The 112859-nt window shown below is 70.4% G+C and carries 107 protein-coding genes and 4 tRNA genes (2 of these 111 cut by a window edge); 35 read left to right on the top strand and 76 right to left on the bottom strand.

The genetic code is table 11. The features are described from left to right. A protein-coding gene (gene yczR, locus EER34_RS10850) for a MocR-like transcription factor YczR (protein ID WP_127474726.1) crosses the window boundary here: on the bottom strand, positions 1-1231 show its 5' portion. The gene continues 194 nt to the left of window position 1, outside the view; the window shows 1231 of its 1425 coding nt (coding positions 1-1231); it begins with the start codon at positions 1229-1231; its stop codon lies off the left edge, out of view. Positions 1232-1292: 61 nt separating this feature from the next. Between yczR and yczE the strand changes: the two genes are divergently transcribed. Next, a complete protein-coding gene (gene yczE / locus EER34_RS10845) occupies positions 1293-1955 on the top strand; it encodes a membrane protein YczE (RefSeq protein ID WP_127474724.1) in 663 nt (220 codons plus the stop codon). A gap of 52 nt (positions 1956-2007) precedes the next feature. On the opposite strand, the gene EER34_RS10840 is transcribed toward yczE, so the two are convergent. After that, positions 2008-2220, bottom strand: a complete 213-nt coding sequence (locus EER34_RS10840; protein WP_127474722.1) for a methyltransferase — start codon at positions 2218-2220, stop codon at positions 2008-2010. Positions 2221-2327: 107 nt separating this feature from the next. Here EER34_RS10840 and EER34_RS10835 point away from each other — a divergent pair. The 6 genes from EER34_RS10835 (at position 2328) to EER34_RS10810 (ending at position 4364) form a co-directional block, all read left to right on the top strand. Then, positions 2328-2400 (top strand) — tRNA-Arg (locus tag EER34_RS10835). A gap of 64 nt (positions 2401-2464) precedes the next feature. Next, the gene (gene orn / locus EER34_RS10830) at positions 2465-3091 is read left to right on the top strand and encodes an oligoribonuclease (protein WP_127474720.1); all 627 of its coding nucleotides are present in this window, start codon (positions 2465-2467) and stop codon (positions 3089-3091) included. A gap of 37 nt (positions 3092-3128) precedes the next feature. Beyond that, a tRNA-His gene (locus tag EER34_RS10825) sits at positions 3129-3204 on the top strand. A 22-nt stretch (positions 3205-3226) separates the two neighbouring features. Then, positions 3227-3577, top strand: coding sequence for a metallopeptidase family protein (locus tag EER34_RS10820; protein WP_127474718.1), 351 nt, complete (start codon positions 3227-3229; stop codon positions 3575-3577). After that, entirely contained in the window at positions 3568-3876 is a 309-nt protein-coding gene (clpS, locus tag EER34_RS10815; RefSeq protein WP_420845973.1) for an ATP-dependent Clp protease adapter ClpS, read from the top strand. Before EER34_RS10820 ends, clpS begins: the two co-directional genes overlap by 10 nt. Next, positions 3873-4364 carry a DUF2017 family protein gene (locus tag EER34_RS10810; protein WP_240642281.1) on the top strand — a complete coding sequence of 164 codons (492 nt, stop codon included), beginning with the start codon at positions 3873-3875 and terminating at the stop codon, positions 4362-4364. The genes clpS and EER34_RS10810 overlap by 4 nt, the downstream gene beginning before the upstream one ends. On the opposite strand, the gene EER34_RS10805 is transcribed toward EER34_RS10810, so the two are convergent. The 3 genes from EER34_RS10805 to dinB are packed head-to-tail and all read right to left on the bottom strand — an operon-like array spanning position 4365 to position 6551. Further along, the gene (locus EER34_RS10805; protein WP_205791570.1) at positions 4365-4958 is read right to left on the bottom strand and encodes a nucleoside/nucleotide kinase family protein; all 594 of its coding nucleotides are present in this window, start codon (positions 4956-4958) and stop codon (positions 4365-4367) included. Further along, positions 4933-5253 (bottom strand): hypothetical protein, encoded by a 321-nt coding sequence (locus EER34_RS10800; protein ID WP_127474717.1) that lies wholly within the window; start codon positions 5251-5253, stop codon positions 4933-4935. The genes EER34_RS10805 and EER34_RS10800 overlap by 26 nt, the downstream gene beginning before the upstream one ends. 32 nt (positions 5254-5285) lie before the next feature. Then, positions 5286-6551 carry a DNA polymerase IV gene (gene dinB / locus EER34_RS10795; RefSeq protein WP_127474715.1) on the bottom strand — a complete coding sequence of 422 codons (1266 nt, stop codon included), beginning with the start codon at positions 6549-6551 and terminating at the stop codon, positions 5286-5288. 142 nt (positions 6552-6693) lie between these two features. Between dinB and EER34_RS10790 the strand changes: the two genes are divergently transcribed. Next, positions 6694-7083, top strand: coding sequence for a RidA family protein (locus EER34_RS10790; protein WP_127474713.1), 390 nt, complete (start codon positions 6694-6696; stop codon positions 7081-7083). An 18-nt stretch (positions 7084-7101) separates the two neighbouring features. Here EER34_RS10790 and gatB read toward each other — a convergent pair whose 3' ends face one another. The 3 genes from gatB to gatC are packed head-to-tail and all read right to left on the bottom strand — an operon-like array spanning position 7102 to position 10438. Beyond that, the gene (gene gatB / locus EER34_RS10785) at positions 7102-8619 is read right to left on the bottom strand and encodes an Asp-tRNA(Asn)/Glu-tRNA(Gln) amidotransferase subunit GatB (RefSeq protein ID WP_127474711.1); all 1518 of its coding nucleotides are present in this window, start codon (positions 8617-8619) and stop codon (positions 7102-7104) included. Beyond that, positions 8619-10130 (bottom strand): Asp-tRNA(Asn)/Glu-tRNA(Gln) amidotransferase subunit GatA, encoded by a 1512-nt coding sequence (gatA, locus tag EER34_RS10780; RefSeq protein WP_127474709.1) that lies wholly within the window; start codon positions 10128-10130, stop codon positions 8619-8621. Before gatA ends, gatB begins: the two co-directional genes overlap by 1 nt. Positions 10131-10138: 8 nt before the next feature. Further along, the gene (gene gatC / locus EER34_RS10775; protein WP_127474707.1) at positions 10139-10438 is read right to left on the bottom strand and encodes an Asp-tRNA(Asn)/Glu-tRNA(Gln) amidotransferase subunit GatC; all 300 of its coding nucleotides are present in this window, start codon (positions 10436-10438) and stop codon (positions 10139-10141) included. Between the two features lie 68 nt (positions 10439-10506). Between gatC and EER34_RS10770 the strand changes: the two genes are divergently transcribed. After that, positions 10507-12210, top strand: coding sequence for a long-chain-fatty-acid--CoA ligase (locus tag EER34_RS10770; RefSeq protein ID WP_127474705.1), 1704 nt, complete (start codon positions 10507-10509; stop codon positions 12208-12210). Here the strand turns inward: EER34_RS10770 and EER34_RS10765 are convergent. The 5 genes from EER34_RS10765 to EER34_RS10745 form a co-directional block, all read right to left on the bottom strand. Continuing rightward, positions 12194-12979: an SDR family NAD(P)-dependent oxidoreductase gene (locus EER34_RS10765; protein ID WP_127474703.1), complete on the bottom strand. Its 786-nt coding sequence runs from the start codon at positions 12977-12979 to the stop codon at positions 12194-12196. The two genes, EER34_RS10770 and EER34_RS10765, sit on opposite strands and share 17 nt — an antisense overlap. After that, positions 12976-13287 (bottom strand): YciI family protein, encoded by a 312-nt coding sequence (locus tag EER34_RS10760; protein ID WP_127474701.1) that lies wholly within the window; start codon positions 13285-13287, stop codon positions 12976-12978. The genes EER34_RS10765 and EER34_RS10760 overlap by 4 nt, the downstream gene beginning before the upstream one ends. Before the next feature lie 7 nt (positions 13288-13294). Then, complete coding sequence (ligA, locus tag EER34_RS10755; RefSeq protein WP_127475625.1) at positions 13295-15559, bottom strand: NAD-dependent DNA ligase LigA; 2265 nt, start codon at positions 15557-15559, stop codon at positions 13295-13297. Positions 15560-15639: 80 nt separating this feature from the next. Continuing rightward, entirely contained in the window at positions 15640-16737 is a 1098-nt protein-coding gene (gene mnmA, locus EER34_RS10750; protein ID WP_127474699.1) for a tRNA 2-thiouridine(34) synthase MnmA, read from the bottom strand. A gap of 9 nt (positions 16738-16746) precedes the next feature. Further along, the gene (locus EER34_RS10745; RefSeq protein ID WP_127474697.1) at positions 16747-17934 is read right to left on the bottom strand and encodes a cysteine desulfurase family protein; all 1188 of its coding nucleotides are present in this window, start codon (positions 17932-17934) and stop codon (positions 16747-16749) included. A 110-nt stretch (positions 17935-18044) separates the two neighbouring features. Here EER34_RS10745 and glgX (EER34_RS10740) point away from each other — a divergent pair, with 110 nt between their 5' ends. The 3 genes from glgX (EER34_RS10740) (at position 18045) to glgB (ending at position 24447) form a co-directional block, all read left to right on the top strand. Further along, entirely contained in the window at positions 18045-20129 is a 2085-nt protein-coding gene (gene glgX / locus EER34_RS10740; RefSeq protein ID WP_127474695.1) for a glycogen debranching protein GlgX, read from the top strand. A 197-nt stretch (positions 20130-20326) separates the two neighbouring features. Then, positions 20327-22273, top strand: coding sequence for a maltotransferase domain-containing protein (locus EER34_RS10735; RefSeq protein WP_420845977.1), 1947 nt, complete (start codon positions 20327-20329; stop codon positions 22271-22273). Then, on the top strand, positions 22270-24447 hold the full coding sequence (gene glgB, locus EER34_RS10730) for a 1,4-alpha-glucan branching protein GlgB (RefSeq protein ID WP_127474692.1): 2178 nt from the start codon (positions 22270-22272) through the stop codon (positions 24445-24447). Before EER34_RS10735 ends, glgB begins: the two co-directional genes overlap by 4 nt. 59 nt (positions 24448-24506) lie before the next feature. Here the strand turns inward: glgB and EER34_RS10725 are convergent, their stop codons facing one another. Together EER34_RS10725 and EER34_RS10720 are read right to left on the bottom strand one after the other, a co-directional pair. Continuing rightward, the gene (locus EER34_RS10725; RefSeq protein WP_127474690.1) at positions 24507-25451 is read right to left on the bottom strand and encodes a tetratricopeptide repeat protein; all 945 of its coding nucleotides are present in this window, start codon (positions 25449-25451) and stop codon (positions 24507-24509) included. Next, the gene (locus tag EER34_RS10720; RefSeq protein WP_205791568.1) at positions 25448-27259 is read right to left on the bottom strand and encodes a DUF8094 domain-containing protein; all 1812 of its coding nucleotides are present in this window, start codon (positions 27257-27259) and stop codon (positions 25448-25450) included. Before EER34_RS10720 ends, EER34_RS10725 begins: the two co-directional genes overlap by 4 nt. Before the next feature lie 177 nt (positions 27260-27436). Between EER34_RS10720 and EER34_RS10715 the strand changes: the two genes are divergently transcribed. After that, positions 27437-28504 carry an AI-2E family transporter gene (locus tag EER34_RS10715; protein WP_127474686.1) on the top strand — a complete coding sequence of 356 codons (1068 nt, stop codon included), beginning with the start codon at positions 27437-27439 and terminating at the stop codon, positions 28502-28504. A 28-nt stretch (positions 28505-28532) separates the two neighbouring features. Here EER34_RS10715 and EER34_RS10710 read toward each other — a convergent pair whose 3' ends face one another. The 9 genes from EER34_RS10710 to rpsB form a co-directional block, all read right to left on the bottom strand. Beyond that, positions 28533-29261, bottom strand: a complete 729-nt coding sequence (locus tag EER34_RS10710) for an alpha/beta hydrolase (protein ID WP_127474684.1) — start codon at positions 29259-29261, stop codon at positions 28533-28535. Positions 29262-29287: 26 nt separating this feature from the next. Further along, positions 29288-29572, bottom strand: coding sequence for a hypothetical protein (locus tag EER34_RS10705; protein WP_127474682.1), 285 nt, complete (start codon positions 29570-29572; stop codon positions 29288-29290). Between the two features lie 5 nt (positions 29573-29577). Beyond that, a complete protein-coding gene (locus tag EER34_RS10700; RefSeq protein WP_420845972.1) occupies positions 29578-30312 on the bottom strand; it encodes an aggregation-promoting factor C-terminal-like domain-containing protein in 735 nt (244 codons plus the stop codon). A gap of 58 nt (positions 30313-30370) precedes the next feature. Next, a complete protein-coding gene (locus tag EER34_RS10695) occupies positions 30371-30934 on the bottom strand; it encodes a DivIVA domain-containing protein (protein WP_127474680.1) in 564 nt (187 codons plus the stop codon). Further along, positions 30931-32061, bottom strand: a complete 1131-nt coding sequence (locus EER34_RS10690) for a phosphatidate cytidylyltransferase (protein WP_127474678.1) — start codon at positions 32059-32061, stop codon at positions 30931-30933. The genes EER34_RS10695 and EER34_RS10690 overlap by 4 nt, the downstream gene beginning before the upstream one ends. 7 nt (positions 32062-32068) lie before the next feature. After that, positions 32069-32623 (bottom strand): ribosome recycling factor, encoded by a 555-nt coding sequence (gene frr / locus EER34_RS10685; protein WP_127474676.1) that lies wholly within the window; start codon positions 32621-32623, stop codon positions 32069-32071. A gap of 51 nt (positions 32624-32674) precedes the next feature. Beyond that, complete coding sequence (gene pyrH, locus EER34_RS10680; protein ID WP_127474674.1) at positions 32675-33394, bottom strand: UMP kinase; 720 nt, start codon at positions 33392-33394, stop codon at positions 32675-32677. Between the two features lie 83 nt (positions 33395-33477). After that, positions 33478-34305, bottom strand: coding sequence for a translation elongation factor Ts (tsf, locus tag EER34_RS10675; RefSeq protein WP_127474672.1), 828 nt, complete (start codon positions 34303-34305; stop codon positions 33478-33480). Positions 34306-34416: 111 nt separating this feature from the next. Further along, a complete protein-coding gene (gene rpsB, locus EER34_RS10670) occupies positions 34417-35355 on the bottom strand; it encodes a 30S ribosomal protein S2 (protein ID WP_240642279.1) in 939 nt (312 codons plus the stop codon). A gap of 306 nt (positions 35356-35661) precedes the next feature. Here rpsB and EER34_RS10665 point away from each other — a divergent pair, with 306 nt between their 5' ends. After that, positions 35662-36228, top strand: a complete 567-nt coding sequence (locus EER34_RS10665) for a murein hydrolase activator EnvC family protein (protein ID WP_127474670.1) — start codon at positions 35662-35664, stop codon at positions 36226-36228. A gap of 9 nt (positions 36229-36237) precedes the next feature. Here EER34_RS10665 and EER34_RS10660 read toward each other — a convergent pair whose 3' ends face one another. The 9 genes from EER34_RS10660 to EER34_RS10620 all read right to left on the bottom strand — a co-directional run bounded on the left by EER34_RS10660 (position 36238) and on the right by EER34_RS10620 (position 43421). Next, the gene (locus EER34_RS10660; protein WP_127474668.1) at positions 36238-37152 is read right to left on the bottom strand and encodes a tyrosine recombinase XerC; all 915 of its coding nucleotides are present in this window, start codon (positions 37150-37152) and stop codon (positions 36238-36240) included. Positions 37153-37224: 72 nt separating this feature from the next. Beyond that, positions 37225-38415: a DNA-processing protein DprA gene (gene dprA, locus EER34_RS10655; RefSeq protein ID WP_127474666.1), complete on the bottom strand. Its 1191-nt coding sequence runs from the start codon at positions 38413-38415 to the stop codon at positions 37225-37227. Further along, positions 38412-39938 (bottom strand): YifB family Mg chelatase-like AAA ATPase, encoded by a 1527-nt coding sequence (locus EER34_RS10650; RefSeq protein ID WP_127474664.1) that lies wholly within the window; start codon positions 39936-39938, stop codon positions 38412-38414. Before EER34_RS10650 ends, dprA begins: the two co-directional genes overlap by 4 nt. Next, positions 39935-40303, bottom strand: coding sequence for a YraN family protein (locus EER34_RS10645; RefSeq protein ID WP_127474662.1), 369 nt, complete (start codon positions 40301-40303; stop codon positions 39935-39937). Before EER34_RS10645 ends, EER34_RS10650 begins: the two co-directional genes overlap by 4 nt. A gap of 115 nt (positions 40304-40418) precedes the next feature. After that, positions 40419-40742: a DUF2469 family protein gene (locus EER34_RS10640; RefSeq protein WP_127474660.1), complete on the bottom strand. Its 324-nt coding sequence runs from the start codon at positions 40740-40742 to the stop codon at positions 40419-40421. A 64-nt stretch (positions 40743-40806) separates the two neighbouring features. Continuing rightward, positions 40807-41466 (bottom strand): ribonuclease HII, encoded by a 660-nt coding sequence (locus EER34_RS10635; protein ID WP_127474658.1) that lies wholly within the window; start codon positions 41464-41466, stop codon positions 40807-40809. Next, positions 41463-42242 (bottom strand): signal peptidase I, encoded by a 780-nt coding sequence (gene lepB / locus EER34_RS10630; RefSeq protein WP_127474656.1) that lies wholly within the window; start codon positions 42240-42242, stop codon positions 41463-41465. The genes EER34_RS10635 and lepB overlap by 4 nt, the downstream gene beginning before the upstream one ends. A gap of 167 nt (positions 42243-42409) precedes the next feature. Next, positions 42410-42757 carry a 50S ribosomal protein L19 gene (gene rplS, locus EER34_RS10625; protein ID WP_127474654.1) on the bottom strand — a complete coding sequence of 116 codons (348 nt, stop codon included), beginning with the start codon at positions 42755-42757 and terminating at the stop codon, positions 42410-42412. Positions 42758-42926: 169 nt separating this feature from the next. Continuing rightward, the gene (locus EER34_RS10620) at positions 42927-43421 is read right to left on the bottom strand and encodes an MFS transporter permease (RefSeq protein WP_127474652.1); all 495 of its coding nucleotides are present in this window, start codon (positions 43419-43421) and stop codon (positions 42927-42929) included. Between the two features lie 116 nt (positions 43422-43537). Here EER34_RS10620 and map point away from each other — a divergent pair, with 116 nt between their 5' ends. After that, positions 43538-44320 (top strand): type I methionyl aminopeptidase, encoded by a 783-nt coding sequence (map, locus tag EER34_RS10615; RefSeq protein ID WP_127474650.1) that lies wholly within the window; start codon positions 43538-43540, stop codon positions 44318-44320. Between the two features lies 1 nt (position 44321). On the opposite strand, the gene glgX (EER34_RS10610) is transcribed toward map, so the two are convergent. Continuing rightward, the gene (gene glgX / locus EER34_RS10610) at positions 44322-46526 is read right to left on the bottom strand and encodes a glycogen debranching protein GlgX (protein ID WP_127475621.1); all 2205 of its coding nucleotides are present in this window, start codon (positions 46524-46526) and stop codon (positions 44322-44324) included. 283 nt (positions 46527-46809) lie between these two features. On the opposite strand from glgX (EER34_RS10610), the gene nirB reads away from it, so the two are divergent. From nirB to EER34_RS10590, 4 genes are read left to right on the top strand one after another with little or no spacing between them, the layout of a single operon-like run. Next, a complete protein-coding gene (gene nirB / locus EER34_RS10605; protein ID WP_127474648.1) occupies positions 46810-49389 on the top strand; it encodes a nitrite reductase large subunit NirB in 2580 nt (859 codons plus the stop codon). Next, positions 49386-49772: a nitrite reductase small subunit NirD gene (gene nirD, locus EER34_RS10600; protein WP_127474646.1), complete on the top strand. Its 387-nt coding sequence runs from the start codon at positions 49386-49388 to the stop codon at positions 49770-49772. The genes nirB and nirD overlap by 4 nt, the downstream gene beginning before the upstream one ends. Further along, entirely contained in the window at positions 49769-51001 is a 1233-nt protein-coding gene (cobA, locus tag EER34_RS10595; protein WP_127474644.1) for a uroporphyrinogen-III C-methyltransferase, read from the top strand. The genes nirD and cobA overlap by 4 nt, the downstream gene beginning before the upstream one ends. Then, positions 50998-52146 carry a uroporphyrinogen-III synthase gene (locus tag EER34_RS10590; protein ID WP_127474642.1) on the top strand — a complete coding sequence of 383 codons (1149 nt, stop codon included), beginning with the start codon at positions 50998-51000 and terminating at the stop codon, positions 52144-52146. The genes cobA and EER34_RS10590 overlap by 4 nt, the downstream gene beginning before the upstream one ends. A 10-nt stretch (positions 52147-52156) precedes the next feature. On the opposite strand, the gene trmD is transcribed toward EER34_RS10590, so the two are convergent. After that, positions 52157-52834, bottom strand: a complete 678-nt coding sequence (gene trmD / locus EER34_RS10585) for a tRNA (guanosine(37)-N1)-methyltransferase TrmD (RefSeq protein ID WP_127474640.1) — start codon at positions 52832-52834, stop codon at positions 52157-52159. A gap of 164 nt (positions 52835-52998) precedes the next feature. Between trmD and EER34_RS10580 the strand changes: the two genes are divergently transcribed. Beyond that, a complete protein-coding gene (locus EER34_RS10580) occupies positions 52999-54420 on the top strand; it encodes an MFS transporter (RefSeq protein ID WP_127474638.1) in 1422 nt (473 codons plus the stop codon). Positions 54421-54530: 110 nt separating this feature from the next. Here the strand turns inward: EER34_RS10580 and EER34_RS10575 are convergent, their stop codons facing one another. The 4 genes from EER34_RS10575 to rpsP form a co-directional block, all read right to left on the bottom strand. Continuing rightward, positions 54531-58649, bottom strand: a complete 4119-nt coding sequence (locus tag EER34_RS10575) for a bifunctional nitrate reductase/sulfite reductase flavoprotein subunit alpha (protein ID WP_127474636.1) — start codon at positions 58647-58649, stop codon at positions 54531-54533. Positions 58650-58772: 123 nt separating this feature from the next. Beyond that, a complete protein-coding gene (gene rimM, locus EER34_RS10570) occupies positions 58773-59342 on the bottom strand; it encodes a ribosome maturation factor RimM (RefSeq protein ID WP_240642346.1) in 570 nt (189 codons plus the stop codon). Between the two features lie 85 nt (positions 59343-59427). Then, a complete protein-coding gene (locus EER34_RS10565; RefSeq protein ID WP_055965452.1) occupies positions 59428-59658 on the bottom strand; it encodes an RNA-binding protein in 231 nt (76 codons plus the stop codon). A gap of 4 nt (positions 59659-59662) precedes the next feature. Then, entirely contained in the window at positions 59663-60094 is a 432-nt protein-coding gene (gene rpsP / locus EER34_RS10560) for a 30S ribosomal protein S16 (RefSeq protein ID WP_127474632.1), read from the bottom strand. Positions 60095-60436: 342 nt separating this feature from the next. Between rpsP and EER34_RS10555 the strand changes: the two genes are divergently transcribed. Further along, a complete protein-coding gene (locus EER34_RS10555; protein WP_127474630.1) occupies positions 60437-61600 on the top strand; it encodes a glutamate--cysteine ligase in 1164 nt (387 codons plus the stop codon). Between the two features lie 23 nt (positions 61601-61623). Here EER34_RS10555 and ffh read toward each other — a convergent pair whose 3' ends face one another. From ffh to EER34_RS10540, 3 genes are all read right to left on the bottom strand, one after another. Continuing rightward, the gene (gene ffh, locus EER34_RS10550; RefSeq protein ID WP_127474628.1) at positions 61624-63180 is read right to left on the bottom strand and encodes a signal recognition particle protein; all 1557 of its coding nucleotides are present in this window, start codon (positions 63178-63180) and stop codon (positions 61624-61626) included. Positions 63181-63231: 51 nt separating this feature from the next. Next, positions 63232-63414, bottom strand: coding sequence for an RNA polymerase sigma factor (locus EER34_RS10545; protein WP_127474626.1), 183 nt, complete (start codon positions 63412-63414; stop codon positions 63232-63234). Positions 63415-63516: 102 nt separating this feature from the next. Then, a complete protein-coding gene (locus tag EER34_RS10540) occupies positions 63517-64506 on the bottom strand; it encodes a TetR family transcriptional regulator (protein WP_127474624.1) in 990 nt (329 codons plus the stop codon). Between the two features lie 60 nt (positions 64507-64566). Between EER34_RS10540 and lipB the strand changes: the two genes are divergently transcribed. Together lipB and lipA are read left to right on the top strand one after the other, a co-directional pair. Beyond that, a complete protein-coding gene (lipB, locus tag EER34_RS10535; RefSeq protein WP_276317251.1) occupies positions 64567-65232 on the top strand; it encodes a lipoyl(octanoyl) transferase LipB in 666 nt (221 codons plus the stop codon). Further along, positions 65229-66263 (top strand): lipoyl synthase, encoded by a 1035-nt coding sequence (gene lipA, locus EER34_RS10530; RefSeq protein WP_127474620.1) that lies wholly within the window; start codon positions 65229-65231, stop codon positions 66261-66263. The genes lipB and lipA overlap by 4 nt, the downstream gene beginning before the upstream one ends. A gap of 2 nt (positions 66264-66265) precedes the next feature. On the opposite strand, the gene EER34_RS10525 is transcribed toward lipA, so the two are convergent. From EER34_RS10525 to EER34_RS10510, 4 genes are all read right to left on the bottom strand, one after another. Continuing rightward, positions 66266-66766 carry a DUF2004 domain-containing protein gene (locus EER34_RS10525; RefSeq protein WP_127474618.1) on the bottom strand — a complete coding sequence of 167 codons (501 nt, stop codon included), beginning with the start codon at positions 66764-66766 and terminating at the stop codon, positions 66266-66268. Between the two features lie 89 nt (positions 66767-66855). Continuing rightward, a complete protein-coding gene (gene ftsY / locus EER34_RS10520; protein WP_127474616.1) occupies positions 66856-67728 on the bottom strand; it encodes a signal recognition particle-docking protein FtsY in 873 nt (290 codons plus the stop codon). A 123-nt stretch (positions 67729-67851) separates the two neighbouring features. Further along, positions 67852-71388, bottom strand: coding sequence for a chromosome segregation protein SMC (smc, locus tag EER34_RS10515; protein WP_127474614.1), 3537 nt, complete (start codon positions 71386-71388; stop codon positions 67852-67854). Positions 71389-71496: 108 nt separating this feature from the next. Beyond that, on the bottom strand, positions 71497-72144 hold the full coding sequence (locus EER34_RS10510; RefSeq protein WP_127474612.1) for a hypothetical protein: 648 nt from the start codon (positions 72142-72144) through the stop codon (positions 71497-71499). 508 nt (positions 72145-72652) lie between these two features. On the opposite strand from EER34_RS10510, the gene EER34_RS10505 reads away from it, so the two are divergent. The 3 genes from EER34_RS10505 to EER34_RS10495 all read left to right on the top strand — a co-directional run bounded on the left by EER34_RS10505 (position 72653) and on the right by EER34_RS10495 (position 75164). Beyond that, positions 72653-72907 (top strand): hypothetical protein, encoded by a 255-nt coding sequence (locus EER34_RS10505; RefSeq protein WP_127474610.1) that lies wholly within the window; start codon positions 72653-72655, stop codon positions 72905-72907. A gap of 80 nt (positions 72908-72987) precedes the next feature. Then, complete coding sequence (locus tag EER34_RS10500; protein WP_205791564.1) at positions 72988-74067, top strand: GNAT family N-acetyltransferase; 1080 nt, start codon at positions 72988-72990, stop codon at positions 74065-74067. Continuing rightward, entirely contained in the window at positions 74064-75164 is a 1101-nt protein-coding gene (locus EER34_RS10495; RefSeq protein ID WP_127474608.1) for a GNAT family N-acetyltransferase, read from the top strand. Before EER34_RS10500 ends, EER34_RS10495 begins: the two co-directional genes overlap by 4 nt. Before the next feature lie 27 nt (positions 75165-75191). Here the strand turns inward: EER34_RS10495 and mutM are convergent, their stop codons facing one another. From mutM to EER34_RS10465, 6 genes are all read right to left on the bottom strand, one after another. Further along, positions 75192-76118, bottom strand: a complete 927-nt coding sequence (gene mutM, locus EER34_RS10490; RefSeq protein ID WP_127474606.1) for a bifunctional DNA-formamidopyrimidine glycosylase/DNA-(apurinic or apyrimidinic site) lyase — start codon at positions 76116-76118, stop codon at positions 75192-75194. Then, positions 76111-76812 (bottom strand): ribonuclease III, encoded by a 702-nt coding sequence (rnc, locus tag EER34_RS10485; RefSeq protein ID WP_127474604.1) that lies wholly within the window; start codon positions 76810-76812, stop codon positions 76111-76113. The genes mutM and rnc overlap by 8 nt, the downstream gene beginning before the upstream one ends. Positions 76813-76828: 16 nt before the next feature. After that, positions 76829-77038, bottom strand: a complete 210-nt coding sequence (gene rpmF / locus EER34_RS10480) for a 50S ribosomal protein L32 (RefSeq protein WP_055965500.1) — start codon at positions 77036-77038, stop codon at positions 76829-76831. A 2-nt stretch (positions 77039-77040) separates the two neighbouring features. Beyond that, positions 77041-77595, bottom strand: coding sequence for a YceD family protein (locus EER34_RS10475; RefSeq protein ID WP_127475618.1), 555 nt, complete (start codon positions 77593-77595; stop codon positions 77041-77043). A 61-nt stretch (positions 77596-77656) separates the two neighbouring features. Next, positions 77657-78154: a pantetheine-phosphate adenylyltransferase gene (gene coaD / locus EER34_RS10470; RefSeq protein WP_127474602.1), complete on the bottom strand. Its 498-nt coding sequence runs from the start codon at positions 78152-78154 to the stop codon at positions 77657-77659. Between the two features lie 13 nt (positions 78155-78167). Further along, positions 78168-80330 carry an ATP-dependent DNA helicase RecG gene (locus EER34_RS10465; protein WP_127474600.1) on the bottom strand — a complete coding sequence of 721 codons (2163 nt, stop codon included), beginning with the start codon at positions 80328-80330 and terminating at the stop codon, positions 78168-78170. Between the two features lie 74 nt (positions 80331-80404). Between EER34_RS10465 and EER34_RS10460 the strand changes: the two genes are divergently transcribed. After that, the gene (locus EER34_RS10460; protein WP_127474598.1) at positions 80405-80989 is read left to right on the top strand and encodes a 1-acyl-sn-glycerol-3-phosphate acyltransferase; all 585 of its coding nucleotides are present in this window, start codon (positions 80405-80407) and stop codon (positions 80987-80989) included. Positions 80990-81011: 22 nt separating this feature from the next. Continuing rightward, on the top strand, positions 81012-81587 hold the full coding sequence (gene rsmD, locus EER34_RS10455; protein WP_127474596.1) for a 16S rRNA (guanine(966)-N(2))-methyltransferase RsmD: 576 nt from the start codon (positions 81012-81014) through the stop codon (positions 81585-81587). Positions 81588-81616: 29 nt separating this feature from the next. On the opposite strand, the gene thiL is transcribed toward rsmD, so the two are convergent. Further along, entirely contained in the window at positions 81617-82606 is a 990-nt protein-coding gene (thiL, locus tag EER34_RS10450; protein ID WP_127474594.1) for a thiamine-phosphate kinase, read from the bottom strand. Between the two features lie 22 nt (positions 82607-82628). Between thiL and EER34_RS10445 the strand changes: the two genes are divergently transcribed. Beyond that, entirely contained in the window at positions 82629-83111 is a 483-nt protein-coding gene (locus tag EER34_RS10445; protein ID WP_240642278.1) for a DUF3515 family protein, read from the top strand. 21 nt (positions 83112-83132) lie between these two features. Here EER34_RS10445 and EER34_RS10440 read toward each other — a convergent pair whose 3' ends face one another. The 8 genes from EER34_RS10440 to EER34_RS10405 form a co-directional block, all read right to left on the bottom strand. Beyond that, entirely contained in the window at positions 83133-84224 is a 1092-nt protein-coding gene (locus tag EER34_RS10440) for a D-alanine--D-alanine ligase family protein (RefSeq protein WP_127474592.1), read from the bottom strand. Beyond that, positions 84124-85260, bottom strand: a complete 1137-nt coding sequence (locus tag EER34_RS10435) for an NAD(P)H-dependent glycerol-3-phosphate dehydrogenase (RefSeq protein ID WP_127474590.1) — start codon at positions 85258-85260, stop codon at positions 84124-84126. The genes EER34_RS10440 and EER34_RS10435 overlap by 101 nt, the downstream gene beginning before the upstream one ends. Next, complete coding sequence (locus tag EER34_RS10430; RefSeq protein ID WP_127475614.1) at positions 85250-85999, bottom strand: lysophospholipid acyltransferase family protein; 750 nt, start codon at positions 85997-85999, stop codon at positions 85250-85252. The genes EER34_RS10435 and EER34_RS10430 overlap by 11 nt, the downstream gene beginning before the upstream one ends. 22 nt (positions 86000-86021) lie before the next feature. Beyond that, positions 86022-87389 carry a UDP-N-acetylglucosamine 1-carboxyvinyltransferase gene (gene murA / locus EER34_RS10425; RefSeq protein ID WP_127474588.1) on the bottom strand — a complete coding sequence of 456 codons (1368 nt, stop codon included), beginning with the start codon at positions 87387-87389 and terminating at the stop codon, positions 86022-86024. A 74-nt stretch (positions 87390-87463) separates the two neighbouring features. Then, the gene (gene leuD / locus EER34_RS10420) at positions 87464-88060 is read right to left on the bottom strand and encodes a 3-isopropylmalate dehydratase small subunit (RefSeq protein WP_127474586.1); all 597 of its coding nucleotides are present in this window, start codon (positions 88058-88060) and stop codon (positions 87464-87466) included. Between the two features lies 1 nt (position 88061). Beyond that, entirely contained in the window at positions 88062-89540 is a 1479-nt protein-coding gene (gene leuC, locus EER34_RS10415; RefSeq protein WP_127474584.1) for a 3-isopropylmalate dehydratase large subunit, read from the bottom strand. A 179-nt stretch (positions 89541-89719) separates the two neighbouring features. Beyond that, positions 89720-90799: a fatty acid desaturase family protein gene (locus EER34_RS10410; RefSeq protein WP_127474583.1), complete on the bottom strand. Its 1080-nt coding sequence runs from the start codon at positions 90797-90799 to the stop codon at positions 89720-89722. A gap of 115 nt (positions 90800-90914) precedes the next feature. Next, the gene (locus EER34_RS10405; protein WP_127474581.1) at positions 90915-91985 is read right to left on the bottom strand and encodes a TerC family protein; all 1071 of its coding nucleotides are present in this window, start codon (positions 91983-91985) and stop codon (positions 90915-90917) included. A gap of 283 nt (positions 91986-92268) precedes the next feature. Here EER34_RS10405 and EER34_RS10400 point away from each other — a divergent pair, with 283 nt between their 5' ends. Together EER34_RS10400 and EER34_RS10395 are read left to right on the top strand one after the other, a co-directional pair. Beyond that, the gene (locus EER34_RS10400; protein ID WP_127475612.1) at positions 92269-92826 is read left to right on the top strand and encodes an RNA polymerase sigma factor; all 558 of its coding nucleotides are present in this window, start codon (positions 92269-92271) and stop codon (positions 92824-92826) included. Further along, entirely contained in the window at positions 92823-94004 is a 1182-nt protein-coding gene (locus EER34_RS10395; RefSeq protein WP_127474579.1) for a DUF4349 domain-containing protein, read from the top strand. Before EER34_RS10400 ends, EER34_RS10395 begins: the two co-directional genes overlap by 4 nt. A 60-nt stretch (positions 94005-94064) precedes the next feature. Here the strand turns inward: EER34_RS10395 and EER34_RS10390 are convergent. Next, positions 94065-94140: transfer RNA gene (locus EER34_RS10390), tRNA-Glu, on the bottom strand. Between the two features lie 107 nt (positions 94141-94247). Here EER34_RS10390 and EER34_RS10385 point away from each other — a divergent pair. After that, entirely contained in the window at positions 94248-94886 is a 639-nt protein-coding gene (locus tag EER34_RS10385) for an MBL fold metallo-hydrolase (RefSeq protein WP_127474576.1), read from the top strand. A gap of 101 nt (positions 94887-94987) precedes the next feature. Here the strand turns inward: EER34_RS10385 and EER34_RS10380 are convergent, their stop codons facing one another. The 4 genes from EER34_RS10380 to EER34_RS10365 all read right to left on the bottom strand — a co-directional run bounded on the left by EER34_RS10380 (position 94988) and on the right by EER34_RS10365 (position 99133). Then, complete coding sequence (locus EER34_RS10380; protein WP_127474574.1) at positions 94988-95257, bottom strand: HPr family phosphocarrier protein; 270 nt, start codon at positions 95255-95257, stop codon at positions 94988-94990. Positions 95258-95321: 64 nt separating this feature from the next. Continuing rightward, positions 95322-97373: a PTS fructose transporter subunit IIABC gene (locus EER34_RS10375; protein ID WP_127474572.1), complete on the bottom strand. Its 2052-nt coding sequence runs from the start codon at positions 97371-97373 to the stop codon at positions 95322-95324. 30 nt (positions 97374-97403) lie between these two features. Further along, positions 97404-98357, bottom strand: a complete 954-nt coding sequence (gene pfkB, locus EER34_RS10370; RefSeq protein WP_127474570.1) for a 1-phosphofructokinase — start codon at positions 98355-98357, stop codon at positions 97404-97406. Further along, complete coding sequence (locus tag EER34_RS10365; protein ID WP_127474568.1) at positions 98354-99133, bottom strand: DeoR/GlpR family DNA-binding transcription regulator; 780 nt, start codon at positions 99131-99133, stop codon at positions 98354-98356. The genes pfkB and EER34_RS10365 overlap by 4 nt, the downstream gene beginning before the upstream one ends. An 88-nt stretch (positions 99134-99221) precedes the next feature. Between EER34_RS10365 and EER34_RS10360 the strand changes: the two genes are divergently transcribed. Continuing rightward, positions 99222-100151, top strand: coding sequence for a phosphotransferase (locus EER34_RS10360; protein ID WP_127474566.1), 930 nt, complete (start codon positions 99222-99224; stop codon positions 100149-100151). Here the strand turns inward: EER34_RS10360 and EER34_RS10355 are convergent. The 4 genes from EER34_RS10355 to EER34_RS10340 form a co-directional block, all read right to left on the bottom strand. Further along, positions 100091-100936: a hypothetical protein gene (locus EER34_RS10355; RefSeq protein ID WP_127474564.1), complete on the bottom strand. Its 846-nt coding sequence runs from the start codon at positions 100934-100936 to the stop codon at positions 100091-100093. The two genes, EER34_RS10360 and EER34_RS10355, sit on opposite strands and share 61 nt — an antisense overlap. A gap of 247 nt (positions 100937-101183) precedes the next feature. Further along, a tRNA-Gln gene (locus tag EER34_RS10350) sits at positions 101184-101255 on the bottom strand. A gap of 75 nt (positions 101256-101330) precedes the next feature. Continuing rightward, positions 101331-102845: a glutamate--tRNA ligase gene (gene gltX / locus EER34_RS10345; RefSeq protein ID WP_127474563.1), complete on the bottom strand. Its 1515-nt coding sequence runs from the start codon at positions 102843-102845 to the stop codon at positions 101331-101333. Between the two features lie 11 nt (positions 102846-102856). Further along, positions 102857-103852, bottom strand: coding sequence for a LysR family transcriptional regulator (locus EER34_RS10340; protein WP_127474561.1), 996 nt, complete (start codon positions 103850-103852; stop codon positions 102857-102859). 136 nt (positions 103853-103988) lie between these two features. Here EER34_RS10340 and EER34_RS10335 point away from each other — a divergent pair, with 136 nt between their 5' ends. Continuing rightward, positions 103989-105005, top strand: coding sequence for an aminotransferase class V-fold PLP-dependent enzyme (locus tag EER34_RS10335; protein WP_240642345.1), 1017 nt, complete (start codon positions 103989-103991; stop codon positions 105003-105005). 75 nt (positions 105006-105080) lie between these two features. Here EER34_RS10335 and EER34_RS10330 read toward each other — a convergent pair whose 3' ends face one another. From EER34_RS10330 to EER34_RS10310, 5 genes are all read right to left on the bottom strand, one after another. Continuing rightward, on the bottom strand, positions 105081-106343 hold the full coding sequence (locus EER34_RS10330; RefSeq protein ID WP_127474557.1) for an MFS transporter: 1263 nt from the start codon (positions 106341-106343) through the stop codon (positions 105081-105083). A gap of 8 nt (positions 106344-106351) precedes the next feature. Next, a complete protein-coding gene (locus tag EER34_RS10325; protein WP_127474555.1) occupies positions 106352-107119 on the bottom strand; it encodes a fumarylacetoacetate hydrolase family protein in 768 nt (255 codons plus the stop codon). 242 nt (positions 107120-107361) lie between these two features. Beyond that, positions 107362-108468 carry a branched-chain amino acid aminotransferase gene (locus EER34_RS10320; RefSeq protein WP_127474553.1) on the bottom strand — a complete coding sequence of 369 codons (1107 nt, stop codon included), beginning with the start codon at positions 108466-108468 and terminating at the stop codon, positions 107362-107364. Between the two features lie 80 nt (positions 108469-108548). Further along, positions 108549-109616 carry a 3-isopropylmalate dehydrogenase gene (locus EER34_RS10315; RefSeq protein WP_127474551.1) on the bottom strand — a complete coding sequence of 356 codons (1068 nt, stop codon included), beginning with the start codon at positions 109614-109616 and terminating at the stop codon, positions 108549-108551. Positions 109617-109653: 37 nt separating this feature from the next. After that, positions 109654-111198 carry an MFS transporter gene (locus EER34_RS10310; RefSeq protein WP_127474549.1) on the bottom strand — a complete coding sequence of 515 codons (1545 nt, stop codon included), beginning with the start codon at positions 111196-111198 and terminating at the stop codon, positions 109654-109656. 75 nt (positions 111199-111273) lie between these two features. Here EER34_RS10310 and EER34_RS10305 point away from each other — a divergent pair, with 75 nt between their 5' ends. Next, positions 111274-111819 carry a TetR/AcrR family transcriptional regulator gene (locus tag EER34_RS10305; RefSeq protein ID WP_127474547.1) on the top strand — a complete coding sequence of 182 codons (546 nt, stop codon included), beginning with the start codon at positions 111274-111276 and terminating at the stop codon, positions 111817-111819. 30 nt (positions 111820-111849) lie between these two features. Here the strand turns inward: EER34_RS10305 and serA are convergent, their stop codons facing one another. Further along, positions 111850-112859: the 3' portion of a phosphoglycerate dehydrogenase gene (gene serA / locus EER34_RS10300; RefSeq protein WP_127474545.1), read on the bottom strand. The gene runs 595 nt beyond the window's last position; 1010 of the gene's 1605 nt are visible here — the last part of the coding sequence; its start codon lies beyond the right edge, outside the window; it ends in the stop codon at positions 111850-111852.

The following is a 112859-nucleotide window of genomic DNA, read 5'->3' as shown; positions in this document are numbered from 1 at the left end:
GGACGTCCATGACCAGGGCGGAGCTGAGCGGCGCGTCGATTTCGATCCACAGCGAGACGCCCCCGTGCGTGACAGGCACACGCCACTCGGGCAGGTGTGCCGCCAGCGCATCCACCAGCGCGTCCCGACCGGCGCGGAGCAGGGCGGAGCGCTGCTCCGCGATGCTCGCGAAGTCGGCGAAGAGTGCAGCCGCCACCGCCTGCTCGAACTCCGGGGTTCCGAGGTCGTGCGCTGGACGCGCCGCGACGAATCGCCGCACGAGATCGCCTTCCGCCCGGATCCAGCCGACCCTGAGACCGCCCCACACCGTCTTGCCGAGCGAGCCGATCCGCACCACGCTCGACGGGTCGCCTCCCCCGAAGCCCGCCGCGGCGGGGCCGCGATCGATGTCGAGGTCACCCGTCGTCTCGTCGAGGACCAGCACCGAGCCGGCGCGTTCACCGGCGACGAGGAAGGCGTCGCGCTCGACGTCCGACATCGACCGTCCGGTCGGATTCTGGAAGTCTGGCATGAGGTAGGCCATCACAGGCAGAGTCCGTGCGAACGCCTGCTCGGCGCGATCGAGGTCCCAGCCGTCGTCGGTCGTCACCGGCACGCCGACGAGACGCGCTCCGGCGCGCCGGAGCGCGTCCACCGCGTGCGGGTAGGTCGGCGTCTCGATGACGACCCGATCACCGCGCCCCAGCAGCACCGAGGCCACCAGGTGGATCGCGCTCTGCGCCCCCGTGGTCACGAGCACCTCGCTCGGTGACGTCGCGATGCCCCGCCGGTCGTAGTGCGACGCGATCGCCTCACGCAGCTCTCTGCTCCCCAGCACGTCATAGCCCACGCGCGAGACGAGCGCCGCGGCGCCGCCCGCGACCTCGCCGATGATTCCGGCGAGTCCGGGCCAGGCCGGTGGGCTCGCCTGTTGGAGGTCGATCATCCCGTCGGCCGCCGACGCACGCCCGGGGTCGCGCCTGCGGAGCGGAAGCGTGACGCTCCCCGACCCGCGGATACTCGCGATATGGCCGGTGTCGCGCAGACTCCGGTACGCCGCGGCGACGGTGCTCCGACTCAGCTGCAGCGCCGTCGCGAGCTCGCGCTCGGCCGGAAGGGCCGTGCGCGGAGCGACCCGGTTGTCGAGGCAGAGCAGGCGGATGCCGTCCGCGAGCGCTTCGTATGCGGGCTCCCGCGTTCGCCACCCCCCGAGCGCGACAGCGAGAGCGCGGGCCGAGATGCGAGAGTCCATGGGGCCAGAATACGCATATTGGACTGCTGCCCGCATACCAATCATGCGATTGGATGGCTTCATGACCCGTCGTGTGATCCAACTCTTCGTCGGCCTCATCCTCTACGGCGTCGGATGCGCCATGACGGTCGAGGCCGGCCTCGGCGTCGACCCCTGGACCGTCCTCGCCGAGGGTCTGTCGATCCGCACGGGCATCGGCATCGGCTGGATGGCGAACATCCTCGGATTCTTCGTCCTCCTGTTGTGGATCCCCCTGCGCCAGAAGCCGGGCATCGGCACGATCGCCAACATCCTGCTCGTCGGCACGAGCATGCAGGTCGTGCTGACGGTCTTCCCGCCCGTCACCGGATGGCCGGCGCAGTTCGCCGTCCTCCTCGGCGGCATCGTCGTCGTGGCGATCGCATCGGGTCTCTACATCGGGGCGCACTTCGGTCCGGGTCCCCGCGACGGGCTCATGACCGGCATGCACAAGCGGTTCGGCTGGCCGATATTCGCCTGCCGCGCGCTGGTCGAGCTCACGGTTCTGCTCATCGGGTGGCTGCTCGGAGGAACCGTCGGCATCGGCACGGTGCTCTTCGCGTTCCTCATCGGCCCGCTCGTGCACCTGGCCCTGCCGCTCCTCGACACACGACGAGAGCCCGCGCCGGCGGTCGACGCGGAGTCGGCCGGCACGGTGCAGCGGCCCTCCACAGAGGCGTCCAGCGAAGCGTCGACAGCACCCTGACCGGCGGCGGGACAGGCATCCCGCCCGCCGGCGTCAACGGTCCTCGGGGCCGTCAGTGCTCGCGGAACTCCGGCCAGTCGCTGCCGGGGGCCATCCGCGAGTGGAGCGCGCTCTTCGCGATCTCCATCGACGGGTAACTCCCCGCCGAGGCGTCGGCACCCGCCATCGTGACGGTGTAGCCGTCGTCGCCCTTCCGGATGCTGCCGACGACTCCGGAGGGTCCATACGCGACCCAGAGGGGGTGGTGCGTCTCGGTGGTGCTCATGCGAGAACTCCTTTCGATGCGTCCGCTGCCGACGCTACGCCGCGACCGGCGAGTGCGCCAGCATCCGCCGAGGTGTCATGCGAACCTATAACCTGGTGTTCACCCTTCCCTCCGTAGCTCAGGGGATAGAGCAAGCGGTTTCTACCCGCCAGGTCGGGGGTTCGAATCCTCCCGGGGGGGCACATACGGCTTCGGCGTCGTTGCCGGAGTGTCGGCGTCTGGGGCCGTCAATAGGATGGAGCGCATGGTGGGGGCACCCGAGAACGATCGTCTTGTCTGGATCGACTGCGAGATGACAGGACTCGACCTCGAGGTCGACGAGCTCGTCGAGATCGCCGTCGTGGTCACCGACTTCGAGTTGCGACCGCTGCACGCAGGCTTCCAGGTGGTCATCAAGCCCGACGCCTCGGCACTCGCCAACATGAGCGAGTTCGTCACGAAGATGCACGAGAAGTCGGGCCTCCTCGACGAGATCCCGCACGGCGTGAGCGTCGCGGATGCCGAGTTCCAGGCTCTCGAGTACATCCAGCAGTTCGTTCCGCTCGAAGGCAAGGCGCCGCTCGCCGGCAACACGATCGGCACCGACCGCATGTTCCTCGCCAAGTACATGCCCCGCATCGATCACTGGCTCCACTATCGCAACGTCGACGTGTCGAGCATCAAGGAGCTCGCCCGCCGCTGGTACCCGCGCGCGTACATCCACGCCCCGGCGAAAGACGGCGGGCACCGGGCGCTCGCCGACATCCTCGAATCGATCCGCGAGCTCGCGTACTACCGCCAGTCGGTGTTCGTGCCCGAGCCCGGTCCGACCAGTGACGGCGCGCGCGCAGCCGCGGCTGCAGCCGTGTCGCTCTTCGCCCCTGAGGTGTGAGAGAATCTTCTGGTTGCCCGTTCAGGCGGGAGACATGGTGGGTATAGCTCAGTTGGTAGAGCGCGGCCTTGTGGTGGCCGATGTCGCGGGTTCGAGCCCCGTTACTCACCCCAAGTTTCGGTCAGGCGAGGCATCATGATGGAGATGGACGCCGCGGCCTTCGAGCAGCTCGTGATCGACGAGCTGGACCTCCTCCCCGACGACATGGTCGAGGGGCTCGACAACGTCGTGTTCGTGGTCGAAGACCGCTCCGAGGACGGCAGCCTCGATCTGCTGGGTCTCTACGACGGCTGGGCGCTCACCGAACGCGATCGGTACGGCATCGGCGAGCTTCCCGACCGCATCATCGTGTACCGCGAGGCGCATCTGGCCGTCTGCGACGACGAGGACGCACTCCGCGACGAGCTGCACACGACGCTCGTGCACGAGATCGCCCATTTCTACGGAATCGACGACGACAGGCTCCACGAGCTGGGGTGGGCGTGATGGTCGCGCTCACGACGCCCGACGTCGATCAGGCTGTCGACCTGCGCGAGCGGATCGCTCCACAGCGTCCGTGGCAGACCGTGGTGTGGGACGATCCGGTCAACCTGATGAGCTACGTGACGCATGTCTTCCGCGAGTACTTCGGCTACGCGCGAGCGGATGCGGAGAGACTCATGCTCGCCGTCCACAACGACGGCCACGCCGTCGTTGCGGAAGGGGCGCGCGAGCAGATGGAACTCCACACGCGGGCGATGCACGATTACGGGCTCTGGGCCACCGTGCGGCAGGCGCCCCAGTGACCGCCCGCTCGATCGTGCTCGAGCTCACCCGACTCGAGGCCGCGCACCTCGCCGCGCTGGTGACCCAGTTCGCAGAGCTGGTCGACGGCGCCGCGTCCGACGGCGACGATCCGGCGATCGCACGTCTCGTCCCGGATGCCTACGATGACGTCGAATCCGCCGCCGAGTTCCGCCGGCTGACCGAAGCCGATCTGCTCGACCGTCGTCGTGACGACGCCGCCGTCGTGCTGGCGACTCTCTCCGACACCGCTGAACTCCCCGACGACCTCGACGACCCGGCCCTCCTCGAGGTCGTCACGATCGAGCTGACGCCTTCGGAGGCGGGTTCATGGCTTCGCACGCTGGCCGCGGTCCGACTCGTCCTGGCGACGCGACTGGGAGTCGTCCACGCAGACGGTCACGACGCGGGCGATCCGCGATTCGGCATCTACGACTGGCTCGGCTACCGGCTCGACGGGCTCGTCACGGCGATGGACGGCGACGCCTGATCACGGGATCGCGAAGACGTGCGTGGCAAGCCGGGTCGGTCCGTCGCGGGTGACGTGGCGATCCTCCTGCCGCGCCCACTGCTCCCAGTGGGGCCGGTAGGTGTCACCGTCACGATTCAGCGCGCGCGTCTTGCGCGACGGGGCCGGTGAATCCAGCCAGACCCGCACGTCCCCCAGACGCGCCGTCGCCGGCGTCAGGAGGCCGGATCCTTCGACGACCAGCGGCAGCGACGGATCGACCGCGTGAGCCTCGGCGGGGACTGCGGCATCCCAGTCCCACCTCTGCCATACGCCGATCAGGCCGCGCGCATGCGGCATCAGGATCTGCTCGCGGGCGAGCTCGACGCCCTCGTCGAGGCCGTCCCACCCGGGATAGATCGAGTCCAGAGCGACCAACTGCACGCGACCCGCGATCGGCCAACGCGCGACCAGGGCATGAGCGAGCGAGGTCTTGCCCGCGCCGCTGCGACCATCGATCAGCACGACCGGATTCGCCGCCCCCACACCCGTGATCGCACCGATGACGCTCGACGCCGCAGCATCGAGCGAATGGGCGACCGGGTCGGGGTTACTTCTTGAGGGCGCGGATGACACGGCTGAGCGCGCGACCGGCGAAGAAGACGAACGGGATCGCCACCGCGAGGAGCGATACGACGTTCGGCTCGAACCTCAGGTCGTCGCCCCGACGGACGTAGGCGCCGAGCGGGATCGCCCAGCCGCCGCCACCGCCTCCGCCGTTGCCGCTCTCGTCGGACCCCCCGCCGAAGCCCGACCACGTGAGGGCCACCGGGATGACACGGATGCCGTCGACATCCTGCTGCTCGCCGTAGGCGCTCTTGACTCCGAAGGACGCCGACTGCTTGCCGAGCTCGAGTGCGATGTTGGGCATGGGTCCACGCTACCCGTCGGGGGCGGCGGGTGTCAGCCCTGGTCGAGCTTCGGCGGCGGCGGACTCGACGGCAGAGTGCCGCCGCCGCGAGCCTTGCCCAGCAGCGTCGCCCGGGTGACGGCGCCGCGACCGAACTTGGCCGCAGCTCCATCGAGCGCGTCCTCGATGCGTCGCCACTCGGCGTCGTCGTCCCAGAGCGCGAGCGGCGCCGACCCGCTGGGGCGGAGCTTCTCGGCGCGTACGCCGATCAGCCTCACCGGCAGCGGGCGCTCGACCGACGAGAACAGGTCGTGCGCGGCATCCCCGATCCGCTGACCGACCGCGGTCGGCTCGGGAAGGGTCTGCGATCGCGAGATCGTCGAGAAGTCGGCGAAGCGGACCTTGATCGCGATCGTGGAAGCCTCCCAGCCGCCGGTCCGCAGTCTCGCGCCGACCCGGTCTGCGAGGCGACGAAGCTCGGACCGGAGGATGACCGGATCGGCGATGTCGTCGTGGAACGTCTCTTCGTGTCCGACGCTCTTCTCCACGCGGTGTGTGTCGACCGCCCGGGCGTCCATCCCGCGCGCGAGGTTCCAGATGCGGTCGCCCATCGCCGGGCCGAGCGCCCGGGCGAGCACGTCACGGGGCGTATCGAGCACGTCGGCGACAGTGTGGATGCCGCGTCCCTCGAGCGACTCTGCCGCCTTCGGTCCGACTCCCCACAACGCTCGCACCGACCGCGGCGCGAGGAACGCAGCCGTCTCGCCCTCGGGAACGATCAGCAGCCCGTCGGGCTTGCTGATCGTCGACGCCATCTTCGCGACGTGCTTCGTGGCGGCCACTCCGATGGAGCACGTCAACCCCGTCTCGTCGAGGACGCGGGCTCGCAGCGAGCGTGCGATGACACCGGGGCTCCCCCACAGGCGGCGCACGCCCCTCACGTCGAGGAATGCCTCGTCGATCGACAGCGGCTCGACGAGCGGGGTCACGTCGCGGAAGATGCGCATCACCTGGCCGGACAGTTCGAGGTAGCGGTCGAAATGCGGCTGCACGACGATCGCCGTCGGGCAGAGCCGCAGCGCCTGACCGACCGGCATCGCGGAGCGCACGCCGTACCGCCGCGCCTCGTACGAGGCGCTGGAGACCACCGACCGGCCGTCGGGCGCTCCGATGATGATCGGCTTGCCCCCCAGCGACGGATCGTCGAGCTGCTCGACAGAAGCGTAGAAGGCGTCCATGTCGACATGGAGGATCCCCGTGCCGGCATCGTCGGCGTCGTCGGCTGAGACGATGCGCCCCGTTCCGTCGCCGCGTCCCATCTCCCGATTCTCCCCCTTCCCTCCGACGTCCACCTCTGTCGGCGTGTCGGAGGCCGGTGCCAGCCTGGTCTGCGGGCGGAAGTCGTCCGTCACCCGCGGAGCGCGCACCGCCGATCCGCACTCAGATGAGAGGAGCATCGACATGCCCGTCACGCATGTGAATCCCGACTCGCTGCACAAGAACCCCGCCTTCAGCCAGGGGGTGATCGTGGAGGGCCCCGGGCGCTTCGTGTTCGTCGGCGGCCAGAACGGCGTCGACGGCGACGGCAGGGTCGTCTCCGACGATCTGCCCGGCCAGACGCGTCAGGCGCTGCGGAACGTCCTCGCCGTCCTCGAGGCGTCCGGGGCGACGCCCGCGGATGCGGTCACGATGAACGTCAACCTCGTCGCGCCCGCCGACATCGCCGCCGCCTTCCCGGTGGTCGGTGAGGTGTGGGGCCCGCATCCTGCCGCCGTCACGGTGCTCCAGGTCGCAGACCTCGGCCCCGAGGGCGCACTCGTCGAGATCAGCGCCGTCGCCTTCGTCGGTTGAGCCTGCGCCCCGACCGGCTCAGGACGCCGATGCGCGCTCCAGTACCAGCTCACGCACGCGCGCGGCGTCCGCCTGGCCCTTCATCGCCTTCATCACGGCGCCGATGACGGCCCCGGCCGCCTGCACCTTGCCGTCGCGGATCTTCTCGAGCACGTCGGGCTGCGACGCGAGCGCCTCGTCGATCGCCGCGATCAGGGCGCCGTCGTCAGAGACGACGGCCAGACCACGGGCGTCGACGACCTCCTGCGGCGTTCCCTCGCCGGCGATGACCCCTTCGAGCACCTGGCGCGCGAGCTTGTCGTTCAGCGCCCCCGAGTCGACGAGGACCTGCAGGGCCGCGACATCCGCGGGGGTGGCGAGATCGGATGCTTCGCGCCCCTCGGCGTTCGCGATGCGGGCGATCTCGCCCGTCCACCACTTGCGTGCGGCCGCCGGTGTCGCGCCCGCGGCGACGGTCGCCTCGACTTCGGCGAGCAGGCCGCTGTTGACGACTCCCTGGAACTCGATGTCGGCGAAGCCCCAGTCGGCCTTGAGCCGCCGGCGGCGAGCGGACGGAGGCTCCGGCAGAGCGGCACGGAGCTCCTCGATCAGCTCGATGCTCGGAGCGACCGGCAGCAGGTCGGGCTCGGGGAAGTAGCGGTAGTCATCGGCGTCGGACTTCGGACGACCGGGCGAGGTCGTGCCGGTGTCCTCGTGCCAGTGGCGCGTCTCCTGGATGATCGTGCCCCCGGCGGCGAGGATGGCCGCCTGGCGCTGGATCTCGTAGCGGACGGCGCGCTCGACGGAGCGCATCGAGTTGACGTTCTTCGTCTCGGTGCGCGTGCCGAGCTTCTCCTGACCGCGCGGGCGCAGCGAGACGTTCGCATCGCAGCGGAGGTTGCCGCGCTCCATGCGCGCCTCCGAGATGCCGAGCGAGAGCACGATGTCGCGGATCGTCTGCACGTACGCCTTGGCGATCTCGGGTGCGCGGTGCTCGGCTCCGAAGATCGGCTTGGTGACGATCTCGACGAGCGGCACTCCGGCGCGGTTGTAGTCGACGAGCGAGTACTCGGCGCCCTGGATGCGCCCGGTCGAGCCACCGACGTGCGTGAGCTTTCCGGCATCCTCTTCCATGTGTGCGCGCTCGATCGGGACAGTGACCACCGTGCCGTCGGACAGCTCGACGTCGACGGAGCCCTCGAAGGCGATGGGCTCGTCGTACTGGGAGATCTGGTAGTTCTTGCCGAGGTCGGGGTAGAAGTAGTTCTTCCGCGCGAACCGGCTCGAGGGCGCGATCGAGCACCCGAGCGCGAGCCCGAGGCTGATCGAGAACTTCACGGCCTCGGCGTTGACCGTCGGGAGCGACCCGGGCAGACCCATGTCGACGGGTGCGACGAGCGTGTTCGGCTCGGCGCCGTGGTTGTCGATGTGGGCGGGGTTGGCCGCACCTGAGAACATCTTCGTCCTGGTGTTGAGCTCGACGTGCACCTCGAAGCCGAGCACCGGCTCGTACAGCTCGAGGGCCTTGTCGAAGTCCAGCAGCTTGTCCTTGGCCATCAGCGTGCCCCTCCGAGGATCGGTGCGCGGTCCAGCAGCGGCGCGCCCCACGAGTCGACGAGCACCGCTTCGAGGGCGGCGCCGACGCGGTACAGGCGCGCGTCCTCGCGTGCGGGCGCCAGGAACTGGATGCCGACGGGCAGCCCGTCCTCGTCGGCGAGCCCCGACGGGATCGAGATGCCCGGAACGCCGGCGAGGTTCGCCGGGATGGTCGTCACATCGTTGAGGTACATCTGCATCGGGTCGTCGATCTTCTCGCCGAGCTTGAACGCGGTCGTCGGAGCCGACGGGGTCGCGATGACGTCCACCGCCGCGAAGGCGTTGTCGAAATCCTGCTGGATGAGGGTGCGTACCTTCTGCGCGGAGCCGTAGTAGGCGTCGTAGTAGCCGGCCGACAGGGCGTAGGTGCCGAGGATGATGCGGCGCTTGACCTCGTCGCCGAACCCGGCGTCACGGGTCTTCGCCATGACATCCTCGACCGTTCCGCCGGGGACATCGAGCCGCAGGCCGAACCGCACCGAGTCGAACTTGGCGAGATTGCTGGATGCCTCGGCGGGGAGGATCAGGTAGTAGGCGGCGACGCCGTACTCGAAGTGCGGTGCGCTGATCTCGACGATCTCGGCACCGTGCGCCTCCATCGCGCGGAGAGCGCCGCGGAACGAGGCAGAGACTCCGGGCTGGAAGCCGGCGTCGGGGAGCTCCTTGATGACACCGACCTTGAGTCCCTTGAGCACGTCGCCGCGGGCGCCGTCACGGGCGGCGTCGGCGAACGACGGCCAGGCGTCGGCGAGCGACGTCGCGTCGTGCGGGTCGTGGCCGCCGATCACGTCGTGCAGCAGTCCGGCGTCGAGGACGGTGCGGGTGACGGGGCCGACCTGGTCGAGGCTCGAGGCGAGAGCGATCGCGCCGTATCGGCTGACGCCGCCGTACGTGGGCTTGAGGCCGACGGTGCCGGTGACGTGCGCCGGCTGGCGGATCGAGCCGCCGGTGTCGGACCCGAGAGCCAGCGGAGCCTCGAACGCGGCGACGGCGGCGGCGGAGCCACCGCCCGATCCGCCGGGGATACGGTCGAGATCCCACGGATTCCGGGTCGGACCGTACGCGGAGTGCTCGGTGGACGAGCCCATCGCGAACTCGTCCATGTTCGTCTTGCCGAGCGGAACGAGGCCGGCCGCGCGTGAGCGCGCGACGACCGTCGCGTCGTAGGGCGACATGTAGCCCTCGAGGATCTTCGATCCGCTCGTCGACGGCATGTCGGTCGTGACGAGCACGTCCTTGATGGCGAGCGGCACACCGGCCACCGGGCCGAGCTGCTCGCCCGCGGCACGGCGGCGGTCGATGTCGGCGGCGACCTCGAGCGCGTGGTCGCTCACGTGGAGGAACGCGTGCACATCGCCGTCGACGGCGGCGATGCGGTCGAGGTGGGCCTGCGTGGCCTCCACGCTCGAGACCTCCCGCGAGGCGAGCTTGTCTGCGAGCGCGGCGGCGCTCAGCTTCGTCAGATCGGTCACGAGGGTCCTTACTGCTCTTCGCCGAGGATCGCGGTCACGCGGAATCGGCCGTCCGCGGCATCCGGAGCGTTCTGAAGCACCTGCTCCCGCGTGAGCTGACCGCCCACGACATCGGGGCGGAAAATGTTCTCCAGCGCGATCGGGTGGCTCGTCGCCACCACATCGGGGGTCGCGACCTCCGACACCTTCGCGATGTTGTCGACGATCACGTCGAGCTGACCGGTGAGGCGCTCGACCTCCTCGTCGCTCAGCTGGATCCGGGCGAGCACACCGAGATGGCGCACGAGATCAGAGGTGATTTCAGACACCTCGACAGTTTAGTCGGACGGTGGCACCCGCCCGTGCGGAGGCGGAGCGCGGGCGTAGGCTGACAACCGTGACGACGACGTATGACCCGCCTCGCCCGTGGATCGCCAGCTACGCGGAAGGGGTACCGCAGGACCTCGCGCCGGTGAGCGGATCCCTCATCGACATCGTCGAGGCGTCCGCGAAGGATTATCCGGATGCCGCGGCCCTCCAGTTCTTCGGGCGCGAGACGACCTACCGCTCACTGCAGGCGCAGATCGACCGTGCCGCCGAGGGACTGCGCGCCCAGGGTGTGCGACCGGGCGACCCCGTCGCCATCGTGCTCCCGAACTGCCCGCAGCACATCGTGGCGTTCTACGCGATCCTGCGCCTGGGTGCCGTCGTCATCGAGCACAACCCGCTCTACACGCCGCGTGAGCTCCGCAAGCAGTTCGAGGACCACGGGGCCACGCACGCGATCGTGTGGTCGAAGGTCGTGAAGACCGTGCAGGAGTTCCCGACGGACCTCGCCGTGACGTCGCTGATCTCCGTGGACATCACGAAGGCAATGCCATTCGGCACCCGTCTGGCGCTGCGCCTGCCCATCGCGAAGGCACGCGAGGCCCGGACAGCGCTGACCGAGCGCGTGAGCGGTGCGATCCCGTGGGAGGACATCGTCGGCTCCGATCCGCTGCCGTCGACGTATCCGAAGCCCGCGACCGACGACCTCGCGCTCATCCAGTACACGAGCGGCACGACCGGCACTCCCAAGGGCGCCTCGCTGACGCATCGCAACCTGCTGGCCAACGCCGCACAGGCGAAGGCGTGGGTTCCGTCGATCGTGCGCGGCGACGGCTGCGTCGTCTATGCGGTGCTGCCGATGTTCCACGCCTACGGGCTGACACTCTGCCTCACCTTCGCGATGTCGATGGGCGCCCGCCTGGTGCTGTTCCCCCGGTTCGACCCCAACATGGTGCTCGACGTCACGAAGAAGCATCCCGCGACCTTCCTCCCGCTCGTGCCGCCGATCGCGGACCGGCTGCTCAAGGCCGCGCGCGAGAAGGGCGTATCGCTCGCGGGGACTCAGGTCGCGATCTCAGGCGCTATGGCGCTCCCCCACGAGCTCGTCGTGCCGTTCGAGGCGGCCTCGGGCGGGTTCCTCGTCGAGGGGTACGGCCTGAGCGAGTGCTCCCCCGTGCTCATGGCGAACCCTGTGGCGGACAACCGAGTGCCGGGAACGGTCGGGCTGCCGCTGCCCGGCACAGAGTGCCGTGTCGTCGACCCCGACGACCCGACGCAGGACGTTCCCCAGGGCGAACGGGGCGAACTCGTCGTCCGCGGTCCCCAGGTGTTCGGCGGCTACTACGGCAAACCGGAGGAGACGGAGGCCGTCTTCACCGACGGCTGGTTCCGCACCGGCGACATCGTGACGATCGACGACGCGGGCTTCGTCCGCGTCGTGGACCGGATCAAGGAGCTCATCATCACCGGCGGCTTCAACGTCGCACCGACCGAGGTCGAGAACGCCCTGCGTCAGCACCCGCAGATCGAGGACGCCGCCGTCGTCGGTCTGCCCAGCGACCGCTCCGGAGAGGAGGTCGTCGCGGCCGTCGTCGTCGCGCCGGGCGCCGACATCGACGTCGAGGCGGTGCGCGAGTACGTGCGCGGCATCCTCACCCCCTACAAGGTGCCCCGTCGCATCTTCGTCGTCGACGAACTGCCGAAGTCGCTGATCGGCAAGGTTCTCCGCCGTCAGGTGCGGGACCGGCTGCTCACCCTCACGACGGGGTCGTAGGGGGGCGACGCTCCTCGGGATCGCCGCCGCGCGCGGCCCGGCCGCCGTCGACGGGGATCACGGCTCCGGTGACGAAGGATGCGGCGTCGGACAGCAGGAACGCGACGACCTCGGCCACTTCGGAAGCCTCCCCCACCCGCCCGGCGGGGTGGAGCGCGGCGATGGACTCCTCGAAGGCGCGGCGCTCGGCATCGGGAAGCGCCGCGAGCCGCTCGTCGTACCGGCGGGTGCGGATCGAGCCGAGGGCGACGGCGTTCGCCCGGATGCCGTCGGCGCCGTAGTCCACCGCGAGGGACCGCGTGAGCCCCTCGATGGCCGCCTTCGCGGTCGCGTACGCGAGACTGCCCCGCACGGCCCGCGCGGCCTGATGCGAGCTGACCGCCACGAGCGCGCCCGCCGTGCCCGCGCGGAGGAAGGCGCGCACCGCCGCGGCCGATCCGACCACCGCCGGTTCGAGGTTCGCCGCGATGGCCGCGCTCGTCCGCGCTCCGCCGACACCGTCGAGCCACAGGTCGTCGAACACCGCGGAGTTGTTCACCCACCCGGTCATCACCCCCAGGCGCTCGGCAGCGGCGATGGCTCGTTCGGCCACGTCTTCGACGCCCGCATCGCCGAGCACCTCCGCGAAGGCCGACGATGCCGGGCGTCCGCTCCGGCGGAGGTCCACCGCGACGACGGCTTCGTCGCGGGCGAGCAGCACGTCGACGATGGCTCCGCCGATGCCGCCGGCGGCACCGGTGACGACGGTGACCCGCCGTTCCCCGCTCATCGGCCCGTGAGCCCCTCACGCGCGACCGCGACGGCGTACGGGTGGAGGGATGCCGCGAACACGCCTGCGGCGACAGCCGGATCGCCGTCCATCACGGCGCGGGCCGCGGCCTCGTCGTCGGCCTCGAAGATCGTGAGGCCGAACGTGCCGACGGTCTCCTGCGTGCGCCCTGCCAGGATCAGGATGCCGCGCTCCTTGAGCTGGACCAGGTAATCGAAATGCGCACCGACGACGCGCTGCTCGTCGGGCGTGGCGTCCGCCACCATCTCGGGCCGCGTCGGGACGATCCGGTAGAGCCAGTGCGACATGGCCCGGTCACCCCGCGTCGGGGGCGAGTGCGTCGAGGGCGCCCGGCCCCTGCGTCACGAGAATGTGGAACTGCGCCGCGTCGAGGATGCGCACGCCGAGCTCCTCCGCCTTGGCGAGCTTGGAGCCGGCCCCCGGCCCCGCCGCCACGAAGTCGGTCTTCTTGGAGACGCTGGACGCCGCCTTGCCGCCGGCCCGGAGGATCGCCTCCTGAGCACCCTCGCGGGAGTAGCCTTCGAGGCTGCCCGTGGCGACGACCGTGAGTCCGTCCAGCACGCCGCCCTCGGTCGTGGCCGCACCCGGGCCCGGATGGCCGGGCGTCGCGAGCTGCGCTCCCGCGGCCGCCCAGCGGTCGACGATCTCGCGGTGCCAGTCGACCTCGAACCAGTCGGTCAGCGAGTCGGCGATGATCCCGCCTACTCCCTCGACGGCGGCGAGCTCGTCGCGCGTCGCCGCGCGGATGGCCTCCACCGACCCGAACCACTGCGCGAGGGCGCGCGCGGCGACCGGGCCGACATGGCGCACGTTGAGCGCCACGAGGAACCGCCACAGTTCCTTCGACTTGGCGCGTTCCAGGTTGGCCAGCAGCGCCGTCGCCGCGGTCGACAGGATCGCCGCCTCGTCGCCGTCGAACGGGCCGTCGGGGTGGAATGCCGGATCGGTCTTCTTGCGCTGGCGCCGGAAGGGTGACCGCGTGTCTGGCGTGCCGTCTTCGAGCAGCCGCGGCAGGCCGGTCTCGGCATCCCGCACCACCACATCGATCGCGAAGAGGTCTTCGGGCCCCAGGTCGAACAGTGCCGCCTCCGAGACCAGCGGCGGCACCTCGGGACGCACCGGCTGCGTGAGCGCCGCGGCGGACACCTCGCCGAGTCCCTCGATGTCGAGGGCTCCGCGCGAGCCGATGTGCTCCACACGGCCGCGGACCTGCGCCGGGCACGATCGCGCGTTCGGGCAGCGCAGGTCGATGTCGCCCTCCTTCGCCGGCGCGAGCCGCGAGCCGCACTCCGGGCAGTCGGCCGGCATGACGAAGGCGCGCTCCGAGCCGTCGCGCAGCTCGACGACGGGCCCGAGCACCTCGGGGATCACGTCGCCGGCCTTGCGGAGCACGACGGTGTCGCCGATCAGCACGCCCTTCGCCTTCACGACGTCCTGGTTGTGGAGCGTCGCCTGCCGGACGACGGATCCGGCGACCTTCGCGGGCTCCATCACCGCGAACGGCGTGGCTCGGCCGGTGCGCCCGACCGACACCACGATGTCGAGCAGCTTCGTGTTGACCTGCTCAGGCGGGTACTTGTAGGCGATCGCCCAGCGCGGAGCGCGGCTCGTCGCCCCCAGCTCGTCGTGCAGCGCGAGCTCGTCGACCTTCACGACGATCCCGTCGATCTCGTGCTCGACGTCATGACGATGCTCGCCGTGGTGCCGGATGAAGTCGTCGGCGCCCTGCGCCGAGTCCACCACGCGGAAGTAGGCGCTCGTCGGCAGCCCCCACGACTTCAGCAGCTCGTAGATCTCGCTCTGCGACGCGACGGGCGGGTCCTGCCACGCGCCGATCCCGTGGACCGTCATGCGCAGGCGCGAGAGGCGCTCGTGCATCGCCCGGAGCTGCTTCTCGTTCTTCCCCTCGCTCTTCTGGCGGAGGGAGCCGGATGCCGCGTTCCGAGGGTTCGCGAACAGCCGGTCGCCCTGCTCCTGCTGGAAGGCGTTGAGCGACTCGAAGTCCGCCACGTCGAAGAAGACCTCGCCGCGAACCTCGACGAGCTCGGGATGCCCCGTTCCCGCGAGGATGTGCGGGATGCCCGACAGCCTCCGCACGTTCTCGGTGACGTCTTCGCCGACTCTGCCGTCGCCGCGGGTCGCTGCAGTGGTGAGGCGCCCGCGCTCGTACCGTAGCGACAGGGCGAGCCCGTCGATCTTGAGCTCGCACAGATAGTGCACCGCGCGACCTGCATCGCGCTCGACCTTGGCCGCCCACGCGAGGAACTCGTCGTCGCTGAACACGTTGTCGAGGCTCAGCATGCGCTCGGCGTGCTCGACGGGGGCGAAGAGCGAGCTCTCCGCCGCGCCGACCGTGAGGGTCGGCGAGTCCTGCCCCTGGACCTCGGGATGCAGCCGCTCGATCGCCTCGAGCCGGTGCATCCACCCGTCGTACGTCGCGTCGTCGACGATCTCGGTGTCGGCGCCGTAGTACGCGTCGCGCGCCCCGAGGATTCGCTCGGTCAGCCGCGACGCCTCGTCTCGTGCGTCGTCGAGGCTCAGCGCCTCGAGCTCTGCGATGTTCTGCGCGTCGGGACGGGGGTCATCGATGTCGCCTGCCACCCGGCCAGTCTAGGGACGGCCGCCGACGCTCGCCGTGGTCAGGCGGTGACGGGCACGGCCGACACCGTGCGGTCGATCGTGAACTGCCCGATCACGCGGGTGCCGTCGTACAGGACGGCGGTCTGCCCCGGCGCGACTCCGTCGAACGGGGTCTCCGGGACGACGGTAATGCGCCCGTCGAGGAGCGTTGCACGCGCCGGCACCGGCTCTGCGTGGGCGCGGATCTGCACGTGGCACGCGAACTCGCCCTCGGCCTGCGGCCGCCCTGCCCACGAGTGCCGCTCCCCCGCGATCTCGGAGGTCGCAAGCGCCTCCTTGGGGCCGACGACGACCGTGTTCGAGACGGGACGCACCTCGAGCACGAACCGCGGCTTGCCGTCGGGTGCCGGAACCCCGAGCGAGAGGCCCCGCCGCTGCCCGACCGTGAACGCGTGCGCACCCTCGTGGGTGCCGACGACCGCGCCCGTCCGATCGACGACATCGCCCGTCGCGGTGCCCACCTTCTCGGCGAGCCACCCGCGTGTGTCGCCGTCGGGGATGAAGCAGATGTCGTGGCTGTCGGGCTTCTGAGCGACCGTCAGACCGCGCTCGGCCGCCTCGGCGCGGACCAGTGCCTTGGACGGTGTCGACCCGAGGGGGAAGTACGTGTGCGCGAGCTGCTCGCCCGTGAGGACGCCCAGCACGTACGACTGGTCCTTCGCGGCATCCGACGCCCGATGCAGCTCGAGTCCGTCCGGCCCGTCGAGGAGCGTGGCGTAATGGCCGGTGCACACGGCGTCGAAGCCGAGCTCGATCGCGCGCTCGAGCAGCGCGGCGAACTTGATCTTCTCGTTGCACCGCATGCAGGGGTTGGGGGTGCGCCCCGCCTGGTACTCGGCGATGAAGTCGTCGATCACGTCGTCGCGGAACCGCTCGGAGAAGTCCCACACGTAGAACGGGATGCCGAGGCGGTCCGCCGCGCGGCGGGCGTCCATGGCGTCCTCGATCGTGCAGCAGCCCCGGCTCCCGGTGCGCAGCGTCCCGCCGGCTCGCGAGAGCGCGAGGTGCACGCCGACGACCTCGTGCCCCGCCTCGACGGCACGCGCGGCCGCGACGGCGGAGTCGACGCCACCGCTCATGGCCGCAAGGATCCGCATGGGTCCAGTCTACGAGCGGGCGGCTGAGGGAGTCCCGGACGCCGCCCGGGCGCGCTCGACCGCGGCGGGCAGCACAGCGAGCACGGCGGCGACGTCGTCCGGTCCGCTGGTCCGTCCGAGTGTGAACCGCAGCACCTGGCGGGCCTCGGCATCCGTCCGTCCCAGCGCCTGCACGACGTGCGAGGGCTCAGGGATGCCTGCCTGGCAGGCCGAGCCCGTCGACACCGCCACGCCGGCCTGATCGAGCAGGAACAGCAGCGTCTCCCCTCCGGCTCCAGCGAAGAGCAGATGCGCATTTCCCGGGATGCGCGCGACCGGGTCGCCGAGCAGCTCGGCGCTCGGAACGGTCGACAGGATGCCGCGCACCAGCTCGTCACGGAGGGTCGAGAGCCGCTCGGCCTCGGTCTCGCGCTCGGCCTCGGCGAGCTCGGCCGCGACGGCGAACGCCACGGCGCCGGGTACGTCCTGCGTGCCGGCGCGGAGGCCGCGCTGCTGCCCGCCGCCGTGGAGGAGCGGAGCGAGCCGGGCATGGCGCGAGACGACCAGTGCGCCCACGCCGGCCGGACCGCCGATCTTGTGCGCCGACACGCTCAGCGCGCTCAGTCCGGTGTGGCCGGCGGCATCCCCTCGCCACGACCGGAACGACACCGGAAGATGGCCGAAAGCCGCCACCGCATCGAGATGGAGGGGGATGCCCGCGGCCGACGCGGCGGCGGACAGTGCTGCGGCGTCGTTCACCGTGCCGACCTCGTTGTTCGCCACCAGTGCGGTCGCGAGGGCCGCCCCCGGCAGGGCGCCGGCGAACCGGGCAGGGTCGATCGCGCCCCGGCCATCCAGGGCGACCGGCCGGACCGCCGCGCGCTCGGCGGTGCGGAGCCACTCGACCGCGTCGAGCGTCGCGTGGTGCTCGCCGTCGGGGAGGACCACGGCGTCCGCCCGGGCGGATCTCGACCACCACAGTCCCTTGACGGCGAGGTTCACGGCCTCGGTGCCGCCGGACGTGAGCACGACCTCGATCGGATCGCACCCGATCACCGCGGCGAGTCGTTCCCGGGCCTCCTCGAGGAGCCGGCGGGCGGACTGACCGTAGCCGTGGATCGAGGATGCGTTGCCCGCCTCTTCGGAGGCCGCGAGCCAGGCGTCGCGCGCCTCGGGCCTGAGCGGCGTCGTGGCGGCGTGATCGAGGTAGACCTGCACCGCGCCCTCCTCCCGCGTCCACGTTGCGGGGACGTCGCGACCGCGTCCCACCCGTGCGGAGACCGGATGCCGTAACTTCCCCGACTCACGCCCTTACTACTGTAGATCGCATGTCCAGAACCGAGTCCGCCGCGATCGCCCTCCCCGCGGGACTGCTCCGCAGCGACCTCGACGGCCTCGGCGTGACGCTGGGCCCCGACGGCGGGACGCTGCGCGTCTGGTCGTCCGCCGCCGATGAGATGGAGGTCGTCGTCTTCGACGACACCGACCTCGACTGGGCGACGGACACGATCCCGCTGGCACCGGTGGGCGGTGGGGTGTGGGAGGTCACGACGCCGCTCCTGCGCGTCGGCACCCGGTACGCGCTGCGCGTCGACGGTCCTCACTCCCCGGGCAACACGTTCAACCGCGGGAGCCTCCTCGTCGAGCCGTACTCGCGCGGTCTCGACCGCGGCGGGTACGACGACTGGCGCTCGGTGGTGGTGGACGGGTCCTTCGACTGGGGCGGTGTGACGAAGCCCGGCGTTCCGATGGATCGCACCGTCATCTACGAAGGCCATTTGAAGGGTCTGTCGAAGCGGCATCCGGGGGTCCCGCCCGCGCTCCACGGCACCTATGCCGGCCTCGCCCACCCCGCCATGGTGGACCACTTCCTCTCGCTCGGCGTGACGAGCATCGAACTGCTCCCGGTGCAGGCGTTCACCACCGAGCCCCGTCTCCTGCAGCACGGGCTGGCGAACTACTGGGGGTACAACACCCTGAACTTCTTCACCCCGCACGCCCCCTACGCGACCGAGCAGGCGCGACGCGAAGGCCCTGACGCGGTGCTGCGGGAGTTCAAGGGCATGGTGCGCCTCCTCCACGAGGCGGGACTCGAGGTCATCCTCGACGTCGTCTACAACCACACCTCCGAGGAGGGCATCGGCGGCCCCCGGACCAGCCTGCGCGGCATCGACAACCGGGCCTACTACCGGCAGCAGGACGACGGCGCCTACATCGACGTCACCGGCTGCGGCAATTCGGTGGACACCTCGGCGGATGCCGCAGCCCGCCTCGTGCTGGACTCGCTGCGGTACTGGGCGAACGACGTCCAGATCGACGGCTTCCGCTTCGACCTCGCGGCCACGCTCGGCCGTGACGGCGCCCACCACTTCACCCCCGAGCATCCGCTGCTGCGCACGATCATCGACGACCCGCAGCTCGCCGGCGTCAAGAAGATCTCCGAGCCGTGGGACGTCGGAATGGGCGGATGGCAGACGGGCAACTTCGGAGCGGGCTGGAGCGAGTGGAACGACCGCTACCGCGATCGCGTGCGCAACTTCTGGCTGAGCGACGTCGACTACGCCCGCCGCGCGTCGACCGCTCCGGTCGGCATCGGCGGCTTCGCCACGCGGCTCGCCGGCTCCGCGAACACGTTCGCGTCGGAGCGCGGGCCGCTCGCGAGCGTCAACTTCGTCACGGCGCACGACGGCTTCACCCTCCGCGACCTCGTCTCGTACGACGTCAAGCACAACCTCGGCAACGGCGAGCACAACCGCGACGGCGCCGACACCAACCGCTCGTTCAACCACGGTGCCGAAGGGCCGACCGACGACGAGGCGATCCTCGCGACGCGGCGCAAGGCCATGCGCAACCTCCTCGGCACCCTGCTCCTCTCGGCGGGCATTCCGATGCTCACCGCAGGCGACGAGTACGGGCGCAGCCAGCGCGGCAACAACAACGCCTACTGCCACGACTCGCCGCTCACGTGGCTGGCGTGGGAGCACGCCGCGTGGCAGAAGGATCTCTTCGCCCACGTCCAGCGCCTGCTCGCTCTGCGGCGCGACAACCCCGCGCTCCGGCCGATCCACTTCGCACGCCTCGACGAGCACACACCGTCCGCGTCGGTGATGGAGTGGTTCGACGAGAACGGCGAGACGATGTCGATCGAGCGCTGGACGAACCCGTCCCATCGCACGCTGCAGTATGTCGCCGCCTCGACGCCGGAGGTCGAGGAGTTCAACCGGATCCTCCTCGTGGTGCACGGCACCGAGCGCCCCACCGAGGTGACGCTCCCCCGGGTCGACGGGGTGACGCGCTACGTGTCGCTCTGGTCGAGCGCGAACGAGACACCCGACCACGACCGTCCCGACCGAGAGCCCGGCGAGATCATCTCCGTCGCCGGAACCTCGATGCACCTCTTCCGAGCCGAGTGAGCGATCCGGCCGGGCGTGGCCGCCTGTCGTCCCGACGGGCGTCGGGGTAGGTTCGAGACGTGGTCACGACGTCGCGCGCGGCGCGCCCCCGCCCCTGGCGGAGCGCCTCTTCCCTCCCTGTCCGTGATGCCCGCGATTGGCAGCCCGACCGCGTCACCGCGTCGCGTCGGCTCCCCCTCGCGAAGCCCTCACCTGCAGTGCCCTGGGGCGACTACCGCCCGAAGGCGTTCGCCGGAGAGGTCGTGCCCTTCCAGGTGACGGCGTTCCGCGAGGGACACGACCTGATCGGCGTGCAGCTGCGGCTCACCTCTCCGTCCGGCGACGTCTCGCTCCACAGGCTCGAGGCCCTCCACGACGGCTTCGACCGCTGGGAGACCCGCGTCGCGCTCCTCGAAGAGGGGATGTGGCGGTTCAGGTTCGAGTCGTTCGGCGACGAGTTCGCGACGTGGGAGCACGCCGCGGATCTCAAGATCGCCGCGGGGGTGGATGCCCCGGTCATGCGCGAGCTCGGAGCGCTGCTGTTCGTCAGGGCCGCCGCCGAGAAGTCGCGTCCCAAGGCTCAGCGCGACCGCCTCATCGCCGCAGCCGCCACGCTGCGCGACGTCGAGACCGACGACGACGGCGCACTCGCGGTCGTCCGCGACCCCGCCCTCGCCGCGTTCTTCCGCGAACGACCCGTCATGTCGCTGACGACCATCGGCGACGACCTCGAGCTGCTCGTCGAGCGCGAGCGGGCGGGGGTCGGCGCGTGGTACGAGTTCTTCCCCCGATCCGAGGGCGCACGGCGGCTCAAGGACGGAACGGTCAAGAGCGGCACGTTCCGAACGGCGATCCGCCGGCTCCCCGCCGTCGCCGCGATGGGCTTCGACGTCCTCTACCTCCCGCCGATCCATCCGATCGGTCGGATCAACCGCAAGGGGCGCAACAACACCCTCGACCCGGGCCCCGCCGATCCGGGCTCGCCCTGGGCCATCGGAGCCGCCGAGGGCGGCCACGACGCCGTCCATCCCGACCTCGGCACGCTCGCGGACTTCCGCGCGTTCGTGCGGGCGGCGCGCGGAGAGGGGATCGAGGTCGCCCTCGACTTCGCGCTGCAGGCGGCGCCCGACCATCCCTGGGTGGCCGAGCACCCGGAGTGGTTCACGACCCTCCCCGACGGCTCGATCGCCTACGCCGAGAACCCCCCGAAGAAGTACCAGGACATCTATCCGATCAACTTCGACAACGACCCTGCGGGGATCTACGCCGAGGCTCTCCGGGTCGTCCGCCACTGGATCGCTCAGGGCGTGCGCATCTTCCGCGTCGACAACCCGCACACCAAGCCGCTGCAGTTCTGGGAGTGGCTCATCGCGACGGTGAACTCCGAGGATCCCGACGTCGTGTTCCTCGCCGAGGCGTTCACACGCCCGGCCCCGTTGCAGAGTCTCGCGTCGGCGGGATTCCAGCAGAGCTACACCTACTTCGCGTGGCGCAACACCAAGGTCGAGCTCGAGGAGTTCCTCACCGACCTCGCCCACACGACCGACGACTTCGTGCGACCGAACCTGTTCGTCAACACGCCCGACATCCTGACCGAGTACCTGCAGTTCGGCGGTCGTCCGGCGTACCGGATCCGGGCGGCGATCGCCGCGACGGCGGCCCCGACCTACGGCGTGTACGCGGGGTACGAGCTCTACGAGAACGTCGCCCGGCCGGGGTCGGAAGAGAACATCGACAACGAGAAGTACGAGTACAAGGTCCGCGACTGGTCCGGCGCCGAGGCTCACGGAGACTCACTGGCGCCGTACCTCACGCGCCTCAACGAGATCCGTCGGACGCACCCCGCGCTGGGTCAGCTCCGCAATCTCAGCGTCCACTGGAGCGACGACGACGCGATCCTCGTCTACGCGAAGCACCTGCCGGCCGCGCTCTCCCCCACCGGTCGCAGCGACACCGTGATCGTGGTCGTCAACACAGACCCCCACTCGGTGCGCCAGACGATGGTGCACCTCGATACGCGCGTGTGGGGCGTCGCCCCCGGCGATCCGTACGACGTCGAGGACCTCGTCACGGGCGCGCGCTGGACCTGGTCGGATCACAACTTCGTCCTCCTCGACGCGTTCACCGAACCCGTCCACATCCTCCACGTCAAGGAGCCGCGATGACACCGACCGATCAGGTGCTCGACGCTGTCGGCGCAGGCTCGTACCACGACCCGCACAGCGTGCTGGGCATCCATCCGGGCGCTGACGGCGAAGGCGGCGCGCAGTGGACCGTCCGTGCGCGGAGACCGCTCGCGCGCAGCGTCACAGCCGTCTTCGTGGACGGCACGCGCGTGCCCCTCGAGCATGTCCGAGCCGGCGTCTGGGAAGGCACGCGCTCGGGCCCTCTGCGCCGCTACGAGCTCGTCACGACCTACGACGGCGCGCCCGACTTCGTCGCCGACGACCCCTACCGATTCCCGCCCACCGTCGGCGAGCTCGACCTCCACCTGGTCGGCGAGGGTCGGCACGAGGAGCTGTGGCGCGTGCTCGGTGCACACGTGCGCGAGGTCGACGGTGTGAGCGGCACGGCGTTCACCGTCTGGGCGCCGAACGCCCGCGCGGCGCGCGTGGTCGGCACCTTCAACGACTGGGACGGCCAGAGCCACGCGATGCGGTCGATGGGCGGCAGCGGCGTCTGGGAGCTGTTCGTGCCCGGTCTCGGGGCCGGTTCGACGTACAAGTTCGAGATGCTGAGCCGCGCCGGATCGTGGGTCCTCAAGGCCGATCCGATGGCGCGCTACGCCGAGGTGCCGCCGGCAACGGCATCCGTCGTCGTCCAGTCCTCCTACCGCTGGGAGGACGACGAGTGGATGGCGCGTCGCGCGCGCTCCACCCCGGTCTCGCAGCCGATGTCGGTCTACGAGCTGCACCTCGGATCGTGGCGACCCGGCCTGTCGTATCGCGACGCGGCAGGTGAGCTGATCGACTACGTCGCCGCCCAGGGCTTCACGCATGTCGAGTTCCTCCCGCTCGCCGAGCACCCGTTCGGCGGGTCGTGGGGCTACCAGGTCACCGGCTACTACGCCCCCACGAGCCGCTTCGGGCACCCCGACGACCTGCGGTACCTGATCGACAAGCTCCACCAGGCGGGCATCGGCGTGATCATGGACTGGGTTCCCGGGCATTTCCCGAAGGATGCCTTCGCCCTCGCCCGCTTCGACGGCGAAGCGCTGTACGAGCACCCCGACCCGCGGCGCGGCGAGCACCGCGACTGGGGCACGTACATCTTCGACTACGGCCGCAACGAAGTGCGCAACTTCCTCGTCGCGAACGCGCTGTACTGGTTCGAGGAGTTCCACGTCGACGGTCTGCGCGTCGACGCCGTCGCCTCGATGCTGTACCTCGACTACTCGCGCGAAGACGGCGAGTGGGCTCCCAACGTGCACGGCGGCAGGGAGAACCTCGAGGCGATCCGCTTCCTCCAGGAGGTCAACGCCACGGCGTACAAGCGCTACCCCGGGATCGCCATGATCGCCGAGGAGTCCACCAGCTTCCCCGGCGTGACCGCGCCCACCAGCCAGGCCGGCCTGGGCTTCGGGTTCAAGTGGAACATGGGCTGGATGAACGACTCGCTGCAGTACATCAAGCGCGATCCGATGTACCGCTCGCATCACGAGGGAGAGCTGTCGTTCTCCTTCGTCTACGCGTTCAGCGAGAACTACATGCTGCCCATCAGCCACGACGAGGTCGTGCACGGCAAGGGAAGCCTGTTCGGCCGGATGCCGGGCGACCACTGGCAGAAACTCGCGAACATGCGGGCCTTCCTCGCGTACATGTGGGGCCACCCGGGCAAGCAGCTGCTGTTCATGGGCCAGGAGTTCGGGCAGCTCTCCGAGTGGTCCGAAGGACGCTCGCTCGACTGGTGGCTGCTCGACCAGCCCTCGCACGCCCAGCTCCAGTCGTTCGTCGCCACGCTCAACCGCGTCTACCGCGAGCACTCCGCGCTGTGGTCCCGTGACAGCGACGGCGCGGCGTTCACGCGCCTGGGGGCTCCGCAGTGGAATCCCAACGTCATCGCCTTCGCCCGGCGCGACTGGCACGGCAACTCGATCGCCGTGATCTGCAACTTCTCGGGCGTGCCGGTGACGACGTACGAACTGGATCTCCCCGAGCGAGGCGTCTGGCACGAGGTGCTGAACACCGATGCCTCTGCGTACGGCGGCTCGGGCGTGGGCAACCTCGGCGTCGTCCATGCGGGTGACGGCGGGCGGGCGACGCTGGTGCTGCCGCCCCTCGGCGTGCTGTGGCTCCGCCATGACCCCGAGGCGCACATCCCGTCGCCGACGCGGGGCTGAGCCGGTCGTCAGACGCGAAAGGGGCGACTCCGCAATGCGGAGCCGCCCCTGTCACGTGGTCAGAAGAGCAGCGAGGCGAGCTGGCCTCGTGCGCGGATGACGCGCGGATCGCCGTCGCCCACCAGCGCGAAGAGCTCGAGCAGCCGCTCGCGCACCGGCGCACGCTCGTCGGACGGCAGCTGTGCGAAGAGCTCGAGCAGACGTCCGAAGGCGTCTTCGACGTGCCCGCCCGCGACGTCGAGGTCGGCGACCGCGAACTGCGCGTGGACGTCGGCCGGAGCTGCGGCCGCGGCCGCGCGGGCCGCGTGCAGGTCGACGCCCTGCACGCGGTCGAGGAGGCGGACCTGGCCGAGGCCGGCCCGGGCGTCCGCGTCCCGTGGATTCTCGGCGATGGCCTTCTCGTACGCGGCGACGGCACGCGGGTAGTCGCCCGCCTCGATGGCTTCGAACGCTTCGGCGTGCAGCGGAGGGAGCGGCGCCTCGACGGGCTCGGGGGCGTCGCCCGGAGCATCCCCGTCCACGCTCACCGTGCCGGTGACGCCGTTCTGCGCCGCGAGCTGCAGCAGCTGTGCGAAGACCTCGCGGACCTGCTGCTCGGGCACCGCGCCGGTGAACATCGGCACAGGCTGTCCGGCGACCAGTGCGACCACCATCGGGATCGACTGTGCGCGGAACGCCTGCGAGAGCTGGGGGTTCGCATCGACGTCGACCTTCGCGAGGACGAGCCGTCCGTCGAGCTCGGTGACGACGCGCTCGAGCACCGGGCTGAGCTGCTTGCACGGACCGCACCACTCCGCCCACAGATCGATCACGACCGGGACCGTGCGCGAGAGCTCGAGGATCTGTGCGAACGTGTCGTCCGTGACGTCCATCACGAGAGACGGGACTGCGGCGCGCGCCTCGGGACCGGAAGCGTCCGCCGCCTGCGTCGGAGCCGGCCTGTTTCGCAGTGCCGAGAGGTCGACGGCGCCGCGCAGGGCGGCACCGGAGGCGGCATCGGTCACTTGATCACCTTTGCATCGAGGATGTCGGACGAGTAGCCGAGCAGGCGGATCTTGTCGGTCGATCCCTGCCCCGGGACATAGAAGAATACCTGGTCGGTGAAGGTGGTCAGGAAGCCGGTCGCACTCTCCGCCGCACCTGCGAGAGCCTTGACGGTCGCGTTCTCCGGAAGCTTGATCACGGCTCCCTCGTTGGTCGGCTTCACGGTATCGGTCTCGTTGATGTTCACCGCGACGATCGCGCCGCTCTCGACCGTCGCCAGCGCGAACGGGCCGTACTTGCCGGGTCCCGACGAGAACGCCATGCTGCCGGTCCCGTCCGCGGTCTCGTTGAACTTGTCGAGCCGGCGCTGGCGGTCCGCGGCGATGCTCACGCGAAGCTGGTCGCCCTCGACCTCGAACATGTCGTAGAACTCGCTCTCCTCGCCCTTGTTGATGATGTCGGCGTACGCCGCGGCGACATCCTCCGGCGCCATCACGAGGAAGGGCGAGTCCGGCGCGGGCTGCACGGCGCCGATGTAGACGGGGGCGAGATCGGGCATCGTGGTGGACGCCTCGAGGCTCGCCGTGTACGACAGCTTGTAGGGCGCCCAGGCGTCCTGCTGCGTGAGCACCATGATGCTCGAGGTCTTGGTCTCCTCGTCGTCGACGACGGCTAGCACGGAACGCGGCCACGAGTCGTTCGCCTGCGGCAGCACGATCTCGAGCGGCTTCGTGAGGATCGCCGCGGGTGCGGCGTGGTCGGGGAGCGCAGCGCGCAGGTTGTAGTTCGTCGCACGCGCGGCGAGGGCGGCCCCGTCGAGGCGCGTCGCCGCGAGCTGCTCATCCATCGCGGCGTCCGCATCGGCGACCGTCGCGGCGATGCGGGACAGGATGCGCTCCGCCTGCGGCTTGGTCACGGCGGGCGCCTGCTGGCCCTCCTGCTCGATGACCGTCGCCGACGGGGTCGGGGTCGGTGTCGGCCCGAGCTCCGGCCAGGCGTCCGCTGAGCAGCCGGTGAACAGGAGCGCCGACACGGCGACCACGGGGAGCACGGCGAACGCGCGACGGCCGCCGGTCAGCGATCGTCGCGTCGCGGGCGTGGAGCTGATCACTCCCTTGTCGACGCCGTCGACCGAGAGATCGATCGGCTCGGTGACCGGCAGCGGCAGGCCCTTGCGGCGAGGACCGCGGGAGCGACGCGCGTGGCGGATGCCGAGGATGTAGAGGAGGACGCCGACCGCCATGAGGATGCCGCCGCCCACGATGAGGGGCCCGGCCCACGGCGTGGCGTTCGGAATCGGCCACGACACGGAGACGTTCGCCGGCGCCGGAAGCGTGCCGTCGGAGGCCACCAGGACGCTCATGTCTGCCGGAAGCTGGAGCGGCGCGATGAGGATGTCGCTCTGCTGGTACTCGTCGAGCCAGAGGTCGGAGCCGATCGGGCTGCGCGCGACCACTTCCTCCGCGGCCTCGCCGGCAGCGACGTCGGTCGACTCGACGGGGGTCTCGGGCTGCACCGGCTCCGTGGTGATCTCGCCGTCGCCGTCGAGGGTCGCCATGTTGTACGGCGTGTCGACGAGCCAGGCCTGCATGTCGGCCGTGCGCCCGTACGCGGCGAAGATCTCTCCCTCACCCTGCGCGCGAAGCGTCTGCGCGCCGGGGAGCTCATTGAGCACCTCGCCGTCGACGAGGAGATACGGAGCCTCTTCCTCCACCGCGATGGCCACGATGTCGGTGTCCGGTCCTTGAAAGATCGTTCGCTGGGCGATGCCCGCACCGATCATCACGGCGGCGAGCACGAATGCCGCCACGGCCCACACGAAACGCACGAAGAACAACCTTTCACAGGTCCCGCCGGACGGCTCGGACCCTCGACTCGACATTTCAGACTAGCGAAAGTGACCTGAAAGGCGACCGGGAGGGAGCGTTCGCCTGGCTGGGCGTCTTCAATGCGTATCCTGACGAGACAGGTATCGGCGATCGGGCCGACGGCGTCGGGAGGTCGCATGAGGGTGCACAATCCGTTCCGGGTCGCGTTCGTCGCGACACTCGGTGTGGGGCTCGGACTCGTGTTCATCGGGAGCATCCAGACGCTGTCGACGATCCTGCTGTACGTCGGAACGGCCCTGTTCCTCTCGCTCGGCCTCGACCCGGTGGTCGCGTGGCTGGAGCGGCGCAAGCTCCCGCGCTGGGCGGCCGTGCTCATCACGATCCTCGCCGTCCTCGCGGCGTTCGCGGGGATCATCCTGATGGTCATCCCGATAATCGTGCAGCAGATCGGCCAGCTGGTCGTGGCGATCGAAGAGATCGTGAGCAGCGGCGCCTGGGACGACCCGGTCGGCGTGATCCAGAACTGGCTGGGCGACGTCTTCCCCGCGCTCAACGTCGATGAGCTGTGGGGCTACATCGAGGACTGGTACGCCGGGCTCGACGTCGGCGCGATCGGCGGCGAGATCGGGAGCAGCATCATCGCGATCGGCGGCTCGATCCTCGCGGGCCTCGCCGGCGCCTTCATCGTGCTGATCCTGACGATCTACTTCACCGCATCGACGCCGAGCCTGAAGCGGTCCGTCTACCAGCTGGTGCCCGCCTCCAAGCGCGCGCGCTTCATCGACCTCGGCGAGCAGATCACCGACTCCGTGGGCCATTACGTCATCGGGCAGCTGAGCCTCGGTGTGATCAACGGCGTGCTCAGCGCGATCTTCCTGTCGATCATCAGCGCGCCGTTCCCCGCAGTGCTCGCCGTGATCGCGTTCTTCTTCTCGCTGATCCCCCTCGTCGGAACGCTGACCGGATCGACGATCATCGTCCTGATCTGCCTCGGTCTGGGCTCACCCACCACGGCCCTCATCGCCGCGATCTACTACCTGATCTACATGCAGATCGAGGCGTACGTGATCTCGCCGCGCATCATGGGTCGTGCGGTCGCGGTGCCCGGCGCGGTCGTCGTGATCGCGGCGCTCGCCGGCGGTGCGCTGCTCGGCCTGCTCGGCGCGCTCGTCGCCATCCCCGTGGCGGCCAGCCTCCTGATCATCTACCGGCAGGTCGTGATTCCCCGCCAGAACGAACGCTGAGCGGATGCCGCGTCCCCGCCGCGGCTCATCAGACGTCGGCGACGACCGGTCCGTCCCACTCCGTCGGGAGAGGCAGCGCGTCGGGGTTGACGGCCGCGACGATCTCGGTCAGAACGCGACGGGTCTGGTTCTCGCCCACCCAGAGGTGCTTGCCGCCCTCGACGGGGATGACCACGGCTTCGGGCACACTCGCGAATCGGGTGGCGGCGGCATCCGGCCGCAGGTAGTCGTCGAACTCGGGAACGAGCACGATGAGGCGCCGCTCGTCGCCCGCCCACGCCGCGATCTCCTCGTCCGTCGCCCGATGAAGCGGAGGCGACAGGAGCACCGCCCCTTCCACACCGTGGTCGCGCCCGTACTTCAGGGCCAGTTCGGTCCCGAACGACCAGCCGACGAGCCACGGGCGCGGCAGGCCGCGCTCGCGGACGAAGTCCATGGCTGCGGCGAGGTCGAACGCCTCGGCACGGCCCCCGTCGAATGCGCCGTCGCTGGTGCCGCGCGGCGAGCTCGTTCCGCGGGTGTTGAACCGGAGCACCGCGAGGTCCGCGAGGGCCGGCAGCCGCCCGGCCGCCTTACGGAGGATGTGGGAGTCCATGAAGCCACCGGCGGTGGGCAGCGGATGCAGTGTGACGAGCGTCGCGACGGGTTCGCGATGCTCCGGAAGGGCGAGCTCGCCGACCAGCGTCAGCCCGTCGATCGTCTCGAGCTCGATCTGCTCGCGGTGCGCGGGCAGAAGCAGCGGTCCGCGGATCTCCATGTCGACCGATCTTCCGGGCGGGGCCGTCAGGCCGTCTTCCAACAATGCTGATGCCAGTGCCGGCGTGCGGCGAGATCGGCGCGGTCTCCGAGCACGCCGTCGGCGCGCCATGCGACCAGGTGCGCCACGCCGACGTCGATCGAGCGGCCGCATCCGGGGCAGATGTAGCTCTTCTGCGCCTGGGCCGCGGAGACGGGCTGGACCGTCCACTCCGCACCGCGGCGCACCTCGCTGCGCTTCCAGCCGGCAAGGAGACGCTCGAACGAATCGTCGCCGCTCGAGTCGGGACGACGGCGGTTCGACCGCGGCATCGCGGTCAGTACCAGCCCACGCTCTGCGAGTGGCCCCACGCTCCGCATGGCGTGCCGTAGCGGCCGCCGATGTAGCCGAGGCCCCACGAGATCTGCGTCGCGGGGTTGGTCTCCCAGTCCGCACCCGCGCTTCCCATCTTGCTGCCGGGCAGCGCCTGGGGAATCCCGTACGCGCCGCTCCCCGCGTTGTACGCGTTGACGCGCCAGCCGGATTCCTTGTTCCACAGGGCGACGAGGCACGAGAACTCGTCGTCGCCCCAGCCGCGCGCCTTCACCATGTCGTACGCGATGGCCTGCGCGGTGCCGGGGTCGGGTGTCACGAACGGGGGTGCCCAGCCGCTCGACGAGGACGATCCCGATGCCTCCACGACGACCGGTTTCGGCTTTGGCTTCACGTACACCGAGTAGTCGCCGCGACCGAGATCGCGTGCGGCCGCCGCCTCGGCGGTCTCATCGGCGGCCAGGGTCTGCACGTCGCCCAGCGAGCTCGCGTAGAGAGTGATGGGCGCCGCCTCCTCGGCGTTCGCCTGCGACATCGCCATTCCCGTCGGGCCGACGTAGGCAGCCACGAATCCGACCGCGGCGAAGGCCGCGAATACGCCCAGGACGCCGCGACGACGCGACCAGCGCTGCTTCGGAACGGCCTGTCGCCGGGGCGCCACGACGGTGGTGGTCGCGGCGGTCGACACATCCTGACGGCGGGTGCGCCGGGTGGGGATCAGCTCGTTTCCGGAAGTCACAGTTCCCCGAGTCTACCGATCGTCGGACGCAGGTTCCATCCGGGCTCTCCCGCGAGGGTCAGCCCACCGCCAGCATGACCTCGACCACGGTGTCGAGCACCGCATCCACCTGTGCCTCGTTGTAGCCCCCGCGCTGCATGCGGAAGGCGACCGAGCGCACCTGCTCGACGGTGACGGAGTCCCCCGACTCGAGGAAGCGCGACACCTTGTCGGCGACGAGATCGACCTCGTCGCGCCGGTATCCGTAGCGCAGCGCAGACACCCGATCGAATCGCTGTCCGCGCGGCCGCGCCAACCGGTCGAGCACCGCCTGGGCGGCCTCCCGCGTCTGTCCGACCCAGGCGCGCGCCCCCGCCTGCGCGACGGCGGCGTCTCGCTCGCGCGCGGCGAAGGCATCTTCGATCCGTCCGAGCGCGGCATCCACCGAGGCGATCACGTAGCCGTGACGAACGAGCGGGAAGGCGACCTGCCGCACATCCATCGCGGTGAGGGGCTCGCCGCCGACCTCGAACGCATCGCGCGCGCGCGACAGAAAGTCGTCGACGGCCCGCTTCTGATAGCCCTTCTCGCGCCCGTGTGTCTCCGGGAAGGCCGCCTTGGGCGATGTCTGTGCAGTCGTCATTGTGCCACCAGGGGGGTGAAGAGGTAGTAGAGGGCGAGCGCCGCCGCGGTGGAAGGCAGGATCGAGTCGAGCCGGTCGAGCACTCCCCCGTGTCCCGGCAGCCACGAGCTCATGTCCTTGATGCCGAGGTCGCGCTTGATCATCGATTCTCCCAGATCGCCGGCGGTCGCCGTGCCCAGGATCACGATGCCGATGACCACACCCATCCACCAGTCCAGCCCGAGCATGAAGATGCCCAGGAGCACGCCGGCGAGCACCGCTGCGGCGAACGCCCCCGCGAAGCCCTCCCAGGTCTTCTTGGGACTGATGCGGGGAGCCATCGGATGCCGTCCGAACGACAGCCCTGCGGCGTACGCTCCGGTGTCGGCCGCGACGACGACGCCGATGAACGCGAGCACCCACCATTCGCCGCCGTCCTGCGCGAGCAGCACGACGCACAGGCTCCCGAAGAACGGCACATAGAGCTGGACGAAGCCGCCGATGAGCACGTCGCCGAGGACGGCTCCGTACGTGCGGCCGTCGTGCGAGGCCATCTGGACCAGCAGCCGCCAGACCACGACCACCGCCACTGCGACGAACACGACGACCCAATGCAGCCAGAGCTCGAAGAAGAAGCCCGAGAGGACGACGATCCCGCCGGCGACCAGCTGCGGGATCAGATCGACCTTGCGGCCGGCGGCGACGAGCGCCCTCGAGAACTCGAACACGCCGAGCAGCACCGCCGCCAGCGCGAACACCAGGAAGAGCTCCTTGACGAAGATCAGCGAGCTGAGAAGCAGCGCGCCTGCGGCCACGCCGATGAGGATCGCGAGGATGAGATCGCGACCCGTGCGCTGCTTGATCCGCTCGTTCGCCTCCTCGAACTCGGCCCGCGCGTGCGCGACCTGGTTCTCGAACTCCGAGCGCGCTGCTCGGATGTGGGACTGGATGACCGGTCCGGAGTCCTCCGACACCGGAAGGGACGGTCGGACGGGCACCTCCGGTGCGACGAGGAGCGCCTCGCCCGACTCTTCGGGCGCGTCGATCTCGGAGTCGTTCTCTCGGCGAGCCTGCGCCTCACGGCGCGTCAGCGGAACGTCGGGGAGGGACTCGTCTCCCCCCGGCGTTTCACCGGATGCGTCGGCCATCGAGACCTCAGACCTCGAGAAGCTCGGCCTCTTTGCGCTTGAGTGCCTCGTCGATCGCATCGACGTGCGCGCGCGTGAGGGCGTCGAGCTCCTTCTCGGCACGAGCAAGCTCGTCCTCGCCGATCTCGCTCTTCAGGGAGTCGAGGTCGTCCTTGGACTTGCGCCGGATGCCGCGCAGGTGCACCTTGTGGTCTTCGCCCTTGGAGCGGACGAGCTTGACGTACTCCTTGCGGCGCTCCTCGGTGAGCTCGGGCATGGTGACGCGCACGAGGTTGCCGTCGTTGGTCGGATTGACGCCCAGGTTCGGGATGTCGCGGATCGCCTGCTCGATGGCCTTCAGCGCCGACTTGTCGTAGGGCGTGATGATGAGCGACCGGGCCTCAGGGCTGTTGATCGACGCGAGCTGCGCGAGCGGCGTCGGAGTTCCGTAGTAGTCCACGAGGACCTTCTGGAACAGCTGAGGGTTGGCACGCCCGGTGCGAACCGTCGCGAAGTCCTCCTTCGCAGCCTCGACGGCGCGGTCCATGCGCGCTCCGGCATCGGCCAAGACGTCCGCGATCACTGTGTCTCCTTCATCGGGGTGGGGCCTGATCAGTCTACTCAGCGGTGGCATTCACGCCGTGACCAGCGTGCCGATCGATTCGCCGAGCAGCGCCCGGGTGACGTTGCCGGCCGGCTCCATGCCGAACACGCGCATGTCCATCTTGTTGTCCATGCAGAGGCTGAACGCGGTCGAGTCGACGACCTTGAGACCGCGCTGGAGCGCGTCGAGGTAGGTGATCCGATCGATCTTGGTGGCCGAGGCATCCTTCTTCGGATCAGCGGTGTAGACGCCGTCGACGCCGTTCTTCGCAACGAGCACCTCCTGCGCGTCGATCTCCAGCGCGCGCTGCGCGGCGACCGTGTCGGTGGAGAAGTACGGCAGTCCGGCGCCGGCGCCGAAGATCACGACGCGGCCCTTCTCCATGTGGCGCTCCGCACGGCGCGGAATGTACGGCTCGGCGACCTGCGTCATCGAGATGGCGGACTGCACGCGCGTCGCGGCGCCGGCCTGCTCGAGGAAGTCCTGCAGCGCAAGGGCGTTCATCACGGTGCCGAGCATGCCCATGTAGTCCGCACGGCCGCGGTCCATGCCGCGCTGGCTGAGCTCCGCACCGCGGAAGAAGTTGCCGCCGCCGACGACCACGGCGATCTCGACGCGATCGACGGCCTCGGCGATCTCGCGGGCCATCTGGCTGACGACGTCGGGGTTGACGCCGAGCTGGCCTCCGCCGAACGCCTCGCCCGACAGCTTCAGGAGGACGCGGCGGCGCCCGGTGGTCTCATTGATCACGACGATCCTCTCGTTGGGGACAAACTACCGAAGGGCATGAGAAAAGGCCCGCACCGGAATCCGATGCGGGCCTTCTCGAGGTGCTACGCGCCGACCTTGAAGCGGGCGAAGCCCGTCAGGGTCAGACCTGCGTCCTTGGCGACCTGCGCCACGGACAGCTTGTTGTCCTTGGCGTAGTCCTGGTCGAGCAGGGAGACCTGCTTGAAGAACGCGTTGACGCGGCCTTCGACGATCTTCGGCAGCGCGGCCTCGGGCTTGCCCTCGTTGCGGGAGATCTCGGTGACGATCTCGCGCTCCTTGTCGACATCGGCCTCGGGGACCTCGTCGCGCGACAGGTAGGACGGGTTCGCGAACGAGATGTGCTGAGCGAGGCTGCGAGCGGTCTCGGCGTCGTCGCCCGAGTAGGCGAGCACCACGCCGACCTGCGGGGGCAGGTCCTTGCTGGTCTTGTGCAGGTAGATCTCGAAGTGGTCGCCCGACAGGGTGCGCACGCGGCGCAGTTCGACCTTCTCGCCGATGATGGCGGCCTCGTCGTCGATCAGCTGGGCGACGGTCTGCGAGCCGGCGGTCGCCGCGAGGGCGGCCTCGACCGAGTCTGCGGCCACGGCTGCGGCGGCATCGGCGACCTTGTCGGCCAGAGCGATGAAGCGGTCGTTCTTCGCGACGAAGTCGGTCTCGCAGGCGAGCTCGATCAGCGTGACCTTGCCGTCCTGCTCGCGTGCGGCGACGAGGCCCTCGCTGGTGGAACGGTCGGCGCGCTTGGCGTTGCCCTTCGCGCCCTTGAGGCGGAGGATCTCGACGGCCTTCTCGACGTCGCCGTCGGCCTCTTCGAGCGCCTTCTTCGTGTCGACCATGCCCGTGCCGAGCTGGTCGCGCAGCGCCTTGATGTCGGCGATCGTGAAGTTTGCCATGGGTGGCGGCTCCTTGATTGTGGTGAGTTCAGGGGGATGCCTCGGCGGGATCGTCCTGGGCGCGGGGCTCAGTCCGATCCCGCCGAGGCGGAGTTCATGCGGCGTCGCCGATTACTTGTCGGCGGCCTCGGTGTCGGCCTCGACGACGTCGACCTCGACGACCTCGACCTCGACGCCATCGGCGGTCTCGGTCACGACCTCGGTCACATCGACCTCGACGACCTCGACACCCTCGGCGGCCTCAGCCTCGACGACGGCCTCGACGACCGCCTCGGCGACCTCTTCGGCTGCGCCCTGCTCGAGCAGCTCGCGCTCCCAGTCGGCGAGGGGCTCGGCATCGGCCGACTCGTCGGTGGGCTGGTGACGCTGGATGAGGCCCTCGGCCGCGGCGTCGGCGATGATGCGCGTGAGCAGGCTCACGGAGCGGATCGCGTCGTCGTTGCCGGGGATCGGGTACTGGAACTCGTCCGGGTCGGCGTTCGTGTCGAGGATGCCGATGACCGGGATGCCGAGCTTCGTGGCCTCATCGACCGCGAGGTGCTCGCGCTTGGCGTCGATGACCCAGATCGCCGACGGCGTCTTCTGCAGGTTGCGGATACCGCCGAGCGACTTGTGCAGCTTGTCGAGCTCGCGCTTCTTGATCAGCAGTTCCTTCTTGGTGAAGCCGCTGTTCGCCGGGGTCTCGTAATCGAGCTCCTCGAGCTCCTTCATGCGCGCGAGGCGCTTGGAGATCGTCTGGAAGTTGGTGAGGAGGCCACCGAGCCAGCGCTGGTTGACGTAGGGCTGGCCGACGCGGGTCGCCTGCTCGGCGACGATCTCCTGCGCCTGCTTCTTGGTGCCGACGAAGAGGATGGTGCCGCCGTGGGCGACCGTCTCCTTGACGAACTCGTACGCCTTGTCGATGTACGTCAGCGACTGCTGCAGGTCGATGATGTGGATGCCCGAGCGCTCGGTGAGGATGAAGCGCTTGACTTTCGGGTTCCACCGGCGGGTCTGGTGCCCGAAGTGCACGCCGCTGTCGAGCAGCTGGCGAATGGTGACGACGGCCATGGCCGTTCTCCTGTTCTGGCGCTCACGCGCCTCTTGCGGTTGTGTTCGCGCCGGCGAGGGCCGGCGAGCCTGGTGCCCGGCACACGCCCGCTCACAGATGCTCTGTGAGACCGTTGGGAGTGGATGCCGCATCGCGGGGTCCTTCGGACCGCTGCGGTGCTGTGGGCACGCGGAGTCACCCCGACGAGCGGGGTGCGGATCCAGTGTACCAGCAGCGCCTTCTCCCCCGCGCTGCGGTCGCAGACGCCATCCACCGCTGCGACTCGTCGGGAATCGGATCACGGGTTCGGGTGGGACTGTCGCTCCATGACCCGTCCGTCCCGCTCCGACCGTCCATCCCTCCGTCGCCGACGGCGTGCAATCGCCGGTGTCGTCGCCGGGCTCCTGATCGCCGGCATCGGCGACGCCACCGGTGCGGCGCACGGCGCCCCCGGCGCCCCTCCGCCATCCGAGTCCCGACCTGTCGGCCGGGGGTGGGCATGGCCGCTCACCGCTTTCCGGCTCGAGGCGCCGTTCGTCGCGCCGGCCCATCGGTACGGACCCGGCCACCGCGGTGTCGACCTGCGGCCCTCCGAGGGAGCGGCGGTGCGATCGCCCGCGGCCGGCTCCGTGGCCTTCGCCGGTCCGGTGGCGGGACGCGGCATCCTGACCATCGATCACGGCGGCGGGCTCGTCACGACGCTGGAGCCCGTCGAGACCGCTCTTGTGGCGGGCGCAGAGGTGTCGTCGGGCGATGTCGTCGGGACGACGTCGGCGGGCGGCCATGCCGCCCCTGGTGCCCTGCACTTCGGCGTGCGACTGCACGGGGAGTACATCAACCCGATGCTGCTGCTCGGAGGCGTGCCTCGCGCGGTACTGCTCCCCTGCTGCTGAGCGCCGGCGTCAGGCGCGAGGGTGCGCGAGCCGGTACGTCGCGGTCAGCCGCTCGCTCGAGACGTGGGTGTAGATCTGCGTGGTCCCGAGGCTCGCGTGTCCGAGCATCTCCTGCACGGCACGGAGATCCGCTCCGCCGTCGAGCAGATGCGTCGCTGCCGAATGGCGCAGCGCGTGGGGGCCGACGGCGGCACCGAGCTCGGGCCCGAGGACGCGTGCGACCACGTCGTAGACCGCGCGTGGGCCGAGTCGCGCGCCGCGCGCGCCGAGGAACACCGCCGACGTATCTCCGGTGTGCGACGGGTCCGGCCGCCGCGCAAGCAGCACCGGCCGTCCTCGCACGAGGTAGGCATCGAGTGCTCGCGCGGCGGCGCCGCCGAACGGCACCACGCGCTCCTTCGCCCCCTTGCCGAAGACACGGGCGGTGCGGCGGCTCTGGTCGATGTCGCCCACATCGAGCCCGCAGAGCTCGGAGACGCGCACTGCCGCGCCGTAGAGGAGCTCGAGCAGGGCGTGATCGCGGAGTGCAAGCGGATCGCCATCGACGGCGGCAGCGCCCAGGGCGTCCAGCATCCCGGCCAGGGCGTCTGTCGTCGCGACCTTGGGCAGAGTCCGTCCGCGTTTCGGTGCGACCAGGCGGAGGCTCGGGTCTGCGGCGATCACGCCCTCGTCGACCGCCCACGCGAAGAAGCCGCGCGCCGACGACGTGCGTCGCGCGATCGTCGAGCGGGCGTCCCCTCGCTGCGTCGCCCGCCACAGCCACTCGCGCAGGAGCTCGAGGTCGATCAGAGAGAGGTCGACGTCGCCGGCGGTCGCTGACAGGTCGGCGAGATCCGAACGGTACGCCCGCACCGTGGCGGACGACATCCGTCGCACTTCGGCCAGGTGCGCGAGGTACGCCTGCGCCGCCTGTCCGATCCTCATGCGCCCAGCTTGCCGCGTCGCGGTCCGCTCCGCAGGACGGCACACCGTCCGGCACGGGCGCGGCGTGACGCCTCAGCCGCTGAGCACCATGCGCCAGCCGGAAGGCCCTCGGGTGACCGCCCCTTCGAGGTGGAGCAGACCGAGGATGGCCTCGACGTCGTCCGCGGCCATCCCCGCGCGCCGTGCCACGTCGCCCGCGTCGCGCCAGGCGCGGGGGCTCAGCGCGTCGCGGACGCGCGTCGTGTCGTCGGTGCGCGCCCGTCCGTCGGCGGACGGCACCGCACCATCACCGGCACCGAGCCCGAGCATCTCCCGGATGTCGGCGGCGCTCGTGATGCAGAGCGCGTCGTACTCGCGCAGCAGCCGGTGTGTTCCGGCCGACGCCGCCGAGGTGATCGGACCCGGCACGGCGCCGAGCCCGCGCGATAGGGCGGCCGCGTGCCCGGCGGTGTTGAGGGAGCCGCTGCGCCACCCGGCTTCGACGACGACGGTGGCGTCGGCGAGGGCGGCGATCAGCCTGTTGCGCTGCAGGAACCTCCATTTCGTGGGCGTCGAGCCGCACGGAACCTCGCTCACCACCGCGCCGGAGCCGGCGATGCGCTCGATGAGGTCGGTGTGACCGGCCGGGTAGGCACGGTCGACGCCGCCCGCGAGCAGCGCGACCGTGAGACCGCCGACGGCGAGCACGGCGCGGTGCGCGGCGCCGTCGACACCGTATGCACCGCCCGACACCACCGGGATGCCGCTCGCCGCGAGGTCTGCGGCGAGCTCGAGGGCGACGTGGTCGCCATAGGAGGTCGCGGCGCGTGCGCCCACGATCGCCACCGACGGTGCCAGCCTCGTCAGGTGCGAGGGGTCGCCCCGCACCCAGAGGCAGATCGGCGCGTGCGCCCCGAGGTCGTCGAGCTGTGCGGGCCACTCGGCATCGCCTCTCGCCACAAGCACTGCTCGGGCCTTCGCCGCTCCGCGCAGCCCATCGGTCACGGCGTCGGCCGAGAGCCGAGGCATCCATCTCCTTCGTGCCGCGGAGAACTCTCCCCCGCCGACCACGCCTCCGGCGTCGCCCGCCAGGACCGCCCGCAGCGCGCCCGTCGCGCCCCGCTCGGCGACGAGGCGACCGGCGACGGAGTCGCCCGGTTCGACGAGGTGGCACCAGACGACGGTGGCGTACCGCTCCACGGCCACAGCGTCGGAGGCTTCTGGGGCGAGCAGGTCACCCAGGGCGCGGCGGGCAGTCGACGGCGAGAGGTCGAAGACGGTCACAGGGCGAGTCCTTTCTTCAGGTACAGCGCACGACCGATGTGGTCGATGTCGAGCTGCGGGCTCTCGTCGAGATCTGCGAGCGACCACGCGACCCGCAGCACGCGGTCGTACCCGCGCAGCGTCAGAGCGCCGCGATGGAGAGCGGCGTCGAGCGGACGGCGGACGACCGCCGTCGGGGCGCGCGGTCCTTCACGCAGCCACGCCCCCGGCACTTCGGCGTTGAGGCGCCAGTGGGTGCCTGCAAGGCGCCGCGCCGTGCGCTCCCGCGCTTCGACCACCCGCCGCCGCGCGACCTCCGAGGTGATGGCGGGCCGCCCTGTCTCACGCTGCGCGACCGACACCCGAGCGAGTGTCAGTTCGATGTCGATACGGTCGAGAAGCGGCCCGGACAGGCGGCCGAGGTACCGGCGGATCGCCGCCGGCGGGCACGTGCACGTGCCGCCGCGGATGCCGTAGTCGCCGCACGGGCAGGGATTGGTCGCGAGCACGAGCTGGAACCGCGCAGGGAACTCCGCGCTCGCACCCGACCGGTGGATGGTGATCGACCCGTTCTCGAGCGGCTGACGCAGCGCGTCGAGAGCGCTCGCCTGGAACTCTCCCGCCTCGTCGAGGAAGAGGATGCCCTCGCTCGCGCGGGCGATGGCTCCGGGGCGCACCGTGCGGGACCCGCCGCCCACGAGGGCCGCCACGCTCGCGCTGTGATGCGGCGCCTCGAACGGCGGAGTGCGCGACAGTTCGACCACGCGCGCGCCGGAGAGGCTGCGGATGGACGCGCTCGTGAGCGCGGCGCGGTCGTCGAGCTGAGGCAGGATTCCCGGCAGGCGCCGGGCGAGCATCGTCTTGCCCGCCCCCGGAGGTCCGCACATCAGAAGGTGGTGGCCGCCCGCCGCCGCCACGACGAGCGCCTCCACGGCCTCGCGCTGCCCGATGATCTCGGCGAGGTCGAGGCGATCCTGCACGGGGGGCTCGTCGTCGGGCTGCGCGACCGGATCGTCGTCGGGCACGGTCACGTCAGCTCCGTGCCATGCCGCCACCTGAGCGAGGTTCACCGCCGCGACCACCTCCACCCCGTCGACGAGCTCCGCCTCGGCTCGGTTCGCCCACGGCACGACCACCACGCGGTGGCCCGCTCGCGCTGCGGCGACGACGGCGGGGAGCACACCGGGTATCGGCCGCAGGCGACCGTCGAGCCCCAGCTCGCCCAGGTGCACGGTCGCGGCGACGGACGCGGCATCCATCGGCAGTTCTGTCGCGAGCGATGCGATCGCGATCGCGAGGTCGAAGCCCGAGCCCTGCTTCGGCAGGCTGGCCGGCGACAGATTGACCGTGAGCCGACGCCGCGGAAGCGCGATCCCGCTGTTCGCGCACGCGTTGTGCACGCGCTGCACGGCCTCGGCGAGGGCTTTGTCGGGGAGGCCGATGATCTTGAACTCCGGCGTCTGGTTCGACAGATCCGCCTCGACCTCGACGCGCTCCCCCTCCGCCCCGACGAGCGCGATCGCCCACGTGCGCGCGACGCTCACGGGACCTCGAGGTCGACGAGGTGCTCGAGACGCGCGGTCCGCGGATCGGCGCCCGTCAGGCCGATCGCGTCGATGCGCAGGCGTCGGCCCTGCACCGCGTCGCGATTCTCGGCCGTCCATGCCGCGGCGAGTCGCCAGAGGCGCGCGCGCTTGCGGGCGTCGATCGCCTCGAACGGGTGACCGAATCCCTCACCGCGCCGGGTCTTGACCTCCACCACGACGACGTGGCGGCCACGACAGACGATGAGATCGATCTCGCCGGTGCGGCAGCGCCAATTGCGCGCGAGCACGGCATACCCCTGATCCTCGAAGTACCGTGCCGCCCGGTCTTCACCCGCCCGTCCGAGCGCATCCTTCTGTGCCATGAAGGGATCGTGACGCGGCCGGCCGGCTGCGAGCGGGAGGGCCGAGGCATCCGTTCACAGCCGTTCGTGCCGCCTCGCTGGGGAGGAGGGGCGACCGCGGGGCACGCGAAGGCGCTCAGGTGTCGAGCGAGAGCTCCTCGGGGAGGTGGAAGTCGCGGCGCTGCAGCTCTTCGACGTTGACGTCCTTGAAGGTCAGCACGCGGACGGCCTTCACGAAGCGATCGGCGCGGTAGATGTCCCACACCCAGACGTCCGCCATCGAGATCTCGAAGTAGAAGTCGTGCTCGGTGTCCTTCCGCACGACGTTCACCTCGTTCGCGAGGTAGAACCGTCGTTCGGTCTCGATCACGTACTGGAACTGAGAGACGACGTCGCGGTACTCGCGGTACAGCGCGAGCTCCAGCTCACGGTCGTAGTCTTCGAAGACTTCGTCATCCATGGTGAGTCCATCCTATGGGCGTGACGGGATGCCGCGACCCACGTGCGTCGACGATCGCCCGTCATCAGAAGAGCGTCGGCGATTCGGCGATCGACCAGGATGCACGGTGGTGCGCGCTGATCCCGTGCTCGCGGATCGCATCACGATGGTCGGGACTCGCGTAGCCCTTGTTGCGCGCCCAGTTGTAGGCGGGGAGCTCGTCGTGCAGCTCGGTCATGAGCGCATCGCGCGCCACCTTGGCGATGACGGATGCCGCGGCCGCCGACGCGCAGTCGCGGTCGGCCTTGATCACCGGCGTGATCCGCAGCCCCGTGCCGCCCGCCGGAGTGATGTAGTCGTAGTTCCCGTCGAGGAGGACGATCGCATCCTCGGGCACCACGCCGTGCGCACGGAGGTCGGCGAGGGCGCGGATCGCGGCCAGCCCGAGCGCGCGCATGATGCCGATCTCGTCTATCTCGGCCGAGCTCGCCCAGCCGACCGCGCTCGCAGACACCCATGCGGCTGCCCGCGCCGCCACATCGGCGCGGCGGAGCTCGGGCACGAGCTTCGAGTCGCGCAGCCCCTGGGGGATGTGCTTGCGCGAGCGGGGCGCGTCGATCACGGCGGCGCCGACGGCCACGGGTCCGGCCAGTGCGCCGCGGCCCACCTCGTCGCACGCGATGACGAGCGCGTGCTCCCGCAGGAGCCGTCGCTCGAGCGTCAGGCGCGGCTCCGCCACCGTCATGGCGCGGGCTCCTCCGGGAGGTCGGGAACGCCCGCGAAGTCGTCGTGATGGAAGTCGAGGAGCCCGAATCGGTCGAGCGGCCAGGTGACGAGGAACGCGCGGCCGACGACGTTCTCGACCGGGACGAATCCCTCGCCGGGCTGGTCCTGGTTGTAGCGCGAGTCCTTCGACTGGTACCGGTTGTCGCCGAGCACCCAGAGGCTGTCCTCCGGCACGATCACGTCGAACGGATCGCCGGACGCCGCGGACTCCCCCGTCGGAACGACGATGTAGTCGGTCTCGTCGATCGGCACGCCGTTGACGGTGATCTGACCGAGCGCGTTGCAGCACACCACATGGTCGCCGGGGAGCCCGATGATGCGCTTGACGAGGTGGTCGTCGCTGTCGGGCGCCGACAGGCCGACGAGCGCCAGAGCCCAGTCGATCGCCTCGATCACCGGCGGCCGGGCCGGCTCGGTGCTCGGGGGCAGCCATCCGCCGGGATCCTGGAACACGACGATGTCACCGCGGTCGTAGCCGCCGAACCGGGGCGTGATCTCGTCCACGAGGATCCGGTCGTCGATGTGCAGCGTCTCCTTCATCGACCCCGAGGGGATGTAGAACGACCGCACCAGGAACGTCTTGACCAGGAACGACACGAGGACCGCGATCAGGATGATCACGACGACGTCGCGGAGGAACGTCAGCCACCCGCGCCTGCGGCGATGGATGGTCGCATCGCCGCCGGAACCGGAAGAGGGGGCCGGCTCGGCCGGGGCCGTCTTCTCGGAGGTCATGCGGATCCTTCACCGGCACACCGCGGATCGGAGAGCCTCTTCACAAGGTTCCCACATTCCGGAGCACGCGACGTGCCGCGGACGAGAGTTCGCGGGACGTTTCCAGGGACTCTCCGGGAACGACGAAGCCCCGGCCGAGATCGGACCGGGGCTTCGTGACGGAGAACTCAGTTCTCGCGCTTCTCCTTGATCTTGGCCTTCTTGCCACGGAGGTTGCGCAGGTAGTAGAGCTTCGCGCGACGGACGTCACCGCGGGTGACGACCTCGATGTGGTCGATCACCGGGCTGTGCACCGGGAAGGTGCGCTCGACGCCCACCTGGAAGCTGATCTTGCGGACCGTGAAGGTCTCGCGGACGCTGTCGCCCTGGCGGCCGATGACGACGCCCTGGAAGACCTGGATACGCGAGCGGTTGCCCTCGGTGATGTTCACGTGCACCTTCACGGTGTCGCCGGGACCGAAGGCGGGGATGTCGGAGCGCAGCGATGCTGCGTCGACGGAGTCGAGGATCTGCATGATCGTTTCTCTCTGCGGCCGCCACAGGTCGACCGCGGGAAGTGATGGAAAGGATGTCGTGTGCCCGAGGCCGACGGCGGGAAGCCGCATGGCTGATTCCCCTGAGGCAGAACCTGGTCAGGGCACAAAGATCCATTCTGCCATGGATGCCGCGCCCGGCCAAAACGGGTCAGGGCGCGGTGGGGCCCTGCTTCTCGCTCACGATGATGACCTCCTGCACGGAAGCCTCCGTGCGCTCCTGCATCGGCGGGAGGTACGCGACGCCGTCGACGGTGTGCATGACCATGCGGGAGGGCTTCGCCTCGCTCCACAGCTGCCACAGCTCGAGCCAGAACAGTCCGACGCCGACCAGGACGGTGACGACCATCACAGGCGCCCACCACGCCTGGTCGAAGAACCCGAGCGAGATGACCAGGAGGTGCCACACGGTGAAGCCGAGGACGTCCCACCACGACACTGCGCGATGGGCGCGCACGGTGCCTCGAGCGCGCACGAGCAGCGTCAGCAGCAGCTGCCAGAGGAAGACGCCCGGGATCGCGAGGAACAGCACCCAGAGGAACGCCCAGCCCCCGGCGTTGAACACGGCCCACCCCACGAGAAGCCACAGCGGCAGGACGAATGCGGCGGGAATCATCCAGCCGAAGAATCCACGACGAAGCCACATGCTGTGAATCGTACGCCCGTCCACGACCGAGCGGCACGCCTCGTGCGCGTCGCGGAGCATCCTCCCAGCCCCGCGCCCTCCCGTCAGACACAATGGAGGGGACGAAAGGGAGACGGATGATCGAGTTGCGCACACCCGCCGAGATCGAGGCGATGAAGCCCGCAGGGCGATTCGTCGCAGAGACATTGGCGACGCTGCGCGACGAGACCAAGGTCGGAACGAACCTCCTCTCGATCGATCGCCGCGCGCACGAGCTCATCCGACGAGCCGGGGCAGAGTCCTGCTACATCGACTACCACCCGTCGTTCGGCGCAAGCCCGTTCGGGAAGGTGATCTGCACGTCGGTCAACGACGCGGTGCTCCACGGACTCCCCTTCGACTATGCGCTGCGCGACGGCGACCTGGTGTCGCTCGACTTCGCGGTCTCGGTCGACGGCTGGGTCGCCGACTCCGCGGTCTCGTTCGTCGTGGGCACCGCCCGCGACGAGGACCTCGCACTGATCGACACGACGGAGCGGGCTCTGGAGGCCGCGATCCAGGCGGCGATCGTGCAGAACCGCATCGGCGACATCTCCGCCGCGATCGCGGCCGTCGCGCACGGCGACGGCTACTCGATCAACACCGACTTCGGCGGCCACGGGGTCGGCCGCATCATGCACGGCGACCCTCACGTGCCCAACGACGGGAAGGCCGGGCGAGGCTACCCGCTGCGCGCGGGCCTGGTCGTCGCGCTCGAGCCGTGGTTCCTCCTGACCACCGACGAGCTGGTCACCGACCCCGACGGCTGGACCCTCCGCTCCGCCGACGGCTCGCGTGGCGCACACGCCGAGCACACCGTCGCGATCACCGAGGACGGCCCGATCGTGCTGACCGACCGCTCCTGGCTCGGAGTCGCCTGACTCACGTCCGCAGCTCCGCCGAAGGAGCGTGCGACGGCGTCCGCGACCCGGCGAGGGCAGCGAGCGAGGCCGCGACCGAGTGGTCCACCTCGTCCTCGGCGTCTGCGTGCTCGCGCAGCACCACGAGCGTCTTCGCCTCGAGGCGGAGGGTGGCGCCGGGCCGGAGCAGATCGGCGTCGGCCCACTCCCCCGCGGTGTCGATCACGACGTCCCAATCCGGGCTGTACTCGACCACCGGGATGTGGAAGTCGATGATGTCGTCACCCGCGTTGAAGAGCACGATGAAGTGCCGATCCCGGATCTGCTCTCCGCGGCGATCGCGCTCGCGGATGCCTCCCCCGTTGAGGAACACCCCGACGGCTCGACCGAACCCCGAGTCCCAGTCCTCCGGCTGCATGAGGCTGCCGTCCGGACGCAGCCACGCGATGTCCTGCACCGGCGCGCCTGCGGGGCGCGCGACCGGGCGGCCCTCGAAGAACCGGCGACGACGGAATGTCGGGTGGTCCCGCCGCAGCCGCGCGAGCGCGGCAGTGAACTCCAGGAGCGGCCGGTCCACGGCATCCCAATCCACCCACGTCGTCTCGTTGTCCTGCGCATAGCCGTTGTTGTTGCCGCCCTGGGTGCGGCCGAGCTCGTCGCCGTGCAGGAGCATCGGCACGCCCTGCGACAGCAGCAGGGTCGCGATGAAGTTGCGCTGCTGCCGGGCCCGGAGGGTGAGCACCGCCGGGTCGTCGGTCGGCCCCTCGACGCCGAAGTTGTCGGACCGGTTGTCGTCTGCGCCGTCGCGGCCGTCCTCACCGTTGGCCTCGTTGTGCTTGTCGTTGTAGGACACGAGGTCGCGCAGCGTGAAGCCGTCGTGCGCGGTGACGAAGTTGACGGATGCCACCGGCCGGCGTCCCGAGTGCTCGTAGAGGTCTGCGGACCCGGTCAGTCGTGACGCGAACTCGCCGAGAGCCTGCGGCTCTCCGCGCCAGAAGTCGCGGACGGTGTCGCGGTACTTCCCGTTCCACTCCGTCCACTGCGGCGGGAAGTTGCCGACCTGATATCCGCCCGGACCGACGTCCCAGGGCTCGGCGATGAGCTTCACCTGGGAGACCACCGGATCCTGCTGGACGAGCTCGAAGAACGCCGCCAGCCGGTCGACGTCGTAGAACTCCCGTGCGAGGGCGGCGGCGAGGTCGAAGCGGAATCCGTCGACGTGCATCTCGAGCACCCAGTACCGCAGCGAGTCCATGATGAGCTGCAGCGCGTGGGGGTTGCGGACGTTCAGGCTGTTCCCGGTGCCGGTGTAGTCGGTGTAGAAGCGCTTGTCGTCGTCTTCGAGGTGGTAATAGGCGGCGTTGTCTATGCCCCGCATCGAGAGCGTCGGGCCCAGGTGGTTGCCCTCCGCCGTGTGGTTGTAGACGACGTCGAGGATGACTTCGATGCCGGCCGCGTGGAGCGCGCGCACCATGGCCTTGAACTCCTGCACCTGCTGTCCGCGCTCGCCGGTGGCGGCGTAGGCGTTGTGCGGCGCGAAGAACGAGATCGTGTTGTAGCCCCAGTAGTTGGAGAGCCCCTTGTCCTGGAGCACGGAATCGTCGACGAACTGGTGCACCGGCATGAGCTCGATGGCGGTGACTCCGAGCTTGGTGAGGTGCTCGATGATCGCCGGGTGCGCCAGTGCGCTATACGTCCCTCGCATCTCGTCCGGGATCGCCGGATGCCGCTGGGTGAGACCGCGCACGTGCGCCTCATAGATGAGCGACTCGGAGTACGGGATGCGCGGTCGGCGGTCGCCGGCCCAATCGAAGAAGGGGTTCACCACGACCCCCTTCATCATCGCGCTCGCCGAGTCGTCGTCGTTGCGCGAGTCCGGATCGCCGAAGTCGTAGCCGTACACGGACTGACCCCACTCCATCGCACCCGAAACCGCCTTCGCGTACGGATCGAGGAGGAGCTTGCTCGGATTGAAGCGGTGGCCGCTCGCGGGATCGTACGGCCCGTGGACACGGTAACCGTAGCGCTGCCCGGGCTGGATGTTCGGCACGTACGCGTGCCATACGTAGGCGTCGACCTCGCCCAGCTCCAGGCGGGTCTCGGCGCCGCGGTCGCCGAACAGGCAGAGCTCCACGCGCTCGGCGCCCTCGCTGAACAGCGCGAAGTTGGTGCCGCTCCCGTCGAAGGTCGCTCCGAGCGGATAGGCCGATCCCGGCCAGGTGTGCAGGGGCATGTCCGCATCGTAGCGACCGGAGGTGTCGGCATCCGGGATCTCACATCGCCGCCTCGTGCGGTGTGAGCGAAACGTTCGCTCGGGGTAACCGATCGCGGGCGCGGGGCGAAACACCGCACTCCTAACGTGGCGGGCACCGAGAGAGATCTTCCGCCGAGCAGGAGACGTCATGACCGAGGAAGCACCCCGCACCACCGCCCACGGGCACGCGGCGAGCGTCAAGAGCCGGAAACATGGCGCTGACTCGCCCGCAACATCGCCCGCGTACCGTGACCGCATGAGCTCCACCGCCGCCCCCGGCACGCACGTCGTCGTGGTGGGCGCCGGCATGGTCGCGCACCGCTTCGTCGAAAGCCTGCTCAGCCGCGCGGACGACTCCTGGCGGATCACGCTCATCGGCGAGGAGGGCCGCCACCCCTACGATCGCGTCGGTCTGACCGGGTTCTTCGGCACATCGACGCCCGACGACCTCACACTCGAGCGGTCCGTCCTCGACGACGACCGCGTGCGCTTCGTCCCGGGCGACGCCGTCGCGCGCATCGACCGTTCCGCCCGGCGCGCCACCACCCGCAGCGGGCTCAGCGTGGCATACGACCACCTCGTGCTCGCGACCGGCTCGTACGCCGCACGCCTGTCGGTGGACGGCTTCGGACTGGAGGGATGCTTCGTCTACCGCACGCTCGACGACGTCGAGAAGCTGCGGGCCTTCGTCGACAGGCGCTCGCGCGAGCTCGGTCGCCCGCTCACCGGCACGGTGATCGGCGGCGGGCTGCTCGGCCTCGAGGCGGCGGGCGCGCTCCAGGGCCTCGACGTGTCGTGCACGGTCGTGCAGTCCTCCGACCGGCTCATGTCGGCCCAGCTCGATCTCCCGGGCGGCAACGCGCTGCGCCGGCTGATCGAGTCGCGCGGCATCCGTGTGGTCACGGGCACGAGCACGACGCGCCTCGACCCCGATCGCAGCGGCCAGGTGACCGGGCTCGAGTACCGCGACGGGAGCTACGAGCGCACCGACGTCGTGGTCTTCACTGTGGGGGTCCGTCCGCGCGACGAGCTCGCCCGCGGCGCGGAGCTCGCCGTCCACGAGCGCGGCGGCGTCCTGATCGACGCCGGGTGCGCGACGTCCGACCCCCGGATCCTCGCCATCGGCGAGGTCGCGAACTTCGACGGCCTGTGCGTGGGGCTCGTGGCCCCCGGCTATGCGATGGCCGAGGTCGCCGCGACGCGCCTGCTCGGAGGCGAGGCCGCGTTCCCCGGATACGACCTGTCGACGAAGCTGAAGCTGTCAGGAGTGGACGTCGCGAGCTTCGGCGATGCCTTCGCCACGACGCCGGGCGCACTCGACGTCGTCTACGCCGACCCCGTCGCGGGCGTCTACAAGAAGCTCGTGCTGTCCGACGACGCCAAGACGCTGCTCGGCGGCATCCTCGTCGGCGACGCGTCGGCCTACGGCTCACTGCGGCCGCTCGTCGGCGGCGCCCTCGGCGGCGACCCCGCTGCGTACCTCATGCCGGAGGGCGGCGTCGCCGCACCCTCGGGCGATCTCCCCGACGAGGCCCTGGTCTGCTCCTGCAACAGCGTGACCGCCGGCGCGATCCGCCACGCGGTCCACGAGGAGGGCTGCACGGACGTCGCGGCGATCAAGTCCTGCACCAAGGCCGGGGCGGCGTGCGGCTCGTGCGTGATGATGGTCAAGAAGATCGTCGGCACCGAGCTCGCCAAGTCCGGCGCGTCGCTCAGCAACGCGCTGTGCGAGCACTTCGACATGTCGCGCCGCCAGCTCTTCGACGCGGTGCGCGTCTCGGGCCTCACGACGTTCAGCGCCGTCATCGAGCGCTTCGGCACCGGGCGCGGCTGCGACATCTGCAAGCCCGCCCTCGCGAGCATCCTGTCGACCCTCGTCGGCAGGCACGTGCTCGACGGTGAGAACGCGACGCTGCAGGACACCAACGACCACGTGATGGCGAACCTGCAGAAGGACGGAAGCTACTCGGTCGTCCCCCGGATCCCGGGCGGCGAGATCACCCCCGAGGGCCTCGTCGTGATCGGCCGGGTCGCTCAGGACTTCGGGCTCTACACGAAGATCACCGGCGGCCAGCGCATCGACCTGTTCGGCGCGCGCCTCGAGCAGCTCCCGGAGATCTGGAAGCGCCTCGTCGAGGCGGGCTTCGAGTCCGGTCACGCGTACGGCAAGTCGCTGCGCACCGTGAAGTCGTGCGTCGGGTCCACATGGTGCCGGTACGGCGTGCAGGACTCGGTCGGCATGGCGGTGCAGCTCGAGCTCCGCTATCGCGGTCTGCGCTCGCCCCACAAGCTCAAGCTGGGCGTGTCCGGCTGCGCCCGGGAGTGCGCCGAGGCGCGGGGCAAGGACGTCGGCGTGATCGCCACCGAGGCCGGCTGGAACATGTACGTCGGCGGGAACGGCGGATTCACTCCCCGCCATGCCGTGCTGTTCGCCGAGGGCCTCAGCGACGATGAGCTGCTGACCGCGATCGACCGCTTCCTGATGTACTACATCTTCACGGCCGACCGCCTGCAGCGGACCGCTCCCTGGTTCGAGGACCTCGAAGGGGGCATCGACGCGCTCCGCGCGGTCGTCTTCGACGACAGCCTCGGGATCTGCGCCGACCTCGACGCGGCCATGGCCACGCACATCGGGTCGTACGAGGACGAGTGGAAGGCCACCCTCGACGACCCGGAGAAGCTGCGGCGGTTCGCGTCGTTCGTCAACGCCCCGACGACCCCCGACCCCTCGCTCGCCTACACGGCCGAGCGCGGGCAGGGGCGACCCGCCACCGATGCCGAGCGCGAGAGCGGCGGCGTCCTCATCGCCGGAACGATCCTGGAGGTGCGCCGATGACCCTCGTCGACCCGCAGACCGCCGACACCGCCGAGGTGCCCGACGGCTGGGTGCGCGTCTGCGCCGTGAGCGACCTCGAGGTCGAGCGCGGACGTGCCGCGCTCCTCGGGGGCACGCAGATCGCCCTGTTCCTCCTGCACGGCGGTCGCGTGCACGCCGTCTCCAACTTCGACCCCTACAGCCGCGCCCACGTCATCTCGCGCGGCATCGTCGGCACGAAGCAGGATGCCCCGACCGTGGCCTCGCCGATGTACAAGCAGGTGTTCGACCTGCGCACCGGCTCATGCCTCGACACTCAGGGCAAGGAGCCCGCATCGCTCCACGTCTGGCCGGTCGCGGTCAGCGACGGACAGGTTCTCGTACGGTGGGAGGCGCAGTCGTGACCACCCTGCTCGGCGTCTCGCTCGCCGGTCGATCGGTCGTCATGGTCGGCGGCGGGGCGGTCACCGCCCGTCGCCTCGCGCGGTTCCTCGCTGACGGCGCCGACGTGACGATCGTCGCGCCCGAGCTGTCCGAAGAGGTGCGCGAGCTCGTCGACGCGCGCGGTCTCGCATGGATCGCCCGCCGCGTGCGCGCGAGCGACATCGCCGGCGCGTGGCTGGTGCACACCGCCACCGGCGACTCCCGGGTGGACGCCGACGTCGCTTCGGCCTGCGAGCGGCGGCGCGTGCTGTGCGTCAACGCCTCGGACGGCGCTCACGGCTCGGCCCGGCTCGCCGCCGAGACCCGGTCGGGCGACGTCGTCGTCGGTGTCGTCTCGGACGCGGGCGTCGATCCGGGTCGCGCTGCCCGGCTGCGGGATGCCGTCGCCTCGCTGCTGCGCGAGGGCACGCTGCCCCTGCGCCGGCGCCGCGCCACCGTGCGCGGGCGCGTGGACCTCGTGGGCGGCGGCCCCGGCCCCGCCGACCTGATGACCGTACGCGGTCGGCGCCTCCTCGCCGAGGCCGACGTCGTGGTCGCGGATCGGCTCGGTCCGACAGACGTGCTCTCCGAGCTCGACTCCGACGTCGAACTGATCGACGTGGGGAAGCGTCCCGGCCACCACCCCGTGCCGCAGGACGAGATCAACGACCTCCTCGTCGCGCACGCCCGTGCCGGCAAGCGCGTCGTCCGGCTCAAGGGCGGCGATCCGTTCGTGTACGGCCGCGGCGGCGAAGAGGTCGCCGCATGCCTCGCCGCCGGTGTGCCGGTCGAGGTCGTGCCCGGACTCACGAGCGTCGTGTCGGTGCCCCAGGCGGCCGGCATCCCCGTCACCCACCGCGGGGTCGCGGCATCCGTCCACGTCGTCAACGGGCAGGCGGAGACCGCGCCGTCGACGATCGCGGCTCTGGCCGACGACACCGTCACCACCGTCGTGCTCATGGGCGTCGCGGCGCTCCCCCGACTCGTCGGCGCCGCGCGCTCCGCAGGCGTGCCGGACGACCGGCCCGTCGCGATCATCGAGAGCGGCCACACCCCGCAGCAGCGCACGACCCGCACGACCCTCGCCCGCGCGGTCGACGACGCGGAGGCGGCAGGGGTGCGAAACCCGGCCGTCATCGTCGTGGGTGATGTCGCCCGCGCAGGGCTCCTCCTCCCCGACCGCCGACTGACGGGTGAAGCGATCCGGTGACAGATCCCTCCCGCCCCGTCCTCTCTGCCGCCCTCGACGGCTGCACGATCGTGATCGCCGTGGACCGGCGATCGCTCGAGCTCGCCGCCGCTCTCGAACGTCACGGCGCGGCCGTGCGCCACGCGCCCGCGCTGACGATCGTCCCCCACATCGACGACGACGCGCTCATCGCCGCCACGCACGAGCTCATCGCGCAGCCGCCCCAGATCGTCGTGGTGACGACGGGTGTAGGTTTCCGCGGCTGGATGGAGGCTGCCGACGAGGCGGGGCTCCTCGACGAGCTGAGCGCGGCGCTCGCGGGCGCCCAGATCGTCGCACGCGGTCCGAAGGCGCGCGGGGCCATCCAGCAGGCGGGGCTCACCGCGGACTGGGTGGCGGAGTCCGAGACGTCCGTCGAACTGGGCGAGTACCTGCTGGCCGAGGGGGTCACGGGCCGGCGCATCGCCGTCCAGCACCACGGGTCGGGCGCCGATGGGCTCGACGAGCTCTTCGAGGAGGCCGGCGCGGATGTCGTGAGCCTCACGGTCTACCGCTGGGGTCCGCCGCCGGATGCCGTGGCCGTCTGCCGCTCGGTGGCCGCCACGGCGCAGGGCGAGGTCGACGCCGTGCTGTTCACGTCGGCGCCCGGCGCAGCGGAATGGCTCGCCGCCGCAGCCCGAGAAGGCGTGCTCGACGACATCGTCGACCTCGCCGACTCCGGACGCGTCCTCATGGCCGCCGTCGGCCCGATCACAGCGGGCCCGCTCGTGGACGTCGGGATCACACCGCTCATCGCGGAGCGCGGCCGACTCGGCTCGCTCGTGCGCGCCGTGGTCACCCACTTCGGCGGCGGGCACGCGGCGTCGCTCCAGACCACGGCCGGACGACTCGAGCTGCGCAGCACCGGTGCCGTGCTCGACGGAGCCCATGTCCCGCTGTCGCGGACCGGTGTCGACATCCTCGCCGCCCTCTTCGAAGCGGCAGGCGGTGTCGTCTCACGTCAGCGGCTGCAGAACGCGCTGCCGCGTTCGGGCGAGAACACGCACGCCGTCGAGATGGCCGTCGCCCGCGTGCGCGAGGCGCTGGGCGTGACCGACCTCATCAAGACGGTCGTCAAACGCGGCTACCGGCTGAACGTCCTCGATCCCGCCGAGGCCTCCGCCTGACGGATGCCCGTCAGGCCAGCAGGTCGGGGCGGTTCAGCTTTGTGCGCTCGAGACTCTGCTCGCGGCGCCACGCGGCGATCGCGCCGTGGTTGCCGCTGAGCAGCACCGGGGGCACCTCGTGCCCGCGCCAGACGGCGGGCTTGGTGTAGCTCGGGTACTCGAGGAGCCCGTCCTCGTGCGACTCCTCCACAAGGCTCTCCGGATTGCCGACGACGCCCGGCACGAGCCTGGACACCGCCTCGACGACGGCCATCGCGGCGACCTCGCCGCCGTTGAGGACGTAGTCTCCCAGGCTGACGAGGCGCACGCGCCCGCGCTCCGAATAGTGGTCGACGACGCGCTGGTCGATCCCCTCGTAACGTCCGCATGCGAACACGAGGTGCTTCTCGTCGGCGAGCTCACGCGCCATGGCCTGCGAGAACTGCTCTCCGGCGGGCGACGGCACGAGCAGCACGGCGTCGTCGGTGAGGATCCCGTCGAGGGCCTCACCCCACGGCTCCGGCTTCATCACCATGCCGGCGCCGCCGCCGTACGGGGTGTCGTCGACGGTGCGGTGACGATCGTGTGTCCACTCCCGCAGGTCGTGGACGTGCATGTCGAGGATGCCGCGATCCCGGGCCTTGCCGATGAGTGAGACGTCGAGCACGTCGAAGAACGCCGGGAAGATCGTGACGATGTCGACGCGCATGGGTTCGAGTCTAGGCATCCGCCCATGTTTCCGACGTGTGACCGGACCTTAACCGCGGGTCCTCGCGGGCCGTGACGGAAAGGTGACGGAGAAGTAACCGCAGTGGTCGCAGCACGGAAACACCCCCTTCATACGGTGAAGGCACACTTCATCTAGGAGGCGCCATGACCACGACCGTCACCCCGTCCACGACGGACGTCGCAGCTCCGCCCCCGGCCTCTGCGCCGGTCACCCTCACCCACCGACCCGGCCGTTGGATCGACGGCTGGAACCCCGAGGACAGCACGTTCTGGCAGTCCGGTGGCCGCGCCATCGCACGCCGCAACCTGGGCTGGTCGATCTTCGCCGAGTTCCTCGGCTTCATCATCTGGCAGCTGTGGAGCATCGTCGTCGTGATGCTGCCCGGCGCCGGCTTCGACCTCTCCAGCTCGCAGCTGTTCTGGCTCATCTCGCTCCCGAGTCTCGTCGGCGCCACGCTCCGCTTCCCGTACACGTTCATGGTCGGCATCTTCGGCGGCCGCAACTGGACGATCGTCTCCGCCGCACTGCTGCTGATCCCCGCCGTCCTGCTCGGGGTCGTCGTCTCCAACCCGGAGACCCCGTTCGGCGTGCTGCTCCTCGTGGCCGCGCTCGGCGGTGTCGGCGGTGGGAATTTCGCGAGCTCGATGGCGAACATCACCTACTTCTTCCCGCAGAAGGAGAAGGGATGGGCGCTCGGCCTGAACGCCGCCGGCGGCAACCTCGGCACCTCGGTCGCTCAGTTCGCCGTGCCGATCGCCGTCACGATCGGTGCCGGCGCGACCATGAACATCGCCCTCGCCGGCTGGATGTGGATCCCGCTCATCCTCGTCGCGATCTGGGGCGCCTGGCGGTACATGGACAACCTGTCGTCGGCGAAGGCCGACTTCGCCGGCTCGGCGGCCGCGCTCCGCGAGCCTCACCTGTGGGTCATGGCGCTGCTCTACATCGGCACCTTCGGGTCGTTCATCGGGTTCGCGAGCGTGTTCCCGAAGCTCATCGCCGACCAGTTCCCGACGTACTCGACGTTCCAGGTCGGCCAGGCCGCGGTCTCGCTCGCCTTCCTCGGCGCACTCATCGGCTCGCTCGCGCGGCCGTACGGCGGCCGCCTCGCCGACCGATTCGGCGGCGCGCGGGTGACCGTCGGCGCCTTCGCCGTGATGGCCCTCGGCGCGCTGTCGCTCATCTGGACGCTCCCGATGCAGAACTTCTGGGTGTTCCTCGGATGCTTCCTCGTGCTCTTCGCCGCCACGGGCATGGGGAACGGATCGACCTACCGCATGATCCCGAGCATCTTCGCCGCTCGCGGGCTCGCCACCGATGCACTGCCCGGGACGCCCGAGGGCATCCGGGTGCAGCGCAAGGCCGCTGCGGCGCTCGGCCTCATCTCGGCGATCGGCGCGTACGGCGGCTTCCTCGTGCCGCAGGTGCTCAACGCGTCGCAGCTGGCGACCGGGGGATACACGGCGGCGTTCTACGGCTTCGTCGCCGCGTACGTCGGCCTCATGGTCCTGACCGTGCTCGTCTACGTCGTGCCGCGGAAGTCGCTCGCCGGCCAGCGCATCTGACCCGGAGTGAAGCGGGCCGCACCCTCCTCGGGTGCGGCCCGCTTCGACGTGCACGGGGCGCGGGGAGCCCGGCGATCCGCGCGACGCCCGGCAAGCGACGGGCGATGGGATCAGTACACGTCGCGGACGTAGCGCTTCTGCGACACGAGGCTCTTGCGGTACTCGACGGCGGCGTCCTCGGAGAGCCCGCCGTGGCGCTGGGCGATCGTGACGAGCGTGTCGTCGACGTCCTTCGCCATGCGGCTGGCGTCGCCGCACACGTAGAGGTGCGCGCCGTCCTGCAGCCAGCGCCACAGCTCGAGCCCGTGCTCGACCATCCGGTCCTGCACGTAGATCTTCTGGCGCTGATCGCGTGAGAAGGCGAGGTCGAGTCTGGTGAGGAACCCGTCGTCGCGCATCGACTCGAGCTCGTCACGGTAGTAGAAGTCCGTCGCGGCGTGCTGCTCGCCGAAGAACAGCCAGTTGCGGCCGGTGTGGCCGTCGGCCCGCCGGTCGTGGAGGAACCCGCGGAACGGCGCAATGCCGGTGCCGGGGCCGATCATGATCATCGGGGAGTCTCCGGCGGCGGGGGTGCGGAAGTGCGGCGACTTCTGCAGGTAGATGGGTGCGGGCTCGGCACCGGCCACGTCGGCGAGGAAGGTCGAGGCGACGCCGCCGCGCAGCATCCCCGTCTCCGTGGTGAAGCGGACGACCGACACCGTGAGCTGCACCTCGTCCGGGCTCGTCTTCGGGCTCGATGAGATCGAGTACTGGCGGGGCTGCAGGCGCTTGAGCACGCGCATCCACTCGTCCGCGTCGGCCACGACCGGGAACGCCCGCAGCAGATCGACCGCGTGCATGCTCCACAGGTACTGCTCGAGACGCCCCTTGTTCTCGCGGCGCAGCAAGGTGGCGAGAGCCGGATCGGAGTTGCGCTCGGCGACGAACGACAGCAGGTCCGGCGTGATCCGCGTGATGTCGAGCTGCGTCGACAGCGCATCCTCGAGGAACCGCTCCTGGCCGTCGAGCTCCACCACCGTGTGGCGGACGAGCCCCGTCGTCTGGAGCCATTCGCTCACCATCGCCGGAGCGTTGGCGCACACGACGCCGAGCGAGTCGCCGGCCTCGTACGACACTCCGGCGTGCGAGATGTCGAAGCCGAACTGACGGACCTCCTTGGCGGAGCCGTCTCCGCTGAGGAGCGCGTTCGTCACCAGCGCCGCCGCGACCGGGTTGCTCCGTGTGAAGAGCCGGCGGGTCGCGGGGGCCTCCGCGACGGTGGCGGATGCCTCGTCCCCCGTGAGCGTCGCGATGACCTGCTCCAGCCACGCTGCGGCAGGTTCGGCGTAGTCGGGCTCGCAGTCCACGCGGGGCAGCAGCGCCGTCGCGCCGAGCGCGCCGAGCCGGTCGTCGATTCCCCGCCCGTGACCGCAGAAGTCGTCGTAGCTGGAGTCGCCGATCGCGAACACGGCGTAGTCGAGGCCGCCGAGCTCCGGCACGGTGTCGCCGTTGAGCTCGGACCAGAGGTCGGCGGCGTTGTCGGGCGGCCCGCCGTCTCCGAAGGTCGAGGTGACCACCAGGAGCTTCCGCACCGCGGCGAGATCCGCGATCGACATGTCGACCATGCTCACCGTGCGCGCCGGGATGCCGCGCGCCGTGAGCGTTGCGACGCACGTCGACGCCACCTCCTCGGCATTGCCGGTCTGCGAGCCCCACAGCACGGTCACCTCGTCGGGCGCGCCGCCCGCCGGCACGGTCAGCCCGAGCGGCGTGCGCGAGTAGAGTCCCGCGAGGACGCCGTCGAACCATGCCCTCGAGATGTCGCGGAGCGGGGCGGTCGCGGGGAGCACCGGGACGAATCCCACCGCGACCGGGGCGGCTTCAAGGGCCGACAGGTACCCCGACACGTAGGCGCCCTCCGCCTCCGACAGCGAAGGCGCTCCCCTCTCGCCGAGCCCGGCGCCGGTCAGAACCTCACGCGCCGCGCCGGCCAGCGGCATCGTCGCGGCGCGCTCGTCCGCGTCGGCCCCGGCCGGTGCGGGACCCACCCGGCGCAGCGACACCGCGGCGAACTTGAACTCGGGCTGCAGGGACGCGGCATCGACGGCATCGCTGGTGGCGGCGTTCACCGTCAGGTACTCGCCGTGCTCGTCGTTCCAGTGGAACGGCGCGAAGCAGCATCCGGGCCGCACCCGGTCGGTCACGACCGCAGGCAGCACCACGCGTCCGCGGCGCGACGAGATCTCGACCATGTCGCCGTCGGCGATGCCCTGCTGCTCGGCGTCGAGCGGGTGCACCTCGATGAACGGCTCGGGGTTCAGGCGCATGAGCTTGTCGACCTTGCCGGTCTTCGTCATCGTGTGCCACTGGTGCTGCAGTCGGCCGGTGTTGAGGATCCAGGGGAAATCGTCGTCGGGAAGCTCGCTCGGACCGAGATGGGGTCGCGCGAAGAACTGGGCACGCCGCGACGCCGTCGCGAACGCCAGGCGCGGCACGGTGCCGTCGGGTTCGCGATGCAGGCTCTGACTGACACCGTCGTTGACGTAGCGGATCGGATGCCGGTCCGCGGCGTCGCCCGGCGGCACCGGCCACTGCACCGGTCCGCGTCGGAGGCGCTCGTAGTCCACGCCGCGGATGTCCCACCCGGTCTGCGGGTTCCAGAAGCGGCGGATCTCGTCGAACACCTCGGCGCTGCTGCCGAACCCGAACCCCTCGTCGAACCCCATCGCCTGAGCGACGCGGCAGATCGTCAGCCAATCCGGCTGCGCGTCGCCCGGGGGCTGCGCCGCGCGCTCCACGAGAGTCATCGTGCGATCGCTGTTGACCATGACGCCCTCGGACTCGACCCACAGGGTCGCCGGCAGGAGGATGTCGGCGTACGCGTTGGTGGCGGTCTCGGTGAACACGTCCTGGACGATCACCAGCTCGGCCGCCTCGAGCCCCTCGATCACCGACGACCGGTTCGCGACCGACGCCACGGGGTTGGTGCAGATGATCCACGCGGCCTTGATGTCGCCGGCCGCCATCGACCGGTACATGTCGATCGTGCCGGTGCCCGCCTCGTCGCGGATCGTTCCCGGCTCGAGCGCCCAGACATCCTCGACGAACGCACGATCGGCGGGGTTGAACACCGCGCGCTGCCCCGGAAGCCCCGGTCCCATGTAGCCCATCTCCCGGCCGCCCATGGCATTCGGCTGCCCGGTCAGCGAGAACGGGCCGCTCCCCGGACGGCAGATGGCGCCTGTGGCGAGGTGGAGGTTGCAGATCGCGTTCGTGTGCCATGTGCCCTGCGTGGACTGGTTCAGGCCCATCGTCCAGAGCGTCATCCACTCGCCCGCCTCGCCGATCCAGCGCGCGGCGGTGCGGATGTCGGTCTCGGACAGACCGGTGATCGCGGCGACCCGGTCCGGGGCGTACTCCGCGAGGAACGCCGGCATCCCGTCCCAGCCCTCGGTGTGGGCCGCGACGAACTCGGCGTCGATGGCACCCTCCTCGACCAGCAGGTGCAGCAGACCGTTGAGCAGCGCCAGATCGGTGCCCGGGGCGATCGGAAGGTAGAGGTCGGCCCGCTCCGCGGTCGCGGTGCGGCGCGGGTCGACCACGATGAGCCGCGCCCCCTGCTTGAGCCGATCCGCCATCCGCAGGAAGAGGATCGGGTGGCAGTCGGCCATGTTCGACCCGATGACGAAGAACAGGTCGGCCGCGTCGATGTCCTCGTACGAGCCCGGGGGGCCGTCCGCTCCGAGCGACTGCTTGTACCCGGTACCGGCCGAGGCCATGCACAGCCGTGAGTTCGACTCGATGTGCAGGCCCCGGAGATAGCCCTTCACGAGCTTGTTCGAGAGGTACTGCGCCTCGATCGACATCTGTCCGGACACGTACAGCGCCACGGCATCGGGGCCGTGCTCGTCGACGATCGCCCGCAGCCGCGCGCCGGCTTCGGCGATCGCCGCGTCCAGCGGCGCAGGAACCGCGGACTCTCCGCGCTCGGGCCGAATGTACGCGGTCGCCATGCGCCCCGGCGCGTGCATCAGGTCGACGTGGGTCGCGCCCTTCGTGCAGAGGCGTCCGGCGTTGGCCGGGTGCGCCTTGTCTCCGACGGTCTTCGTGACGACGAAGCCGGCGCCGGCCGGAGCGGGCGCCGTGGACACGGTGATCCCGCATCCCACCCCGCAGTAAGAGCACACGGCGCGGGCCTGCGTCGGCGGCGCGCTGGTGCGCGGCTCCGACAGGTGCGCGATCGTGCCCATGCCCCGATGATCTCCGAGGCATGTTCCACCGCGTCGTGCGGGGTGTTACCGGTGGATCACATCACCCTCACGGGCACCGCTGGACCACTGTGAGCGGATGCCGCTCCCCGCGCTCCGAGCGGGTCAGGCCCCGTCGGGCGCGTCGTCGACGGGCTGGTCGTCGGCGGAGTCGCCGGGCAGCTCCTCGAAGAGGCCGGCGGGCGGCGTCACCACGACACGGCCCGCAGCGATGTCGACCTCGGGCACGATCGCCTTCACGAACGGCACGAGCACCTCGCGGTCACCCGAGACCCGCACGATCAGGAGGTCCTGCGCCGGCATGTGGTCGACGCGGATGACGCGGCCGACCGTCTCGCCGTCACGGACGACGTCGAGGCCGACGAGCTGGTGGTCGAACCACGCGTCCTCCTCCGTCGACGGAGCCTGCGTGTCCTGATCGACCCAGAGGATCGCGCGGATGAGCTCCTCGGCCGCATCGCGGTCGTCGACACCGTCGAAGAACGCGACGGGGTGGCTGTTCATCCAGCGGAACTCGCGGATCGTCAGGGGCTTGCCGTGCCAGGGCGACGACTCCGGGACCTGGAGCGTGAACGTCGCTCCGGGAACGAAGCGACCTTCGGGGTCGTCGGTGTAGAGCTCGAGCTTGATGGCGCCCTTGAGGCCGTGGGCCTTGACGAGCCGTCCGACGCGCAGCTGCGTCTTGCCGGACGGCGTGGGCGCCGATGTCGTGGACGAGGGCTCGGGGCTCGCGCCCGTGTCCTCCGCGTCGCCTGCCACCTCAGTCGTCCGCGACGTCGACGCGGACGCGCCGGCCGTCGGCGAGCGCGCTGATGAGGGTGCGCAGGGCTTTGGCCGTACGGCCGCCGCGCCCGATCACGCGACCCCGGTCATCGGGGTGGACGTGCACCTCGAGCACGTCGCCGCGGGGCGACGTGGACGAATCGATGCGCACGGCGTCAGGGTGATCGACGATCCCCTTGACGACGTGCTCGAGCGCGGCAGCCAGCAACGGACTACGCTTCGGTCGACTCGGCGGCCTCGTCGGCAGCCTCGGTCGCGTCGGCGGTGGTCTCGGCCGGAGCCTCGACCTTCTTCTCAGCCTTGGGCTTCACAACCGACTTCTTCGACGAGTCGATCTCGAACTCGGCCTTGGGAGCCTTGGTGCGCACCGTCGAGACGGCGTCCTTGTCACCCTTGAACTTGCCCCAGTCACCGGTGAGCTTGAGCAGCGCGGTGACCTGCTCGGTCGGCTGAGCGCCGACGCTGAGCCAGTACTGCGCACGCTCGGAGTCGACCTCGATGAACGAGGGCTCCTCGGTGGGGTGGTACTTGCCGATCTCCTCGATGACACGACCATCGCGCTTGGTGCGCGAGTCGGCCACGACGATGCGGTAGTAGGGCGCACGGATCTTGCCGAGGCGCTTGAGACGAATCTTGACAGCCACGATTCTCCTGAATGTGTGGAAAGTGAGTGAACCGGTCGCCTGGAGAGTGGGGTGCACACCCGGCGGAAGCTCGGAGGAGGACCTACCCCGCTGGATAGAGGGTCGAGCAGGTGATCCGACCCTCTATTCTGCCAGATCGCGGAGCCCCCCGCGAACACCCCGGCCCACCAGATCGCGGAGCCCCCCGCGAACACCCCGGCCCACCAGATCGCGGAGCCCCCCGCGAACACCCCGGCCCACCAGATCGCGGAGCCCCCCGCGAACACCCCGGCCCCTCCATCAGATGACGGCATGTGCCGCAAGCCCCGCGGGTGCGCGGCATCCCTCTGCAAGACTGTGCGGATGACGGTGCCCTTCGCGACATCCGCCCGCTCATCCGTGGGCCTGGAGTGGGAGCTCATGCTCGCCGACGGAGAGACGGGAGACCTGGTGCCGCGTGCGCCGGAGATCCTCCATCACCTCGAGGAACGCACGGCACTGGAGCGCTACACGGTCACCGGCGAGCTGCTCACGAACACCGTCGAGGTGACCAGCGGAATCGGCGACACGGTCGCTGCCGCGGTCGACGACATCGCGGACGCGATCGCAGCCGTGCGGACGGTCACCACGCCGCTCAACGTCGAGCTCCTGTGCGCCGGGAGCCACCCGTTCGCCCAGTGGTACGACCAGCAGGTGACCGACAAGACCCGCTACAACAAGCTCATCGAGCGCACCCAGTGGTGGGGCCGCAACATGATGATCTGGGGAATCCACGTCCACGTCGGCGTCGACGACGTCAACAAGGTGTTCCCGATCATCAACGCGCTGGCGGTGTACCTCCCCCATCTGCAGGCCCTCTCCGCGTCCAGTCCTTACTGGGCCGGAGAGCGCACCGGCTACGCGTCCAATCGCTCCCTGGTCTTCCAGCAGCTGCCGACTGCGGGGCTCCCCTGGCCCCTCGAGAACTGGTCCGAGTTCGAGGGCTACCTCGACGACCTCGTCGGGACCGGAGTCCTCGAGGACGCGACCGAGGTTCGCTGGGACATCCGGCCCGCACCCCGCTGGGGCACGATCGAGGTCCGCGCCTGCGACGGGATGTCGACCCTTCCCGAGCTCGCAGCCGTCGCCGCGCTCGTCCAGGTGCTCGTCGAGCACTTCTCGCGCGAGCTCGACGAAGGGCGCGAGCTCGTGACGCTGCAGCCGTGGTTCGTCCGCGAGAACAAGTGGCGCGCTGCCCGCTACGGTCTCGACGCGCGCGTGATCGTCGACCGCGACGGCACGCAGGTGCCGGTCGCCGAGCATCTGCGGGCAACCCTCGAGCAGCTCGGCGACATCGCCGTCGAACTCAAGTGCGCGCGGGAGCTGACGGGCATCCGGACGATCCTCGACGAGGGTGCGAGCTATGCGCGCCAGCTCCTGGTGGCCGAGGCGGCTGACGGCGACCTGCGCGAGGTCGTGCGCCACCTCATCCGCGAGTTCCGCTCAGGACCGACGCTGCGCGAGCATCTCTCGGCGCTCGGCCACTGACCCAGGGCGCGCGGCGAGGGGACTCAGCCCTTGCCGAGGAGCTTCTGCAGCTCGGCGAGGTCCGCCTCGCTCGGCGCGGCCTTGGCGCCGCCCAGGCCGAAACCGGAGCCGGTGGGCGCTGCGGGGGCTGCGGCGATGCCGGCGTTCTCGGCCGCACGCTTGGCGGGGTTGCCCGAGCGCGAGCCCTTCGCCTTCTGCTGCTTGCCGCGCTTCGCGGAGGCCCCCGGACGACCGGCGCCGGGGATCGGCCCCATGCCGGGAATGCTGGGCATCCCGCCGCGAGCGACGGTCTTCATCATCTTCGCGGCCTGCTCGAAGCGGTTCACGAGCGCGTTGACGTCGGTGACGGTCATGCCCGAGCCGCGCGCGATGCGCAGCCGCCTCGACCCGTTGAGCACCTTGGGGTTGCGCCGCTCCCCCGGGGTCATCGAGCGGATGATCGCCTCGGTGCGGTCGATCTCGCGTTCGTCGAAGTTCTCGAGCTGATCCTTCATCGACCCCATGCCCGGGAGCATCCCGAGCATCTTCTTCATGGAGCCCATCTTCTTCATCTGCTGCATCTGCTCGAGGAAGTCCTCGAGTGTGAAGGTCTCCGTCGCGAGCTTCTCGGCCATCTTCATGGCCTCTTCCTCGTCGAAGGCCTGCTGGGCCTGCTCGATGAGGGTCAGGATGTCGCCGAGGTCGAGGATGCGGCTCGCCATGCGGTCGGGGTGGAATGCCTCGAGGTCGTCCAGTCCCTCGCCCGTCGAGGCGAAGATGATGGGCCGGCCGGTCACCGACGCGACGGACAGCGCCGCACCGCCGCGGGCGTCGCCGTCGAGCTTCGAGAGCACGACACCGGTGAAGTCGACGCCGTCCTGGAAGGCCTTCGCCGTGTTGACGGCATCCTGACCGATCATCGCGTCGATGACGAACAGGACCTCGTCGGGGTCGGTCGCACGGCGGATGTCGGACGCCTGCTTCATGAGCTCGGCGTCGACGCCGAGACGGCCGGCGGTGTCGATGATGACGACGTCGTGCTGCTGGCGACGGGCGAACTCCACACCGTCCTTGGCCACCCGCACGGGGTCGCCGACGCCGTTGCCGGGCTCGGGCGCGAAGATCGTGGCGCCGGCCTGACCGGCCACGACCTGGAGCTGGTTGACGGCGTTGGGGCGCTGGAGGTCCGCGGCGACGAGAAGGGGCGTGTGGCCGTCCTTCTCGAGCATCTTCGCGAGCTTGCCCGCGAAGGTCGTCTTGCCGGAGCCCTGGAGGCCGGCGAGCATGATCACCGTCGGCGGGTTCTTCGCGAACTGCAGGCGACGCTGCTGCCCGCCGAGGATCGCGACGAGCTCCTCGTTGACGATCTGGACGACCTGCTGCGCCGGATTGAGGGCCTTGTTCACCTCGTCGCCGAGCGCGCGCTCGCGCACTTTGGCGGTGAACTCCTTGACGACGGGCAGCGCCACGTCGGCGTCGAGCAGGGCTCGGCGGATCTCGCGGACCGTCCCGTCGACGTCCGCGGGCGTGAGCTTGCCCTTGGTGCGGAGGTTGCGGAAGGTCTCGGTGAGCCGGTCGGAGAGGGTGCCGAAAGTCGCCATGATCCCCCGATTCTACGCGAGCGGATGCCTCGTCCCGCCGCCTGTCCGCGGTCAGGCGACCGAGACTCCGAGCGTGACCCGCAGCTGCTCCTTCGCCCGCTGATACCGGCCTCTGGCCGTCGAGTCCGGTATGCCGAGCATCTCGGCCGCCTGCACCAGCGTCAGCCGCTCCCCGTGGACCAGCCGCACGAGCTCGGCGAGATCCGGGTCGAGGCGGTCGATGGCATCGCGCACCGTGCCAGCAGGTCGTCGAGGGGATCGGTCGTTCGTCTCATCGGAGCCTCCGTCGGGGTGGGTTCACTCCGTACGTGTCCGGCTGGGCCCGGACCGTCCGCGTCACTCGGGCCCGAGTTCCTGGAAGAGGGTCAGCTGCAGATCGGCGGGTCCGCGCAGGCGGGCGTTGAGCGATCTCCACGGCGTCTGCCGAGCGGATGCCTCGACCTCCGCGCCACCGGCTTCGAGCCGATCGGCCGCGGCGGCGGCGTCGTCCACCTCGAGCGCGAGCCGGATGCGGTCGCTCGTGCCGCCATCGGTCTCGACGCGATCGATGAAATCGACCTGCGCCGGGTTGGACAGCTCGATCGTCGCACGGCCGGCGTCGAGGATCGCGACGCGGGCACCGCCCTCGGCCTCGTACGCCTCGGACTGCGGCATGCCGACGACATCGCGGTAGAACGCCAGGGTCTCATCGAAGTCGGGCGCGCGCACGACGACGCGAAGCTGCCGGACCGCGCCCGGGCTCGGCGCGGTCGAGACGGAAGATGCCGCGTCCGCCGCGCGCGCGAGGAACCGCTCGAGCGAGGTCACGCCGGCGCCGTCGTGCGCCCAAGCCTCGACCGCGGCGAGCAGCGCGCCGCCCCAGGCCGCGCCGGCCACCTCGGCGTGCAGCCGGTCGGCACCGGCCCGCGCGAGCCGGTCGGCGACGGCCCGCGCGACGCGGGCGCGCCGGAACGACGACTCGCGCGCGAGCTCGGCCTCGAGTCCCATCGCGGTGGCGTTGACGATCGCGAGCGCGAGGCTGTCGGGGGCGAACCCCGCGCCGACGCCGATGATCGCGGCACGGACGGCGGGCGAGGCATCCGTCCCCTCGCCCGTCGAGAGGCGCGCGTCGACCGCGTCGAGCCGCTCGTCGAGACCCGCCCACAGGATGTCGGACTTCGAGGCGAAGTAGTTGAAGAAGCTCGAGCGGCTGACGCCGGCCCGGCTGGTGATGTCGGCGATCGAGGTCGCCTCGAAGCCCTTCTCGAGGAAGAGCTCGCAGGCGGCCTCCGCCAGGGTCTCCCGCGACGAGGCCTTAGGCCTGCCCACGCGTCCGGTGCTGCTCATCCCCCACACGCTAGCGGGCGTCGCGAGGCGCCGCCCGTGGCGTAATGTTGGACGCGATCCATCAATCGCCACAAGCGAAGGAGCACGATGCTCGACATCCGGACCGTCGGCCTCTCCCCCGACTATGTGCCGTACCTCGACGGCTGGGCGCTGCAGCGCAGCATCCACGCCGACGTCGTCGACGGAACCCGTCCCGACACCCTGCTGCTCCTCGAGCACGAGCCGGTGTACACGGCGGGCGCCCGCACGGCGCGCAACGAGCGGCCGACCGACGGCACACCCGTGGTCGACGTCGACCGCGGCGGAAAGATCACGTGGCACGGTCCCGGCCAGCTGGTGGGGTACCCGATCGTGCGACTCGCGGAGCCGGTCGACGTCGTGGCCCACGTGCGCCGGCTCGAGCAGATCCTCATCGAGGTGCTACGCGAGCACGACGTCGACGGGTACCGCGTCGAGGGGCGCAGCGGCGTGTGGGTCCGGCGCCCGCTCGGCGAGGACAAGATCGCCGCGATCGGCGTGCGCGTGCAGCGGGGCGTCACGATGCACGGCTTCGCCCTGAACTGCGACAACTCGCTCGCCGGCTTCCGCGGCATCATCCCGTGCGGCATCACCGACGCCGGCGTGACGACGCTCAGCGAGGTGGTGGGAGCGGCTGTCTCGCCCGCCGACGTGCTCGACACCGTGACCAGCGCGTTCCGGGCCGAGTATGCGGAGGTGGCCGCGTGAGCGCGTGCGGCGGTGCGTCCGCGGGCGCTCCGGCTTCCGCCCCGGCCACCGGCCCCGACGGACGCAAGCTTCTCCGGCTCGAGGTGCGCAACGCGCAGACGCCGATCGAGCGCAAGCCCGAGTGGATCAAGACCAAGGCGAAGATGGGACCGGAATACCAGGCCCTCCACAAGCTCGTGAAGACGGAGGATCTTCATACGGTCTGCCAAGAGGCCGGCTGCCCCAACATCTACGAGTGCTGGGAGGACCGCGAGGCGACGTTCCTCATCGGCGGCTCGCAGTGCACGCGTCGATGCGACTTCTGCCAGATCGACACCGGCAAACCGGCCGACTACGACGTCGACGAGCCCCGCCGCGTGGCCGAGAGCGTCGTCCGCATGCAGCTGCGCTACGCGACGGTCACGGGTGTGGCCCGCGACGACCTTCCCGACGGCGGCGCGTGGCTCCACGCCGAGACCGTCCGGCAGATCCACGCCCAGAACCCGAACACCGGGGTCGAGATCCTCGCCACCGACTTCAACGGCGATCCCGCCCTCCTCGCCGAGGTGTTCGACAGCCGCCCCGAGGTCTTCGCGCACAACGTCGAGACCGTCCCCCGGATCTTCAAGCGCATCCGCCCCGCGTTCCGCTACGAGCGTTCGCTCGACGTCCTGACGCAGGCGCGCGGCGCGGGTCTCATCACCAAGTCGAACCTCATCCTGGGGATGGGCGAGGAGCCCGAGGAGGTCGTCCAGGCGCTGCAGGACCTGCACGACGCCGGCACCGACATCATCACCATCACGCAGTACCTGCGGCCCTCGCCGCGGCACCTTCCGGTCGATCGCTGGGTGAAGCCGCAGGAGTTCGTCGAGTTCAAGGAGGCGGCAGAGCGCATCGGCTTCCTCGGCGTGCTCGCCGGGCCGCTCGTTCGCTCGTCGTACCGGGCCGGCCGGCTGTGGGCGCAGTCGATGGTGTCGAAGGGACGCGACATCCCGCCGCACCTCGCGCACATCGCCGAGAGGGCGGATCTCGGGTTCGCCCAGGCGGTCTAGCGCTACTCGGCGCTGGTCACCGACAGCACGGCACCTGCGGAGTCGAGGTTCACGAGCAGCACGTCGTCGGTGGCATCGGGGTCGAGAGCGTACTCGAGCACCGCGAACGGGTCGGATCCGCCGTGCTCGTCGGCGAGGATCGTCATGCTCATCAGCTGCAGGGACCGGATGACATCGATGTGCACGTCGCCGGAGATGTCGACGAGCAGCGCCTCGAGGTCGTCGCCGAGAGTGGCCTGCTGCTGCAGGATGTACTCCGTCACCTCGCTCGTGCGGTCGCTCAGCTCGTCGACCATGGAGTTGCGCGCGCTCCGGTCGATGTCCTCGATGGCGGAGATGAGTGCGGCAGCCACGTCGAGCGCAGCCTCGGAGACGTCCTCCTGGTCGGGCGCGGTGAGATCCACGGTCACCGACTGATCTCCCAGGTCGACGTTCTCGGACCAGAAGATCGATCCATCCGGCCCCGACTCGAGGAGTCCGAAGTAGTCGTGCTCGATCGCCATGCCCCCATGAAACCAGCACCTGCGCCCGGACGGTAGCCCCGACCGCGCGTGGCGCGGATCCGTTACGTCCGCGACATGTGCGCGGGGGCTCAGTCCACCAGCGATGCCGCGAAGACGTGCGGTGTGAACCCGGTCAGATCGCCGATCCCCTCGCCCTGTCCGAGGAGCTTGACGGGGATCCCGGTGCGCTCCTGCACCGCCAGGACGAACCCGCCCTTGGCCGATCCGTCGAGCTTCGTGAGCACCAGTCCGGTGACCCCGGCGTGCTCGAGGAACGCCTGCGCCTGCATGACGCCGTTCTGTCCGGTGGTCGCATCGAGCACGAGCAGCACCTCGCTGATCGGCGCCTGCTTCTCGATCACGCGCCGGATCTTCGTGAGCTCGTCCATGAGCCCGCCCTTGGTGTGCAGACGCCCGGCGGTGTCGACGAGAACGATCTCGGTGCCGGTGCGCTTGGCGTAGTCGATGGTCTGGAAGGCGACGGATGCCGGATCCTGCCCCTCCTGCTGCGGCCGGACGATCGCGGCGCCGCCGCGCTCCGCCCACGTCGCGAGCTGGTCGACGGCGGCGGCGCGGAACGTGTCGGCCGCGCCGACCACGACGGAGCGGCCGTACCGCTGAAGGAACTTCGCGAACTTCCCGATCGTGGTGGTCTTGCCCACGCCGTTCACTCCGACCACGAGGACGACCGCCGGACGCTCGGTCAGCCGCAGGGTCGTGTCGAACTTCGCGAAGTGCTCCTCGAGCGTCTCCTTCAGCATGCGCTGGAGGTCCTTCGGGTCGGTGGTGCGGAAGCGATCCACCTTCTCGCGCAGCTCCTCGACGATCCGCTCGGAGATGTCGGGCCCGAAGTCGGCCGTGATGAGCGCCGTCTCGAGGTCGTCCCACGTGGTCTCGTCGATGGTGGGCTTGACGAACATGCCGCGCAGCGCGCGACCGAGCGACCAGGAGCTTTCAGCCATGTCTCCAGCCTAGGCGCGCGGCGGGGAGGGCACTGGCGGCATGATGTCAGCATGTCTTCGCAGGCCACCGATGGTGCCGTGATCAGGACGCTCGTCCGACGAGGGATCGCCTGACGGCCGCGCTCAGCTCGCGGCGCGCTCGCCCAGCCGCTGGCCCACGACGGCGGAGACGCCGTCCTGCCGCATCGACACACCGTAGAGGGCGTCGGCGATCTCCATCGTCCGCTTCTGGTGGGTGATCACGATGAGCTGACTGGACTCGCGCAGCTGCTCGAACACGCCGAGCAGCCGGCCGAGGTTCGCGTCGTCGAGCGCGGCTTCGACCTCGTCGAGTATGTAGAACGGACTCGGGCGCGCCTTGAAGATCGCCGTCAGCAGGGCCACGGCGGCCAGTGACCGCTCACCGCCGGACAGGAGCGACAGACGCTCGATCTTCTTGCCGACGGGACGCACAGCGACTTCGATGCCGGTGGTCAGCGGCGAGTCGGGGTCGGTCAGCGAGATGCTCCCCGAGCCGCCCGGGAACAGGATCGGGAACACTTCCCCGAACGCGGTCCGAGTGTCTTCGAACGCCGCGAGGAAGATCACCTGCATCCGCTCGTCGAGCTCCTCGATGATCGTGATGAGGTCCTTGCGGGTCTGCGTCAGGTCGGCGAGCTGCTCGGTGAGGAACTTGTGCCGCTGCTCGAGCGCGGCGAACTCCTCGAGGGCGAGCGGGTTCACCCTCCCGAGCTGCCCGAGCTTGCGCTCGGCCTCCTGAAGTCGCCGCCGCTGCTGTGCGCGGTCGTACGGGACGGATGCCTCGGTCTCGGCGTCCTCCTCACGTGCCGGCGTTTCGGCAGGAATCGCCTGGTCCGGTCCATATTCCGCAACGAGAATGTTTTCGTCGAGCCCGAGCTCCGAAGCGACCCGTTCAAGGATCCCGCTGACGTGGAGACGCTTCTCGTGGATCTGCAGCTCGAGGCTGTGGACGCTCTCGGTGAGCCCGGCGAGCCGCTCCCGCGCGACCGACTCCTGTCGTCGGAGCTCGGCCAGCTCCGCCGTCAGCGCGGTGCGCTCGGACTCGGCCCGGGTGAGCTCCAGACGCGCCTGCGCGAGTGAGCGCTCGACGGAGTCGAGCACGGCGGGAAGCTGGGCGGCGACACCGGCTGCGGTCTCGCGCTGGGCGCGTCGCACCACGGCCCGACGGGCAGCCTCTGCCGCCGCCTCGCGCTCCCGTTCGCGCTGCCGTTCGAGCCCGGCGACACGTGCTTCGCCGGCGCGGATCCGCTCCTTGAGCGTCTCGACGTCGAGGCGTGCCCGCATCTCGCCGTCGCGCGCGGCCTCGAGTGATGCGAGCATGCCTTCGCGGGCGGACGCATCGAGGATCGGGCGCGGCGCCTCGAGGGCCCCCGTCAGCTGGTCGCCCGCGGATCGGGCCGAACCGGCCGCCTCCTCGACCGCGGCCTCGGCCTGCGTGAGTCCGGCGGCGAGGCGATCGCACTCGGCGACGGCGGCTTCGTAGCGGACCGTCGCACGGTTGACCTGCTCGGTGTGCGCGGCGAGGGCGGCGTCGTGCTCTCGCAGCGTGGTCAGTGCGGCCTTCGTCCGCTGGCGCGACGACTCGAGGTGGCGAGTCGCGTCGCCGAGCGCCTCGCGCAGCGAGTCGGCGACCACCGCGATCTCGTCGCGACGCTCGGCCGCGGCGTCCCGCTCGGCGGCGAGCTCGAGGCGGGACCGGCCCTGACCCGACCCCGCTCGGACGGTGTACTCGGTCACGACCTCGCCCGACCGGGTCACGATCGTGACGGGACCCCCGACGTTCGCGGCGGCGAGGGTCGGCCCCGCGGCGAGAGCGGCGTCGAGGTCGTCCGCGACGACGACGTGCGCCAGGATGCCGAGCACCCCGTCGGGTGCGGTGACGACCTCTCGGGCGGGAACGATCCCGGCGATCGCGGGGAAGTCGGGGCGCGTGGCCGGCGCATCCGCGATGGCGATGTCGACCGTGCCCATGTCGCCGTCCCGTGCGAGGCGCGCCGTGCTCACCGCATGCGCACGATCCTCGACGAGGATTCCTTCCACGAGCGGTCCGAGGGCCGCGGCGATCGCGGCCTCGTAGCCGGTGGTGATCTTGACCGAATCCCCCAGCAGGCCCCGCACCCCGGCCGCACCGCGGGCGACGATCTCGGCGGCGGCGTTCTTGCCGTCGAGGGCACGCCCCAGCGCGGAGGTCTGCGCCGTCAGCGCCTCGACCTCCCGCTCGGCGGCGTGGAGGCGCTCGCGGAGCTCGCCCACCTTCGTCTCCGAGTCGGACGCGTCCCGCTGTGCGCGTTCGTACGCAGTCGCGTATTCGGCTGCCGACCCCTCGGGCACGAGGTCGGGGTCGACGCCCGCGAGGGTCTCCTCCGCCTCGGCGCGGCGGGCCAGCGCCGCATCGAGGGCGCGCTGCTGCCGCTCCACGGCGGCGCGCACGGCGGCCAGGGCGGACTCAGCTGCCTCCGCCGATCCGCGCAGCGCCGTGATGCGCATGTCGTGCTCCGAGACGAGCGCGCTCTGCGCGGCGATGTCGGTGTCGAGCGCATCGAGCTCGGCTCGCGCACGCATGACCTCACGGGATGCCTCGGCCGCGGCATCCTGAGCACCGCCCAGGCCGTCGGCGATTCCCTGGATCTCGGCGCGCGCCTCGTCGATCATGGCCTGCGACACGGTGGTCAGCTCGATGCGATCGTCGTCCTCGGCCTCGCCGAGGAGCGCGAGTCGCTGGCCCGCGAGGGCGTACAGGCTGCGCAGCCGCTCCTGCACGCGCTCGAGACCGTAGGTGACCCGGCGGGCCTCGTCGACCGACTCCGAGCGCTGCTGCGCCTCGAGAAGCTCGATCCGCGTGCGGGCGTTCTCGAGCTGATCCTGCAGGACGAGCCGCTCGGTGTGGCGCTCCTGCTCGCTCGCGGCGTGGGAGGCGAGTTCGGCGCGGAGTCCGACGATCTCGTCCGCGAAGAGACGGGCCTTGGCGTCGCGCACCACGGCTGCGATCGTGGCCGCCTCGCGCGCGATCTCGGCCTGCCGCCCGAGCGGCTTCAGCTGCCGTCGCAGCTCGCCGGCGAGGTCGCTCAGTCGCGTGAGGTTGGCCTCCATCGCATCGAGCTTGCGGAGCGTCTTCTCCTTGCGGCGACGGTGCTTCAGGATGCCCGCAGCCTCCTCGATGAATCCACGACGGTCCTCGGGGGTGGCCTGCAGCACACCGTCGAGGCGTCCTTGCCCGACGATGACGTGCATCTCGCGGCCCAGACCTGAGTCGCTCAGGAGCTCCTGCACGTCGAGCAGGCGGCACACCTCGCCGTTGATCGCGTACTCGCTCGCTCCGTTGCGGAACAGCGTCCGGCTGATCGTGACTTCGCTGTACTCGATCGGCAGCGCGCCGTCGCTGTTGTCGATTGTCAGCTGCACTTCGGCCCGGCCGAGTGGACCGCGCGTCGCGGTGCCCGCGAAGATGACGTCTTCCATCTTGCCGCCGCGGAGGGTCTTCGCGCCCTGCTCTCCCATGACCCAGGCGAGGGCGTCGACGACGTTCGACTTGCCAGAGCCGTTGGGACCGACGATGCAGGTCACGCCGGGTTCGAGCGCGAATGTCGTCGGCTGGGCGAACGACTTGAACCCTTTGAGCGTCACGCTCTTCAGGTGCATCTGCTCGCCTCCGCTGTTGGCCGCCCGCCCCGGCCCGGGGCCGCCCGACCGCGTCGGGCGTCCCCAGGCTACCGGAGCACGCGGATCACTCCCGGAAGCACCGCCGCGTCAGACTGCGCCGGCCTGCTTCGCCGCCTTCGCCGCCTTCGCGAGGTTCCAGAAGACGCTGAACGTACCGAGCGCTGCGAACAGCAGGGCGAACAGGATGTCGCCGGTCAGCTCGCTCCACAGCTCGGGGCTATCGAAGATGTTCAGGAAGTACAGGTCCCAGAACTCGGGCGACGTGATGGCCGTCCAGATGTCGATCTCGAGGAAGGTCGCGAGGTCGGTCACAAGGCCCGCGAGGAACGAGAGGACCAGCGTCACCATGGTGACGACGATGGTCGAGACGATGCCCACCGGGCCGATGCGCCCGCCCGAGCCGCGCCGGTAGAGCCACGCGCCGCCCACGGCCACGCCGAAGGCCACGATCGCGCTCATGAAGCCGAGCTGCCAGATGACGGTCCACGCGATGACGCCGGCGGGGATCAGCAGCAGCGAGAGCAGGATGCCGCGCCCGACGCGCTCTGGTCCCTGCTCGGACGCGGTGGTCACTGCGGCTTCGGCATCCTCGCCGACGGTCGGTGCGACGGGCGCCGCGGCGTCGTCGACGGCGCGGACATCGCTCTCGGCGGCGGCGAGTTCGCCGTGCACCGGCGCGGCTGCGCCGGTGGCGTCCTGGACGGAATCGACGGCGGGTTCGGTGGGCTCTGCCAACGCGGGTCTCTCTTCTCGTGCGAGGCCCGGCGCATGCCGGGCCCGAGCACGCTAGCAGAGCCGCGCCGCGGCCTCCGCTGACTGTCCACAGGCCGCGGGACGTCGCGGGCGACACGCCCGTCGTCGACCGAATCTGCGAGAACGCTTGACGCCGCCTGCGAAACCGCGCTAGTGTCACTCCTCGCGTCTGAAGTAGAGAAAGGAGGTCCCCGAAATGATGCTGATGAACACAACTGGAGTCACCGCCCCCACCGGCGATGCGACTCGTGTTTTCGCGCCGGGGACCCGCTCCTTCGGCACGTTCCAGAACGCCTGCGTTCACACCGCCGGCTGATCCCCGCAGGGGAGAGCTCTGCCCTCTCGAGGGCTGGATCCTCCTGCGCCGCCCCGATTCCGGGTGCTGAGCGCATCTTCCTGCCATCGTCCCGTCGTGCTGCGGCATGACATCCCCGCCCGACCGCGCGTGGTTCCGGGCATCCACCACCCCTCCATCCGGAAGAGAACACTCATGAATACCGCATATGCGCCGCAGCGCCCCTCGGGCATCCCCGATACGCTGCGGCTCCCGAGCCGCGACACCCGCACCTCGCTCACCGACCGCATCGCCCTCCACCTCGGGCTGCGACTGCTGATCTGGGGCACGAGGACCCCGCGACTCACCGATGACCGCGAGCGTCACGCTCGCGCGCGTCGCGCTCACACGGCCACCGCGTCCCGTGAGCACGGCTACCTCCGCGAGGCCCTCCTCGCACCCCGGCCGTGACGGCCACCGGGTCCGTCGCCCGCAATCGGGCGACGGACCCCCTCCCGCATGAACTTCCCCACACCGAGAGACGCACGATCATGAACACACTCACCGACATCGAGTTCCGCCCGCTGGTGGTCCCCGAGTCCATAGATGCGCCCGACGCCGCCGACTTCGTCGAGATGGTGCGGGTGCGCAACCTCGTCTACCGCCAGATCTCGGGTCATGACGACCATGGCATCGCCGCCGACGAGCTGCTCCCCCACTTCAAGCCCAACGAGTACGAGCAGCGCCTCATGTGGGTCATCGTCGAGGACGGCGCGATCATCGGCCGTGTCGGCATCGACCTCCCGAAGGAGAACGACTCGAAGGTCGCGTTCTGGCTCATCGAACTGCTCCGCGAGACCTGGGGTCGTGGCGTCGGCTCCGCCGCATACGAGGTCATCGAGCGCGTTGCGCGGGAGAACGGCCGCACCGTGCTCCAGGCCTGGGCGGAGCATCCCGCCGCGCCAGGACCGCGGCTCGCGCCGCCGACCGGGTTCGGCGACATCCCCGACGACCACGCCGCGCGGTTCTTCCAGCACCACGGCTACGCGCTGGAGCAGGTCGAGCGCAACAGCGCCTTCGACCTCACCGCTCCGTTCGACACGGTCGAGCGGCTGCTCGCCGAGGCGCAGATCGCGTCGGCCGGCTATCGCGTGGTCCAGTGGTTCGCGCCGACGCCGGCGGAGTTCGCCGAAGGCTATGCGTGGATGAAGTCCCGCATGGTCACCGACGCACCGTCCGCGGATCTCGAGTTCGACGAGGAGAAGTGGGATGCCGCGCGCATCGCCGAGCACGACTCCAAGTACACCGACTCGGGCCGCACCATCCAGGTGACGGCCGCGCAGCACATCGAGACCGGAGAGCTGTGCGCCTTCAACGAGCTCGTCGTCGGGAAGGACCGCACGGAGGCGAGCCATCAGGAGGACACGCTCGTGCTGAAGGAGCACCGCGGTCACAAGCTCGGCACGCTCGTCAAGTGCGCCGGTCTGCTGTCGTGGCGCGAGATCGCGCCCGACTCACCCCGTGTGATCACCTACAACGCAGAGGAGAATCGCCCCATGCTCGACATCAACGAGGCGATCGGGTTCGCCCCGATCGCGTACGAGGGCGCATGGAAGAAGGTGCTGTCATGACCGATCTCGCCCAGGCGGGCACGTTGACCGTCCGCCCGATCATCGTCCCGGAATCCGTGGACGCCGCCGACGCCGGGCCGTTCCTCGAGATGGTGCGCATCGCGAACGCGGTGTGCCTGAACGACGCCGGGCACGACTACCTGCATGAGGACGCCGACGAGATGCTCGGCTTCATGCAGGACCAGACCGACTGGACCCAGCGGGCCTTCGCCGTCGAGCGCGACGGCGTCATCCTCGGGGTCGTGAAGCTGATGGTCTCGAACGAGCCGGATGCGTCGACGGTCGAGTTCGATCTGATGATCGATCCGCCGATGTGGGGCCAGGGCGCCGAGGAGCTGCTCCTCGCCGAGGTCGAGCGCGAGGCGCGCGAGCGCGGGCTCGCGACGATCCAGACGTGGACGCTGCATCGGCCCGGCCAGCCGGGCGAGCACTTCGAGCCGCCGACCGGATGGGGCTCCGTCCCTGCGCGCGATCGGCAGACGGTGTTCCAGATCGACAACGGCTTCACGCTGGAGCAGGTCGAGCGCAACAGCGTGTTCGACCTCACCGGCGACTTCGCCCTCGTGGAGCGCATGCTCGACGAGGCGATCGAGGCCGCGGGTCCGGACTACCGCATCGTCGCCTGGACGGCTCCGACCCCGGCCGAGCACCGAGACGGCTTCGCCTACGCGATGTCGCGCATGTCGACGGATGCGCCGACGGGCGGGATGGTCGTGGACGAGCAGCACTGGGACGCAGCGCGCGTCGAGCGACGGGATGCCCGGCAGCGGGCGCAGGGACTCACCGTCTCGGTCGCGGCCGTCCAGCACATTCCCACCGGGACGATCGCCGCGTACAACGAGCTCGTCATCGCCGAGGATCACACGGGTGCGACGTCGCAGTACGGCACTCTCGTGCTCAAGGAGCACCGCGGCCACAAGCTGGGCACGGTGGTCAAGTGCGCGAACCTGCTGCGGTGGCGCGGACTCGTACCGGAGTCTCCGCGGGTGTCGACGTTCAATGCCGAGGAGAACCGGCACATGCTCGACATCAACGAGGCGATCGGCTTCGTTCCTGCCTCCTACGCGGGGGCATGGAAGAAGGTCCTCGCCGGATGACGGCGGCGGGCCGCGGCATCCGCTCTCTCAGGGGGACGGATGCCGCGGTCCGCGCTGGCAGTGCGGGCAGAAGTGACTCGACCTGTTGGTGAAGGAAACCCGCACGATAGGGCGTCCGCAGCGCGGGCACGGCTCGCCTGTGCGCCCGTACGCGTTGAGCGAGTGCGCGAAGTAGCCCGCCTGGCCGTTCACGTTGACGTACTGCGCATCGAAGCTCGTGCCGCCTTCGGCCAGAGCCTTCTCGAGCACGTGGCGCACCTCGTGGAGCAGCCGGTTCACAGCGCGGGTCGACAGCGCTGCGGCCGGCGTCTCCGGATGGATCCTCGCGGCCCACAGCGACTCGTCGGCGTAGATGTTCCCGACGCCGCTGACCACGGTCTGGTCGAGCAGCACGCGCTTGACCGCGGAGCCCTTGCGCGCGAGCGTGCGGCGGAATCCCGCGTCCGAGAAGGCGGGGTCGAGCGGATCGCGCGCGATGTGCGCGACCTGGCGGGGAACGGATGCCTCGTCGCTCCCCCAGCCCCCGGGCGCTCCGTCACCGGTCGGGATGAGCTCGTCGATCGCGAGAGAGCCGAAGGTGCGCTGATCGGCGAACACCGCCGATACCTCGCCGTGCTCCGGGTGAACCAGGTCGATCCGCACGCGCTCGTGCCGTTCGGGCGCGGCTCCGGGGACGCGCAGCAGCAGCTGCCCGCTCATTCCGAGATGCCCGACGACGGCGTCGGTCGGGGCGCCGTCGCCCGAGGTCGGCTCCAGCGGAAGCCACAGGAACTTGCCGCGACGGGCGGCGGAGCGGATCACGCGGCCGGTCAGGGCCGCCTCGAACTGCACACCCCCGCCCTCGTGGCGGGTGAGCGCGCGCTCGTCGAGCACCGAGACGCCCAGCACGGTGGCGCCGGTGACCGCGGGGGCGAGGCCGGCACGGACCACCTCGACCTCGGGCAGTTCAGGCACGCCCGCTGAGCTCCTGCCACGCACGCAGCGCCGCGGCCATCTCGGCCTGCTTCTTGCTCGATCCGACGCCCTCGGCCGAGACATCGCCGACGACGACGGTCGCGGTGAATTTGCGGTCGTGGTCGGGGCCGGTCGACGACACGGAGTACACCGGAGGCTGGGCGCCGGTACGGGCCGCGAGCTCCTGCAGGCTCGTCTTGGGATCCATGGCCGCGCCGTAGCGCTCCGGGTTCGCCAGGAGGGGCTCGACCAGGCTCAGCACGAGTCGGGTCGCCGCCTCGGGACCGGTCGACAGGTACGTCGCACCGATGACCGCCTCCATCGTGTCGGCAAGGATCGAGTCCTTGTCGCGACCGCCGGTGAGGTCTTCGCCGCGGCCGAGTCTGAGGTGCTCCCCCAGCCCGATGCCGCGGGCGATCTCGGCCAGCGCTACCGTCGACACGACGCTCGCGCGCCGTTTGGCGAGCGCGCCCTCTTCGAGTTCGGGATGTCCGGTGAACAGCAGCACCGTCACAGCCTGGCCGAGCACGGCGTCGCCGAGGAACTCGAGGCGCTCGTTGTGCGGCACCTGCCCGTTCTCATACGCCCACGAACGATGCGTGAGCGCGAGCGACAGAAGCTCGGGGTCGATCTCGACCCCGAGCTTCTGCGTGAGTTCGGTGAGCGCGAGGCGCTCATCCATGACGTCGGTCATGTCGCCGGGAGGGCGATCAGACGTCGGCGACCTTGCGGCCCTTGTACTCGAGGAACAGCTCGGTGCCCTGCGAGTCGGTGACGACCTTCGCCTGGTGCGGACGGCTGTAGACGGTCTTGCCGTTCTCGACGGTGGTGGTCAGCGTGATGGGCGCCGCCTTCCACTGCGCGCGACGCGAGCGGGTGTTCGAGCGGGAGACCTTCCGCTTCGGGGGGTTACCTGCCATGGCTAGCTCTCTTCTGTGTTCTCGACGCGGAGGCGCGGTGCTTCTTCGTCGTGGTCTGTGGTGTAGTCCTGGAGCGCGGCCCAGCGAGGATCGAGGGGCTCGCGCTGCTCTGATCCGGTGTTCTCGGTCATCCGCTCACCCGTGGCCGGATCAAGGCCGGGGCAATCCGGCTGACACACCGGCTGAAACGGAAGCGACAGGACAATCGCATCCCTGACCAGAGTTTCAAGATCCACGTGGTCGTCTTGAACCTCGAAGTCAGTTGCTTCCTCTCCAGGATACGCGAAAAGCTCCTGAAACTCGACTTCGACCCCCTCGGCGATGTCGGTGAGGCAGCGCCCGCAGACGCCGGCGTACTCGGTCTCGGCGGTTCCGGACACGAGAATCCCCTCGTGCACCGACTCCAGCCGGACGTCGAGGTCGATCGGAACGCCGGCGTCGACCGACACCAGACCCTCGCCCCACTTCTCGGGAGCGGAGACCTCGAAGGCATGCTCACGCATCTCCCCCGGGCTGCGGACGATGTCCTTCACGCGGATCACGAACGGACCCGTCACATGCTGTCTGGCCACGATCACCCATCGTAGTGGGGCCCCGCTGTGCGGGGACCGGGAGCGGTCAGACCTCTCGCGCGCCCGTGTCGAGGAATCGCGCCACGGCCGGCGGGACGAACGGCGACACGTCTCCGCCGAGCGAGGCGACCTGACGCACGAGCGAGCTCGACACGAGGGCGTGCGCCGGATCCGGGAGCAGGAAGACCGTCTCGACGTGCGCGAGGTGGCGGTTCACGATCGCCATCGGCGTCTCGTAGGCGACATCGACCTGCGACCGGATGCCCTTGACGAGCACGCCGGCATCGACATCCGTCGCATAGTCGACCAGGAGCCCCATGCTCCACGAGGCGATCACCACATCGCCCTCGATGTCGCTCTCCGCGATCGACTGCTCCAGCAGCGCGAGGCGCTGCGCGAGGGGCAGCATCGCCTCCTTGCCCGGGTTGTGCACCACCAGTACGTGCAGCTGGTCGTAGAGCGAGGCCGCGCGGCGGATCACGTCGAGGTGACCGAGGGTCGGCGGGTCGAAGGACCCGGGGACGACGGCGATCCGGCTGTTCATGGGGCCAGCCTATTCAATTCTTCGCGAGGGCCGCGCGCTCCTCGATGCCCACGCGACGCTCGAGAGCGGCCGCCAGTCCCGGATGCCGCACCAGTGCCGGGTCGTCGTCGAGCACCTGCTCCGCGGCGACCCGCGCCTCGGCGATGACATCGGCGTCCTTGACGACCCGCAGCAGCCGCAAAGACGACCGGGCGCCCGACTGGGCGTCGCCGAGCACATCGCCCTCGCCGCGCAGCTCGAGGTCGACCTCGGCCAGTTCGAACCCGTCGAGCGTCGCGGCGACGGCCTCGACGCGCTGGCGTGCAGGCGACCCCGCGCCTGACTCCGTCACGAGCAGACACAGGCCCGGGACGCCGCCGCGCCCGACGCGGCCGCGCAGCTGATGCAGCTGCGAGACCCCGAACCGGTCGGCCTCGAGGATCGCCATGGTCGAGGCGTTCGGCACATCGACGCCGACCTCGACGACGGTCGTCGCGACGAGGACGTCGATGTCGCCGCGCGCGAACGCCTGCATCACGGCATCCTTCTCGTCGGAAGGCATCTTGCCGTGGAGCATCTCGACCCTGATCGCCGAGAACGCAGGATGCCGCGACAGCAGGTCGGCGACCTGAACCACGCCCCATCGGGTGCGGGTGCCTTCGACCTCCGCGTCACCCACGGGCTCGTCGGCGGTGTCGTCCTTGGTCAGCGCCTCCGCGTCGATCGCGGCGCACACCACGAACGCCTGACGGCCCTGCGCGACCTCCTCGGCGATGCGGTCCCAGACCCGGCCGAACCACGCCGGCTTCTCGGCGAGGGGCGCCACGAAGCTCTGGATGCCCGCACGCCCCGCCGGCATCGTGCGGATCGTCGACACGTCGAGGTCGCCGAACACGGTCATCGCCACCGTGCGCGGGATGGGCGTCGCGGTGAGCACCAGCGCGTGCGGCGAGGAGCCCTTGGCCCGCAGAGACTCGCGCTGCTCGACTCCGAACCGGTGCTGCTCGTCGACGACGACGAGGCCGAGGTCGGCGAACGTCGTGCTCTCGCTGAGCAGCGCGTGCGTGCCGACGACGATGCGCGCCTGCCCGGACGCGACGCGGAGCGCCGCCTTGCGGCGCTCGGCCGCCGGCATCTGTCCGGTGAGCAGCGTGGGCATGAGCTCGGGTGCGAGCCGGGGCCCGAGCGCGCGGGCGATCGACCGCAGATGCTGGCCGGCGAGCACCTCCGTCGGCGCGATGAGGGCGGACTGTCCGCCGCTCTCCGCCACCTGCAGCATCGCCCGCAGCGCCACGAGCGTCTTGCCCGATCCGACCTCGCCCTGCACGAGCCGGTTCATCGGCCAATCGCCTTGCAGATCGCGCTCGACCTGCTCGCCGACGCTGATCTGGTCGGGCGTGCGCGGGAACGGCAGCGCCTCGTCGAACCGCTCGAGGAGCGAGCCCGGCGCACGGCGTGTCGCCGACAGAGCGCGGACGAACGCCCGCTGCTGCAGCAGCGCGGCCTGGAGCACGAAGGCCTCGTGCATGCGCAGCGTCTGACGGGCCGGTTCGATCTCGTCCTCGAACTCGGGGCGGTGGATCCGCTCGACGGCCGTGCGCGCCTCCAGCAGGCCATGACGCGCGCGGAGCTCGTCGGGCAGCGGGTCGGGCACAGGACCGAGACCGTCGAGGACCAGATCGACGATCTTCTTGAACTGCCAGCTCGCGACCGTGCTCGTCGCCGGGTAGATCGGAATCGGCAGGTTCGCGTTCGCCTCCGCCGTGAGGCGGGCCGTCTCCTCGTCGTCGAACAGCTCGTAGTCGGGGTGGGCGAGCTGCTTCGCGCCGCGGTACTCCCCCACCTTTCCGGCGAAGATCCCGCGCCGCCCGGGAGCGAGGTCCTTGATCCGCCACGACTGATTGAAGAACGTCAGCGAGAGGTCGCCCTGTCCGTCGGAGATGACGACCTCGAGAATCGATCCCTTGCGGTTCTGCATGCGGCGCTCGCTCGCCCGGCGCACCTCCGCCACGATCGTGACGGCCTCGCCGACGGGGAGCGACGAGATCGGCGTGAGCTCGCCGCGCTTGGCATAGCGGCGGGGGTAGTGCGAGAGCAGGTCGCCCACGGTGCGCATGCCGAAGGCACGGTCGAGCGCGGACGCCGTCTTTCCGCCTACGGCGCCGTCCAGGCGCGACTCGAGCGTGAACGACGGCATGCCAAGAGTCTAGATTCGACCGGCGACCTCGCCACTGTCGGCGTTGCCCCAGGCGCGTGTCGTACGGTAGCCGGATGCTCCGACGACTCGTCTCCCGCGTCTACTGGGCCTGCAGTCGCTGGACGCTGTCCTCGGAGCCGGCTCCCGATCGCCCCACCGTCCTCCTCGGCGTCCCCCACACGTCGAACTGGGACTTCCTCCTCATGCTCGGCATCGCGTGGCGCCTCGGAATCCCCGTCCGGTGGCTCGGCAAGTCGAGCCTGTTCCGCGGCTGGTGCGGACCGATCATGCGCCGGCTCGGAGGCATCCCCGTCGACCGCTCCGACCCGTCGAGCGTGGTCGCCGATGTCGTGGCCCGCATCCGCGGCGGCGAGAGGTTCGGCCTCGTAGTCACGCCCGAGGGCACGCGCGGCGCCGGCGCGTACTGGAAGTCGGGCTTCTACCGCATCGCGCGCGAGACCGGCCTGGGCGTCACGCTCGGCTACGTCGACCGCACCACGATGACGACGGGCCTCGGCCCGACCATCGAGCTCACCGGCGACGTCAAGGCCGACATGGACGTCATCCGCGCGTTCTACGCCGACAAGTCCGGCCTGCGGCCCGAGTACCGCACCGAGCCCCGGCTGCGCGAAGAGGACTCCTCGCCCGCCGCCGCGTGAGCGGCCCGGCTATCGTGGGCGTGTGACGCGCATCATCGCCGGCCGTGCCGGCTCCCTGACGCTCGAGGTCCCCGATGCCGGCACCCGCCCGACGAGCGACCGCGTTCGCGAGTCGCTGTTCGGAGCTCTGGAGTCCGCAGACGCGCTGCGCGGCGCCGCCGTGCTCGATCTGTACGCGGGATCCGGCGCACTGGCACTCGAGGCCCTGAGCCGAGGTGCGCGGAGCGCCGACCTCGTCGAGAAGGCGCCGCGCGCGGCATCCGTCATCCAGCGGAACACGACGCGCGTGACCAAGGCGATCGGGCGGGATGCCCCGACCGCGGTGCACCGGACATCCGCCGTCGCCTACCTGCAGATCGCCCGGGGCCCCTTCGACCTCGTCTTCATCGACCCGCCCTACGATCTCGCGGAGTCCGAGCTCACGCACGTGCTCGAGCTCCTGACCGGCTCGCTCGCTCCGGGCGCGATCATCGTCGTCGAGCGGGCGAAGCGCTCGCCGGAGCCCACGCTTCCCGCGGGGCTCGTCGCCGACCGGTCGAAGCGCTACGGTGACACCACGCTGTGGTGGTCGTCGACGGCGCCGCCGGCCGAGGACTGAGCGCGGCGGGCCGTCGACCCCCGAGGCCGTCAGCCCCGGCCGGCGTCCCAATCGCGATAGGGGTCCCATCCCCCGGCGCCGTCGTGCGGGTGACCGTCGATCAGCACCGCGTCTGTGCTGCGCGCGATGATCCGGCCGAGTGCGCGGAAGCCGTCCGGCAGCGCCGCGCCGGACGGGAAGGTCGCGAGGAGTGCGTGATCCTCGCCCCCCGTGAGCGTCGAAGCCGGGTCCGGCCCGAGCGCCGCGGAGTCGACCTCGACGGTCACGCCGGATGCATCGGCCAGCCGGGAGGCGTCGAGGACGAGTCCGTCCGACACGTCCATCATCGCGGTCGCCCCCGCACGGGCCGCCACCGGGCCGAGGCCCACCGGCGGTGCCGGCCGCAGCTGCACCGCCACGTCGGCCCGCTCTTCTTCGGTGAGCAAGACGGCATCGATCGGGACCGGCTCGCCCGAGGCATCCGTGAATCGCGCGAACAGCAGCCCGAGGCCGCGGGCGGCCCGCCCGAGCGTCCCCGCGACGGCCAGGACATCGCCGGGGCGCGCTCCCGAGCGCCTCACCGGCGGGATCCCGTGGAGGGATCCGAGCGCGGTCACGGCGATGGTGAGGGTGTCCGAGACGGTGAGGTCGCCGCCCTCCACCGCACAGCCGGGGGCGAGCTCGTCGCAAGCGGCGCGGAGGCCGTCGGCGAGGCTGGTCACGAACGACAGGCGCATGTCTTCGGGCATGGCGAGCGCGACCAGCAGCGCGGTCGGAACCGCGCCCATCGCGGCGACGTCGGCCAGGTTGACGGCGGCGGCCTTCCAGCCCAGGTCGAAGCCCGACGACCAGGCGAGCCGGAAGTCGGGCCCGTGGACGAGGGTGTCGACGGTGGCGACCACGCGGGCGTCGGGAGCGTCGAGGACGGCGGCGTCGTCTCCGGGACCCACCGGGGCATGGGACGCGCCCAGCCGTTCGAGGATGCCGCGGAGGATCGCACCCTCGCTCAGGTCGCCGACGCGCGGATCCGAGGCACTCATCCCCCCACGGTAGCCTGGAGGAGTGACCCGAGCGCGCCGCATCCTCGCCTCCGTGCTCGCCGTGACCGCCGCCGCGGGCCTCGCCGGGTGCGGCTCGACCGTCTCGATGCAGCCCGCCCCCGCCGCGAACGATCCGGCGTGCGCCGAGGTGTCGGTGCTCCTCCCCGGGAGCCTCGCCGGGCAGGAGCGGCGGTGGACGGATGCGCAGGCGACCGGCGCATGGGGAGAGCCCGCCGCCGTGCTCTTCACGTGCGGCCTCGAGCCGCCGGGGCCGTCGACGCTCCCCTGCCAGACGGTGAACGGCGTCGACTGGATCATCGACGAGTCCGAGGCGCCGAAATACCGCGTGACGTCGTTCGGGCGGGTGCCGGCCGTCGAGGTGTACCTCGACAACGACGTCGTCGCCAGCGCCGAGGTGCTCGACTCGCTCTCGCTCATCGTCTCCCGGCTGCCCGCGGACGGGGCGACCTGCCTCGACCGCGTCAACGCGACCGCGGACGACTGAGCGCCCGCCGACCGAGGGACGCTAGGCCGCGCGGTCCAGCGCCGTGTCGATGAGCTCGGAGATCAGCTCGGGATACGTGAGCCCGGACGCTATCCAGCACTTCGGGAACATCGAGATCGGAGTGAACCCCGGCATCGTGTTCAGCTCGTTGACGAAGAGCCCATCGGTCGTGAGGAAGAAGTCGACGCGCGCGAGACCGCGTCCGTCGACGGCCTCGAACGCACGCACCCCGAGCTCCTGGATCGCGGCGATCTCGGCATCCGCCAGATCCGCCGGGCAGACCACATCGGCGCCGTCGCCGCCGAGATACTTGCCCTCGAAGTCGTAGAACTCCCGCGTGGTCAGGACGATCTCGCCGGGGAGGGATGCCCGGGCCCGGGCTCCGTCGCGCCCTTCGAGGATCGCGACCTCGACCTCGCGCCCGACGATCGCGGTCTCGATGAGGACCTTGTCGTCCTCCGCGAAGGCCAGCTCGAGAGCGGCCTCGAGCTCGGACGGGTCGTGGACCTTCGAGACGCCCACGCTGGAACCTGCGCGCGCCGGCTTGACGAACGTCGGCTCGCCCAGAGACGCGGCATCCGCCCGCACGCCCTCGGCGTCGGACTCCCAGCGGCGTCGAGTGACGGTGACCCATGGAGACACAGGCACGCCTGCGGCCTCCAGCACGATCTTCATGAAGTGCTTGTCCATGCACAGCGCCGAGTCGAGCACGCCGCCGCCCGCGTACGGGATGCGGAGGGTGTCGAAGAAGCCCTGGACCGTGCCGTCCTCGCCGTGCAGACCGTGGAGGATCGGCAGCACGACGTCGACGGTGCCTACCTCGTCGACCGAGCCGTCGGCCCGCCGCACCCGCAGGGTGCGGTCGTCACCGCCCTCGGGCCACAGGAGGCGCGTGCCGTTGTCGACGACCTCTGGGAGGCGTTCGGCGTCGAGTGCGAACTTGTCGGGGTCGTCGTCCTCGAGGACGAAGACGCCCTCGGGCGTGATCCCGATCGGGATCACGCGATAGCGATCACGGTCGATCGCCCGCAGCACCCCGCCCGCCGTTGCGGAACTGATCGAGTGCTCGCTGGATCGACCGCCAAAGAGCACCGCCACCGCCGGCCTGTCCATTCTGCGTCCTCTCCCCCTTGGGGGTGTCGTCGTCTGTCGTGAGATGCGGCGCGATGTCGCGCGGGTTCATGGTTCCGTCCAGCACCATCTTGACCTGCTCGACGATCGGCATCTCGACGCCGACCTCCCGAGCGAGCTGCAGGATGGGCGCCACCGATGCGAGCCCCTCGGCGGTCTGGTTCATCTGCTTGACGACGTCGTCGAAGCGATAGCCCTGGCCGAGGAGGCGGCCGGCGGTGTTGTTGCGGCTCAGGGGCGACTGGCACGTGGCGATGAGGTCGCCCAGGCCCGCCAGCCCCTGAAGCGTCTCGGGGTGGGCACCGAACGCGACGGCGAAGTCGGTCATCTCTACGAGGCCGCGCGTGATGATCGAGGCCTTCGTGTTCTCGCCGTAGCCGACGCCGTCGACGATGCCGATGGCCACGGCGATGAGGTTCTTCAGGACGCCGCCGAACTCCGTGCCGATCACGTCGGTGTTGACGAACGTGCGGAAGTAGTCGTTTCGCGCGCGCCGGGCGACCGCCTCCGCGGTCTCCTGACTGGTGGACGAGATCACGGCGGCGGTCGGCTGCTCGCGCGCGATCTCGAGAGCGAGGTTGGGCCCCGACGCCACGGCGATGCGCGCCGGATCGCAGTGGAGCTCCTGCTCGATGACCTGGCTCATCCGAAGGCCCGTCCGACGCTCGACGCCCTTCATGAGGGAGACGATCGGGACGTCGCTGCGCGAGACGAGCGGCCGGACGGCCTTGAGGTTCTGCCGCACCGCCTGGCTCGGAATCGAGAGGTACACCTGCTCGGCCCCGTCGAGCGCCTCGGACAGGTGGTGCGTGGCGGACATGTTGCGCGGCAGGTTGATGCCGGGGAGGTACTCGCTGTTGCGCTTCGCCTCGTGGATCTCGCTCGCGAGCTCCGGACGGCGCGCCCACATCGTCACGTTCGCCCCGCCGTCGGCGAGGATCTTGCCGAAGGTCGTCCCCCAGCTCCCCGCTCCGATGACCGCGACGCGCGGCCGGGAGGCATCCTGTCTACGGCTCAAGGCGACCCGTCTCCTTCTGCCCGTGGTCGGCGGGGTTCCAGCGCTCGGCGGGGGCCGCCTCGCCGCGGAGCTGCGCGAGCAGATCCGCGATGTCGGACATGACGGCGTCGGTCGCCGCCGCGAGATTCACCGGCTGGCCCTCCCCCTGGAACGACGAGAGGTCTACCGGGTCGCCGAACAGCACCCGCACCCGGCGTCGCAGCGGCCACAGCTTGAGCTTGCCGTACCGGGGCATGACCTGCTGCACGCCCCACTGCGCCATCGGGATCACGGGGATGCCGTCCTGCAGCGCCAGGCGGACGGCGCCGGTCTTGCCGCGCATCGGCCACAGGTCGGGCTCGCGGGTGAGCGTGCCCTCGGGGTAGACGATCACACCGCGGCCGAGGCGGACGAGGGTCTCGGACGTCTCGAGCGTCTGGCGAGCGGATGCCGCAGACGACGATCGTGCGACCGGGACCATACCGGTGCCCTTCAGCACCCAGCCGAGGACGGGCACCCGGAACAGGCTCTCCTTGGCCATGAACCGCGGTGCGCGGCCGGCCTTCCACACGGCGAGGGCGACGGCGAGCGGATCGGCTTCGGAGTAGTGGTTCGGCGCGAGCACGTACGCGCCCTCACGGGGCAGCTTCGCGGCGCCGTCGATCTCGAGCTTGAACAGGAGCGCGATGAGCGGAGCGGCGATGGCGGCCAGCGGCCAGAACACGCTGGGCCTGGTCTTCTCGCGAGACGCCCGCGGCATCGGGGACGAGGGTGCCACCGGGTTATCCGATGACGTCGAAGTCGGCGCCCAGGGTCTCGAGCTTCGTCAAGAACTTCTCGTAACCGCGGCGGATGATTCCGACGTTGCGGACGACGGACTCGCCCTCCGCCGCCAGCGCGGCGATGACGTAGCTGTAGCCGCCCCGGAGGTCGGGGACGACCACGTCCGCCCCGTGAAGGGGAGTCGGTCCGTTGATGACGGCGGCCTGCTCGAGCGCCCGACGAGGCACACGACGGTCGGCGGCGTCGATGCCCTGCGGGTGCACGACGATGTCGGCGCCCATCTGCACGAGCGCGTGGGTGAAGCCGAGACGGTTCTCGTAGACGGTCTCGTGCACCGTCGACGTGCCGACGGCCTGCGTGAGGGCGACGATGAGCGGCTGCTGCCAGTCCGTCATGAATCCGGGGTGCACGTCGGTCTCGACGACGACCGGCTTCAGAGCGCCGCCGCGGCGGAACTGGATGCCGTCCTCGTGGACGTCGAACCAGCCGCCGGCCTTGCGGAAGACATTGAGGAAGGTCAGCATCTCCTGCTGCTTCGCGCCGCCGACGAAGATGTCGCCGTCGGTGGCGAGCGCCGCGCACGCCCACGATGCGGCCTCGTTGCGATCGAAGATCGCCCGGTGGTCGTAGCCGCGGAGCGAGTCGACGCCCTCGATGAGGATGACGCGGTTGGGCTCGTACGAGATGATCGCGCCCATCTTCTGCAGCACCGCGATCAGGTCCATGATCTCGGGCTCGATCGCGGCGTTGCGCAGCTCCGTCGTGCCGCGCGCCTTCACGGCTGTGAGGAGCACCTGCTCCGTCGCGCCGACGCTCGGGTACGGCAGTTCGATGTTGGCTCCGTGGAGGCCGTCCGGGGCGGTGATCCGGATCCCCTCGTAGCTCTTGTCGACGACAGCGCCGAATGCTCGCAGCGCGTCCATGTGGAAGTTAATCGGGCGGTCGCCGATGCGGCATCCGCCGAGATCGGGGATCAGCGCCTCGCCGAGCAGGTGCAGCAGCGGTCCGCAGAAGAGGATCGGGATGCGGGATGCCCCGGCATGCGCGTCGATCTCCTCGAAGTGCGCCGACACGGCGCCGCTCGGGTCGAGGTGCAGCGTGCCCTCCTCGTCGCCGTCGTCCACGCGGACGCCGTGGACCTCGAGGAGCGAGCGCACCACCTGCACGTCGCTGATGTCGGGGACGTCGCGCAGCGTGCTCGTCGTCTCGCCCAGCAGCGCCGCGACCATCGCCTTTGTCACGAGGTTCTTCGCGCCCTTGACCTCGACGCGCCCGGTGAGGGGGCGTCCGCCGCGGATCGCGAGGACCTCGCCTGCCGGCTCTTCGCCGGGTGACTGGCTGGACGTAACGCTGAGAGCGGACTTCATCCGGTGAACCTCACTTGTGTCTTCGAGGGGCGGCAGGGACAGAGCACATGCCCGGGTGGGGCGTGCGTCCTGGCTTACGGAACAGGGAGCGTCCGCGGCCGCCATGCCTCGCGGCGAGCCTCGAACTGCGCGATCTTGTCTTCGTTGCGCAGCGTGAGCCCGATGTCGTCGAGCCCTTCGAGAAGCCGCCACCTAGTGTAATCGTCGATGTCGAAAGCCACCTCGAGATCGCCGATCGTCGCGCGTCGCGCCTCGAGATCGACCGTCATCGGGATGCCGGGCTCCGCCTCGATCGCGGCCCAGACGGCCTCGGCGTCGGCTTCGGAGATGACGCCGGTCAGCAGGCCCTGCTTTCCCGCGTTGCCGCGGAAGATGTCGGCGAACTTCGGACTCAGCACGACCTTGAATCCGAAGTCGCGCAGCGCCCAGACAGCGTGCTCGCGACTCGAGCCGGTGCCGAAGTCGGAGCCCGCGACCAGGATGCTCGCACCGGCGTACGACGGCTGATTGAGGACGAACCCGGGGTCCTGACGCCAGTTCGCGAAGAGCGCGTCCTCGAAACCGGTCTTGGTGACGCGTTTGAGGTAGACGGCGGGGATGATCTGGTCGGTGTCGACGGCAGAGCGCTTCAGCGGCGCCGCGATGCCGGTGTGGGTGCTGAACTTGTCCATGTCAGGCCTCCGCTCCCGCCGCGATCGTCGAGTCGACCGCGATCGGCTCCAGGTCACCGGGGCTCGAGAGCGTTCCCCGCACTGCGGTCGCGGCCGCCACCAGCGGCGAGACGAGATGCGTCCGGCCGCCCTTGCCCTGACGGCCCTCGAAATTTCGATTGCTCGTCGAGGCGCACCGCTCCCCCGGAGCCAGCTGGTCGGGATTCATGCCCAGGCACATCGAGCAGCCGGCGAACCGCCACTCGGCGCCGAAGTCGGTGATGATCTTGTCGAGGCCCTCGGCCTCGGCCTCGAGCCGCACGCGAGCCGACCCGGGGACCACCATGACGCGGACGCCCTCGGCCTTGGTCCGCCCCTCGATGACTGACGCGAACGCGCGGAGGTCCTCGATGCGGCTGTTCGTGCAGGAGCCCATGAAGACGGCGTCGACCGCGACATCCTTCAGCGGGGTCCCCGGCGCGAGGTCCATGTACTCCAGCGCACGCTCGGCGGCCGCACGCTCGTTCGGATCGGCGATGTCGGCCGGGGTCGGGACGACGTCGGACAGCGAAACGCCCTGGCCGGGGTTCGTGCCCCACGTGACGAACGGCTCGAGCTCGTTCGCGTCGAGGTACACCTCTGCGTCGTAGACGGCGCCCTCGTCGCTCGGGAGCGTCCGCCAGTAGGCGACGGCATCGTCCCAGTCCTGGCCCTGCGGGGCGTGGGGACGGCCCTGCACGTAGTCGAAGGTGATCTCGTCGGGCGCCACCATGCCCGCGCGGGCGCCGGCTTCGATCGACATGTTGCACATCGTCATGCGGCCCTCCATGGAGAGGGCGCGTATCGCGCTGCCGCGGAACTCGAGCACGTAGCCCTGCCCGCCGTTCGCGCCGATCTTGGCGATGATCGCGAGGATGACGTCCTTCGCGGTGACGCCCGGCCTCAGCTCGCCCTCCACGGTGATGGCCATGGTCTTGAACGGCTTGAGGGGCAGCGTCTGGGTGGCCATGACGTGCTCCACCTCACTCGTGCCGATGCCGAAGGCCATCGCGCCGAACGCGCCGTGCGTGCTCGTGTGGCTGTCGCCGCACACCACGGTGATGCCGGGCATCGTCAGTCCCAGCTGGGGGCCGACGACGTGGACGATCCCCTGCTCCTTGTCGCCGAGAGAGTGCAGGCGGACGCCGAACTCCTCGGCGTTGCGGCGCAGGGTCTCGATCTGCGTGCGGCTGGTGAGGTCGGCGATCGGCTTGTCGATGTCGAGCGTCGGAGTGTTGTGGTCCTCGGTCGCGATCGTCAGGTCGAGGCGGCGCAGCGGCCGTCCTTCGGCCCGGAGCCCGTCGAACGCCTGGGGGCTTGTGACCTCGTGCACCAGGTGGAGGTCGATGTAGATGAGGTCGGGCTGCCCGTCCTCGCCCTTGACGACGAGGTGGTCGTCCCAGACCTTCTCCGCCAGCGTGCGCGGCCGGTCGGGAATGACGGATGCGTCGGAAGTGCTCATTGCTCTGTTCTCCTCGGAAGGGGACTGTGCCCGCAAAGGGATGGGCCCGCGACGAAACTCCGCGACGAGGGAGGCCTGGGAACTAGGACTCGTCGCGGCCGCTAAGGAGAAGGCGAGCGATCCGCACGGGCCCAGGTTACCACCGGCGACGGATGCCTCGTCTCCGCGTCTCCGCTCCGCTAGATCGCACGACGCTCGGCGACGAGGGGGCAGTCGAACGGATCGCGCTCCCCCAGCCCGACTCGATTGATGTACCGGACGACGATCCCATACGACTCCCAGAGCCCGGTCGCCGTGTAGGGAACCCCCTTGTTCTCGCAGTACTCCGCCACGATCGGCGCGGCACGGCGCAGGTGCGGCCGGGGCATCGAGGGGAAGAGGTGGTGCTCGATCTGGTAGTTGAGTCCGCCCATCGCGATGTCGAGAGCCTTCGGCCCGCGAATGTTGCGGCTCATGACGACCTGGCGCGTGAGGAAGTCCAGGCGCGCGTCCTTCGGCACGAGGGGCATCCCCTTGTGATTGGGGGCGAAGGCCATGCCCATGTAGACGCCGAACAGGCCGAGCTGCACCGCCAGGAACACCGCGGCGATCCCCGGAGACAGCACCAGGAACACGAGCGTGACGAATCCGGCCAGCCGCATTCCGAGGAACCCGATCTCCACCCACCGCCGATCCACATGCTCGCGGGCCATGACCCGTCGGACGCTCGACGCGTGGAGCGAGAGCCCTTCGAGCAGCAGGATCGGGAAGAAGAACACGCCCTGATGCGCGACGATCCAGCGCGCGAGCGGCGACCGCTGGGCGTCGACCTGCTGCGGCGTGAACGCGATGACGGGAAGGTCGATGTCTGGATCGGCGTCGATCTTGTTCGGATTGGCATGGTGGCGGGTGTGTTTGTGCCTCCACCAGCCGTAGCTCATCCCGACCAGCAGGTCGCCGAGCACGAGGCTGATCCAGTCGTTCCAGCGTCCTGAGACGAAGATCTGCCGGTGTGCCGCGTCGTGGCCGAGCATGGCGATCTGCGTGAACAGGATGGCGAACCCGGCCGCGGTGAACAGCTGCCACCACGTGTCGCCGATCAGGATGAACGCGATGATCCCGGCCGCGAGGACGACCGGCATCGCGATGAGTCTCGTCCAGTAGTAGACGTACCGGCGGCGCATGAGGCCGGAGTCGCGGACGATGGCGGCGAGCTCGGTGAACTCGCTGGCCGAACGCGCCTCGGTCCGGGGCTTGGTGGCGATGATTCCAGGTGCCATCTCGACCTCCCGGGGTCGATGCAGGCGGCGGGCGGGCACGTGCCCGCAGTCCTCAGCCGCACGCTACGCGCGTTGGCTGGACGCGCTCACAGGTTCCGGGAGGCCGATGCGGCGCTCAGTGCTCGTCGGCGCGAGGGGCGTCCACCGTGGGCGGCGTCCCCTTCTCCTCGGCGACGACGGCCGCCGCGGCATCCGCGGTCGCCGCCTTCTTCTCGTTGGCCGATGCGACGAGGCTCGCCACGGTGGCGACGGCCATCGAGAGGATGATGACGCCGAGCGACATCCACGTCGAGATCTCGGGCGCCCACTCGATCGGCTCGCCGCCGTTGATGAACGGGAGCTCGTTGACATGCATCGCGTGGAAGACGAGCTTCAGGCCGATGAACGCCAGGATGAACGCGATGCCGTAGTGCAGGTAGCGCAGGCGATCGAGCAGGTCGCCGAGCAGGAAGTAGAGCTGGCGCAGCCCCATCAGCGCGAAGATGTTCGCCGTGAAGACGATGAAGGCGCTCTGCGTGATGCCGAAGATCGCGGGGATCGAGTCGATCGCGAACAGCAGGTCGGTGACGCCGATCGCCGCGAAGACGATGATCATCGGCGTCCACAGCTTCTTGCCGTCGACGACCGTGCGCAGCTTGGCGCCGTCGTAGTGGTCGCTGATGTCGATGAAGCGGCGGAGCATCCGCACGACGAAGTTCTCGCGCTGGACCTCCTCGTCGTGGTCGCCGCCGGGGAACGCCTGGCGCCATGCGGTGTAGACCAGGAAGGCGCCGAAGATGTAGAACACCCAGCTGAACTGCTCGATGATCGCGGCGCCGGCGAGGATGAACAGCCCGCGCAGGACGAGCGCGATGATGATGCCCACCATCAGCACCTCCTGCTGGTAGCGGCGAGGCACCGCGAACTGGCTCATGATGAGCACGAACACGAAGAGGTTGTCGATCGAGAGGCTGTACTCCGTGAGCCACCCCGCGACGAACTGGCCCGCGTACTCGGGGCCGGCGAAGACGAACATCAGCCCGGCGAAGATCAGCGCCAGCGTGACGTAGAAGACGACCCACAGCGTCGACTCCCTGGTCGACGGGATGTGCGGACGCTTGAGGATGAGGAGCAGATCGCCCAGGAGGATGAGCGTCAGGATCACGAGGGATCCGATTTCGAACCACAGCGGGAGGTCGAGGTCCATGGAGGGCCTTTCGGGGAACGTTCGAGGAGGTCGGCGGAAGCCGAGAGTCTCTCCCCGCGAACCTTCCGGCCGCGGCACGCACCCGGGGTCGCACTGTCGGGACCCGTGATGACGGATGCGTGCTGTCGGGATACTCCCTCTCGCCCGATCAACGATACAGGCTCGGGATGCCGCGACCGCCCGCCGCGAGACGATCCCGGCACTCGCGACACTGACATGGTGAGAGACAATGGTGCTCCGCGACGACGCCCCCGGCATCGTGCGCGGAGCCGACAGGACGGGCATGGCACAGGACACCGAGCGGGACGACGCCGCGCTCGTGGCGCAGGCCGCGAGCGGGAGCGAGCACGCCTTCCGCGCCCTCTACCGCGCCTACGTGCGACCGGTGTACTGGCTCGCCCACGGGCTGGTCGGAAACGCCGCCGACGCGGAGGACGTGACCCAGGAGACCTTCCTCGTCGCGTGGCGGAAGCTCCCGGGCCTCGAGCTGGCGGGCGAATCGCTGTTGCCGTGGCTGGCGACGGTGTGCCGCTTCCAGGCGGCGAACCGCATCCGCCGCCAGAAGCGCGACCGCGAGCACACGGCCGCGGCCGCCGACGACACGCTGCCGGCAACCGTGGATGTCGAGGAGCAGGTGATCGGCGCAGACCTGGCCGACCGCATCCTGCAGGCGGTCGCCGGGCTGAGCCCCCTCGATCGCGACATCTTCCGACTGTGCGCGGCTGAAGGGTACGCGTACCAGGCAGCCGCCGAAGAGCTGGGCGTCGCGCACGGCGTCGTCCGCAATCGTCTCTCCCGCATCCGGACGCGCCTCCGGACCGTTGTGAAGGAGAGCACATGAGCATGCAGCAGCCCGCGGGCGCGCCGCCGGAGCTTCCCGAGCTCAGCGCGGAGCGAGTGGATGAGATCGAAGAGGCGCTGTTCGCCGACATCGCGCGAGAGCGAACCTCCCGGCAGGCGCGCCGCGCGAAGCGCGGACGCATCTGGATGGCGGGCGGCGCCGCCGCCGCCGTCATCGCGGTCGCCGCGATCATCGCGCCGAGCGTCGTCCCACTCGTCTCCGGCAGCGCCGGGTCGTCCGACGAGGCCGCGGTCGCCCCGGAGGTCGCCCCCGATGCCCCCGTCGACTCCGGCGCGGACACCGGCACGATGACGTCGGAAGACAGCGGCGGCGGCAAGGACGGCGACCTCGGGTCGCAGCCCGGCGACGCCGTGATGGGCGACTCGGCGACGGGCGAGAGAGAGATCATCACCGCGGCGTCGGCGACCGTATCGGTCGACGATGTCGCCGTCGCCGCGCGGACGATCGGCAACTCCGCGGTCGCCCACGACGGGTACGTCGAGTCGATGAGCATCGGCACGAACGGCGAGGTCTACCCGATCGATCCGCAGAGCGGGGTCGCCTACGACACGGTCCCGTACCCCTACTCCCCCGACGGGGCATGGATCACGGTCCGCGTGCCGTCCGACGAGCTCCCGGCGGTGGTCGCCGAGCTCTCCGACGTCGGAGAGGTCACCGCTTCGTCGATCAACCGCCAGGACGTCACCGAGCAGACGGTGGACCTCCGTGCCCGCATCGACGCGGCCGAGGCATCCGTCGATCGCCTCATCGACCTCATGGCGGAGGCGACGAACGTCGCCGACCTCATCGCCGCCGAAGCCGCGCTCTCCGAACGGCAGGCGCTTCTCGAGTCCTACCAGCAGCAGCTGAAGATGCTGGAGGACCAGGTGGCCATGTCGTCGCTCACCGTCACCCTGACCCCCGTCGTGGAGACGGTGGAGGCCGACCCCGCCGGCTTCGCCGACGGCCTGACGGCGGGATGGAACGGACTCGTGGCGACCCTCAACGGCATCGTCATCGCTCTCGGCTTCCTCATCCCCTGGCTCGCCGTCGCCGCCGTCGCCGCACTCATCGTGTGGGGCATCGTGCGTGTCGTGCGCGGCCGGCGGGCGGCGAGGAGAGCGGATGCCTCGGCCGCCCGCGCTGCCGACGAGAAGATCGACGATCCGCTGATCTGATCCCGATCCGACGCCGAGAACGACAGAAGCCCGGTCCTTTCGGACCGGGCTTCTTCGTGTTGGTGACCCCAGCGGGATTCGAACCCGCGTTACCGCCGTGAGAGGGCGGCGTACTAGGCCGCTATACGATGGGGCCGTTTTCGCAACCGTTCGATTATGCCATGGTGTTCATCGCCTCTCCAAATCGAGGCCGGGATCGGCGCGGCGCTTGCCGACACCGGTGGCCCGGGGTTGACTCTGGGCATGCGAGTGACCAAGTTCGAGCACGCCACCCTGACCCTCCTCGAAGCCGGGCGGACCCTGGTCATCGACCCTGGGGCGTACACCACCCCCCTCATCGACCTCGAGGACGTCGTGGGGATCGTGATCACCCACGAGCATCCCGACCACTGGACCTCAGAGCACCTCGACCGCCTGCTCAAGGCCTTCCCGGGCACGCCGATCTACGGGCCGGAGGGCGTCGCGCGCGCTGCCGCCGGGTACGAGGTGACCGCCGTGCACCCGGGCGACACGCTCGAACTCGGGCCGTTCCGCCTCGAGTTCTTCGGCGGCCGGCATGCGGTCATCCACGAGTCGATCCCGGTGATCGACAACGTCGGCGTCCTCGTCAACGACGCGTTCTACTATCCAGGGGACTCGTACGCGGTCCCGTCGGGCAAGGACGTGCGGCTGCTGGCTGCGCCCGTCGGGGCACCTTGGCTGAAGATCGGCGAGGCGATGGACTTCGTGCTCGCCGTCGCGCCGCGGCGCGCGTTCGGGACCCACGACATGACGCTGTCCGTCATCGGCCGGGACATGGGCCGCGCACGCCTGAGGTGGGCCGTCGAACAGGACGGCGGCGAGTTCCTGGCTCTCGACCCGGGAGCATCCACCGACCTGTGACCCGCCGCCGGGCAGACGCAGACGACGGATGCCGCGGCGGCTTCGACCCGCAGCATCCGTCGTCTCGTCTGTGGATGGATCGGCTTCGTCGAGCGATCGACCTACTCGGCGTCGAGATCGGTCTCGAGCAGCTCGACGAGCTCGTCGAGCGCTTGCTCCGCACCGTCCCCCTCGGCCTTGAGTGTCACGACGGTACCATGCGACGCCCCGAGGCCCATGAGGGACAGGATGCTGCCCGCGTTGAGGTCGGGACCGCCGTCCACCGCGATGGTCACGGGGACGCTCTTGCCCTGCACGGCCTGCACGAAGAGCTTCGCCGGACGTGCGTGCAGGCCGGAGCTGCTCGCGATGGTGGCCTGACGTTCTGCCATGGGATGGTTCCTTTCATCGAGGACGTGCTTCAGCTTTCCGCATCGGTCGGGCGGACGCCAGTGATCAGGCCGGGACGGCGACAGCAGGGATCGACTCGGCCTCGGCGAGCTCCTTCGGTGCGATGAATCGCTTGAAGGCCACGACGAGGAAGCCGGACACCAGGACCCCGGCGATCAGAGCGACGAGGAAGCCCCAGATCGGGTTGATGGCGAACAGCACGAAGATGCCGCCGTGCGGGGCGAGCGACTGCACGCCGAACAGCATGGTCAGTGCGCCGGTGACTGCTCCACCGACCATCGATGCGGGGATGACCCGCAGCGGGTCGGCCGCAGCGAACGGGATGGCGCCCTCGCTGATGAACGCGGCTCCCAGGAGCCACGCCGCCACGCCGTTCTCGCGCTCCACCGGCGTGAACATGCGTCGGGCGAGGACCGTCGAGGCGAACGCCATCGCGAGCGGCGGCACCATTCCGGCCGTCATGACCGCGCCCATGATCAGGTACGGCGTCGGGTTCTCCGCGGTGGCTGCACCGAGGCCTGCGACGGCGAAGGCGTACGCGACCTTGTTCACCGGGCCGCCGAGGTCGAAGCACATCATCAGGCCGAGGATGACGCCGACGATGACGATGCCGGAGGTGCCGGCAAGGTCGGTGAGCCACGTGTTGAGCCACTCCATCAGCGTCGCAATCGGGCGCCCGAGGAAGAGGATCAGCAGGCCGGATGCGACGATCGATGCGAGAAGCGGGATGATCACCACCGGCATGAGACCGCGCAGCCACCGAGGTGCGTTGATTCGGCCGATCGCATACGCGATGAAACCCGCCAGCAGACCGCCGACGATGCCGCCGATGAAGCCGGCGTTCATGAGGACGGCCACGGCGCCGGCGACGAATCCCGGCGCGATGCCGGGCCTGTCGGCGATCGCGAACGCGATGTACCCGGCGAGGGCCGACACGAGGAATCCCATGGACGTCGCACCGATCACGAAGAGCATCGAGCCGATGTACTGACCGAGCCCGCCGGCGGGCAGAGCCCACAGCGCGTTGTTGACGACGATGTCGAACGCCTGGTTGTCCGCGTTGACGTTCACGCCCCCGAGGAAGGGCAGGAAGCTCAGCGCGATCAAGAGGCCGCCGCCTGCGACGAACGGGATCATGTAGCTGACGCCGGTGAGCAGGATCCGCTGGATGCGCGCGCCCCACGAGATCGAATCGCTCCCGGCCGCGGCGGCGCCATCCGTCGCGGTGCCCGACACCCGGGCGGCGTTCGGATTGTTCGCGGCGGCGACGGCCTCGGCGATGAGCTCGCGCGGCTGCTCGATGCCCCGCTTGACGCCGGATCGCACGAAGGGCTTGCCCGCGAACCGCTGCTGCTCCCGCACGTCGACGTCCGTCGCGAAGATGACGGCGTCCGCGTTCTCGATCACCTCGCGGGGCAGCGCCTGGTAGCCGCTCGAGCCCTGCGGCTCGACGGCCAGGTCGATCCCGGCGACGGTTCCTGCCGCGGTGAGGGCGTCGGCCGCCATGAACGTGTGCGCGATGCCCGTCGCGCACGCGGTCACCGCCACGATCCGCGCCGGTCGCCCGTCGATCGCGAGACCGTCCGCGACCGGAGCTGCGGCGGCCGCAGGCGCCGCAACGGCGGCGGGGGCGGCCGAGGCATCCCCCTCGCCGATCGCGTTGCGCACGATCGCGACCACCTCGTCGTTCGTCTTCGCCGCACGGAGCCCGGCGGTGAAGTCGTCCTGCATGAGACTGCGCGCGAGCTTCGACAGCACGGCGAGGTGCGCCTCCGCGGCACCCTCGGGCGCGGCGATGAGGAAGACGAGGTCGGCAGGGCCGTCGGGCGCGCCGAAATCGACTCCGGGCGAGAGACGCGCGAAGGCGAGGGACGGCTGCGTCACCGCGGCACTCTTCGCGTGCGGGATCGCGATGCCGCCGGGAAGACCCGTCTCGTCCTTCTGCTCACGAGCCCAGGCATCCGCGAAGAGGCCGTCGGCGTCGGTCGCGCGACCCTGCGCGACCACGCGTGCGGCGAGTGAGCGGATGACCGCGGCCTTGTCGGAGCCGAGCCCGACGTCGAGACTGACGAGGTCCGGGGTGATGGTCTGGGACACGATGACCTCCAAGGGTCGGTTGGGCGGGGTTCAGGCGGGCGGCGAGAGGCGAGTGACGACCACGTCGCCGGCGGGGAGGTCGGCGGGTGTCGGGGCTTGTGTGCCGGGGAGGGATGCCGCGGCCGCGCCGTAGCGGATCGCGCGGCGGAGGCGCTCCTCCGGGCCGGCGCCGTCCTCGTCGGCGAGCACATAGCCGGCGAGCGAGCTGTCGCCCGCGCCGACTGTGCTGACGACCCGGATCGCAGGCGGGGCGGCCGCCCAGGCGCCGTCGGCGGAGACGAGCACTGCCCCGTCGGCGCCGAGGGTGACGAGCGCGGCGCGCACACGCGACGGGACGAGGCCGCGCGCGACCTCGACGACCGCGCCCGCCAGATCGCCGGACGGCAGCGTCACCCCGGCCAGCTCGGCGAGCTCCTCGTCGTTGGGCTTGATCAGGTCCGGCTCGCCGCGCTCGACGACCGCCGCGAGGGCGGGTCCAGAGGTGTCGACCGCGATCAGCGGAGCCTTGGCTCCGAGCGCGTCCCGCACGGCGTCGATCACGTCGACGTAGAAGCCGTCGCCGGCCCCCGGCGGGAGCGAGCCGGCGAGCACCAGCCAGCGGGCGCCCGCAGATGCCTCGACGACCGCCCGGACGACGGCGGACGCGTCCGCGCGGGTCAGCGTCGCGCCCGGGAGATTGAGCTTGGTGGTGACGCCCGACGCATCCGTGATCGTGACGTTCGCCCGCACGTGTCCGCGCACGGGCACACGGCGCGCCTCGATGCCGGCCGCACGAAGTGCTCCGTCGAAGGGATCGTCCGCGGCGAGAGGGAGGACCGCGATCGCACCGACGCCCGCCGCCGAGACGACTCGAGCGACGTTGATCCCCTTGCCGCCGGCATCCTCGCGGGCGCCCGACGCAGACTGGACGTCTCCGGGACGCAGCGGCTCGTCGAGGGTGATCGTCCGGTCGAGGGACGGGTTCGCGGTGAGCGTCACGATCATGCGAGCCACACCTCCACGTCGGCATCGGAGAGGGCCGCCGACAGCACGGGATCGGGCTCGGCATCGGTCACGAGCACGTCGATCTCGGCGAGGGGCGCGAAGCCGACGAGCAGCTCGCGGCCGAGCTTGTCGGAGTCGGCGACGACGACGACCCGCCGCGCGGAGCGCACGATGGCGCGCTTGACCGCCGCTTCGTCGGGGTCGGGAGTGCTGAGCCCGAAGTCGGCGGACACGCCGTTCGTGCCGAGAAAGGCGACGTCGGGACGCATGCTCTCGATGGCCCGCACGGTGTCGGCGCCCACGGCGGCGGCGGTGAGGCCGCGGACCCGCCCGCCGATCAGCGTCAGGGCGGCGCCCGGGACGGCCGCGAGGGCGTTCGCGAGGGTGAGCGCGTGCGTCACCACTTCGATCGATCCGGTCGACAGGCGCGGGGCCAGGTGGCTCGCGACCGCGGCGGTCGTGGTGCCCGCGTCGAGGAACACAGATCCGCGGAACGCCTCGCCGACCGCCGCGGCCGCGCGCTGCCCGATCGCGGACTTCGCGGCGCTGTGGCGCTGAAGGCGCTCTGCCAGGGGCGACTCGGCGGTGCTCGCCCGATCGATCGCGACGGCGCCGCCGTGCACACGGCGCAGCGCCCCCGCGGACTCGAGCTGGTCGAGGTCGCGGCGCACCGTCTCGGTCGTGACGTCGAAGCGACCCGCGAGATCGACCACGCTCACGCGTCCGTCGACGAGCAGCAGTCGCTCGATCTGCTCATGGCGCTCCGTTGCGTACACCTGCGACCCTTCGTTGGATTTCCCACACAGTACAACACATAGCCACATAAAACAAGACTCCACCACATCGGCTCGATAGGGTCGGACGATGCCCGACAAACCGGCCGCCGAACTGGTCATCGACGAGGCGCTCGTGCGCAGGCTCGTCTGCGCGCAGGCGGTCCCCGCGATCGCGGATGCCGCCACCCTCCCGCTTCGCAAGGTCGCCGAGGGCTGGGACAGCGAGGTGTGGCGCCTCGGACCTCACCATGCCGTCCGACTCCCCCGCCGGGCACTCGCCGCGCCGCTCATCCGCAACGAGCACCGCGCGCTGCCGATCATCGCGCCGCGAGTCGAGGCGACCGGGGTCCGCGTTCCGCTGCCCGTCCTCGAGGGTGCGCCCGACGAGGGATATCCGTGGGCGTGGTCGGTCGTGCCGTGGATCGAAGGCTCACGCGGCATCGACGCGCCGCGCCCCGAGCGCGCAGGATGGGCGGCAGCGCTCGCCGCCGCGCTCGCCGCGCTTCACATCGAGGCGCCGGCCGACCACCCGGTGAACCCCGTCCGCGGACGTCCGCTCGCCACGCGGGCCGCCGCGTTCGACGATCGGCTTCGCGGTCTGATCGCGACCGGGCACGTCGACAGCGCCGACGCGTGCCGGCTCGGCGCCGCCTGGTCGGCGGGACTCGAGGCGCCGGCGTGGACCAGCCCGCCGGTCTGGATCCACGGCGACCTGCACCCGGGCAACCTCGTCGCCGCAGGCCCCGTCCTCCGCGGCATCATCGACTTCGGCGACGTGACCGCCGGCGACCCCGCGTACGACCTGGCCGTCGCGTGGCTGGCGTTCGACACAGCCGGGCGCACCGCGTTCATCGCGGCGACCGGGGCCACCTACGACGCCCCCACCTGGACGCGCGCGCACGCCTGGGCCGCCGCGATCGCGGTGACGCTGCTCGCGCACAGCGACGACAACCCCGACTACGCGGCGCTCGGAGCCGAATCCGTCCGGGAGGTCGTGGCTGCGGCATCCCCGGTCTGACCGCCCGGAGCGCTCACCCAGACGTCCACGCGCCCCTCGCGGCCCATGAATCGGATGACCGTCCCGACGGGGAGCGGAGTCTCGAGCTCGATCGACATTCCGTCGTACACGGTGAAATCGAGGATCGGGTCGAGCCCCGCGCCGCTGCATGTGGCGCTGAGGAACTGGCCCTCGTACGACAGCATGAGGCAGCGCGACTCGTCGACGGAGCGCGCCGTCCACACGTCGATGGCGTCGTATGCGTCGTGCGGCACGACGCTCCCGCCGTCGATTCCCCAGTAGTCGAGATTCTCGCGGAACCCATCGCCGCGCGCGCCGCTGTCGGGTGCGACCTCGAGCGTCGCGTCGGGAGGGACCTCCGAGTCGGTCTGCCACGCCAGCCCCACCGCGATGCCGGCGGCGACTCCCAGCACGGCGGCGACGCTCCAGAGCGGGATGCGCCGCCACCACGGACGCCGGCGCGAACCGGGCGGCGGCGACTCGGAGGCCGCGACCGACGGGTCCGGATCCGCAGCGGGCGGAGCGGATGCCTCGCCCTCCGGCGATCGATCGCCGGCAGCGTCGCGGCGGGGCGGGTCCTCTCCGAGCACGACAGCGATCGCCGGCGGTTCAACGGCGGGCCCGCCGTCGGAATCGACCGCTGCGACCCGCGCGAGCTCCTCGAGCTCGTGAAGACGCTGCTGGGCTACGGGATCGCGGTGGATGTCGGCATCCGGCCCGTAGGCGCGTCGGCGGAGGTCGTCGAGCTCCCTCGACCGCTCGGGCGTCAGCGACGGCGCGTCCATGCGCTCATTATCCCGCCGCTCGCGCCCAGCGGCTCGGGCTCGACCGCCGTCCCGGCAGGAATCGTCGCCATCGGGTTCGTGGTGGCCGCCGCGTGAGTCGTTCCAGCCGCAGAGCGAGGGCGCCGGCCGCCGTGTGATCCGACCGGAAGGGCGCGGGTCGGGGCGTTCGATTCTGCTTCGCCACCCGTCGGGCGAACTCTCGCCGGGGAAACGAAAAACCCCCGCTGAGCGGGGGTTTTCTCGTGTGCTGGGGTACCTGGACTCGAACCAAGAACAACGGAACCAGAAACCGCCGTGTTGCCAATTACACCATACCCCAAGGCGTTCGACCGAGGTCGTGCCGAAGATCAAGTCTAGACGACCGAAGCACCTACGCCAAACCGAGAAGGTCTCGTCAGCTCCGGTGGTCGACGAGCGCGCGGAGACGACGAATCGACTCGGGCTTGCCGAGCAGCTCCATCGACTCGAAGAGCGGCGGCGAGATGCGGCGGCCGCTCAGCGCGACCCGCAGCGGACCGTAGGCGACACGGGGCTTCAGACCGAGACCTTCGATCAAAGCCGCCGACAGGGCCTCCTGCACGGCGGCGGCGGTGAACTCGTCATCGGGCACGACCTCGAGCGCGCCGATCGAGGCCACGAGCACCTCTGCGGCGTTGGCCGGCAGGCTCGAGAGCGCGTCCTCGTCGTAGACGGCCTCGTCGCGGAACAGGAAGCCGAGGAGCCCGGGGGCCTCTCCGAGCAGCTGCATGCGCTCCTGCACCAGCGGCGCCGCGGCGTCGAGCGTCCGCTGCTGCTCGAGCGTCGGCGGATCCGTCACGAGGCCCGCGGCCTCGAGGTACGGCACCAGGCGCGCGGCGAAGTCGGCGGGCTCCAGCATCCGGACGTGGTCTCCGTTGATGGACTCGGCCTTCTTCTGATCGAAGCGCGCAGGGTTCGGATTGACGTCGACGATGTCGAACTCGGCGACCAGCTCGTCGAGCGAGAAGACGTCGCGGTCGGGGCCGATCGACCAGCCGAGGAGCGAAAGGTAGTTCAGCAGCCCCTCGTGGATGAACCCCTTGTCGCGCTGAAGGAACAGGTCGGCCTTGGGGTCTCGCTTGGAGAGCTTCTTGTTGCCGACCTCGCCCAGGACCAGCGGCATGTGCGCGAAGCGCGGGATGAACGTCGTCACACCGGCGTCCACGAGCGCGCGGTACAGCGCCAGCTGACGCGCGGTGGAGGGCATCAGGTCCTCGCCGCGGATGACGTGCGTGATCCCCATGAGAGCGTCGTCGACGGGATTCACGAACGGGTAGAGAGGCACGCCGCCGGCGCGCACCAGGACGAAGTCGGGGAACGAACCGGCGGGGAACGTCACCTCGCCGCGAATGAGGTCGACATACGTGAGGTCCTCGTCGGGCACACGAAGGCGCCAGGCGGGCTCGCGCCCCTCCGCCCGGAAAGCGGCCTTCTGCTCGTCGGTGAGATCGCGGTCGAAGTTGTCGTACCCGAGCTGCTTCGCGCGGCCGTTCGCGTCGTTGCGGGCGTCGATCTCCTCCGCCGTCGAGTAGCTCTCGTACACGGCTCCCGCATCGACGAGCTTGGCCAGCACCTCTCGGTAGAGGTCATGGCGCTGCGACTGCCGGTACGGCGCGTGGGGCCCGCCGACCTCGACGCCCTCGTCCCAGTCGATCTCGAGCCAGCGCAGCGCATCGAGCAGCTGGTGGTAGCTCTCCTCGCTGTCGCGCGCGGAGTCGGTGTCCTCGATGCGGAAGACGAGCTTGCCGCCGTTGTGGCGGGCGTACGCCCAGTTGAAGAGGACGGTGCGGATGAGACCCACGTGAGGGAGGCCGGTCGGCGACGGGCAGAATCGCACGCGCACGTCGGCGCCGGTCGCGGTGGTGGTGCGGGGATCGGGTGAGGAAGACATCGCCGCCCAGTCTAGTTGCGGGACGCCTGCCGCCTGAGGGGCTGCGCCTCGACGCCCGCATCGCCGGCGCGCGCCGCGGTCGCGTCGAGGAGCCTCACGATCGCCGCCATGGTGAGCCGTATGGCGGGCACCCGGTCGGCGCCGTGGGCGGTGACCACGTGGATCGTCCGGGCCTCTGCCGGAGGAAGGGGCAGCGTCACCACGCCGGGGAGCTGCGGGAAGGATGCCACGGCCATCCGCGGGAGCGTCGCCACGCCGATCCCCTGAGCGACAAGACCCTCGACCGCGACGAAGTTGTCGGTCTCGAATGCGATGTGCGGCGCGAACCCCGCACGCGCGCACAGCTCGAGGAGATGTCCGCGGCAGCGCGGGCACCCCGCGATCCACTTCTCCCCCGACAGCGCCGCGATGTCGACCTGGTCGTCCGCCGCCGCGGGGTGTCCGGCCGGCAGCACCGCCAAGAGATCGTCGGTGCCGACGGTCCGGACGGAAAGTCCGCGGGAGCTCGATCCATGAGGATCGTCGCGGTCGCCGGGGTAGCTGAACGTCAGCGCGATGTCGGCGCGGTCCTCGCGCACCGCCGCCACCGCCTCGGGCGGTTCGGCCTCGAGGTAGGTGACGGTGACTCCGGTGTGGTGCGCTTCCAGCTCGGCGAGCAGTCGAGGAACGACCGTGGGCGACGCGGACGGGAAGCCGACGAGCCGCACCCGCCCCGCGCGAAGGCCGCGCAGCTCGGCGAGTTCGCCGGCTGCGGCATCCAGGGCCGTCGTCACCGCCGGGGCGTGACGCGCCAGGATGCGGCCCGCCTCCGTGAGCCGGACGCTCCGGCCCACGCGCTCGACCAGCGGAACCCCGAGCCGCAGCTCGAGTCGCTTGAGCTGCTGGCTGATCGCGGGCTGGCTGTACCCCAGCGCGGCGGCCGCGCCGGTGATCGACCCTTCGTCGGCGATCGCCTTGACCACGCGCAGCGCCTGCGCGTCGATGTCGGGATCGTCGAAGACCGTCATGCGGCAAAGCATAACGCCGATGGATGATTCGCATGCGTCACCTCCCGTAGACGAATGCGATGCACTCGGCGAGGCTGGTCACGTGCCCGCTCCGACCATCCGCTCCGCCGCTCTCGCGGCCGCCCAGGCCGAGTTCATGGGCGGCCGCGGCTACCTCGCGGCGTGCACCGTCGGACTGCCGACGCGCGCCGTGCGCGCCGCCGTGATCGCCGATCTGGATGCCGCGGCCCAGGGCCGTCCCGATCCCCTCGCCTACACCGCATCCGTCGAGGCGAGCCGCCGACACTTCGCGACACTCGTGGGAGTGACGCCCGAGCGCATCGCGATCGGGTCGCAGGCATCGGTCGCAGCCGCTCTCGTCGCCGCGTCGCTCCCCCACGGCGCCGAGGTGCTCGTGGCGGACGGCGACTTCTCCTCGATCGTGCTCCCGTTCGTGCATTCCGGTCGCGAGCTGCAGGTGCGCACGGCGCCGATCTCGCAGCTGGCCTCAGCGGTGCGGGCCGGCACCGCGCTGGTCGTGTTCTCCCTCGTGCAGTCCGCCACCGGCGAGGTCGCCGACGCGGACGCGATCCTCGCGGCAGCGGCCGCACACGGCGCTCGAACCTTCTGCGACGCGACACAGGCCGTCGGATGGATGCCGGTCGAGGCATCCCGATTCGACGCCGTCGTCTGTCATGCGTACAAGTGGCTGTGCGCGCCGCGAGGCGTCTCGTTCCTCACGGTGTCCCCGCGGCTCGCCGACGACATGCCGGCGCTCTTCGCCGGATGGTACGCCGGTGCGGATCCTTGGACCTCGTGCTACGGCGGCGCGGTCGACCTCGCGCCCGACGCGACGAGGTTCGACGTCTCGCCCGCGTGGCAGGCGTTCGTCGGCGCCGAGCCTGCGCTCGCACTCTTCGCGTCGCTCGACCCCGCCGCACTCCATCGCCATGCGACCGGGCTGGCCCGGCGGTTCCGCGAGGGACTCGGCCTCGATGCCCCCGACCGCGAGAGTGCGATCGTCACATGGACCGACCCCGAGGCGGCCGACCTCGGCAGGCTCACGGACGCCGGCATCGTGGCGTCCGGCCGCGCCGGGCGCGCGCGCGTGGCCTTCCACATCTTCAACGACGACGAGGACGTCGAGATCGCCCTGGCTGCGGTCGGCCGCTAGAGCCGCCGACCGGCGACGACGATCGCCGCGAGTCGCACGAACGACGCGGAGCAGGGCTCGCCCGTCTCGGACCAGTCAGCCGCCGACCGCGTCCGCGACCGGTCTCGGCGCCCGGCCGAACGGCGCCAGCAGCACGGTGGCGATCACGGCAACACCGACCACCAGGGCGAGCCCGCCGTAGCCGATCCACGACAGCACCAGTCCGGCCAGGATCGCACCGGTCGCCCCCACCAGGCTCATGACGAGGTCGCTGAGCCCCTGCCGGCGTGTGCGCTGAGCCTCGGAGGACGCCTCGGTGAGCAGCGTCGAGCCGGAGACGGTCGTCGCGCTCCAGCCGAGACCGAGGAGGACGAGGGCCACGGTCACGGACGTGGTGGACTCGGCCCCGAACGACGCCGTCACGAGCGCGGCCACGAGCAGCACCTGTCCGATCATGATCGTCGGGATGCGGCCGACCCGGTCGGCGAGGATGCCGAACACCGGCGAAAGCGCGAACATGCCGGCGACATGCAGGCTGATCGTCAGCCCGATGATCGACAGCGATGCGCCGTGATGGAGCAGATGCACGGGCGTCATCGCCATGACCGACACCATGACGCCGTGCGCTGCGGCGACGGCGAAGATCGCGTACCGCGCGACTCTGGGCTGATCCGCTTTCGCGATGCGCGGTTCGCTCGAACGCGCCTCCGAGGCGACGACCCGCTGCGCGAGCTTCAGCGGGTCGGGGCGCAGCGCGATCAGATACAGCGCGATGGCGAGCAGCTGAGCCACGACCGCGATGAGATACGGACCGGTGAGGGGCGGCATGCCGGCCGCCTGGCCGAGTGCTTCGCCGGGCCCGGTGAGGTTCGGGCCGAGCACCGCCCCGATCGTCGTCGCCCAGACCACGAGCGACAGATCGCGTCCGCGGGTGGCGTCGGTCGCGAGGTCGGCCGCCGCGAAGCGCGTCTGCAGATTGGCTGCCTGGCCGGCGCCGATCAGCCCGAAGCTGGTGAGGAGGAGCGGGAACGAGGCCAGAGACACGGCGAACACGACCATCACGACGCCGATCAATGCCACGGCCATGCCCGTGGAGAGGGCCGGGCGCCGCCCTCGACGCCGCGCGAATGCCGCCATCGGCACCGCGAACGCGGCAGTGCCGAGCGTGATCGCGGCCGTGGCGAGCCCCGCGAACGCCTCGTCGCCGGAGACCTCGGCGGCGAGCACCGCGCCGAGCGACAGGGTCGCGCCGAACGCCAGCCCCCCGAGGATCTGGCCGAGCGAGAGCACCCACACGGTGCGCCGCTGCGCGGACGCGATGCGATCGGGCCCGAGTGCGGCATCCGTCGTGTCGGCCATGGGCGTGCTCAGGCGTCGCGGGCGGTGTTGCGCAGGATGCCGAGACCCGTGATCTCGACCTCGACGGTGTCGCCCGCCGAGATCTGGCCGACGCCCGCCGGCGTTCCGGTGAGGATCACGTCGCCGGGGAGAAGCGTGAAGGCGGCCGACGCGTGCTCGATCACCTCGGCGAGGGAGAAGATCATGTCGCTGATGGGTCCCTGCTGACGCACCTCGCCGTTGAGTCGCGTCGTGATCACCGCGGGACCGTCGACGTCGAAGTCGGTCTCGATCGCGGGCCCGAGCGGGCACGATGCGTCGAAGCCCTTGGCGCGCGCCCATTGCCCGTCGGACTTCTGCCAGTCGCGGGCGGTGAGATCGTTGGCGATCGTGTAGCCGAACACGTAGTCGAGGGCGTTCTCGGCGGACACGTTCTTCGCGATGCGGCCGATCACCGCTGCGAGCTCGCCCTCGAAGCTGATGAAGTCGGAACCCTTGGGGAGCACGACGGCGTCGCCGGGGCCGACCACCGAGGTGTTCGGCTTGAAGAAGAGCATCGGCGACGTCGGCACGTCGTTGCCGAGCTCGGCCGCGTGGTCGCGATAGTTGCGACCGACGGCCACGACCTTCGAGCGCGGGATGACGGGCGCCAGAAGCGCCACGTCGGCGAGCGGCACGCGCTCGCCCGTGGTGTCGTACCCCGCGAACATCGGGTCGCCTTCGAGGACGACGAGCTCGCCCTCGTCGACGATTCCGAATCTGATGGCGTCGTTGTGGCTGAAGCGTGCGATTCTCACCGGATCAGCCTAGCCACGGCCTCCGACGGGCGCGCGTCAGCAAGCTGCGGTGAGTGGGGCAGAGCTCCACAAGGCGCGCGCGTGGGTGCCATGCCGTCCGGTCGCCGTGTCCCACTTCGTGCCGGAATACGCGGCGCGAACCGGCCTCAAATGGGACACGAACCGGTCGAAGTGGGACACGTAGCGGTCGAAGTGGGACACGAAAGCGGGCCAGGAGGGCCGCAGACCTGGCGGCGATCGCGTCAGCCGTCGAGACGCACGAGCCAGCCGTGCTTGTCCTCGCGACGGCCGTACTGGATGTCGGTGAGCTCCTCGCGCAGCGACAGGGCGAGCTCGCCGATGGGCTGCTCGTCGACGAAGTCCTTGCCCTTGAGCAGGCCGATCGGCGTCACGACCGCCGCCGTGCCGCACGCGAACACCTCGACGATGTCGCCGGATGCCACGCCCCGACGCCACTCGTCGAACGAGACCGCGCGGCCCTCGACCTTGTGGCCGCGGTCCCTCGCGAGCTGCAGGATCGAGTCCCGCGTGATCCCCTCCAGGATCGACGGGGACTCCGGGGTCACGATCGTGCCGTCCTTGTAGACGAACACCACGTTCATGCCGCCGAGCTCCTCGACGTTGCGATCCTGATCGAGGAAGACGACCTGATCGCACTCGTGCTCGTAGGCCTCGGACTGGGGAAGCAGCGACGCGGCGTAGTTGCCGCCCGTCTTCGCCGCGCCCGTGCCGCCCTTGCCGGCCCGCGCGTAGTCCTCGCTCAGCCAGATCGACACCGGCTTCACGCCACCCTTGAAATAAGCGCCGGCCGGCGATGCGATGACGTAGTAGCCCACCTTGTGCGCGGGCCTCACGCCGAGGAACGCCTCCTTGGCGAACATGAACGGACGCAGGTACAGGCTCTGGTCGTCACCCGACGGCACCCACGCCCCGTCGATCGCGACGAGCTCGCGCAGCGACTGGATGAAGTACGGCACCGGCAGCTCGGGCAGGGCAAGGCGCCGCGCCGAGCGCTGCAGGCGACGACCGTTCTGGTCGGGCCGGAACGTGTGGATCGAGCCGTCGGCATGACGGTAGGCCTTGATGCCCTCGAAGATCTCCTGGCCGTAGTGCAGGACGGCGGCCGCGGGGTCGAGCGACAGCGGGCCGTACGGCTGCACGCGGGGGCGATGCCACCCTGCGCCGACCGACCAGCAGATGTCGACCATGTGGTCGGTGAAACTCGTGCCGAACCCGGGGTTGGCGAGGATCTCGTCGCGCTGGGCGTCGGTCTTCGCCTGCAGGTTGCGGCTGACGGCGAACTCGAGCGGGGCGAGTCCGGTGTCGGGGTCTGTGTCGATGAGCGTCATGACGGGCCTGTGCTTTCGTGCGGAGCGTTCCGCTGCGTGGTGACGGTGCTGTCCGGTGTCAGAGTGCGTGCGGGTCCAGATTACGCCTGGAGCCGCGCGGCGATGGCGTCGCCGATCTGCGCCGTCGTGCGGGATGCCGCGCCCCGGCCTGCGATGTCCGCCTCGACCGCGCGGGTGACGGCGTCGGATTCCGCCTGCAGCCCGAGGTGGTCGAGCAGCAGCGCGGTGGAGAGGATCGCGGCCGTGGGATCGGCCTTCTGCTGACCCGCGATGTCGGGCGCCGAACCGTGGACGGGCTCGAACATCGAGGGGAACGCGCCGTCGGGGTTGATGTTGCCCGAAGCGGCGAGGCCGATGCCACCGGTGACGGCGCCGGCCAGGTCCGTGAGGATGTCTCCGAAGAGGTTGTCGGTGACGATCACGTCGAATCGGCCCGGGTTCGTGACCAGGAAGATGGTTGCCGCGTCGACGTGCAGGTAGTCTACGGCCACGTCGGGGTGCTCGGCGGACACCACGTCGACGATGCGCTTCCAGATGCCGCCCGCGTGGACGAGCACGTTGGTCTTGTGCACGAGCGTGACCTTCTTGCCGCGTCGCTCGGCGAGGTCGAACGCGTAGCGCACGACGCGCTCGACGCCGAAGGCGGTGTTGACCGACGTCTCGTTCGCGACCTCGTGAGGTGTGCCGCGCCGGATCGAGCCGCCGTTGCCGACGTAGGGGCCCTCTGTGCCCTCGCGCACGACCACGAAGTCGATGTCTCCGGGTTCGGAGAGCGGGCCCGGAACACCCGGGTACAGCTTCGACGGACGCAGGTTGACGTAGTGGTCGAGCTCGAACCGCAGCTTCAGCAGCAGTCCGCGCTCGATGTTGGCGTCTGCGAGGCGCGGGTCGCCCGGCACTCCCCCGACGGCGCCCAGCAGGATCGCGTCGTGCGCCTTGATGTCATCGAGGTCGGCATCCGTCAGCGTCTCGCCCGTGTCGAGGAACCGGCCCGCGCCCAGCGAGAAGCGGGTCTTCTCGAAGCGGATGCCGCTCCCCGCCGTCGCGGCGTCGAGCACCTTCTCGGCTTCGGCGATCACCTCGGGTCCGATGCCGTCACCGGGGATGACGGCGAGCTTCACGACACCTGAATCCTGCACGCGCGGCATTGCTCTCCTTGCCTGGCGCCCGGCGGGGCCTCCGTGCTCAGTGCTCGGACGCGGACGCGGTTCTCTCCAGGGTAGTGGCCGCGATCACGGCAGCGATCACGATGAGTCCGGCGCCGATGAGCGCGGTGACGCCGACCCCCGCGTCGAACGCGTGGGCCGCGGCATCCCGAAGCTGCTCGGCCATTGCGGGATCGAGCCCCTCCGCGGCCGCGACGGCGCCCGCGAGCGTCTCGCGCGACGCGTCGGCGGCGCCGGCCGGCAGACCTGCCGGAAGCACGAGACTCCCCCGGTAGAGCGCAGTCAGCAGACCGCCGAGCACGGCGGTGCCGAGCACCGCGCCGAGCTCGTACGCCGTCTCCGAGACGGCGCTCGCGGCACCCGCCTTCTCGGGCGGCGCACTCGACAGGATGAGCTCGTTCGACACCGTCTCGGCCATGCCGATGCCGACGCCGAGCGCCGCGAAGGCGACGACGAGCACCCAGATGCGCCCGCTCTCGGCCGTGAGGGCGATAGTCACGTAGGCGAGCACCGACACGGCCAGCGCCGACGGCACGATGATGCGCGACGAGAACCGCTTGGCGAGCGGCACGACGAGCAGCCCGGCCGCGATCATCGCGACAAGCCCAGGCACGAGGGCGAGCCCGGCCTGCATCGGCGAGAGCCCGGCGATGAGCTGCAGGTGCTGTGCGACGAAGAACAGGAAGCCGACCAGCGCGATCACGCTGAGCAGATTGACGAGGATCGCGCCGCTGAACGACCCGCGGCGGAACAGGGCCATGTCGAGCATCGGGGTCTCGAGACGGAGCTGGCGGCGCACGAACAGCACGGCGAACAGCACGCCCACGCCGAAGAGGACCGGTGCGGGGCTCGAGAGTCCGTGGACGGCGAGCTCCTTGATCGCGTAGACGATCGGCACGAGAGCCAGCAGCGACAGCAGGATGCTGAGCGGGTCGATGCGGCCGGGGTTCGGGTCGCGGCTCTCGGGCACGAGCAGCGGCACGAGGATCAGCAGGGGCACGAGCACGGGCACGGCCATGAGGAACACGGAGCCCCACGAGAAGTGCTCGAGCAGGATGCCGCCGACGACGGGGCCGAGGGCGGCGCCCGCCGAGAACCCGGCGGCCCAGATCGCGATGGCGAGGCGGCGCTGGTCGCGGTTCGTGAAGACGGTCCGCAGGAGCGACAGTGTCGACGGCATGAGCATGGCGCCGAAGACGCCCATCCCGGCGCGCGCGGCGATGAGCAGGGCAGCCGTGGGCGCGAACGCCGCGAGTGCGGAGACGAGGCCGAAGCCGGTGGCGCCGATGAGCAGCATCCGCCGGCGTCCGAACCGGTCGCCGAGCACGCCCATCGTCACGAGCAGGCTCGCGAGCACGAGCGGATAGGCGTCGATGATCCACAGCTGCTGCGCGCTCGTCGGTTCGAGGTCGAGCGCGATCGCCGGGAGCGCGAAGCTCAGCACCGTGTTGTCGACGGAGACGAGCAGCACCGGCAGCATCAGCACGACGAGCGCAAGCCAGCCGCGCCATCCGACGCGCTCGCCGATGTCGGCGGACGTGCGCGGGAGCGTTGCGGTGGTCATTTCATCCTCAGTTTCTTTACCGTCCAGCCGGTATAGTATCAGGATGTCGCGACATCCGTCGATAGCATCGACCCCATGAGCCGCCCTCCTCTCGCCCGTGAGAAGGTGCTCGATGCCTTCGAGGCGATCCTCATCGACGACGGCGAGCGCTCCGCCACGATGGACGCCACCGCACGAGCCGCCGGCGTCTCGAAGGGCGGCCTGCTGTACCACTTCGGCTCGAAGGAGGCGCTCGAGGCTGCCCTCCTCGAGCGGCTCCACACGCTGGTCGCCGACGACGTCGACGCGATGGCGGCATCGCCCGACGGCCCGATCGACTACTTCCTGCGCACATCCGTCATGCAGAACGATCCCATCGACCGTGCCATCCTCGCCGCCTCGCGCCTCGCGCAGGGCGGCAGCGCTCCGGCCCGCGAGGCGCTCCGCGGCATCCGCGATCAGTGGGCGGGCGTGCTGCGCGCACACACGAAAGACGCGACGGCGCTCGATCTCGTGATGCTCGTGAGCGACGGCCTGTACTTCAACAACGCCCTCGAGGGCGGGTCGATCCCCGGCCCAGTCCCCCGCGGCACGGCCATGGACGCCCTGATCGCGATGGTCGAGCGCGCCGCGAAGGACTGAGTCAGGACGCCGAGACCCCCCGGCCGCGACTCAGGACTCGGTGATCTCGATCTGGCGGAAGAGATCGGCCTGGATGTCTGACCGCACCTCGTCGAGCAGCTCGTCGGCGACCGGCGAATCGACCGTGAGCACCGAGAGCGCCTGGCCACCGGCCTCGCGGCGCGCGATCTGCATGCCGGCGATGTTGATGCCCGCCTCGCCGAACTTCTGGCCGTAGACGGCCACGATGCCGGGACGGTCGGTGTAGACCATGACGACGTGGTGCTTCTCGATCGGCAGCTCGATCGCGTAGTCGTTGATGCCGACGAGCTTCTCGATCTGCTTCGTGCCGGTGAGCGTGCCGGAGACCGACAGCTGCGACCCGTCCGACAGGGCGCCGCGCAGCGTGATGAGGTTGCGGTACTCGGGGCTGTCGTCGTCGACCAGGAGTCGAACCTCGACGCCGCGCTGCTCGGCGAGGAGCGGCGCGTTGACGTACGACACCGTCTCGCTGACGATGTTCGTGAACACTCCCTTGAGCGCTGCGAGCTTGAGCACGCTGACGTCGTAGTCGTTGAGCTCGCCGTGCACCTCGACGTCGAGACTCGTCAGCGGCGAGTGAGCGAGAGCGGCGAAGATCTGGCCGAGCTTCTCGACGAGCGGGATGCCGGGACGCACGTAGGGGTCGATGATGCCGCCCGCGACGTTCACCGCGTCGGGGACGAGCTCGCCGCCGAGCGCGAGGCGCACGGAGCGGGCGACCGAGACGCCGGCCTTCTCCTGAGCCTCCTCGGTGGAGGCGCCGAGGTGCGGCGTGACGACGACGTTCGGCAGGTCGAGCAGGGCGCGGGCCGTGCCGCCGTCGGCGGGCGGCTCGCTCGTGAAGACGTCGAGGCCGGCGCCGGCGATCTCACCCGCCGTGAGGGCGGCGTGGAGCGCCTCCTCGTCGATGAGGCCACCGCGGGCGACGTTCACGACGAACGCGCTCGGCTTCATGATCCTGAACTGCTCGGCACCGATCATGCCGGTCGTCTCGGGCGTCTTGGGCATGTGGATCGTGA

Origin of the sequence: Microbacterium sulfonylureivorans (assembly GCF_003999995.1) — a bacterium.
Classification (GTDB): domain Bacteria; phylum Actinomycetota; class Actinomycetes; order Actinomycetales; family Microbacteriaceae; genus Microbacterium; species Microbacterium sulfonylureivorans.
The sequence above is the reverse complement of the archived record's forward strand: the minus strand, read 5'-3'. Positions and strand labels throughout refer to the sequence as shown.

What these genes read in the sequence shown, in the direction of transcription:
- EER34_RS10335 (WP_240642345.1), top strand. Translation starts at nt 103,989, where the DNA reads ATGGGCGGCCGCGGCTACCTCGCGGCGTGCACCGTCGGACTGCCGACG.
- EER34_RS10765 (WP_127474703.1), bottom strand. Translation starts at nt 12,979, where the DNA reads ATGAGCGGGGAACGGCGGGTCACCGTCGTCACCGGTGCCGCCGGCGGC.
- EER34_RS10635 (WP_127474658.1), bottom strand. Translation starts at nt 41,466, where the DNA reads ATGACGGTGGCGGAGCCGCGCCTGACGCTCGAGCGACGGCTCCTGCGG.
- EER34_RS10410 (WP_127474583.1), bottom strand. Translation starts at nt 90,799, where the DNA reads ATGGCACCTGGAATCATCGCCACCAAGCCCCGGACCGAGGCGCGTTCG.
- EER34_RS10355 (WP_127474564.1), bottom strand. Translation starts at nt 100,936, where the DNA reads ATGGACGCGCCGTCGCTGACGCCCGAGCGGTCGAGGGAGCTCGACGAC.
- gltX (WP_127474563.1), bottom strand. Translation starts at nt 102,845, where the DNA reads ATGTCTTCCTCACCCGATCCCCGCACCACCACCGCGACCGGCGCCGAC.
- rnc (WP_127474604.1), bottom strand. Translation starts at nt 76,812, where the DNA reads ATGACCGACGTCATGGATGAGCGCCTCGCGCTCACCGAACTCACGCAG.
- EER34_RS10315 (WP_127474551.1), bottom strand. Translation starts at nt 109,616, where the DNA reads ATGCCGCGCGTGCAGGATTCAGGTGTCGTGAAGCTCGCCGTCATCCCC.
- EER34_RS10330 (WP_127474557.1), bottom strand. Translation starts at nt 106,343, where the DNA reads ATGGCCGACACGACGGATGCCGCACTCGGGCCCGATCGCATCGCGTCC.
- EER34_RS10310 (WP_127474549.1), bottom strand. Translation starts at nt 111,198, where the DNA reads ATGACCACCGCAACGCTCCCGCGCACGTCCGCCGACATCGGCGAGCGC.
- rpmF (WP_055965500.1), bottom strand. Translation starts at nt 77,038, where the DNA reads ATGGCAGGTAACCCCCCGAAGCGGAAGGTCTCCCGCTCGAACACCCGC.
- EER34_RS10800 (WP_127474717.1), bottom strand. Translation starts at nt 5,253, where the DNA reads ATGCCCAACATCGCACTCGAGCTCGGCAAGCAGTCGGCGTCCTTCGGA.
- EER34_RS10320 (WP_127474553.1), bottom strand. Translation starts at nt 108,468, where the DNA reads ATGACGCTCATCGACACAGACCCCGACACCGGACTCGCCCCGCTCGAG.
- glgB (WP_127474692.1), top strand. Translation starts at nt 22,270, where the DNA reads ATGACACCGACCGATCAGGTGCTCGACGCTGTCGGCGCAGGCTCGTAC.
- dinB (WP_127474715.1), bottom strand. Translation starts at nt 6,551, where the DNA reads ATGGGACGCGGCGACGGAACGGGGCGCATCGTCTCAGCCGACGACGCC.
- yczE (WP_127474724.1), top strand. Translation starts at nt 1,293, where the DNA reads ATGACCCGTCGTGTGATCCAACTCTTCGTCGGCCTCATCCTCTACGGC.
- EER34_RS10305 (WP_127474547.1), top strand. Translation starts at nt 111,274, where the DNA reads ATGAGCCGCCCTCCTCTCGCCCGTGAGAAGGTGCTCGATGCCTTCGAG.
- EER34_RS10405 (WP_127474581.1), bottom strand. Translation starts at nt 91,985, where the DNA reads ATGGACCTCGACCTCCCGCTGTGGTTCGAAATCGGATCCCTCGTGATC.
- leuC (WP_127474584.1), bottom strand. Translation starts at nt 89,540, where the DNA reads ATGAGCACTTCCGACGCATCCGTCATTCCCGACCGGCCGCGCACGCTG.
- glgX (WP_127474695.1), top strand. Translation starts at nt 18,045, where the DNA reads ATGTCCAGAACCGAGTCCGCCGCGATCGCCCTCCCCGCGGGACTGCTC.
- EER34_RS10555 (WP_127474630.1), top strand. Translation starts at nt 60,437, where the DNA reads ATGACGGTGCCCTTCGCGACATCCGCCCGCTCATCCGTGGGCCTGGAG.
- mnmA (WP_127474699.1), bottom strand. Translation starts at nt 16,737, where the DNA reads ATGCGGATCCTTGCGGCCATGAGCGGTGGCGTCGACTCCGCCGTCGCG.
- EER34_RS10645 (WP_127474662.1), bottom strand. Translation starts at nt 40,303, where the DNA reads ATGGCACAGAAGGATGCGCTCGGACGGGCGGGTGAAGACCGGGCGGCA.
- EER34_RS10465 (WP_127474600.1), bottom strand. Translation starts at nt 80,330, where the DNA reads ATGCCGTCGTTCACGCTCGAGTCGCGCCTGGACGGCGCCGTAGGCGGA.
- EER34_RS10695 (WP_127474680.1), bottom strand. Translation starts at nt 30,934, where the DNA reads ATGACGACTGCACAGACATCGCCCAAGGCGGCCTTCCCGGAGACACAC.
- EER34_RS10715 (WP_127474686.1), top strand. Translation starts at nt 27,437, where the DNA reads ATGAGGGTGCACAATCCGTTCCGGGTCGCGTTCGTCGCGACACTCGGT.
- trmD (WP_127474640.1), bottom strand. Translation starts at nt 52,834, where the DNA reads ATGCGCGTCGACATCGTCACGATCTTCCCGGCGTTCTTCGACGTGCTC.
- EER34_RS10340 (WP_127474561.1), bottom strand. Translation starts at nt 103,852, where the DNA reads ATGACGGTCTTCGACGATCCCGACATCGACGCGCAGGCGCTGCGCGTG.
- EER34_RS10400 (WP_127475612.1), top strand. Translation starts at nt 92,269, where the DNA reads ATGGCACAGGACACCGAGCGGGACGACGCCGCGCTCGTGGCGCAGGCC.
- EER34_RS10665 (WP_127474670.1), top strand. Translation starts at nt 35,662, where the DNA reads ATGACCCGTCCGTCCCGCTCCGACCGTCCATCCCTCCGTCGCCGACGG.
- rplS (WP_127474654.1), bottom strand. Translation starts at nt 42,757, where the DNA reads ATGCAGATCCTCGACTCCGTCGACGCAGCATCGCTGCGCTCCGACATC.
- EER34_RS10840 (WP_127474722.1), bottom strand. Translation starts at nt 2,220, where the DNA reads ATGAGCACCACCGAGACGCACCACCCCCTCTGGGTCGCGTATGGACCC.
- EER34_RS10580 (WP_127474638.1), top strand. Translation starts at nt 52,999, where the DNA reads ATGACCACGACCGTCACCCCGTCCACGACGGACGTCGCAGCTCCGCCC.
- nirB (WP_127474648.1), top strand. Translation starts at nt 46,810, where the DNA reads ATGAGCTCCACCGCCGCCCCCGGCACGCACGTCGTCGTGGTGGGCGCC.
- orn (WP_127474720.1), top strand. Translation starts at nt 2,465, where the DNA reads ATGGTGGGGGCACCCGAGAACGATCGTCTTGTCTGGATCGACTGCGAG.
- gatB (WP_127474711.1), bottom strand. Translation starts at nt 8,619, where the DNA reads ATGGCCAAGGACAAGCTGCTGGACTTCGACAAGGCCCTCGAGCTGTAC.
- EER34_RS10525 (WP_127474618.1), bottom strand. Translation starts at nt 66,766, where the DNA reads ATGGCGATCGAGCACGACTACTTCGGACTCCTCGAGTCGGGGCCGGAT.
- EER34_RS10640 (WP_127474660.1), bottom strand. Translation starts at nt 40,742, where the DNA reads ATGGATGACGAAGTCTTCGAAGACTACGACCGTGAGCTGGAGCTCGCG.
- EER34_RS10575 (WP_127474636.1), bottom strand. Translation starts at nt 58,649, where the DNA reads ATGGGCACGATCGCGCACCTGTCGGAGCCGCGCACCAGCGCGCCGCCG.
- EER34_RS10690 (WP_127474678.1), bottom strand. Translation starts at nt 32,061, where the DNA reads ATGGCCGACGCATCCGGTGAAACGCCGGGGGGAGACGAGTCCCTCCCC.
- EER34_RS10385 (WP_127474576.1), top strand. Translation starts at nt 94,248, where the DNA reads ATGCGAGTGACCAAGTTCGAGCACGCCACCCTGACCCTCCTCGAAGCC.
- EER34_RS10395 (WP_127474579.1), top strand. Translation starts at nt 92,823, where the DNA reads ATGAGCATGCAGCAGCCCGCGGGCGCGCCGCCGGAGCTTCCCGAGCTC.
- rpsB (WP_240642279.1), bottom strand. Translation starts at nt 35,355, where the DNA reads ATGGCCGTCGTCACCATTCGCCAGCTGCTCGACAGCGGCGTGCACTTC.
- EER34_RS10380 (WP_127474574.1), bottom strand. Translation starts at nt 95,257, where the DNA reads ATGGCAGAACGTCAGGCCACCATCGCGAGCAGCTCCGGCCTGCACGCA.
- coaD (WP_127474602.1), bottom strand. Translation starts at nt 78,154, where the DNA reads ATGAACAGCCGGATCGCCGTCGTCCCCGGGTCCTTCGACCCGCCGACC.
- ftsY (WP_127474616.1), bottom strand. Translation starts at nt 67,728, where the DNA reads ATGGCTGAAAGCTCCTGGTCGCTCGGTCGCGCGCTGCGCGGCATGTTC.
- murA (WP_127474588.1), bottom strand. Translation starts at nt 87,389, where the DNA reads ATGAAGTCCGCTCTCAGCGTTACGTCCAGCCAGTCACCCGGCGAAGAG.
- ffh (WP_127474628.1), bottom strand. Translation starts at nt 63,180, where the DNA reads ATGGCGACTTTCGGCACCCTCTCCGACCGGCTCACCGAGACCTTCCGC.
- EER34_RS10790 (WP_127474713.1), top strand. Translation starts at nt 6,694, where the DNA reads ATGCCCGTCACGCATGTGAATCCCGACTCGCTGCACAAGAACCCCGCC.
- EER34_RS10360 (WP_127474566.1), top strand. Translation starts at nt 99,222, where the DNA reads ATGCCCGACAAACCGGCCGCCGAACTGGTCATCGACGAGGCGCTCGTG.
- pfkB (WP_127474570.1), bottom strand. Translation starts at nt 98,357, where the DNA reads ATGATCGTGACGCTCACCGCGAACCCGTCCCTCGACCGGACGATCACC.
- EER34_RS10705 (WP_127474682.1), bottom strand. Translation starts at nt 29,572, where the DNA reads ATGCCGCGGTCGAACCGCCGTCGTCCCGACTCGAGCGGCGACGATTCG.
- EER34_RS10495 (WP_127474608.1), top strand. Translation starts at nt 74,064, where the DNA reads ATGACCGATCTCGCCCAGGCGGGCACGTTGACCGTCCGCCCGATCATC.
- nirD (WP_127474646.1), top strand. Translation starts at nt 49,386, where the DNA reads ATGACCCTCGTCGACCCGCAGACCGCCGACACCGCCGAGGTGCCCGAC.
- EER34_RS10820 (WP_127474718.1), top strand. Translation starts at nt 3,227, where the DNA reads ATGATGGAGATGGACGCCGCGGCCTTCGAGCAGCTCGTGATCGACGAG.
- EER34_RS10540 (WP_127474624.1), bottom strand. Translation starts at nt 64,506, where the DNA reads ATGAGCAGCACCGGACGCGTGGGCAGGCCTAAGGCCTCGTCGCGGGAG.
- EER34_RS10710 (WP_127474684.1), bottom strand. Translation starts at nt 29,261, where the DNA reads ATGGAGATCCGCGGACCGCTGCTTCTGCCCGCGCACCGCGAGCAGATC.
- leuD (WP_127474586.1), bottom strand. Translation starts at nt 88,060, where the DNA reads ATGGACAAGTTCAGCACCCACACCGGCATCGCGGCGCCGCTGAAGCGC.
- tsf (WP_127474672.1), bottom strand. Translation starts at nt 34,305, where the DNA reads ATGGCAAACTTCACGATCGCCGACATCAAGGCGCTGCGCGACCAGCTC.
- smc (WP_127474614.1), bottom strand. Translation starts at nt 71,388, where the DNA reads ATGCACCTGAAGAGCGTGACGCTCAAAGGGTTCAAGTCGTTCGCCCAG.
- lepB (WP_127474656.1), bottom strand. Translation starts at nt 42,242, where the DNA reads ATGACCTCCGAGAAGACGGCCCCGGCCGAGCCGGCCCCCTCTTCCGGT.
- EER34_RS10440 (WP_127474592.1), bottom strand. Translation starts at nt 84,224, where the DNA reads ATGGACAGGCCGGCGGTGGCGGTGCTCTTTGGCGGTCGATCCAGCGAG.
- EER34_RS10620 (WP_127474652.1), bottom strand. Translation starts at nt 43,421, where the DNA reads ATGTGGCTTCGTCGTGGATTCTTCGGCTGGATGATTCCCGCCGCATTC.
- EER34_RS10660 (WP_127474668.1), bottom strand. Translation starts at nt 37,152, where the DNA reads ATGAGGATCGGACAGGCGGCGCAGGCGTACCTCGCGCACCTGGCCGAA.
- thiL (WP_127474594.1), bottom strand. Translation starts at nt 82,606, where the DNA reads ATGAGTGCCTCGGATCCGCGCGTCGGCGACCTGAGCGAGGGTGCGATC.
- map (WP_127474650.1), top strand. Translation starts at nt 43,538, where the DNA reads ATGATCGAGTTGCGCACACCCGCCGAGATCGAGGCGATGAAGCCCGCA.
- EER34_RS10500 (WP_205791564.1), top strand. Translation starts at nt 72,988, where the DNA reads ATGAACACACTCACCGACATCGAGTTCCGCCCGCTGGTGGTCCCCGAG.
- EER34_RS10460 (WP_127474598.1), top strand. Translation starts at nt 80,405, where the DNA reads ATGCTCCGACGACTCGTCTCCCGCGTCTACTGGGCCTGCAGTCGCTGG.
- EER34_RS10505 (WP_127474610.1), top strand. Translation starts at nt 72,653, where the DNA reads ATGAATACCGCATATGCGCCGCAGCGCCCCTCGGGCATCCCCGATACG.
- EER34_RS10760 (WP_127474701.1), bottom strand. Translation starts at nt 13,287, where the DNA reads ATGTCGCACTGGCTCTACCGGATCGTCCCGACGCGGCCCGAGATGGTG.
- EER34_RS10430 (WP_127475614.1), bottom strand. Translation starts at nt 85,999, where the DNA reads ATGCCGCGGGCGTCTCGCGAGAAGACCAGGCCCAGCGTGTTCTGGCCG.